Annotated in this window: 91 protein-coding genes, 2 tRNA genes and 3 pseudogenes; 26 read left to right on the plus strand and 70 right to left on the minus strand. The window is 46.8% G+C overall.

The window, feature by feature from the left end:
• Nucleotides 1-273 precede the first annotated feature (273 nt).
• Nucleotides 274-762 (plus strand): hypothetical protein, encoded by a 489-nt coding sequence (locus ACWXW9_RS23460; RefSeq protein WP_494931416.1) that lies wholly within the window; start codon nt 274-276, stop codon nt 760-762.
• Nucleotides 763-878: 116 nt separating this feature from the next.
• On the opposite strand, the gene nspC is transcribed toward ACWXW9_RS23460, so the two are convergent.
• From nspC to ACWXW9_RS23480, 4 genes are all read right to left on the minus strand, one after another.
• Complete coding sequence (gene nspC, locus ACWXW9_RS23465; protein ID WP_494931417.1) at nt 879-2018, minus strand: carboxynorspermidine decarboxylase; 1140 nt, start codon at nt 2016-2018, stop codon at nt 879-881.
• An 8-nt stretch (nt 2019-2026) separates the two neighbouring features.
• Nucleotides 2027-3226 (minus strand): saccharopine dehydrogenase family protein, encoded by a 1200-nt coding sequence (locus ACWXW9_RS23470; protein ID WP_137062499.1) that lies wholly within the window; start codon nt 3224-3226, stop codon nt 2027-2029.
• Between the two features lie 437 nt (nt 3227-3663).
• Nucleotides 3664-5544 carry a molecular chaperone HtpG gene (gene htpG, locus ACWXW9_RS23475; RefSeq protein ID WP_494931418.1) on the minus strand — a complete coding sequence of 627 codons (1881 nt, stop codon included), beginning with the start codon at nt 5542-5544 and terminating at the stop codon, nt 3664-3666.
• A 181-nt stretch (nt 5545-5725) separates the two neighbouring features.
• The gene (locus ACWXW9_RS23480; protein ID WP_494931419.1) at nt 5726-6349 is read right to left on the minus strand and encodes an SMI1/KNR4 family protein; all 624 of its coding nucleotides are present in this window, start codon (nt 6347-6349) and stop codon (nt 5726-5728) included.
• A 249-nt stretch (nt 6350-6598) separates the two neighbouring features.
• Between ACWXW9_RS23480 and ACWXW9_RS23485 the strand changes: the two are divergent.
• Nucleotides 6599-7728: pseudogene (locus ACWXW9_RS23485) on the plus strand (phosphodiester glycosidase family protein).
• A gap of 333 nt (nt 7729-8061) precedes the next feature.
• Here ACWXW9_RS23485 and ACWXW9_RS23490 read toward each other — a convergent pair.
• On the minus strand, nt 8062-8166 hold the full coding sequence (locus tag ACWXW9_RS23490; protein WP_014280781.1) for a hypothetical protein: 105 nt from the start codon (nt 8164-8166) through the stop codon (nt 8062-8064).
• Between the two features lie 258 nt (nt 8167-8424).
• On the opposite strand from ACWXW9_RS23490, the gene ACWXW9_RS23495 reads away from it, so the two are divergent.
• Nucleotides 8425-8769, plus strand: coding sequence for a helix-turn-helix domain-containing protein (locus ACWXW9_RS23495; RefSeq protein WP_137062494.1), 345 nt, complete (start codon nt 8425-8427; stop codon nt 8767-8769).
• A 142-nt stretch (nt 8770-8911) separates the two neighbouring features.
• Here the strand turns inward: ACWXW9_RS23495 and tkt are convergent, their stop codons facing one another.
• From tkt to garR, 12 genes are all read right to left on the minus strand, one after another.
• Nucleotides 8912-10924 carry a transketolase gene (gene tkt / locus ACWXW9_RS23500; protein ID WP_494931480.1) on the minus strand — a complete coding sequence of 671 codons (2013 nt, stop codon included), beginning with the start codon at nt 10922-10924 and terminating at the stop codon, nt 8912-8914.
• A 54-nt stretch (nt 10925-10978) separates the two neighbouring features.
• Nucleotides 10979-12337 (minus strand): PTS ascorbate transporter subunit IIC, encoded by a 1359-nt coding sequence (gene ulaA, locus ACWXW9_RS23505; protein ID WP_137062493.1) that lies wholly within the window; start codon nt 12335-12337, stop codon nt 10979-10981.
• Nucleotides 12338-12352: 15 nt separating this feature from the next.
• Nucleotides 12353-12634 carry a PTS sugar transporter subunit IIB gene (locus ACWXW9_RS23510; RefSeq protein ID WP_044647107.1) on the minus strand — a complete coding sequence of 94 codons (282 nt, stop codon included), beginning with the start codon at nt 12632-12634 and terminating at the stop codon, nt 12353-12355.
• Entirely contained in the window at nt 12631-14676 is a 2046-nt protein-coding gene (locus ACWXW9_RS23515) for a BglG family transcription antiterminator (protein ID WP_494931420.1), read from the minus strand. Before ACWXW9_RS23515 ends, ACWXW9_RS23510 begins: the two co-directional genes overlap by 4 nt.
• Nucleotides 14677-15091: 415 nt before the next feature.
• Nucleotides 15092-16231 carry a 5-methyltetrahydropteroyltriglutamate--homocysteine S-methyltransferase gene (locus tag ACWXW9_RS23520; RefSeq protein ID WP_494931421.1) on the minus strand — a complete coding sequence of 380 codons (1140 nt, stop codon included), beginning with the start codon at nt 16229-16231 and terminating at the stop codon, nt 15092-15094.
• Nucleotides 16232-16354: 123 nt separating this feature from the next.
• The gene (locus tag ACWXW9_RS23525) at nt 16355-17257 is read right to left on the minus strand and encodes a LysR family transcriptional regulator (RefSeq protein WP_494931422.1); all 903 of its coding nucleotides are present in this window, start codon (nt 17255-17257) and stop codon (nt 16355-16357) included.
• Nucleotides 17258-17401: 144 nt separating this feature from the next.
• Nucleotides 17402-18811 carry a glycoside hydrolase family 1 protein gene (locus ACWXW9_RS23530; protein WP_494931423.1) on the minus strand — a complete coding sequence of 470 codons (1410 nt, stop codon included), beginning with the start codon at nt 18809-18811 and terminating at the stop codon, nt 17402-17404.
• A gap of 76 nt (nt 18812-18887) precedes the next feature.
• Nucleotides 18888-20747 (minus strand): beta-glucoside-specific PTS transporter subunit IIABC, encoded by a 1860-nt coding sequence (locus tag ACWXW9_RS23535; RefSeq protein WP_494931424.1) that lies wholly within the window; start codon nt 20745-20747, stop codon nt 18888-18890.
• A 184-nt stretch (nt 20748-20931) separates the two neighbouring features.
• Nucleotides 20932-21789, minus strand: a complete 858-nt coding sequence (gene licT / locus ACWXW9_RS23540; protein ID WP_494931425.1) for a BglG family transcription antiterminator LicT — start codon at nt 21787-21789, stop codon at nt 20932-20934.
• A gap of 224 nt (nt 21790-22013) precedes the next feature.
• A complete protein-coding gene (locus ACWXW9_RS23545) occupies nt 22014-23372 on the minus strand; it encodes a GntP family permease (protein WP_494931426.1) in 1359 nt (452 codons plus the stop codon).
• Nucleotides 23373-23435: 63 nt separating this feature from the next.
• Nucleotides 23436-24872, minus strand: a complete 1437-nt coding sequence (locus ACWXW9_RS23550) for a four-carbon acid sugar kinase family protein (RefSeq protein ID WP_494931427.1) — start codon at nt 24870-24872, stop codon at nt 23436-23438.
• A gap of 42 nt (nt 24873-24914) precedes the next feature.
• Nucleotides 24915-25808: a 2-hydroxy-3-oxopropionate reductase gene (gene garR / locus ACWXW9_RS23555; RefSeq protein WP_494931428.1), complete on the minus strand. Its 894-nt coding sequence runs from the start codon at nt 25806-25808 to the stop codon at nt 24915-24917.
• Nucleotides 25809-26050: 242 nt separating this feature from the next.
• Here garR and ACWXW9_RS23560 point away from each other — a divergent pair, with 242 nt between their 5' ends.
• Nucleotides 26051-26671: a GntR family transcriptional regulator gene (locus ACWXW9_RS23560; RefSeq protein ID WP_494931429.1), complete on the plus strand. Its 621-nt coding sequence runs from the start codon at nt 26051-26053 to the stop codon at nt 26669-26671.
• A 106-nt stretch (nt 26672-26777) separates the two neighbouring features.
• Here the strand turns inward: ACWXW9_RS23560 and ACWXW9_RS23565 are convergent, their stop codons facing one another.
• Both ACWXW9_RS23565 and ACWXW9_RS23570 read right to left on the minus strand, forming a co-directional pair.
• Entirely contained in the window at nt 26778-27113 is a 336-nt protein-coding gene (locus tag ACWXW9_RS23565; protein WP_283655405.1) for a carboxymuconolactone decarboxylase family protein, read from the minus strand.
• Between the two features lie 68 nt (nt 27114-27181).
• A complete protein-coding gene (locus ACWXW9_RS23570) occupies nt 27182-27568 on the minus strand; it encodes a tautomerase family protein (RefSeq protein WP_494931430.1) in 387 nt (128 codons plus the stop codon).
• A 111-nt stretch (nt 27569-27679) separates the two neighbouring features.
• On the opposite strand from ACWXW9_RS23570, the gene ACWXW9_RS23575 reads away from it, so the two are divergent.
• Complete coding sequence (locus ACWXW9_RS23575; protein ID WP_494931431.1) at nt 27680-28555, plus strand: LysR family transcriptional regulator; 876 nt, start codon at nt 27680-27682, stop codon at nt 28553-28555.
• 157 nt (nt 28556-28712) lie between these two features.
• Here the strand turns inward: ACWXW9_RS23575 and ACWXW9_RS23580 are convergent, their stop codons facing one another.
• From ACWXW9_RS23580 to ACWXW9_RS23595, 4 genes are all read right to left on the minus strand, one after another.
• Entirely contained in the window at nt 28713-30641 is a 1929-nt protein-coding gene (locus ACWXW9_RS23580; protein ID WP_494931432.1) for a PTS fructose transporter subunit IIABC, read from the minus strand.
• 67 nt (nt 30642-30708) lie between these two features.
• Complete coding sequence (gene pfkB / locus ACWXW9_RS23585) at nt 30709-31620, minus strand: 1-phosphofructokinase (protein WP_431089643.1); 912 nt, start codon at nt 31618-31620, stop codon at nt 30709-30711.
• A gap of 2 nt (nt 31621-31622) precedes the next feature.
• Nucleotides 31623-32369: a DeoR/GlpR family DNA-binding transcription regulator gene (locus tag ACWXW9_RS23590; RefSeq protein WP_494931433.1), complete on the minus strand. Its 747-nt coding sequence runs from the start codon at nt 32367-32369 to the stop codon at nt 31623-31625.
• Between the two features lie 312 nt (nt 32370-32681).
• On the minus strand, nt 32682-33362 hold the full coding sequence (locus ACWXW9_RS23595) for an O-methyltransferase (RefSeq protein ID WP_494931434.1): 681 nt from the start codon (nt 33360-33362) through the stop codon (nt 32682-32684).
• Between the two features lie 127 nt (nt 33363-33489).
• Here ACWXW9_RS23595 and ACWXW9_RS23600 point away from each other — a divergent pair, with 127 nt between their 5' ends.
• Entirely contained in the window at nt 33490-34383 is an 894-nt protein-coding gene (locus ACWXW9_RS23600) for a LysR family transcriptional regulator (protein ID WP_494931435.1), read from the plus strand.
• Between the two features lie 100 nt (nt 34384-34483).
• On the opposite strand, the gene ACWXW9_RS23605 is transcribed toward ACWXW9_RS23600, so the two are convergent.
• Entirely contained in the window at nt 34484-35566 is a 1083-nt protein-coding gene (locus tag ACWXW9_RS23605) for an ankyrin repeat domain-containing protein (protein ID WP_494931481.1), read from the minus strand.
• A gap of 201 nt (nt 35567-35767) precedes the next feature.
• On the opposite strand from ACWXW9_RS23605, the pseudogene ACWXW9_RS23610 reads away from it, so the two are divergent.
• A pseudogene (locus ACWXW9_RS23610) lies at nt 35768-36392 on the plus strand (Crp/Fnr family transcriptional regulator).
• 252 nt (nt 36393-36644) lie between these two features.
• Nucleotides 36645-37055: a DUF4183 domain-containing protein gene (locus ACWXW9_RS23615; RefSeq protein ID WP_494931436.1), complete on the plus strand. Its 411-nt coding sequence runs from the start codon at nt 36645-36647 to the stop codon at nt 37053-37055.
• 122 nt (nt 37056-37177) lie between these two features.
• Here ACWXW9_RS23615 and ACWXW9_RS23620 read toward each other — a convergent pair whose 3' ends face one another.
• The 3 genes from ACWXW9_RS23620 to lpdA all read right to left on the minus strand — a co-directional run bounded on the left by ACWXW9_RS23620 (nt 37178) and on the right by lpdA (nt 42747).
• Nucleotides 37178-38872, minus strand: coding sequence for a methyl-accepting chemotaxis protein (locus tag ACWXW9_RS23620; RefSeq protein ID WP_494931437.1), 1695 nt, complete (start codon nt 38870-38872; stop codon nt 37178-37180).
• A gap of 386 nt (nt 38873-39258) precedes the next feature.
• Nucleotides 39259-41241 carry an AraC family transcriptional regulator gene (locus ACWXW9_RS23625; protein WP_494931438.1) on the minus strand — a complete coding sequence of 661 codons (1983 nt, stop codon included), beginning with the start codon at nt 41239-41241 and terminating at the stop codon, nt 39259-39261.
• Nucleotides 41242-41361: 120 nt separating this feature from the next.
• On the minus strand, nt 41362-42747 hold the full coding sequence (lpdA, locus tag ACWXW9_RS23630) for a dihydrolipoyl dehydrogenase (protein WP_494931439.1): 1386 nt from the start codon (nt 42745-42747) through the stop codon (nt 41362-41364).
• Nucleotides 42748-42942: 195 nt separating this feature from the next.
• Here lpdA and ACWXW9_RS23635 point away from each other — a divergent pair, with 195 nt between their 5' ends.
• Complete coding sequence (locus ACWXW9_RS23635) at nt 42943-43509, plus strand: TetR/AcrR family transcriptional regulator (protein WP_494931440.1); 567 nt, start codon at nt 42943-42945, stop codon at nt 43507-43509.
• 145 nt (nt 43510-43654) lie between these two features.
• On the opposite strand, the gene ACWXW9_RS23640 is transcribed toward ACWXW9_RS23635, so the two are convergent.
• Nucleotides 43655-44533, minus strand: a complete 879-nt coding sequence (locus tag ACWXW9_RS23640) for a radical SAM/SPASM domain-containing protein (protein WP_494931441.1) — start codon at nt 44531-44533, stop codon at nt 43655-43657.
• A 201-nt stretch (nt 44534-44734) separates the two neighbouring features.
• Between ACWXW9_RS23640 and ACWXW9_RS23645 the strand changes: the two genes are divergently transcribed.
• The 3 genes from ACWXW9_RS23645 to ACWXW9_RS23655 are packed head-to-tail and all read left to right on the plus strand — an operon-like array spanning nt 44735 to nt 47181.
• Nucleotides 44735-45499 (plus strand): helix-turn-helix domain-containing protein, encoded by a 765-nt coding sequence (locus ACWXW9_RS23645; protein ID WP_494931442.1) that lies wholly within the window; start codon nt 44735-44737, stop codon nt 45497-45499.
• A 27-nt stretch (nt 45500-45526) separates the two neighbouring features.
• Nucleotides 45527-46180, plus strand: coding sequence for a GNAT family N-acetyltransferase (locus tag ACWXW9_RS23650; protein WP_494931443.1), 654 nt, complete (start codon nt 45527-45529; stop codon nt 46178-46180).
• Nucleotides 46177-47181, plus strand: a complete 1005-nt coding sequence (locus ACWXW9_RS23655; protein WP_494931444.1) for an alpha/beta hydrolase family protein — start codon at nt 46177-46179, stop codon at nt 47179-47181. Before ACWXW9_RS23650 ends, ACWXW9_RS23655 begins: the two co-directional genes overlap by 4 nt.
• Before the next feature lie 257 nt (nt 47182-47438).
• On the opposite strand, the gene ACWXW9_RS23660 is transcribed toward ACWXW9_RS23655, so the two are convergent.
• The 5 genes from ACWXW9_RS23660 to ACWXW9_RS23680 form a co-directional block, all read right to left on the minus strand.
• Nucleotides 47439-48446, minus strand: a complete 1008-nt coding sequence (locus ACWXW9_RS23660; protein WP_494931445.1) for a FecCD family ABC transporter permease — start codon at nt 48444-48446, stop codon at nt 47439-47441.
• Nucleotides 48443-49450 (minus strand): FecCD family ABC transporter permease, encoded by a 1008-nt coding sequence (locus tag ACWXW9_RS23665; protein ID WP_494931446.1) that lies wholly within the window; start codon nt 49448-49450, stop codon nt 48443-48445. The genes ACWXW9_RS23660 and ACWXW9_RS23665 overlap by 4 nt, the downstream gene beginning before the upstream one ends.
• A gap of 160 nt (nt 49451-49610) precedes the next feature.
• Complete coding sequence (locus tag ACWXW9_RS23670) at nt 49611-50561, minus strand: iron-hydroxamate ABC transporter substrate-binding protein (protein WP_494931447.1); 951 nt, start codon at nt 50559-50561, stop codon at nt 49611-49613.
• A gap of 181 nt (nt 50562-50742) precedes the next feature.
• Nucleotides 50743-52398 carry a helix-turn-helix domain-containing protein gene (locus ACWXW9_RS23675; protein WP_494931448.1) on the minus strand — a complete coding sequence of 552 codons (1656 nt, stop codon included), beginning with the start codon at nt 52396-52398 and terminating at the stop codon, nt 50743-50745.
• Nucleotides 52399-52668: 270 nt separating this feature from the next.
• Nucleotides 52669-53553 (minus strand): SDR family NAD(P)-dependent oxidoreductase, encoded by an 885-nt coding sequence (locus ACWXW9_RS23680; RefSeq protein WP_494931449.1) that lies wholly within the window; start codon nt 53551-53553, stop codon nt 52669-52671.
• A gap of 200 nt (nt 53554-53753) precedes the next feature.
• Here ACWXW9_RS23680 and ACWXW9_RS23685 point away from each other — a divergent pair, with 200 nt between their 5' ends.
• Nucleotides 53754-54215, plus strand: a complete 462-nt coding sequence (locus tag ACWXW9_RS23685) for a MarR family winged helix-turn-helix transcriptional regulator (protein ID WP_494931450.1) — start codon at nt 53754-53756, stop codon at nt 54213-54215.
• A gap of 68 nt (nt 54216-54283) precedes the next feature.
• A pseudogene (locus ACWXW9_RS23690) lies at nt 54284-54430 on the plus strand (Rpn family recombination-promoting nuclease/putative transposase); the annotation flags it as partial.
• A 226-nt stretch (nt 54431-54656) separates the two neighbouring features.
• Here ACWXW9_RS23690 and ACWXW9_RS23695 read toward each other — a convergent pair.
• The 3 genes from ACWXW9_RS23695 to nrdR form a co-directional block, all read right to left on the minus strand.
• Nucleotides 54657-54729, minus strand: a tRNA-Lys gene (locus ACWXW9_RS23695).
• Nucleotides 54730-54740: 11 nt separating this feature from the next.
• A tRNA-Ala gene (locus ACWXW9_RS23700) sits at nt 54741-54816 on the minus strand.
• 124 nt (nt 54817-54940) lie between these two features.
• Nucleotides 54941-55408 carry a transcriptional regulator NrdR gene (gene nrdR / locus ACWXW9_RS23705; protein ID WP_013309614.1) on the minus strand — a complete coding sequence of 156 codons (468 nt, stop codon included), beginning with the start codon at nt 55406-55408 and terminating at the stop codon, nt 54941-54943.
• A 105-nt stretch (nt 55409-55513) separates the two neighbouring features.
• Between nrdR and ACWXW9_RS23710 the strand changes: the two genes are divergently transcribed.
• Nucleotides 55514-55738, plus strand: a complete 225-nt coding sequence (locus ACWXW9_RS23710; protein WP_494931451.1) for an alpha/beta-type small acid-soluble spore protein — start codon at nt 55514-55516, stop codon at nt 55736-55738.
• A gap of 134 nt (nt 55739-55872) precedes the next feature.
• Here ACWXW9_RS23710 and ACWXW9_RS23715 read toward each other — a convergent pair whose 3' ends face one another.
• The 15 genes from ACWXW9_RS23715 to citZ all read right to left on the minus strand — a co-directional run bounded on the left by ACWXW9_RS23715 (nt 55873) and on the right by citZ (nt 72792).
• Nucleotides 55873-56436 carry a lytic transglycosylase domain-containing protein gene (locus ACWXW9_RS23715; RefSeq protein ID WP_134910409.1) on the minus strand — a complete coding sequence of 188 codons (564 nt, stop codon included), beginning with the start codon at nt 56434-56436 and terminating at the stop codon, nt 55873-55875.
• Entirely contained in the window at nt 56433-57029 is a 597-nt protein-coding gene (coaE, locus tag ACWXW9_RS23720; protein WP_494931452.1) for a dephospho-CoA kinase, read from the minus strand. Before coaE ends, ACWXW9_RS23715 begins: the two co-directional genes overlap by 4 nt.
• Before the next feature lie 11 nt (nt 57030-57040).
• Nucleotides 57041-57733, minus strand: coding sequence for a sporulation membrane protein YtaF (gene ytaF / locus ACWXW9_RS23725; RefSeq protein ID WP_494931453.1), 693 nt, complete (start codon nt 57731-57733; stop codon nt 57041-57043).
• 112 nt (nt 57734-57845) lie between these two features.
• A complete protein-coding gene (mutM, locus tag ACWXW9_RS23730; protein ID WP_494931454.1) occupies nt 57846-58676 on the minus strand; it encodes a DNA-formamidopyrimidine glycosylase in 831 nt (276 codons plus the stop codon).
• 71 nt (nt 58677-58747) lie between these two features.
• A complete protein-coding gene (gene polA / locus ACWXW9_RS23735) occupies nt 58748-61402 on the minus strand; it encodes a DNA polymerase I (RefSeq protein WP_494931455.1) in 2655 nt (884 codons plus the stop codon).
• 178 nt (nt 61403-61580) lie between these two features.
• Entirely contained in the window at nt 61581-62240 is a 660-nt protein-coding gene (phoU, locus tag ACWXW9_RS23740; protein ID WP_192512834.1) for a phosphate signaling complex protein PhoU, read from the minus strand.
• Nucleotides 62241-62280: 40 nt separating this feature from the next.
• Nucleotides 62281-63039: a phosphate ABC transporter ATP-binding protein PstB gene (gene pstB, locus ACWXW9_RS23745; protein ID WP_494931456.1), complete on the minus strand. Its 759-nt coding sequence runs from the start codon at nt 63037-63039 to the stop codon at nt 62281-62283.
• 127 nt (nt 63040-63166) lie between these two features.
• A complete protein-coding gene (locus ACWXW9_RS23750; protein ID WP_494931457.1) occupies nt 63167-64291 on the minus strand; it encodes a methyl-accepting chemotaxis protein in 1125 nt (374 codons plus the stop codon).
• Between the two features lie 146 nt (nt 64292-64437).
• A complete protein-coding gene (locus tag ACWXW9_RS23755; RefSeq protein WP_010349065.1) occupies nt 64438-65169 on the minus strand; it encodes a response regulator transcription factor in 732 nt (243 codons plus the stop codon).
• A 128-nt stretch (nt 65170-65297) separates the two neighbouring features.
• Nucleotides 65298-67100 carry a two-component system histidine kinase PnpS gene (pnpS, locus tag ACWXW9_RS23760; RefSeq protein WP_494931458.1) on the minus strand — a complete coding sequence of 601 codons (1803 nt, stop codon included), beginning with the start codon at nt 67098-67100 and terminating at the stop codon, nt 65298-65300.
• A 171-nt stretch (nt 67101-67271) separates the two neighbouring features.
• A complete protein-coding gene (locus ACWXW9_RS23765) occupies nt 67272-68141 on the minus strand; it encodes an SDR family oxidoreductase (RefSeq protein ID WP_494931459.1) in 870 nt (289 codons plus the stop codon).
• A 217-nt stretch (nt 68142-68358) separates the two neighbouring features.
• Entirely contained in the window at nt 68359-68775 is a 417-nt protein-coding gene (locus ACWXW9_RS23770; RefSeq protein ID WP_494931460.1) for a hypothetical protein, read from the minus strand.
• A 500-nt stretch (nt 68776-69275) separates the two neighbouring features.
• Complete coding sequence (gene mdh / locus ACWXW9_RS23775) at nt 69276-70217, minus strand: malate dehydrogenase (RefSeq protein ID WP_494931461.1); 942 nt, start codon at nt 70215-70217, stop codon at nt 69276-69278.
• A 15-nt stretch (nt 70218-70232) separates the two neighbouring features.
• Nucleotides 70233-71528: an NADP-dependent isocitrate dehydrogenase gene (gene icd, locus ACWXW9_RS23780; protein WP_494931462.1), complete on the minus strand. Its 1296-nt coding sequence runs from the start codon at nt 71526-71528 to the stop codon at nt 70233-70235.
• A 151-nt stretch (nt 71529-71679) separates the two neighbouring features.
• Complete coding sequence (gene citZ / locus ACWXW9_RS23785; protein WP_494931463.1) at nt 71680-72792, minus strand: citrate synthase; 1113 nt, start codon at nt 72790-72792, stop codon at nt 71680-71682.
• 345 nt (nt 72793-73137) lie between these two features.
• Between citZ and ytvI the strand changes: the two genes are divergently transcribed.
• Nucleotides 73138-74256 (plus strand): sporulation integral membrane protein YtvI, encoded by a 1119-nt coding sequence (gene ytvI, locus ACWXW9_RS23790; protein ID WP_494931464.1) that lies wholly within the window; start codon nt 73138-73140, stop codon nt 74254-74256.
• A gap of 31 nt (nt 74257-74287) precedes the next feature.
• On the opposite strand, the gene ACWXW9_RS23795 is transcribed toward ytvI, so the two are convergent.
• The 7 genes from ACWXW9_RS23795 to ACWXW9_RS23825 all read right to left on the minus strand — a co-directional run bounded on the left by ACWXW9_RS23795 (nt 74288) and on the right by ACWXW9_RS23825 (nt 80467).
• The gene (locus ACWXW9_RS23795) at nt 74288-74686 is read right to left on the minus strand and encodes an FxsA family protein (RefSeq protein ID WP_483873424.1); all 399 of its coding nucleotides are present in this window, start codon (nt 74684-74686) and stop codon (nt 74288-74290) included.
• Nucleotides 74683-75201, minus strand: a complete 519-nt coding sequence (locus ACWXW9_RS23800; RefSeq protein WP_430037792.1) for an acyl-CoA thioesterase — start codon at nt 75199-75201, stop codon at nt 74683-74685. The genes ACWXW9_RS23795 and ACWXW9_RS23800 overlap by 4 nt, the downstream gene beginning before the upstream one ends.
• Nucleotides 75202-75338: 137 nt before the next feature.
• Nucleotides 75339-76547 carry a pectate lyase gene (pelA, locus tag ACWXW9_RS23805; RefSeq protein WP_494931465.1) on the minus strand — a complete coding sequence of 403 codons (1209 nt, stop codon included), beginning with the start codon at nt 76545-76547 and terminating at the stop codon, nt 75339-75341.
• A gap of 207 nt (nt 76548-76754) precedes the next feature.
• Nucleotides 76755-77588, minus strand: coding sequence for a phosphate ABC transporter ATP-binding protein PstB (pstB, locus tag ACWXW9_RS23810; protein ID WP_354453460.1), 834 nt, complete (start codon nt 77586-77588; stop codon nt 76755-76757).
• Nucleotides 77589-77604: 16 nt separating this feature from the next.
• Nucleotides 77605-78501: a phosphate ABC transporter permease PstA gene (gene pstA / locus ACWXW9_RS23815; protein WP_137062810.1), complete on the minus strand. Its 897-nt coding sequence runs from the start codon at nt 78499-78501 to the stop codon at nt 77605-77607.
• Complete coding sequence (pstC, locus tag ACWXW9_RS23820) at nt 78501-79433, minus strand: phosphate ABC transporter permease subunit PstC (RefSeq protein WP_494931466.1); 933 nt, start codon at nt 79431-79433, stop codon at nt 78501-78503. Before pstC ends, pstA begins: the two co-directional genes overlap by 1 nt.
• 110 nt (nt 79434-79543) lie before the next feature.
• Complete coding sequence (locus ACWXW9_RS23825; protein ID WP_494931467.1) at nt 79544-80467, minus strand: phosphate ABC transporter substrate-binding protein; 924 nt, start codon at nt 80465-80467, stop codon at nt 79544-79546.
• Between the two features lie 207 nt (nt 80468-80674).
• On the opposite strand from ACWXW9_RS23825, the gene ACWXW9_RS23830 reads away from it, so the two are divergent.
• Nucleotides 80675-81574 carry a LysR substrate-binding domain-containing protein gene (locus ACWXW9_RS23830; RefSeq protein WP_494931468.1) on the plus strand — a complete coding sequence of 300 codons (900 nt, stop codon included), beginning with the start codon at nt 80675-80677 and terminating at the stop codon, nt 81572-81574.
• 101 nt (nt 81575-81675) lie between these two features.
• On the opposite strand, the gene pyk is transcribed toward ACWXW9_RS23830, so the two are convergent.
• From pyk to ACWXW9_RS23860, 6 genes are all read right to left on the minus strand, one after another.
• On the minus strand, nt 81676-83106 hold the full coding sequence (gene pyk, locus ACWXW9_RS23835) for a pyruvate kinase (RefSeq protein WP_149095370.1): 1431 nt from the start codon (nt 83104-83106) through the stop codon (nt 81676-81678).
• A 123-nt stretch (nt 83107-83229) separates the two neighbouring features.
• The gene (locus ACWXW9_RS23840) at nt 83230-84213 is read right to left on the minus strand and encodes an acetyl-CoA carboxylase carboxyltransferase subunit alpha (protein WP_494931469.1); all 984 of its coding nucleotides are present in this window, start codon (nt 84211-84213) and stop codon (nt 83230-83232) included.
• Complete coding sequence (gene accD, locus ACWXW9_RS23845) at nt 84214-85107, minus strand: acetyl-CoA carboxylase, carboxyltransferase subunit beta (protein WP_134910428.1); 894 nt, start codon at nt 85105-85107, stop codon at nt 84214-84216.
• A gap of 183 nt (nt 85108-85290) precedes the next feature.
• The gene (locus ACWXW9_RS23850; protein ID WP_013309585.1) at nt 85291-85479 is read right to left on the minus strand and encodes a hypothetical protein; all 189 of its coding nucleotides are present in this window, start codon (nt 85477-85479) and stop codon (nt 85291-85293) included.
• Nucleotides 85480-85632: 153 nt separating this feature from the next.
• Nucleotides 85633-86130, minus strand: a complete 498-nt coding sequence (locus ACWXW9_RS23855; protein WP_149095369.1) for a phosphatidylglycerophosphatase A family protein — start codon at nt 86128-86130, stop codon at nt 85633-85635.
• Nucleotides 86131-86312: 182 nt separating this feature from the next.
• On the minus strand, nt 86313-89993 hold the full coding sequence (locus tag ACWXW9_RS23860; protein WP_494931470.1) for a DNA polymerase III subunit alpha: 3681 nt from the start codon (nt 89991-89993) through the stop codon (nt 86313-86315).
• 137 nt (nt 89994-90130) lie between these two features.
• Between ACWXW9_RS23860 and ACWXW9_RS23865 the strand changes: the two genes are divergently transcribed.
• Nucleotides 90131-90460: a YtrH family sporulation protein gene (locus ACWXW9_RS23865; protein ID WP_134910430.1), complete on the plus strand. Its 330-nt coding sequence runs from the start codon at nt 90131-90133 to the stop codon at nt 90458-90460.
• A 12-nt stretch (nt 90461-90472) separates the two neighbouring features.
• A complete protein-coding gene (locus ACWXW9_RS23870) occupies nt 90473-90970 on the plus strand; it encodes a sporulation membrane protein YtrI (protein WP_134910431.1) in 498 nt (165 codons plus the stop codon).
• 41 nt (nt 90971-91011) lie between these two features.
• Here ACWXW9_RS23870 and ACWXW9_RS23875 read toward each other — a convergent pair whose 3' ends face one another.
• The 3 genes from ACWXW9_RS23875 to ACWXW9_RS23885 form a co-directional block, all read right to left on the minus strand.
• Complete coding sequence (locus tag ACWXW9_RS23875) at nt 91012-92346, minus strand: DRTGG domain-containing protein (protein WP_192512197.1); 1335 nt, start codon at nt 92344-92346, stop codon at nt 91012-91014.
• Nucleotides 92347-92546: 200 nt separating this feature from the next.
• A complete protein-coding gene (locus ACWXW9_RS23880; RefSeq protein WP_134910432.1) occupies nt 92547-92831 on the minus strand; it encodes a hypothetical protein in 285 nt (94 codons plus the stop codon).
• A gap of 72 nt (nt 92832-92903) precedes the next feature.
• Nucleotides 92904-93248 carry a YlbF/YmcA family competence regulator gene (locus ACWXW9_RS23885; RefSeq protein WP_025685398.1) on the minus strand — a complete coding sequence of 115 codons (345 nt, stop codon included), beginning with the start codon at nt 93246-93248 and terminating at the stop codon, nt 92904-92906.
• 163 nt (nt 93249-93411) lie between these two features.
• Between ACWXW9_RS23885 and ACWXW9_RS23890 the strand changes: the two genes are divergently transcribed.
• Genes ACWXW9_RS23890 through ACWXW9_RS23915 form a run of 6 tightly spaced genes read left to right on the plus strand, consistent with a single transcriptional unit; the run spans nt 93412 to nt 100151 of the window.
• On the plus strand, nt 93412-94782 hold the full coding sequence (locus ACWXW9_RS23890; protein WP_494931471.1) for a YheC/YheD family endospore coat-associated protein: 1371 nt from the start codon (nt 93412-93414) through the stop codon (nt 94780-94782).
• Nucleotides 94783-94826: 44 nt separating this feature from the next.
• Complete coding sequence (locus ACWXW9_RS23895) at nt 94827-95981, plus strand: YheC/YheD family endospore coat-associated protein (RefSeq protein WP_494931472.1); 1155 nt, start codon at nt 94827-94829, stop codon at nt 95979-95981.
• A 12-nt stretch (nt 95982-95993) separates the two neighbouring features.
• Nucleotides 95994-97364: a YheC/YheD family endospore coat-associated protein gene (locus tag ACWXW9_RS23900; protein ID WP_494931473.1), complete on the plus strand. Its 1371-nt coding sequence runs from the start codon at nt 95994-95996 to the stop codon at nt 97362-97364.
• Entirely contained in the window at nt 97361-98470 is a 1110-nt protein-coding gene (locus ACWXW9_RS23905; protein ID WP_494931474.1) for a YheC/YheD family endospore coat-associated protein, read from the plus strand. The genes ACWXW9_RS23900 and ACWXW9_RS23905 overlap by 4 nt, the downstream gene beginning before the upstream one ends.
• A gap of 17 nt (nt 98471-98487) precedes the next feature.
• A complete protein-coding gene (locus ACWXW9_RS23910) occupies nt 98488-99003 on the plus strand; it encodes a GNAT family N-acetyltransferase (protein ID WP_192512193.1) in 516 nt (171 codons plus the stop codon).
• The gene (locus ACWXW9_RS23915) at nt 98985-100151 is read left to right on the plus strand and encodes a YheC/YheD family endospore coat-associated protein (protein ID WP_494931475.1); all 1167 of its coding nucleotides are present in this window, start codon (nt 98985-98987) and stop codon (nt 100149-100151) included. Before ACWXW9_RS23910 ends, ACWXW9_RS23915 begins: the two co-directional genes overlap by 19 nt.
• A 102-nt stretch (nt 100152-100253) precedes the next feature.
• Here the strand turns inward: ACWXW9_RS23915 and ACWXW9_RS23920 are convergent, their stop codons facing one another.
• The 3 genes from ACWXW9_RS23920 to ACWXW9_RS23930 form a co-directional block, all read right to left on the minus strand.
• Complete coding sequence (locus ACWXW9_RS23920; protein WP_494931476.1) at nt 100254-100955, minus strand: HAD family hydrolase; 702 nt, start codon at nt 100953-100955, stop codon at nt 100254-100256.
• Nucleotides 100956-101039: 84 nt separating this feature from the next.
• Nucleotides 101040-101702: a class I SAM-dependent methyltransferase gene (locus ACWXW9_RS23925; RefSeq protein WP_494931477.1), complete on the minus strand. Its 663-nt coding sequence runs from the start codon at nt 101700-101702 to the stop codon at nt 101040-101042.
• Between the two features lie 70 nt (nt 101703-101772).
• Complete coding sequence (locus ACWXW9_RS23930; protein ID WP_494931478.1) at nt 101773-104748, minus strand: methyltransferase domain-containing protein; 2976 nt, start codon at nt 104746-104748, stop codon at nt 101773-101775.
• A gap of 101 nt (nt 104749-104849) precedes the next feature.
• Between ACWXW9_RS23930 and ACWXW9_RS23935 the strand changes: the two genes are divergently transcribed.
• A partial coding sequence (locus ACWXW9_RS23935; protein ID WP_494931479.1) for an alpha-helical endospore appendage domain-containing protein occupies nt 104850-105361 on the plus strand: 512 nt, incomplete at its 3' end.

The raw sequence follows: 105361 nt of genomic DNA on the forward strand, positions 1-105361 counted from the left end.
AAAACTATAATATTATTTATTCCGATTATGTATTTCGTTTTAGTCGTTTGTACATAGTTCATGTCTTTTCTACAGAACTTCCTTAGATTCTACTCTTGAGAGATGAAAGAAATACACCTTTGTAACAAAATGTTCTATTATATTTATTTTATTGATAAATATTCCTTTTTATTGTTCCAATTTACTGGTAAATACTATACAATTGATCTGAGTTCTATTACTAATATATTCATATAAATGAATATAAATCCCAAAAAGAGAGGTCGTTTATTCATGAAAAAAACGTTGTTAGCTTCATTAGGTCTGACACTTATGTTAAGTACTTCTGCCGGTGCCGCCTTTGCTCAAGAAGACATTGCTTCACCCACTAAGGAATCGATTAAACTCTATGATAACGGGACCGACAGAGAGCCTAATAATAGCTTTGAAGAAGCAAGCGAAGTTTGGTTGGGTGATGATATATATGGAAGCATTGGAAAACTTACTCAAGGAAATTGGGATTCATATGATGTTTTTAAGTTCAAGGCTTTTCAGACCAAGCGGGTTAATTTTAGAATCGAAGGGAATAAGTATCCTAATGCATGGTTAAAATTGGTTCTATCCGATAGCAATGGTCATGAGATTAGAGCAGCGGAAAATCGTCAGAACACTTTAGGCAAAGAACTTGAAGCTGGCAAATGGTATTATATAGCAGTTGAGGTTCCAGGCTACGAAATTGGTCAACAGTTCGATTATAGGCTTTCAGCTACCATTGAACAATAAATATTAAAATTCCTAACCCTTATAAATCAAAAACCTCGCCCCTATGTCAAGGGGCGAGGTTTTTGTAGTTCAGTTATTCCATTCGGTACAATCAGTCATTTCACACTATCCATATCTTAGGACAGACGTGAGCTAAAATCCTCATAGGAGAACTGGCGGATCACCTTAATGCCTTCTTCGTCGTTGTAGCTAGCGATGGCTGGCAGGTTGACTCCGTTGAACATGTGGTTTTTGACCATCGTGTAATGGGCCATGTCGCAGAATACAAGCTTGTCTCCCGGCTTCAATGGCTCTTTAAAGGAGTAGTCTCCAATTACATCTCCGGCCAGGCAGGTAAGGCCACCGAGTCTGTAGGTGTGCGCATACTCACCAGGCTTACCTGCATCAATGATATTCGGGCGGTATGGCATAGCCAGCACATCGGGCATATGACACTCAGCCGAAGTATCCAGAATCGCAATATCCATTCCGTTTTTCATCGTATCCAGGACTGTAGCAACCAGATAACCTGTATTCAAAGCGATAGCTTCGCCCGGCTCCAGGTAAACCTGTACACCATATTTATCCTGAAAATATTGGATGCAGCGTACCAGCGTGTCCAGATCATAGTCTTCTCTGGTGATATGATGACCGCCGCCAAAATTAAGCCATTTCATTTGCTTAATATATGGCCCGAATTTCTCATCCACGACTTTAATGGTGCGCTCCAGCGTGTCTGAATTCTGTTCACACATCGTATGAAAATGAATACCGTCCACGCCTTCCAGATCCTCAGGTCTAAAGTTAGCCAAAGTCACACCCATTCTGGAGTTGTTGTAGCAAGGATCATACAGCGGAGTTTCGATTTCCGAATATTCCGGATTGACCCGAATTCCAATTTCTATCTTTTTGGAAGTCACGCCTTGCACCTTACTTTTGAACCGTTTCAATTGATCGAAGGAGTTGAAAACGACGTGGTCAACATACTCCAGTAGCTCGTCAAATTCACTGTCAACATAAGCTGGTGCGTATACGTGAACCTCCTTGTCCATTTTTTCGCGACCCAGTCTCGCCTCGAACAACGAACTGGAAGTTACGCCTTTTAAATATTTACCAACCAGAGGAAATGTCGAAAACATCGAAAATCCCTTAAGAGCAAGCAAAATATTGCAGCCTGTTCGCTCTTGAACAGAATTTAAAACCTCAAGGTTTTTCACAAGAAGTCTTTCGTCAACAAGGTAACAAGGTGATGGAAGTCCGCTAATATCAATATTCATCACAGGCCTCAATCAAGCAACGTTGGCGTAAAGCTTTCTTGCCATGGCAATCCGTGTTTATTCAGTGCTTCCATGAATGGATCTGGATCAAATTCCTCAACGTTGTATACGCCTGGTTTTTTCCAGATGCCTTTAATGATAAGCATTGCGCCGATCATGGCAGGAACACCTGTCGTGTAGGAAATGGCTTGGGAGCCAACCTCTGCATAACATTCCTCATGATCACACACATTGTATACATAATACGTTTTCGGTTTTCCGTCTTTAACGCCTTGGATGATACATCCAATGTTCGTTTTACCCTTGGTTCTAGGTCCGAGGGAAGCCGGGTCTGGCAAAATGGCTTTCAGGAATTGCAATGGAATGATTTGCTGTCCTTCGTAATCAATAGGCTCAATGGAAGTCATGCCTACGTTTTGAAGCACGTTCAAATGATTCAGGTAGTTGTCCGAGAAAGTCATCCAGAAACGGATTTTTTTCACGCCTTTAATGTTTACTGCAAGAGATTCCAGTTCTTCATGGTACAAAAGATATATGTTTTTCGGTCCGATTTCAGGAAGGTCGTATACCTTTTTCTCGGAAAGAGGCTCAGTTTCAATCCACTCTCCATTTTCAAAGTAACGGCCCTTCGCCGTAATTTCCCGAATATTAATTTCCGGATTAAAGTTAGTTGCAAAAGGATATCCGTGGTCCCCTGCATTCGCATCTACAATATCAATCGTATGAATTTCATCAAAATAATGCTTTTGAGCATAAGCCGTAAATACTCCAGTCACGCCTGGATCAAAACCGCTGCCCAGCAGAGCTGTAATGCCCGCTTTTTCGAATCTTTCTTTGTAGGCCCATTGCCAGCTGTATTCAAACTTCGGCGTATCCGGCGGTTCATAATTCGCCGTATCAACGTAATGAACGCCTGTCTCAAGGCAAGCATCCATAATCGTCAAATCCTGATAAGGGAGAGCCACATTGATAACTACATCCGGTTGAAAGCTTCGAATCAGGTCAATGACCATGTCGGTGTTGTCAGCATCCAGCTGAGCCGTTTGTATCTTCGTACGGCCTCCACCCAGCTTTTCTTTAAGCGCATCGCATTTCTCAACAGTTCTGCTCGCGATACAAATTTCTTCAAATACATCTGGGTTTTGGCAACATTTATGCACCACAACGCTGGCCACGCCACCGGCGCCAATAATCAACGCTTTTCCCAAAATAAATAACCTCCTTATTCCATACGCTAATCGCTAATCATTCTTGCAAACAAAATGATTATAAAGACATCCCACCAAATAATCAAGAAAAACGATAATTTGCAGTGTAAAAATTCACACGGCTATGTCACAAAAATTTTACAAATCCCAAATTCAGGCATGAAAACGCCATAAAATAAAGAGCACAAAGCCCCTCCCAAGGCGTTCCAAGGAAGTCAGTGCACGTTTACCGGAAGTTTTTTTGCATTCCAAGTAAACAGCCTTAAGGAGTTAATATTATCTTATTTCTAGTAAAAAGGCCACCATGCCAATTCCTATGAAGAAAATTCAGAGGGTGGTAAAATAATTGGCTGGTACTGTAGGATTGTTTATCATGAATAAAGCCGCCCCCGATGCGGGAACGGCTCTCTATAAAACTAAAGCAAAACTAAACCTTATTAAACCATGATTTTGCAAATATCGTTGGTGAATTCAACCGGGTCTTGCAGTGGCAAACCTTCGATCAACAGTGCCTGATTATACAGCAGTGCCGTGTAAAGATTGACCTTCTCCTTGTCCTCGGCAAAAGCCTCTTTCAAAGAGTTGAACACCGCATGGTTGATGTTGATTTCCAGCACTTTATTCGCTTTGACATCGGCGTTGTTCGGCATGGCATTTAAGATTTTCTCCATTTCTATCGTCACTTCGCCGTCTGCGGACAGACACACCGGATGCGTCTTCAAGCGCTTGGAGGCTTTAACACTGGATACCTTGCCTTCCAGCAAGCCCTTCATGTACTCGAACAGCTCTTTGTTGTCGTTTTGTTCCGCTTCTGTTTCCTTCTCATTCTCGTCAGCCTCAATGCCCAGATCGCCACTGGATACGGATTTGAATTCTTTCTCCTTGTAGCTCATGAGCATTTTAATAGCGAACTCATCGATATCATCGGTGAAATACAGAATTTCGTAGCCCTTGTCGGCCACCATTTCGGTCTGCGGCAGCTTCTCAATACGTTCGTTGGACTCTCCGGAAGCATAATAAATATACTTCTGATCCTCAGGCATACGCGATACATACTCGTCCAGTGTAACCTGCTTTTTCTCCGTAGAAGAGTAGAACATGAGCAGATCCTGAAGCGTCTCCTTATGAGTGCCATAATCGTTGTAGACGCCAAATTTCAATTGTCTGCCAAATGATTTGTAGAATTGATCATACTTTTCCCGGTCATTTTTGAGCAGAGTCAGCAGCTGGCCTTTGATTTTGCTTTCGATATTTTTAGCAATCAGCTTCAGTTGGCGGTCATGCTGCAACATTTCTCTGGAAATGTTCAGCGACAAGCTTTCGGAGTCCACCATACCTTTGACAAAGCTGAAATAATCCGGCAGCAGGTCAGGCGATTTTTCCATAATCAGCACGCCGTTGGCGTACAGCTCCAGTCCTTTTTCATACTCCTTGGAATAGAAATCAAACGGGATATTTTCCGGGATGAACAAAATAGCCTGGTACACCACCGCGCCGTCCGCGCTGACGTGGATATGCTGGAGTGGCTTGTCGTAGCCATAGCGTTTTTCCGCATAGAAATTTTGATAATCCTCGTCGGTCAGCTCGCTTTTGTTCTTTCTCCAGATGGGAACCATGCTGTTAATACGCTGTTCTTCTTCGTAATCTTCGAATTCGTTGTCACTGCCCTCTTTCAGACGTTTGCCTGTAACATCCATCTTGATCGGATAACGGATAAAGTCGGAGTATTTCTTGATCAGTGCTTTTAAACGATACTCGTCCAAATATTCGTCGTAGGATTCGTCCTCGGTGTTTGCTTTGATTTTCAAAACTATCACAGAACCGACTTCATCCTTCTCAGCCGGCTCAATGGTATACCCGTCTGCACCTGTGGATTCCCACTTATAAGCGGTATCGCTGCCCAGTGCCTTTGTAGTCACTGTTACGACATCCGCCACCATGAATGCCGAATAGAAGCCGACCCCGAACTGCCCAATGATGTCATGTCCATCCTTGGATTCATTTTCATTTTTGAACGCCAGCGAGCCGCTTTTAGCAATGACACCCAAGTTATTTTCCAGCTCTTCCTTCGTCATACCAATCCCGGTATCGCGAAGAGTGAGCGTTCTGTTCTCCTTGTCAGCCGTTACTTTGATATAGTAATTTTCTTTGTCAAAGACCAGTTGATCATCCGTCAACGCTTTGTAATAAATTTTATCAATTGCATCACTTGCGTTGGAGATCAGCTCTCTTAGAAAAATTTCCTTTTGCGTGTAAATCGAGTTAATCATCATTTCGAGCAGACGCTTGGACTCAGCCTGAAACTGTTTTTTCTCCATTCTGATATCTCCTTTCGAATATGAACCTTATGTAAGGTAAGGCTGCACATGGGGAACCGTCCAAACCGGAAAGTCTGTTAGCACTCCCCTCATTCGAGTGCCAGCCTACCTTTTTTTATAACATTCCTCATTTTTTATGTCAATACGATAGATGCATGATATAGTCCCAATTCCGAAATTGTTAGTGCCTGATCTGCTTAAACATCACGTTAAACATCTCGACAGAAGAGGGAAACAGCCCTTGTACATGGGGAATCAGGTTATCCCTGATGCGTTGCTCATCCTCGTCCAGATGCTGCAAATCCTCATGAAAGAACCATACGATAGGATAGTCCCCATCCTTATGTCTGCTTCCTGCATTCAAACAAACGGGGCCCTGATCGTCCTCTGCAATTGCAAAGGGAATATAGCCTGCCGATAGCAAGGGCGACCATTGGCGGAGCAAATCATGAAACCCCTTCAAGCCTTGACCCACAGGCAGTCGCGGAAACTCAATAAAGGCGCAATCGCTCCAGTATACTCCAGGAATGAATTCGTTATCGAATTGCAAAGACACATAGTGATAGGACATGATGAAACTTCTCAATAGAGGAGGAAGCTCGAAATGGTAGGTTTCCTCAAGATCCCGAACTTCCTGCTCTGTGATCTGCGAAGGAAGAGGCTTCCACTTGATCCAGCCTTCCTCATCGGCATTGCCGTCACGCATCTCGAAAGGCACATTTTCTACCAAATCCATAAAAAAAGCCTCATCCATATGTGCAAATAACTCCTTCATGGATGTGCGAATATCCGCCTTCTTGTCCATGTCTCCGCACCTCTTTCCTTTCTATATCAGAACTGTATCATATGCCATTACACATTCTTCCAAGTTAGCTTAACAGATTTTGCTTTTATCCTCATTTGCAAAATATTCGTATTACCAGCGCAGTGGCTCATGGTTACGCCAGATGATCCAACGCCCTGTCTCGCACATACATTTTACAACTTATAAAACCCGATATAAGTACAAGCACCTCGTAAAGTGTCAAGACTACATAAGGAGATTGATCTATTCATGAAAAGAATCACCGCGCTTGTTATCCTGTCCCTGCTATTACTTGTAACCCCGATCTACGCTGCTGCACCAGCGCCCATGCTGGTCTACGTGGATCAGAGTAACCACTCCTTCATCCCTCTCCGCCTCCTGAACAGCTATGAAGGGATCACCATCAACATGACGGCTACGGACAAAAAAATTGAAATTGCCCAAGGCGATACCCGGCTCACCTTATTTGCAGGACAGTCTACGGCTAAAGTGAATGATCAAACAATCCGTATGCAAAAGGCTCCTTTTACCGATAATGGTTCCACCTACGTTCCCTTGCAGTTCATCAGCCAGCATCTAAACCTGCAAGTCTCATGGCAAAAGGAAACCTCATCCGTACATATCAAGCAGGGCACAACGTCTTCAGGCTTCCGGTATTCACGGGCAAGCTACCTGGCAGCACCACATCGATCCAGACGGCTCACAAGAGCTTCAAGGTCGGATCACGCACCTTCTCCGCTAAGGTGGTCATCATCTCCATGCTTCATCCCAAGGTGAGTTTGGATGTGGCGCTGGCAGGCAATAGCATCGGCAAAGTGGAGAACCTAAGCAGTCTCGCCAAACGCAATCAAGCGGTTGTAGCCATCAACGGTACCTACTTTGACGCCTATACCAAAAGCTCCTACAAAACGCCTTACGGCTATCTGGTCAGCCACGGGAAATTGTTGAAAAAAAGCTCTGGCGACCAACGAACCGTCTTCACGTACGATGCTAACCATTTGGCCGAGCTGGTTTCAGGTCCAGCCTTTGAGCGGCGTTTAAGTCAAGGCAACGTCGAAGGCGCCCTTCAAGCTGGACCACGCTTGGTGACGAACGGAAAAGTTTCCCTGAATATAAAATCCGAAGGCTTCAAGGACCCTAAAATATTAACAGGCGGCGGGGCCAGAAGCGCCCTCGGGATTACATGGGATCATAAGCTGATCCTCCTGACCACAAGCGGAGCCACCATGTCACAGCTCGCTCAAATCATGAAGCAGGCAGGCGCTTATCAGGCCATGAATTTGGACGGCGGTGCTTCCAGCGGGCTGTATTACAACGGCTCCTATCTCACCACACCCGGCCGCCAAATCAGCAATGCGATTATTATAAAATATCAATAGACGGGTTAAGGGCTGTCTTCACGGATATGTAAAGCCGTGGGGATGGCCTTTGCCATTTTCCCCAGTTCCGGTTTCCACCTGTTCAGGCAGCTTGTCCCTGTCGTTATAAGTTCACCCTGCAATTTACAACCGGATCAGACTACTTTTTCACGTATGCTGCCATCCATGTATGTCATAATACTGAGGGAAATTTTCCCTGTAATTAAAGTATAGCAATGCTTGCAGGGACAGACAACATGCTTGGGCTAACATCCATTCTGCATTAAAAAAGCCTTCCCTCACTCTGTAGTGAAAGAAGGCTGCTTTGTAGATTTAAGCGATGCTAACCTGCTGTTAGATCAGAAAAGATTTAGTAATAATCACCAGCAAAATGAACAATACCAGAATCGCGCCTGTGGATGTCCATGCTCCACCGCCACCATAACCAACTTCACCCATGTTTGAATCCCTCCTTGCTTTAAAGCATACTCTTATCGTATGAAGAAAAACGGTTTACGACAGGGCGCATTGGCAACGTTTATTTGGCATGGTAGGACTTCTTCTTTTTTCATAGCTATTCCTCCAGAGAATTTCAATATTAGTCTTATTATACCCAAAATAATACTTATAGATATTATTAATATTTATTGTATTCATCATTCAATGTTTTCCTTTAGATATCTTGTCTACACTTTTAGAATAAGTGAGGTGTAGACGATGGACGATAAAGAAGTTCTCAAACTAGTGGGTGCCAGGATACGTGCTTTGCGAAAAGAAAAAGGATTGTCTCAGGAGTCGCTTGGAGAAAAAGGCGGATTTCATTTTTCATACATAGGGCAGATTGAACGTGGGGAAAAGAACGTATCGTTATTGAATATAGCTAAAATTGCAGATGCACTGGATGTTAATTTGATTCAGCTTTTTGCTTATGTAAATGAGGAAATTAAGGTTACAAAGCATGAAGCCGAACTAAATGAAATACTAACATTGCTTAGAAAGTCAAACCCTCAAAAAATTAAGCTAGCGAAAAATATTGTTAAAGAAATTTTAAACAATGAATAATGACACGCACGCATATGTGGTTCAGTTACATCGTGTAGAACCATATCAAAAAAGCCGCTCATCAGATTGATCTAATGAACGACTTTTTTTGCGTAACTGCTTAGTAGCGTATTTGCGCCTTTTCAGTGTTTCTAATTTCTTATCATTTCCTTAATTCAGCAAGTACCTCTTTCGCTAAAGCAACGATATTGGCTGCGTTAAAGCCAAAGGCTTCTACAACTTCGGTTCCTTTACCGGATGCGCCAAAACGATCAATGGCTAACATCTTTCCGTCCAGTCCGATATAGCGTTCCCAGCCAAAGCTTGCCCCCATTTCAATGCCGACGCGGGCACGTATTGCTTTGGGCAAGACTCTTTCTTTATAAGCTTCGTCCTGCTGATCAAAAGCAGATGTGTTCGGCAAACTTACGACAGATGCTGAAATGCCTTCGTTTTCCAAGATACTCTGTGCTTCGACAGCCAGCTTCACCTCTGAACCACTTGCGATTAACAGCAAATCTGGTACTTCTTTGGAAGCAGGCGCTAAAACATATCCGCCTTTTTTCACACCTTCCAACGCCTTTTCAGAGCTGCCTGCAAGGATCGGCAGAGCCTGACGTGTAAGGACAAGTGCTGTCGGTGTTGAAACTGATGAGATCGCCATATGCCAGGCAGCGATCACTTCATTGCCGTCTGCGGGACGGATTACATTTAAATTTGGCATCGCACGCAATCCTGCCAGTTGCTCGATCGGCTCATGGGTAGGTCCGTCTTCTCCTACGATAATGGAGTCATGGGTTAGTACGTAAATCACCGGAAGTTGCTGAATGGCCGCCAAGCGTATAGCTGCTTTTAAATAATCAGAAAATACAAAGAAAGTTCCTCCATAAATCTTTAACCCACCGTGCAGGGCTATGCCATTCATTTCAGCTGCCATTGCAAATTCACGTACACCAAACCAAATGTTACGTGCTGCTGGGGCTGATTTAGAAAAACGTTCATCTCCTGCAATTAATGTCTTATTGGAGCTCGCTAAGTCAGCTGAACCTCCAAAGAAATAAGGGACCTGCTGTGCAATCAAGTTCAAGATGTCGCTGCCGGTATCTCGTCCTGCTTTACTTGAGCTTGCTTCGTAATCAGCCAATGGTTTTTCCCAATCTACGGGCAGTGTATTGGTAAAGCTGTCATGAAACTGTTTAGCCAGTTCTGGATAACTTTCCGTATAATTCACCATTAGAGCCTGCCATTCAGCCTCGGCTTTGGCACCACGAGCTGCTACTTTTTCACGAAAAAGGGTATATACTTCCTCTGATACGGTAAAAGCCGGTAGTTCCCATTGATAGCTCAATTTTGCCGCAGCCGTTCCTGCTTCTCCCAGAGGTGAACCATGAACTTTATGCGTACCGGCATGCGGTGAGCCATACCCGATCACAGTCTTCACTTCAATAATTGTAGGTTGTGTATGATTTTCTCGTGCCAAGTCAATCGCTGCAGTAATCTCGGTAAGATCATTACCCTCTGTAACCAGGATATGTTGCCACCCACTGGACTCAAACCGCTGTTTTATATTTTCTGAGAAAGAGTGACTCAGTTCTCCATCCAGCGATATGTCATTGGAATCGTATAGCATGATTAATTTATCCAATTGCTCATGGCCGGCTTGAGAGATCGCTTCATTAGCCACGCCCTCCATTAAATCACCATCTCCGCACAAACAATATGTGTAGTGATCCACAATCGGAAATGACTCCTTATTATATAAACCTGCTAAATGCCGTTCTGCCAATGCCATGCCAACAGCCATCGCCACCCCTTGTCCCAAGGGTCCCGTCGTCGCTTCCACACCGTCGGTGTGTCCGACTTCTGGATGCCCGGGCGTTCGGGAACCTAGCTGGCGAAATTTCTTCAAATCGTCAATCGTCACATCAAAACCGGATAAGTGAAGCAAACTGTAAAGGAGCATGGATCCATGGCCAGCAGACAGAACGAACCGATCCCGATTTTCCCATCGCGAATTTTTGGGATTTACAAGTAATGCCTGTGACCAAAGAGCATAAGCCATAGGTGCTGCTCCTAAAGGTAATCCGGGATGCCCGGAGTTTGCTTCATCAATCGCGTCCAAAGATAATGCTCGGATGGCCATAACGGCTTGAAGGTCTTGCTGGTCAAATCTCATAAAGTTTGTCCTCTCTTCCTGATCCTCGTTTTTTATAGTGTTCATTTATATTGTTTATTGCGCACTGCTTTTCGGCTTTTTCAGGCTTACCAAAATCATAATGAGCAGCACCACACCGATCCCGATCATCGTTATCGTTTTTCCACCCATCTGGTTTAGCCCGCTCAAGAACAGCCCCACTACACCAAAGTCGGAATCGGAGAAGGTTGCGTTGGCTAACCCGAGATCCCCTAAAACAGGTATTAATAGAATAGGCATGAAGCTGATGAGCACTCCGTTCACAAATGCGCCTAAAATGGCGCCACGCACACCGCCCATGGTATTTCCAAACACTCCTGCTGCTGCTCCTGTGAAGAAGTGCGGGACAACCCCAGGTAAAATAACAATCCCGCCGGATAAAACCAGAATGAGCATGCTGACAATCCCCCCCACAAAACTGGAGAAAAAGCCTATCAGTACCGCGTTCGGAGCATAGGTATAAACAATAGGGACATCCAGCGCCGGTTTGGAATTTGGTACAATTTTCGAGGAAATCCCTTTAAATGCCGGTACAATTTCAGCCAAGACCAGACGTACACCCGACAAGATGATAAATACGCCTGCAGAAAACAACCCTGCCTGAAGTAGCGCAAATAAAATATAGTTTTTCCCGTTACTCAAGTGACTTTCGACATAAGCCGGACCTGCAAAAAGGGCTACAATGATGTAGAAGACCGCCATCGTTAACGCAATACTGACCGTACTGTCCCGCAGAAAGCCGAGTCCTTTAGGGAAATTGATTTGTTCAGTAGATACAATGTCTTTCTTACCTTTCACTGCCATACCTACCAGCCCGCCAATAGCAAAGCCGACCGCGCCAGAATGCCCCAAAGCCACATTGTCATTGCCCGTTAATTTACGGACAAATGGCTGCACAACGGCTGGAGAAAGCGACATGAAAATACCTACAGTCAGCGCTCCAAAAAGGATAAGGGAGACGGATGTGAAACCACTCACTGATAAAATGATAGCAATCATACATGACATATATAGCGTAATATGACCTGTTAAAAAAATGTACTTAAATCGTGTAAAACGAGCAATTAACAGGTTCACAATCATACCAAAAAACATAATCAATGCGGTGGAGGAACCATACTTACTCACGGCAAGAGCCACAATAGCTTCATTATTTGGAACGATACCGCTTACATGAAACGCTGCTTTAAACATATCGCCAAAAGGGGCAAGAGCTTGCTGCAAAACACCTGCGCCTGCGCTGATGACAAGAAATCCTACAAACGTTTTGGTCGTTCCCTTCAAGATATCCGAGAGATTTTTCCGCTGAGCCAGCAACCCTACCAAAGCAATCAACGCAACTAGCACAGACGGCTCACTCAAAACGTTAATCAGTATATTCAAAGCTTTATTCATATGGGCCAATTCTCCTTACAATAGATTTTTATCTTGTAAGACTGCTGTTAGTTTTGTGCGTAATTCCTCGAGATCGATAATGTTTTCCAGAACGACCACATCACCCAGGCTCGCTCCGCCTTCAGCAATGTCTCTGGCAAGAAAAAACACATCTGCGCTCCCAGGCGTAGCGGAGCCCAGATCGGAATGATCTACTTCCACACCCTCTACGCCCATCTCATTCAATAGCTGCTTAATATTCATTTCCACCATAAAGCTTGTTCCCAGACCAGAACCACAAACTGTTAAAATTTTCATTTTTTATCGTCTCCTTTTTTTTGCATCATGGCTATAATTTCGTCCGCTGTTGTAGCTTCTTTCAAACGGTTTAACGAATCGTCGTTGACCAGAAACGAAGTCAATTCCGTCAGCGCCTTTAAGTGCAACTTATTGTCAATCGCCGCTAGGCAAATAAACATATCAATCGCATGCTCCGGCTGATCAAGCAACAACACCGGTTTTTTCACTCGCAACAGCGACATCCCCAATTTCTGCACACCTTGTTCCGGCCTTGCATGTGGGATAGCAATTCCTTTGCCGACATGAATAAAAGCACCGATTTCCAAAACTCTATTAATCATTGCCTGTGTGTAGTCAGGTGTAATATAGTTCTGTTCCTCTAATGGTTTGGCTGCTAGTTGAATCGCTTCCTTCCAATCCAGGGGAGCATCCGTGAATCGAATTTTATCTACAGTTAAAAGCTCGGACAACATAGGGGAATGACTCCTTTCAATTGAACGCATCTGTCGTAAATGATTTGTTAAATCTGTATAAAGTGCTTTTTCGCTTTTAATCGTGGCATGTTTCCGTATGGTAGCCATTAATTCATCTATGGGCACCGCAGAAGGTACGGGCAGATCAAAATCAGCAGCAACAGCTTGTTGCAAATAATCTTCTTCTAATGCGGTTAATAATGGGCGAGTCAAGTAAACAGGTTTGGATGATTCCAAATAAATAGTAGAAAAAATCATGTCATAGCTATCCGGAGATATCTGTTTTAATTCCGCAACCGAATGTGATTCCGTAAAATGCACGCCCGGAAATAGCTGACACAATTGCGTCCGTAACATCATGGAGGAACTGATCCCGTTTGGACATACAATTGTAGCCCGGTATACTTTAGGTTCAGGTTCTAATCTGCGGACATGCCCCCCGAACAAAATGGTAAAGTATCCAACCTCTTCATCCGAGATCCACTCCCCTGTAAAATCAGACAATGGCTTCAACGCTTGCTTGACCAGTTTGAACAGGGCATCATGTTCTGCTTTGATAGTGTCAATTAAAGGATTAGATAAAGGCACTTCACACATAATCCTAAAGTAAGCCGGTACCAAATGCTTGTACAAGATCGATTGTAAAATAGGTTTTTCTTTAAAGGGTACTAGGGTCAGGCGTTCTACTTCCCTGATAATTTCGTCAGATACATAACTCAGCTCTTCACTGGGATAAATATGGGGCACGCCCTGCGTAGCTGACAATAATTGAATCGTTAGATATACGATCTCCATCTCATGCACTTCATTAAACAAATAAGCGGATAATTTCTTGCCCATCAGAAAGAGTGGTTGTTGTTGTATTAACTCTGTTTGCTTAACGGGCAAAAGCAGTGCATTACGCCCATAGCGGAATTGCAGAAACAACAGCTCATAAATAAGTTGATCCAGCCTGTTACCCACAAAGACGACCTGATACTCATGAGCCATATCGGTTAATTGCTGCTTGATCGTTGTACTCGCATCTTCATATTTCCAACTATCCATCACCTGCTTGATACCCGGGCGTCCCATCGGCAACTGTAATAGTGTCCCAATACATACCGATGCAAATCGCCGCTTGTGACGCTCTTCTCCCTCCAATTTAAAACCGTCCGTTCGGTTATAATCTAATTTGACACCTTCTCCCTGACAAAGCGCACGTAGCTTTTTGACATCTGCCAAGGCCGTATTCCTGCTTACCTGGAGCAAAGACTGATAATGAACGATCGAAATCGGCTCCCGCCGGATATACGTGTATAAATAAATCAAATACAGTCGTTCATTCTCTTGAAAAACCAGTTGCTTGCGACCAAGTGATAACTCCTCATTTTTCCAGTATTTCTTAACTCTTTCGTCAATCTTAAACCCCATTTCAATTACTTCAATCTTCGGTAATTCCAACTCAATTAGTCCGGTATTTAATTTATTCAGCGTATATTCAAACTGTCGAGGCGATAAATTCAATTGAAGTCTCAACTCCGGAATTGACAACTTCGGATAGTTAACCATCTGAGTTAGCAATTGCAATGACTTGTGGTCAAACATCTTATGAGCCTCCTTGTGCTTATTATAAATGAAAATTATGAGCCATATCATAGCTGTTGAATCCAATCTTTGTTGTGATGTTGGCAGGTGTATTGGACTGAAATGTCATCCTTTACTTACATGCGAAAGGCAAGAGGCTCCTGTAAAATCAATAGCGTGACTTGTAGAGGGGAAGGCAATAATTCTACAAAACAGGTATGCCCTCTACAGGATGCGCTCAAACGCAAGAAATAAATGGGGATAAGGATTATACACCAAGTCATGTGCTTCTGAGCGGAATAAAACTATGGGAATATTAATTAAGAATTGAAGCTAAGTCACACGCCAAAATAAAAAAACACGCCCATGTGGCGTGTTTTTTATGATAACGGGATCTTTAGTTTAAAGAACCTACCCAATCAATTCCCCTAAACCCTTACTTCCAAATCTCGTCCGCAATCTCTTTAATGAAGGCAAGCTTTTTCCACTGCTGCTCTTCTGTCAAAATATTGCCCTCTTCTGTCGAAGCGAAGCCGCATTGTGGGCTAAGGCAGATGTGGTTAATATCCACAAATTGAGTGGCTTCCTTAATGCGGTTAATGACCGTCTGCTTGTCTTCCAGCTCACCTGTTTTGGAGGAAACGAGACCCAAGACGATCTGCTGCTGGCCTTTCAGATGCTTCAGCGGTGTAAAATCGCCTGCACGGTCGGTATCAAATTCGAGGTAGTAGCCGTCGATGTTGTCGATGCCGAACAGGGTTTCAGCAACTGGCTCGTAGCCACCGGAGGATGCCCAGGTGGAATGGTAGTTACCACGGCATACGTGGGTTGTAACGACCAAATCGGCTGGAAGATCATTTACGGTTTCCTGATTCACGCGGGCGAACAGCTTTTTGGTATCTTCCACATTCTCACCCGCATGCTGTCTGGCTTCCCAATAGTTTTTATCGCAGAGCATGCCCCATGTGCAATCATCCAGCTGCAAGCTGCGGCAGCCCTCATTATAGAATGCTTGAATCACGGATTTGTAAGCTTTGGCGATATCCGTCACCAGCTCATCCAGGTTGCTGTAATAGGTATCGGTTGTTTCTTTGTTCTCTCCACGCAACAACTCGGCCAGGAATTGCGCAGGTGCCGGAATGGTTTGACGTGCAATGGCATCCTCACCTGCTACTTGCTTCAAGAATTTGAAGTCTTCAATGAAAGGGTGACGGGAGTGACCGATTTTACCAGTCAAGCGTGCGGTTTCCGCTCTTGTTTCCACGCCTTGGAATTGGTAACCGTTCGAAAGCTCTACCTTTTCCACGCCATCCAGGCCCCACATAAAATCAAGATGCCACCAAGAGCGTCTGAATTCGCCGTCTGTCACAGCTTTAAGTCCTACGGATTTTTGCTTTTCTACCAGCTTTGTAATTTCGTTGTCTTCAATCTTTCTCAGTTCATCCGCAGAGATTTCGTTGTTTTGAAATTTGATTCTGGCGTCTTTGATCGCTTGCGGACGCAGAAAGCTGCCGACCATATCATGTCTGAAAGGGGTCACTTTTCGTTGGGATGCATTGTCAAGGATGCTGCTCATTAGGGTTATCTCCTTTTTCACTTCTGTAGTGAAGTTCTTGTAAGAAAGATAACACACATTTTCAGTTATAATGTAACTCCAATAAACTATAGCTAGTTATAGCCTAAAGCTATACCAAACTTTTTACTCGCCTATCGCCTCATGCAGCGCTTCTACATAGACGGAAGCCAGCTTGGAGAGCGCAGCATTTTTATGACAAATCCATCCCACATTAATAGACTCCTCACATTCCAAAGGTACGGAAATAATCTCGTTACCGTTCAGATCCGCACTGATCACCCCGGTAGAAATGGTATACCCGTTCAGGCCAATCAGCAGATTGAAAAGGGTCGCCCGGTCATTGACACGAATGCTTTTCGGATGCGACAGCGTGCTCAGAATCTCCTCGGAAAAGTGAAAAGAATTGTACTCCCCTTGCTCAAAGGACAGATACGGATAAGGATGAAGCTGATCAATGGTTACGATGGACTGTCGGGATAGCGGATTATTGGTGCTGATGAAAATATGCGGCTTGGCCGTAAACAGGCTGTTAAATTGCAAATTTGCATCTTTTAGCAGCTTATTAATCACCTTGGCGTTAAATTCGTTGAGATACAAAATTCCAATTTCGCTGCGCAAGCTTTTGACATCCTGTATGATTTCATGGGTTTTCGTCTCCCGCAAAGCCAGCTCATACTCGTCCTGTCCATATTGATTCACCAGATTCACAAATGCATTTACAGCAAAAGCATAATGCTGCGTGGATACGGAAAAATGCTGCGGTGAAGGCTTGGCATCCAGATAGCGACTTTCCAGCAGCTCCGCCTGTTCGACGACCTGACGCGCATAACCGAGAAACTCCACACCCTCCTTGGACAAAGAAATGCCCTTATTGGTACGATCAAAAATCGTGATATGAATTTCTTCCTCCAGATCCCGAATCGCGTTCGACAGACTGGGCTGGGAAATAAACAACCGCTTTGCCGCCTCATTCATGGAGCCACGATTGGCAACCTCGATGACATATTTTAATTGTTGTAAGGTCAATGAATGGTGTCCTTTCCGTTTGTGTTTCTTCTATTATATAACACATGATAACACTGCTGTTTAAGAAACCCCTAAACCCAAAATAACACCTCCTCAAAATGGTAATATCCATTTCAGGGAGGTGCTCTTGTATTATTGCTTTAATTAACGGACTTCACCATTCGTGGTGATCAGTTTTTGGTACCAATAGAAGCTTTGTTTACGAATACGGCGCAAATCTTTGAGATCAAACTCTTCACGATCAACATAGATAAACCCGTAACGCTTACTGGAGCCCTGATGGGTACTAACAAGATCAATCGCAGACCATGGACAGAAGCCGAATACTTCTACGCCATCTGTAATTGCCAGTTGAATCTGATCAATATGTTTTTTGAAAAAGTCAATCCGATAAGGATCATTCACTACATCGCCTTCTTCAAGCTTGTCAAAAGCGCCTAAACCATTCTCCGTCACGATGAGAGGCAAATGGTAGCGGGAATAAATTTGACGCAGCGTGGATCTAAAACCGACCGGGTCAATCTCCCAGCCAAACTCCGTCGTTTGCAGATTAGGATTCACCGAGCCTCTGTATGCTCCTGGCTCACCCACAATTTCATGCTGATCTCCTGTATGTGAAAAATCATTTCCGTCATCCAAGCTTTCTCCTACGGTTTGAGAGGTGTAATAATTAAAGGCGATAAAGTCTGGATTTCCCTTCGCTAATATGTCCATATCGCCCTCTTCAATGACAGGCTCATATCCTTTTTCGACCAAATAGCTCCAGGCAATGTGATTGTATCGACCAAATACCGCCATATCCAGATAGAGCCAGTTGCGAATGGCTGCATAGTTGTCAGCCGCCAGCGTATCTTCCGGCTTGGAACTCGCTGGATAAATGACCCCAATATTCGGCGCTGGTCCGATTTTCGCGTCAGGCAGCATCTCATGGCACAACACCATCGCTTTCGCCTGCGCTACTAACATATGATGATTCTGTTGGTAAAGTACCTTTTGCGGATTTTCCAGGCTTGTATCTAAAGTTCCGATGGAGCCGGGATGGAGAATCAGCATATTTTGCTCATTGATGGTTAACCAATATTTCACCCTGTCTCCAAAGTTCTCATACAATGTTTTGGCATACTGCTCGAAGGCGTCAATCGTCTCCCTGTTCGACCATCCGCCTTGTTTTTCAAGAGCATAAGGCAGATCAAAATGATACATAGTAACAATCGGTTCAATACCATATTTAATGAGTTCGTCAATTAATGAGCTGTAAAACGCGATTCCCTTCTGATTAACTTCACCTGCGCCCTGTGGATAAATACGTGTCCAGGCAATAGAGAAACGATACGCTTTAAAGCCCATTTCAGCCATCAAAGCTACGTCTTCTTTGAACATATGGTAATGATCACTGGTTACCTTAAAATCAGTGACCCCTTCGACGTGATTAGCCATGTCAATGACAGAGGGTCCTTTTCCATCTTCGTCCCATGCACCCTCTACTTGATAAGCGGAAGTTGAACCTCCCCAGAAAAAATCTTCGGGAAATGCCTTCAATTGATCATGTTTCATGATATAGTCCCTCCAGTTATAGTTATATCCTTCTGATGTTCGCAATCCATGTATATGATGATGACGCTTTCCTGTATCACACAACCAAAGTTAACAATACTTCGTTTTTCTGAACCTGCTCCTGATTTGTCTCGAATACGTCCACTTTATTTTTAGTAAGTGTAACGATGACAGGGGTCACAGTATCGTATCCTGCTTCTATAATCTGTTCCCTGTCAAATTGGATTAACAAATCGCCCTGTTTCACACTGTCCCCCTCTTTAACCACTGGATTAAAATGCTTCCCTTTCAGAGCAACTGTGTTAATTCCGATATGAATCAATATCTCTGTACCCGCATTTGAAGTCAAGCCTATCGCGTGTCCTGTGGGGAACAGCGAGGTTACAACTCCATCTATCGGCGCTACGACCTCACCGACAGACGGTTCAATGGCTAACCCTTTTCCCATGGCCTCTGTAGAAAATGCAGAATCATTCACTTGGCTCAGTGGTGTAGTCTTGCCTGTGATCGGGCTGTATATCGTTTCTTTCTTGATGTCGACGGCCACGGGTTCTTCTGTATTCACGGATTCATCCATTTCCGGGGCCTCCCCCTTAACCTTGCTTTCATACCCAAAAATAAGAACCATTAGCGTTGCAGCTATAAATGAACATGCAATGGCGATAACGTAAATTAAGGTTGGCGTATATACTGGAATAGCAAAAATATTATGAAAAACATAAGCTGTCATTTTCACCCCAAAATGTCCATTGATGGCTCCGCCTATAGCCCCAGCGATAATGACAATAGGAATGACACGTTTAAAGCGAAGCACCAGACCATACACAATCGGCTCTGTCACACCAGCCAGCAATCCTGTAATACTCGTGGAACCGGCAAGAGTTCTAAGTGTTTTATCTTTTTTCGCCTTCAGGAAAATACCAAATGCGACACCAATTTGAGCAAATACTGCTGCTGCAGCCATCGCCTCAATCGGATCACCGCCAACACCGATATTTTGAATCGTGATGGGTGTAAACCCCCAGTGAAGTCCGAAGACGACCATAAAGGTCATAAAACCGCCAAGAACAATCCCTGACAAAATGCCACTTACACCGATTAACCATGTCACACCTGAAGAAATCCAATCTCCTACCCCTGTACCGAAAGGTCCGAATGCGATCGCAGATAGCGGAACCATAATCATTAAAGCCAGCATCGGAACTAAAAAAAGCTGTAGATCCTTAAGAATGATCTTCTTCAAAAACTTGTCTACCAACGCATATATGCTGATGGATATGAAAACCGGGAAAACACTGGCCGAGTAGTTCATCATGACCACCGGTATTCCTAAAAACGATACATCAGAGCCTTTGTCCATCAGCCCCGTAAAGTTGGGTTCCATGAGGGCCGCACCGATGACACCGGCTACATAAGGATTCGCCTTCAGCTTTATACCAAGCGTGATCCCAAGCAAAATCGGCAAAAAGTAAAACACAGCATTCCCCGCAGCAGACAGGATCAGATAGGTATCACTTGTTACAGACATCCACCCCAGCAAGGTCAAAACCGTCAGGAGTGCTTTTATCATCCCCGAGCCCGCCATCGCCGGAATCAGCGGGGAGAAACTGCCGGAAATGACTTCAAAGATTGTAGATATGACCGATGTCTTCTTTCCGCTTGATTCACCAGCCGCAGGAGAGTCCGATCCAAAATCCCTGTTTTTCATGATCTCCGCATATACATAGGCAACGTGGCTCCCAATAACCACTTGAAACTGCCCCCCGCTTTCGACAACAGTAATGATGCCCTCATGCTTCTCTAGCGTTTCTCTTTCAGCTTTTCTTGAATCTTTCAGGTCAAATCTGAGCCGTGTCGCACAATGCACAAGCCCGTTAATATTTTCTTCTCCTCCAACGAGGCGTACGATGTCATCGCCCATTTTCTTATGGTCCATGTTCATTCTCCTTCTGGGCAGATTGTCTTAAAACAAAAAAAATACCTAAACGAAAGGCCTGTGTAATCAAAGAAAATGATCACTGCCATTCATTTAGGTATCGCCTGCTTCACCAGTAACAATCCTTATATTTAAGTTGTGAGCCTACTATAAATCACTCAGAAATCGTTTGCAAGCTTTTTTTCTAGGAACCAGCCATATCGTTTCTGGAAGTCACACGCTGTATATGAATCGTCAAGTACACCTTTTCATCAATCGACATAGCGCTTTCATGCTTGCTTTCCAGGTATTGATTAATCAAATGGGTACATTGAAAAGCCTTCGTGTATTTATCTTTGACCTGCTCATACAAGAAGTTGTCGCCTGAAGCTCGTTGCTCTTGTTCGTTACTCAGCATTCTTTGAGCAAAGTATTGTAAATGGGTAATAAACCGGGAATAGTTGAATGAAGTTTCATCCAATGCCAGCTGATAGTAATCGGTTACAATGTTGAAAATGTCATCAATGACCTCCGTAATCTCAACCGTTTGCTTCATTCCCTGACCGTCTTGCCTTGCATTGACAAAATGCATGGCAATAAAGCTTGCTTCATGCTCGTCCATGTGAATACCAAATTGAGCGTGGATAATATCCAGTGCATTCATACCAATCATAAATTCTTTTTTGTAAAATTTTTTAATTTGCCACAAAAGTGAATTTTTTAGTCCCACGGATTTCCTGTACCGAGAGATAGCAAATTGAATATGATCAATCAAAGAGATATAAATGTTATCACTAAAAATATCTCCCATTTCCTTTTTCGCGTTCCCTACAATTTCATCCGCTACCTTTAAATATTCTACAGATGTTTCTCCAATGAGATCAATTAATTTTTGCGGAATTTTATCGGACTTTAATACAAAAGTTTTTTCTATTTTTTCCTCATCGACCCTCTGACCATTTTTCTTTTTAAAGCCCAGACCATTCCCTATGACAACAAATTCATGACCAACCTGATTTTCGGCCCGAATAACATTGTTGTTAAATATTTGCCGGATGATCATATATCTACTCACCTCATTGATGTAATGACAAAGTTTGTAGTAACAAAAAAAACCAAATAACGACTAAATAATTAGTCATTATTTGGGTATCGCCTGCTAACCAGTAACAATCCCGAAGGTTACTTGCCCCTTCATTCAATTACTTTTACTATAACGCTTTCAAACCAGAATAACAATACAATCATGATTAAAAGTCGTTTGGTAAATATAGATTATGATATAAGTCAGATAAAGATACTGAGCAGCATTACGATGGCAAAAGCACTAAATCCGAGAATAGTTTCCATGACCGTCCACGTTTTCAGGGTTTGCGGTACGGACAGGTTCATGTATTCTTTGACAATCCAGAAGCCGGAGTCATTGACATGGGACAAAATGATCGAGCCTGCTCCTGTAGCCAGTACCAGCAGCTCCGGGCTTACACCCGGCATGGTGACCGCGATTGGAGCGACAATACCCGCCGCAGTCGTCATGGCTACCGTGGCAGAACCGACGGCTGCACGGATCAGACCCGCAATGACAAAGGCAAGCACAAGCGGTGATAAATGTGCATGCTGGGCAAAACCTGCAATCGCGTCACCCACGCCACTGGCGGTCAAAATCTTGTTGAAACCGCCGCCCGCGCCGATCAGCAAGATAATGGAAGCAACCGGACCGAGACAATCGTTCGTAAATTTCAATAACTGTTTACTGTCGAAATTGCGTGCATAACCAAAAGAGTAGAGCGAGAACAACAAGGCAAGCAGCAACGCAATGATCGGACTGCCGATAAAATCAATGACCTGTCTAAAGCCGTTGGCTTCTGGCAAAATTAGATCAACAATCGTCGCCATCAGCATCAAAATAACAGGCAGCATAATCGTGAAAAGTGTAATACCGAAGCCTGGCAGCTCTCTTTCTCTCGTTTCCGTAAATTGCTCCATCAATTCACTGGAGGTTTCCACCTTGATACGTTTGGAAATCCAGCTTCCGTAGATCGGACCCGCAATAGCTGCGGAAGGAAGCGCTACGATGAGCGCAAGGAAGATCGTTTTACCGATGTTGGCGTTAAAAATACCTACGGCCAGCATCGCCGCCGGATGTGGTGGAATCAGACTGTGCACGACTGCCAATCCAGCTACGAGGGAAATCCCGATTTTGATCAGCGACGTTCCCGTATGCTTGGCAATCACGAATACAAGCGGGAACAACAGCACGATACCCACCTGAATGAACACAGGGATACCGCAGATAACAGCGACAACCATCATGGCCCAATGGACGTTTTTCTCACCGAACACCCGAACCATCGTTTTGGCAATCTGCTCCGAGCCGCCAGATTCCGCCATCAACTTACCGAGCATCGTACCCAGACCGAGCACAATCGCGATAAAGCCAAGTACACTGGCCACGCCCTCCTGATAGGCTGTTACGATGCTTTTCAGCGGCATACCTGCGATAAGACCCATAAATACAGCGCCGACAATGAGCGCGACAAAAGGGTTCATTTTGACTTTGGCGATCAGCACAATCAGTCCGATAATAGAAATAAGTGCATACAACAACAAACTTGCGTCATGACTGAGTCCGAATACGGAATACATCACATAACCCCCTTAGTTAAGTAAGCGCTCTCTATGTTTGTTAAAATACAGGGGTTTCCCCTGCTAGTTTTCGATTTTCTCTACGGTTTCCAGCAATGTCCGCTCTCCGCCCACATTCCCGGGGAACACGATATACGGAATACCGCTGAATTTGGCTTCGTCTCCGGTCAACCACACCGGGATACCTGCCGTTACCTGACCAAGTACACGCGCTTTGCGGATGGCAAGGCCCTTGGTCGCCACATCACTGGAAGTGATTCCACCCTTGGCAATGATAAACTTGGGTACCGTCTCAAGCGATTGTACGATTTCGACCAGTGCACCGGATACCGTTTGGCTAATTTTGAAATTGTCAGCTTTGTTATTCACCGTGATCAGCTTGCGGCTACTGTATACAACCACATTGCTGCCCGCAGCCAGTTGTTTGTTGGCTTTTTCTATGACGCGGCTTAATTCCTGTTTGTAGCCAGCAGGATCGAGCACCCGCTCCACATCAATTTCCAGACTCACGATGCCCGGATACGTCAGTAGCTGCTCCAGTTGGCGTGTTGTTTTTTGAACATAGGAACCAACGACGACAATACCACCATGGCCTTCCTGTCCACCTGCAATCAGACGTTCTTTAGGCAAGTAATCCTGGTCAGATATCCCGGCATATGATTTGACAAAGGAAGCGGCTGTACGGAAAATGAACGATTTTCCCTGCTCCTCTGCTTTCAGCAGTCCCAGTGACAACACATCCATATCCGCATACGAAAGCACATTAACGATGATCGGCACATTATGTTGGGCTTGCAGCAAGATGTCTTGAACGGCGTTCGGTCCCTTGCGAATCTGTTCCAGTGAAATGATGAGACATTCCGAGGCTTGAATACGGCCTTCTGTCTTTTCTTCCACCCATGCTGTCAAATCGCCGTTCTTATAGCCGAATACCTTATCCTTGGCAAACTCCGACTCATGTACAGGAATCAGCGTGTCATTCTCCACCATATAGTGGGTGTTGGCGCCCGTCACGCGTCCAGCTTCGAAAAAGGCCGGAATGATCAGATGACCATCGTAGCTCCGTCCGCTCTGACGTGAAATCTCTTCTGCCAGTACGTCTGTTTCCAGCGGATAATACCCACGCAGCATGGAGTCACTGCGACTGATAAAGGTAAATGATTTTCTCTTCTCGGTTGCAACAGCCTGCACATTGCGTGCGATTTCGCGGTTAATCCGTTCTGCGGTCTGCGCATCAAGCCCACGAGTATTGGTCAGGATATAAAAGAGTGTTTCCGGGGAATCAAATGCTTCACGAAGCAATTCTTCATCCCACTGCGTCAAAACGTCGATATCATGAACTGTTTGTACACCTGTTGGGTCATCGTCCAAAACGATAATTTTCCGACCTCTGGTGTCATTTATCCGTTGAATCTCCTGACGAATCCCTTTGTTTTCCCATTCGGAAGGCAGTTTTGCCTGAAAAGCTGACAACGAAGAATATCCTGCTTTTACATTCATGTAATCTCCACCTTATTCAAATTCTGGATTAGCACGCTCTACCTACTCTGCTTTTACCTGTACACCCGCAAGCTTTTCAAAATACTGCACAATCCCGCCGTGATCGTCTGCGGCTTTTCCGTCCACTTTCAGTGCGTGGAATATCTCCAGCAGTTGGCTGCTAAGCGGCAATGGCACCCCGATATCATGAGCCGTTTCCATAACATTCGTCATGTCCTTGAGATTAATATCAATACGTCCGCCAGCCACAAAATTACGTTCCAAAATCAGAGGAACTTTAGCGTCCAGTACCGCACTGCCTGCCAATCCGCCACGGATAGCCTGGTACATTTTTTCAATATTAATGCCCGCCTTGGCTGCAAATACGAGCGCTTCGGACATGGCCGCGATATTCAGATTAACAATAATCTGGTTAGCAAGCTTTGCCGTTGCACCGCAGCCGTTATCACCAACCAGGGTGACATCCTGACCCAACACATGCAGAACATCCAAGATATGTTCAAACACGGACTCTTTTCCACCAACCATAATCGCCAATGTCCCATCAATTGCTTTCGGTTCGCCACCGCTGACAGGTGCATCCAGCATATGCAGACCAGCGTCAGCAGCTTTCACCGACAGCTCTTTGGAGACAACGGGGGAAATGGAACTCATATCCACAATAACGCTTCCAACACTAGCCCCTTTTAAAATCCCGTTCTCGCCCAAAACCACTTCCTTCACATGGTTGGAATTCGGCAGCATTGTGAAAATGATCTCGCTGCGCTCCGCAACTTCCTTGGGAGAGGCGGCTGCATGTGCCCCTGATGCAACCAGAGCAGCGACTGCCTCCTGATTAATATCGAATACAGTGAGTTCATAATCCGCTTTCAAAAGATTCAACGACATCGGACGACCCATAATACCTAATCCAATAAATCCAATTTTCTTTGTCATGTTAAAGTCCTCCGTAGCTTTTCAAATCGATTTCCTATTCAGGATTTTTATAAAAATCCATTTGTAAACGCTTTTTATCACATGTAAGCGCTATTAATTTGTCTTTACATTTGAAATTGTACACAATAAATTCATTTTTGTATACAAAAATTTAAAATTTGTATCAATTTTTATCGAACACATAGGATAAACGTTGTTTAACCTCCGTCTTTTCGCTAAAGTAGACGTAGAGGTGAATGACCATGCAGTACAGCAGCAATAACTCCCGAACGGCGCACCAGCAATCCTATGAAACGTTGCGTGATATGATCCTGAACGGAACAATTCCTCAGGGAACCAAGTTGGTCGAGGAAAAACTTGCCACGCAGCTCGGTGTGAGCCGGACACCTATCCGGGAATCCATCCGCAAACTGGAGCAGGAAGGGCTTATCGTTAACAAGCGTGTAGTCAAGCTATCTGAAACGGACCTGCGTAACACCTTTGAGCTGCGGATGCTGCTCGAAGGACATGCGGCGCGAAGTGCAGCGGCCTACCTGTCCGAGACAGAACTGCTGGCTTTGGAGCAATGTGTGGAAATTGGGCGCTCCGGCTCGCTGGATGAGGTGATGCAGGCGAATAAAGAGTTTCACGAAATCATTATGAGCGCCAGCAATAATTCGATGATGATTGATTTATTTGACCGGATGCAATCCGTCATTTATTTATTCCGTCATACGGTCGTCTACTATCATCGCCCCTTTCTGATTGACGAGCATCAGCACATTTGCAAAGCAATTCGGGCGCATGATGGTGACACGGCAGAACGGCTGATGAAGGAGCATCTTCAAGCGGATTTGGATTTTTGTCTGCATCTGATCAGATAGGCTTTTCCATTCTCCATTTCTATGCCATGCCAAAAAGACCGCTAAACACTTGAGTCCTTGTGCTTAGCGGTCTTTTTGGGTATGAAATTCTTGGATGGTCGAATGCCTAACCCTCTTTTCCTCCCCGAAATACGTCTTTGGCGATTTGAATAGCTGAGGCGGCTCGGGGCCATCCTACATAAAAGGCAAGCTGTGTGATTACCTCGACCAGTTCTTCTTCCGATAATCCGTTATCCTTGGCCAAATTCAGATGATAGGGAAGCTGACCCCCATGCTCACCCGCTACCAATGCGGAAACGGTTATGAGACTCCGTTCTCTGAGAGATAGCTCGCTTCTTCTCCATACATCGCCAAAAAGAACATTTTCCGTATAGTTCACAAAAGCGGGCGCAAAATCCCCAACCTTTTCCCGTACACTCGATGTGATTAATTTATGCTTCATTTATTCAACACTTCCCTTCGTTCCTGATATGCAGTTATGCAGATCGTATGCAGATGTGCAGTTTCCAGCTATAAAATCATCTGGGCAAGTCCGTTGCCAAAGGACCAATCCTCTAATTCCGTTTCCACCAGTGTTACAAATATATCCTCCGGCCTGATCTTGCATTCGGTGGATAAGAGTTCGGCTAACCTTTGGTAGAAACTCTTTTTTTGCTCCGTAGTTCTACCCGATCCGAGCGTAATTTGGATATAGAGCAGCTTGTCTGTTCTGGGTATATCCAAATAATCCGGACTATAATAAAACTCGCTTTGCTTATGAGCATGAAAAACCTGAAAATAATCCTTTGCCGGTACCTGAAAATGCTCAATCAAGGCATTCAAAATACAGTGGCTAATGCAGGGCAGTTCTTGCTCTGTGTATTGCTGCTCCATGTAACCTACGCGTACAAATGGCATGTTCATCTCTCCTGTCCGTTGGGATAAATTAATTGTACTCTATCTATTTTCATCTATATAATTGAAAATAATCATAAATATATTCATTTTTATCGATGGAGATGAGTGTTCATGGATCTGAAAGAGCTAACCACGTTTCGTACCATTATCGAAGAAGGAACCTTTTCAAAGGCAGCCGCCAAATTAAACTACGCACAGTCTACAGTAACCAGCCAAGTTCAGAGACTGGAGAAGGAGCTGGGATTTCAGCTTTTTAAAAGAGGATGGGATGCGGAATTAACCGCTGCGGGCAAATATTATGCGGAAGAGGTAGATGGACTTATTCAGCATTGGAATTATGTATTGGATCAGGCCAAGTCCTTGAAAAAAGAGGAGATCGGCACGCTGCATATCGGGGTAATTGAAACGGCAGCGGCTACCGTGCTACCCGAGGTTCTGCGTCAATTTCGGGAGCATAAGCCGAATATGACGTGCCATTTTACAGTAGGAAACACAGATGCGCTCTCGAATGCTCTGATGGAGAACACACTTGATTTTGCAATTTGCGGGGAACCATACTCGATTCCTTCCCTGCACTTTGAACCTGTGTATCACGAACAGATTGCTTTTATCGTATCCTGTGATCATCCCTTTGCGGCCAAAAGCGAGCTTCATCTAGAAGACCTGTATGAATACCCGCTGATCGTTGGAGGGAAGAACTGCCTGTACCATATTCGGCTGGAAAAAGAGCTTTCGCGCTTTCCGTCGATGCCATTTTTTTATATTGTCAGTCAAATCTCATCCATACCGTCATTTGTTAAAGCAATTCCTTCGGTCGGAGTAATTCTATCGTCGTTACCTGTGTCGGATGAACTCATCACGATTCCACTACAGTTAACAGACCCGGCTATTCCCGTTGGACTATTACACAGCAGCCAGCACCATCAATACATGTCTTCGGCGCGAAAGCTGCTGATGCAACTGATTAAGGAGCTTTATATGCGATAGCTCCAATGCAAAAACTACTAATAAGCTATATGCGCAAGCCAACTTAGCATAAAGAAAAAGCCGCCAAACACTCAGAAATCTGGTGTTTAGCGGCTTACTATTATGAAAACCAGAGGGAGTGGTCCCTCTTCTTATTTTTTTATTTTTGTGATGCCAGTTATTTCGCTTCGAGCGGTTTTTTCCACAGTCCCAGAATGAGCGCGGAAATCACGGAGCCAATCGCAACTGCAAGCAAGAACAGCAAAGCATGATTGGCAAGAGCTGCTACAAAAATTCCGCCATGTGGAGCTGGAAGATTGATTTTCCAGAACTGCGTCAAACCACCAGCAATCGCTGAACCTACAATACAAGAGGTTAGGACGCGCAGAGGGTCAGCAGCTGCGAATGGGATTGCTCCTTCCGTAATGAAAGATAAGCCGAGTACATAGTTCGTCAAACCAGACTTGCGCTCTTGCTCAGTAAATTTATTTTTGAAGAACGTCGAAGCTAATGCGATCGCCAGCGGAGGTACCATACCGCCCGCCATAACAGCAGCCATCATAGCCCCGTTCGTGTTACCACTGGAAGTAAAGACACCGATTGAAAATGCATAAGCCGCTTTGTTGAAAGGTCCACCCATGTCAATCGACATCATTCCACCCAGGATCAGACCCAGAATAACCGCATTACCCGTTCCTAAATTGTTCAGAACATTGACAAGCCACGTATTAATACCACCGAAAATCGGATCGAACAGGTAGAACATAATCGCGCCTGTAATTAGGAGTCCAAATACCGGGTATAACAGGATTGGTTTTAAACCATCCAGCGCTTTCGGCAGACCTGCAAAAGCTTTACGCAGGAAGATAACTACATAACCAGCCAGGAAACCTGCTGCCAGACCGCCAAGGAAACCGGCATTAGAGTTTACAGCCATCAGACCACCAACCATACCTGGCATCAGTGCCGGACGATCCCCAATACTCATCGCGATAAAACCGGCCAGTACCGGGATCAGGAAGTGGAACGCACCCGTTCCGCCGCCAATGGTTTGTAGCAGCTTGAAGATCGGATTATCTGCTCCTGCTACCTGCTCGAACAGGAAGGAAATCGCTAACAAAATCCCCCCGCCTACAACAAATGGCAGCATATGAGAAATACCATTCATTAAATCCTTATAAATTTTACTACCGACGCTGCTCTTCTCCGCTTTCGACTCTTCAGCGCTGCCTTTACCTTCACTACGATAAATTGGCGCATCGCCGTTCAGCGCTTTGCGGATCAGTTCTTCGGATTTACGGATACCGTCACTTACCGGTCTTTGCAATACAGGCTTGCCGTCGAAGCGGGCCATTTCGACCTTCTTGTCGGCTGCGACGATTACACCTTTGGCACGACGAATTTCATCCGGGGTCAGTACGTTTTGCGCACCTTCCGAGCCGTTCGTTTCTACCCGGATATTTACACCCATCTCTTTCGCTTTCTTAATGAGAGCGTCTTCAGCCATAAACGTGTGCGCGATACCTGTAGGGCAAGCGGTAACCGCAACCACAAACTCGTCAGAATCCGGGTTGCCAACGATAACGTCTGGCGTTTGCTGTGCTTTGGCAGCTTCTTTCTTCGCCTCTTTTGCTTGCTTGGCTGTTTCTACTTCGGCCTGCTTGGTATCAAACAGCTCAGATACTTCATCCGGTGTCTGCGTACTCATAAGCTTTTCGATGAAATCGGTATCAATTAATAACCGGGAAAGTGCCGCCAGTGTGCGAAGATGCGTATTTGCTGCTCCCTCTGGAGCCGAAATCATGAAAAATACGTTCGCTGGCTCTCCATCCAACGATTCGAAATCTACACCTTTACTACTTTTTGCAAAAACGACAGTCGCTTCATTCACAGCTTTGGTCTTGGCATGCGGCATCGCAATGCCGCCGCCGATTCCGGTGCTGGATTCTGCTTCGCGTTTGTAAATCATTTCCTTGAACAATGCCCGGTCATTAATGCGTCCGCTGGCTTCGAGACTGGCGATGAGTTCCTCAATCGCCCCGTCTTTTGTCGTTGCCTGCAAGTCCATGATCATCGTTTCTTTAATCATCAGGTCTGTTATTCTCATTTTTCACACTCTCCTATGTTCGATCAGCGTGTCGACACACGCATAATAAGCTCATGATGTAGCTGGATTACCATTTTGAAATCGTGACTTGCGGCCGTAATTGTTCAATTTTCTCTCTTGTAGCCAGATCATCAGAGAACGCAGTTGCGCTTCCGGATGCCACACCCGCACGGAATGCTTCGATCGGGTCGCCATGAAGGGCCAGCGTACCCACAAATCCAGCAATCATAGAATCACCTGCGCCTACAGAATTTTTAACCGTTCCTGCCGGTACATTAGCGTGATACACTTCGTTTGCCGTAATGAGCAAAGCGCCTTCTCCTGCCATGGAAATCAGTACATTCTTAGCCCCTGCCTCCAGTAGCTTACGGCCGTAAGTGACAATCCCCTCCTTGGAGTTAATAGTAACGCCAAACAACTCAGCCAGCTCATGGTGATTCGGCTTGACGAGCAGCGGTTTATGAACCAGTGCCTTCATCAGCGCTTCACCTGTGGTGTCGATGACGAATTCAGCCCCGGTCTGCTGGCATACGCTAATCAACCGATCATAGAAGTCTCCTCCTAGTGACGGCGGGATGCTTCCAGACAAGACGACAATGTCATTTTTCTGGAGACTCGACAGCTTTTGCACCAGCGCATCTGCCTCTTGCTCATGTATAGCAGGTCCCAAGCCGTTGATTTCCGTCTCATCGCCATGCTTGAGCTTAATGTTGATCCGTGTATCATCTTCGATGATTACAAAATTAGTTTTAATGGATTCTTCCCGCAATGTATCGTTGATAAACCTGCCTGTGAATCCTCCGAGAAAACCAATAGCCGTGCTGTCTGCTCCCAACTGATTCAACACTCGCGATACATTAATTCCCTTGCCGCCCGGCAGTTTCAAATCACGTTTCATCCGGTTCAAATCACCTAGCTTCAAGTCGTCAACTTCCACGATATAATCAATGGAAGGGTTCAGCGTTACTGTATATATCATCGTTATCCCTCGATTATCTTAGTTTTCTGAGCAATGGATCGGCGTGATCGTTCAGGCACCGATTCTGTAATAAGGATAGCTTCCTTCAGTTCGAACAACTTGGCAAAGGTAACTTCACCAATCTTGCTGGAATCGGCCAACACATACGTTTTGCCTGATAGCTGATGGGCACGCCGTTTAATCAGCGCTTCTTCAGGATCAGGAGTGGTATACCCCATTTCCACGTCTACCCCGTTCGTTCCCAGAAAGCACTTGTCGAATCGAAAATTGTCCAAATTCTGCAGGGCAATACTCCCGATTACGGCTTTGGTATGAATTTTCATCATCCCTCCCAGTAGATAGCTTCTGATTCGCTTGCTTACCAGGGCTTCTACGTGGGATAGGCCATTTGTCACGACCGTCACGTCTTTAGCTTCAATGTAAGGAATCATCGCCATCGTTGTTGTTCCCGCATCCAGATAAATACATTCGCCATCCAAAATTTCTTTGGCGGCCATACGGGCGACTGCGTTTTTCTGTTGAACGTTTTTGAATGCTTTTTCTTCCATGCCAGGTTCCTGACTTTTCTGATTCAGCAAGGAAGCCCCGCCATGAATCCGCTTTAGCAACTGACGGGCTTCAAGATCAATTAAATCACGCCGAATCGTTGATTCAGAAGCGCCCAACAGATCGACCAATTCCTGCAACTTTACAACACCGCATTCTTGTAAGCGCTGTATTATTAACTTGTATCTTTCTTCCGTCAGCATCTTCATTCCCCCAACTGTTCATATCGTACCATAATCCTCACAAAAAACAATCATTTTTCTTCAAAAAGATTCAAAAAACTTCATTCCAACTTCATTTTTTTACAAAATGGTGAATTCCTGCTCCAATCATCATGATCGCGTTTACATTGAAAGGAAAAGCCATCCATTTTTATGTAAATTCATTCTTCTTACATAGGAATTCAGCAATAAACGTTCAAAAACGTTCTGATGCTTCCATCAGCATCATTTTACCACAACAAAAAAGCTAAACACTCGGGTTGGTCCCCTCTGTGCTTAGCAGATTTCGGCCATTTAACCATTTACGATTCCGATGACGAAGCCATCATAGCCTTTGCTCCCTACCGTCTGAATGGCTGTAGCTGTAATCCTCGATTCTTCAGCCAGCAAATCATAAAATTTTCTTACCCCCTGTATACGAGGGTCTGTGCTTAAGGCTTGAATGACTTCTCCTTCACGGATGACGTTATCGCCAATAATCACCGTGCCAGGATGCGAAAAACGGAGTGCCCAAGCTAGATACAATGGATTATTCGGTTTATCTGCATCAATAAAGATTAGATCAAAAGGGGCAACGCATTCTTCCTCCATCTGTGCTAACTGTTTTAATGCGTCTCCCTCACGAAGTTCGACCATTCCATCCAATTGGGCCAACGCTATGTTGGACCGGGCTGTTTCAGCATGAAGCGGATTGGCTTCCAGCGTAACAATTTTTCCGTCCTTCGGCAACGCCCTTCCCAGCCAGATTGTACTATATCCTCCCAAAGTACCGATCTCCAGCACGCGTTGTGCACCTTGCATTTGAGCAAAGATATTTAACAGTTTTCCCTGATTGGGTGATACATCATACGGAGGCAATCCCGCTTTTTGATTAGCAGCCAGTACCTGTTCCAGAATAGCATCATGCGGAATGAGACGATCCGAAATATACTGGTCTACTTGATCCCATGGGTTCGTTTGATTCGTTTGATTCATTTGCTCCACTCTCCTTTGTATTAACTTACACTTTGATTGTAAATGAATTATTATTATAAAAATAATATATGTTTTTGCGTTATTTATAATCTAAATATATGAATGATCGAAAAAGGAGAGTTCTACAATGAACCTGCATGCGTTACGTTTATTCCATGTGGTCGCCTCCACCGGAGGTGTGACACGAGCCTCTGAACTATTAAATATCAGCCAACCTGCTATTACCGCTCAAATTAAAAAATTCGAAAAAGAAATATCCCTCACACTGCTCATGCCGCTGGGAAGAGGAATTGCCTTGACCGATGCTGGTGAAAAGCTTGCTTTACTCGCCAAACGGCTCTTTGCCGTTGAACAGCAAATCGAACAATTTTCACAGGATTATCGTGATGGAACCCATGGGCATATCCGGCTGGCTGCTACTTATTTACCGGCTCATTTTCTAATTCCGACCTGGATTGCGAAGTTCAAGCAACAATATGAACACGTTGAAATGACGATTAACACAACCAATTCCAATGATGCATTGAAGCAGCTATTAAATATAGAAGTGGACTTTGCCGTCTATGGGGGACTGCCAGAGCAACACCCAGATACGATTGAGACAGAAGAATTGTTTCGTGATGAGCTATGGTTTGTCGTCGCACCGGATCACCGATACGCTAATCAGCAGGTCACTTTATTAGAGATGATGCATGAACCCTTTGTTATGCGTGAAAAGGGAAGCTCGACACGGGAGCGATTGTTTTCCTTATGTCGAACCTACAATGCTCCAGTTCCCCAGATCACCCTGAACTTCACGGGATTGCATGAGGCCATTACCGCAGTTATTGCCGGATACGGTGCGAACTTTGTGTCTTCGTTGGTCGTACGCGAATATGTAGAACGCGGCGAGCTGTGCCGGGTATACGTCGAAGACATCCAGCTTCAAAATTCAATCGCTATCTGTACCCGCAAAAATGAACCTCTATCTGCCGCTGCCCTGAACCTTATTCAGCTCATCCGCAACCATTCTTATTCATAAATCGGTTTATGCATCTGTAAAAAGCCCTTATCGTGCTGAACACAGCAAAGAGCCATAAGTACGGTGGTACCCGCAGCTATGGCTCTTTTGCTTTTTTTGCCTAATCTAAAAGCTCTCCTTCGAGGATCTTCTCCAGAAAGATTGCGGGCTGTGCCAAAAATTCGGCAAAGCTGCACACATCCGCATATTCCTGATGCTCCTCGTCGTAATAACCTAGACACTTTTGCTTCGGATTCCACACCAACAGAATATCCGAGTAGTTGTCTATTTTTAAAGAAACACGCAGCAGCTTTTGCCGCCCTACCTTCATTTCAATGGTATCTACCAATGAGAAAAATTCAACAAATCCAATATCATAATCATTTTCAGGTACATTCACACGAAGCTGGTCACCCGTCAGGAAGGTCTCAAGGTCCTTAGAGAGCTTGTAGCTTTTTAAGGCATGTCGTTTATTTTCCAGGCTATGAAATTCCGGAGGCTCCACAGACTTTAAATACTCTGCTATCTCCGTGTTTTTATTAGATATGGCAATCGTATATGCCCGTTCTCCGTCTTTTTCCGTCAGCGTCACATCAGCGCCTTGCTCGACCAGATACTTCACCATAGCAAAATTATTATCTCGGGCCGCTACGGTTAAAGGCGTGGCTTGATAAGGATATATCATATTAGGAGCATTGAAATTAATATCTACACCATGCTCCAACAGAAAAGCTACCGTTTTTGAGTCATGCTCACTAACCGCATTGCGCAGCGTTGCTCCACCATGCTGCTTGATATCCAGGCCAAGCTCATGAATAAGCGGGATATTCTTTTTATTACCGTAGTAAGCTTGTTCATAAGCACCTGATTTCACATAATTTTTCCCGTCCAGCTTGGCACCATGGGCAACCACATAGCGCACGATCTCTTCTGTACCATAGCGAACAGCCGTCAGGAATGCCGGATTGTCTTTCACATTGAGTTGAACCCCCTGTTCCACCAGCAGCTTCAACACATCCAACTGCCCGGAAATAAGCGTAATATCCAATGGACTTAACGTGGTATATTTGCTGAGTACGATTCCCTGTTCGACATCCCACCCTTCGGTCAGCGCTTGACGTAAAGCAGATATATTGCCTTCAACGATATGCATTACAATCTCGGGAAGAACGTCAAAATTACCGATATCTTTTAATTTGATCATCATCAAGCCTTCTTTCTGTATGTATCTCGTAGTTATATCTCTATTTTATACCATCCTCTATTTAACATAAAATCGCCTGATTCTCCAAGCGTCATTACCTTCTACTTTATAAACAAGTGAGCATTAGGAGTCCAAAGCTCCTTGGAGAAGCTATAATTGTATTATGATTCTGTACACCACAAGCAACCTTAAGGAGAACACATGAATAGCATTCAATACCTGTCCCAATTCAATCTGCTTGATAGTCTATCATTAGAAGATTTAGTTGAAATCAAACCCCGGATACCTTTTCCGAGGGACTTTATTTTGTGAAAAAGGGAAGGGGCCGTCTGTACAAGCTGAATGCGGATGGTAAGCAATTTACTTTGGATATTGCGAAGGAAATGTATTTGGTGATATGGACATCATTTCATTAGGGACACGGGATATGTATATAGAAACGATAGAAGAATGCGATATCTGTCTGATGGACAAAGACCGATTTGAGCATTTTTTAATACAACATCCCCGATTCATGATGAACATGATCAAGGTGTTGAGCGACCGAATCTCGGGTATGAGCCGTTTGGCCCAGCATCTGGCTTTGGGAAATTTACAGGATAAAATTTTGTATGTTCTTTTAAAGCTATCCGATCAGTTTGCCCTCCAAAATCATGATGAGTATTACAAAATAAATTTTCCGCTATCCCACCGGGAAATCGCTAATCTGTTCGGAGCCACCCGAGAAGCTGTAACGACGGCTCTACAGGAGCTTGTCAAAGAAAAGGTCATTAAAACCAGGTTTAAAACAATTTACATCCATCGGGAAAAGCTGTCGGAGTTGTAAACTACATTACATCTATAATTCAGTGAAAAGAAGTATCGTATAGCTACTTGGAAAACCTACGATATGGAGTGGATGAAATGGACAATCAAAAGTTGCAAAGGGAACTGAATGCGGCCAAAGCTCACATGGAACAAATGCTCCCTCAAGACGTGCTAGATATATTTTTAGAGACTCTTCCCCATCCAATCCATATCCAGATGATAGACATAAACTATGAGATATATCTGGAATATTAGGAATGGAGGAGTTCCTATGTCTATTATTAGAATACGTCTGGAAGCAGACAGTATTGTAAGCGGAAATATTAACGTCACAACGAATATTAATTTCACTCCTGTTGTTAATCGTTATACAGCTACCGTAGTGCTGGGCAACATCGTGGGAGGAGTAACCACCATTCCGGCACAGAGCTTCACGAATGATAGCGGTGCTTCAGTTGCTGTCAACGGACTTACGGTTCCGACAAGCAGCGGCTACTACAATGTATTCGTAGGTGGCACTTTGCAGCGAGGCGGATTAACGACGCTTACCGCTGCTAGCTTAATTATAAATACAGGCTTGATTGTTGGTGCAACGGTAGTCCTGGAGGTGATTAATTTCAACACTAGCGCCTCCTCAACCTCTGTCAACAACGTCACAGTGACGACTACCATAAGTGACTGAGCTGACTCATCATAAAATAACCATTAAAAACCGCCAAACACAGGGTTTCTCCTGTATTTAGCGGTTTATTTTTCTATGAACCAAATAATTTATCGGAAATGTATACACACTCTGCACGAAACCTAAATCTTGAAGTTCTCCACCAAAACCTGTAGCTTCTCGGCCAGTGAGGAGAGGAGCGCTGCGGAGGATTCCACTTCTTGCATGGCGGCAAGCTGTTGCTCCGAAGAGGTGGACAGGGACTCCGCCCCTTCAGCCGTATGATTAGAGACCGTAACGATATTCTGAATGGCTTCAACGAGCCCTTCGCAGATCAGCGCCAACTCCCGGACTGTGGCTGATATTTGCTCGCTTTGGGCAGACATATCGGATACGGAGACTTCGATCTCAGAGAAGGAGCGTCCGGCCCATATGATCAGCTCCTTGCCCTGCAGCATTTCGTCCGTGGAACGCTTCATAGTTTCTCCCGCCTTGTCGATTTGGGAGATAATCAGACTGACCAGCTCGCTGATTTGTCTGGCGGATATGGCCGAACGTTCGGCCAGCTTGCGGACGGAGCCGGCGACAATGGCAAAACCCCGGCCTTCTTCTCCGGCGCGCGCAGCTTCTATCGCCGCATTCAGCGACAGCAAGTTGGTCTCCTCGGCAATGCTGGCGATGGTGCCGACGATGTTCTCAATCTCCTTGGAATGACTGCTAAGCGTATCAATAATGCTTGAGAGATCACCGATGCTTTCGCTCACAACTCCCATTTGGGAGGTGGTGGAATGCATCGTTTCCTGCCCAAGACGCGCTTTCTGAACATTATCGGCGGCCTTATTCATCGCGATGTCCGCATTGCCAGCAATATTGCTGATGAAGCGTGACATATCCTGAACGGCTTTATAGCTTCCTTCCAGGTTCTGCAGTTGGGTATGCGCCCCATCGGCCAGCTCAATCGTAACATTCACACTGTGCTCTCCAGCACGGTTCGTTGCCTGGGCGCTGGCAGACAGCTCCTGAGAGGAAGAAGCGACCAGCATGGAGGTGTGATTGACCTGAGTAATCAGGTTGCGCAGGTTCATTGTCATATCGTTGAAATCGCGGGCCAGATTCCCGATTTCATCCTTGCTTTTGAAGAGAAGCGGTTCATGGGTAAGGTCGCCCTTTGTAATAGTGTTCACAGAGGTTGACAGCTTGGTAAGCGGACTTACCATACGGCGAATCAACAGGTAAGCGACAAGGATAGCTACAATGAAGATGGAGCCGCCAATAATGAAGGGCTGAACAATAATATCCAACGTCCGTTCCTGAATTAACGAGCCGTCAAAATTGATAGCCATCAGTGCAACAATGGGCTTGGTGGGATCATGGTCCTGATAAATGGGGCCATATCCGGTTTTGAGCGAGGTTCCTTCATATGTATAAACCTTGGAGTATGCGGAATGCTTCATAGTAGTTATCATTTCCTTGTCTTCGTCCGTGAAGTAGAAGGAATCGCCAGCTTGATAGCCTCTTTGCTTGAAGTTGGCATCGGCGGCGAGAATTTTTCCATCCAGAGAGAGAATGAAAGCTTCTTTAAAAATAGGCTTATGTGCCACGATCCAGCCTATCCGGTCTTCAACGGCAGGAAGTTTGCTCTTATCTCCACTGACCAGAGCTGATATATCCTTAGGATCTATAAGGCCGGTCGTAATATTGGCGCAGCCCACCAGCTCGATCCCTGCAGCTTCATCCACTTGATGGTAAGCGGTACGATATCCGAAGTATCCAATGGAGGATCCTACGAGAAACAACATGACGAGCATCATCCAAGTTAATTTTGTTGCCAGCTTCATTATTTGAACCACCGATCCTGACTCTAATAAATTTTAGTGACAATCAGTTGTCACTGCTACGATTATAGCCTATCAACACTTGCTAGAATATGGCGTTCAGGTGTCGGAATATGTCGTTTTATGTGAGGAAACTCACTGTTTTTTATTGCTTCATCCATACAACAAGCCCAAAAGCATTGAATTGTGGTGAATCATAAATACTATACAGTGACAATTACTATAAGCGACTGAGCTGACTCATCATAAAATAACCATAAAAAAACCGCCAAACACAGGGTTTCCCCTCGTATTTAGCGGTTTATTACTCTGTGAACCAAATGATTTAAATGTATACACGTTCTGCACGAATCAGGAGATGGGCCGATTTTTTAAAGTTATATAAAACTTTATTTTTTGTGGGCTAATAGGATATTCACAATCGTGTCGAGTTGAAGCTCCAGCGAATAAGGATCTTCCATCACAAACTCATCGCCCTTTTCGCTGAATGAGCCATACATATAAACCTGTCCTTTTTTTACAGCGGGAAGCCCTTTCCATAGCTCACTATTTAGAACTTGATTGGCCCCCTCATCTTCCGAACCGTACACAAAGATATGATCCCCTGTATACTCAGGCAAAACCTCAAGCGAAATATTTTCAAATCCTTCTTTCATGTTCAATGCTTTCTTCGTAGGTGGTAGCTTTAACATCTGATAAATGGTTGGACTTCCGTAATTTCCGCCTTCTGCCGCTAAAACATATACTGATTTGTTCGCGACCTGCACGATCGAAACCGTCTCTCCGTCCTTAACGATACCGTCAATTTTCTTTCTGGCCTCTGCGACTTTATTCTCATATTCAGTGATCCACTGCTCGGCTTCTTTCTCCTTGCCAAAGATTTCACTGATTCTGCGGAATTTATCCAGCGGCCCCGCTGTAGATTCGCCCTCCCAATATGGCAGGAAAACGGTAGTTCCAACCTTTTGGTAGCTATCGATGTTTTTTTCTATCGAACCTATAATTAAATCCGGTTGCAAAACCGTCAGTTTCTCCAGATTCATAGGAAATTCGCCGAGATCCTTGATTCCGACCAACTTCTCTTTGGGATATCCTGATTTATCAATCCAAGCCTCATTCAGCATAAAGCTTCTGACCCCTACCGGAATAATCCCCAGTTTCAAAAGATGACCCATATACTGATCAGATGCAACTCGTTTCGGGTTTGCAGGTACTTCTACATCTCCTTTTAGTGTCGATACTGTTCTTGTCTTTGCTTGCACTGTCGCTTGTCCATCGCCATTGGATGATGTCGTTGTAGGATTAGCCTCTGATTGCGAGCTTCCATTTGTATTGGCAGGAGCTGAACAAGCTCCCAGCATCAATGATAAACACAGCATAATCATCATGGCGGTTATTTTGACTCTTCCGTGCATGAATAAATCTCCTTCCGCGTTATACCGATATTGATAATCAATATCAGTATAACGTGTGGAAGAAGTCTGCTGAAGGGCATATGTTAGCAACGTTTGGGGCATATCCTGATCTTGCTTCCTGACATGATGCTGCCGTTCTTTTTTGAATCGTACAGGAGAAAGTCCCTTATATTTCTTAAAGCTGCGGCTTAATGAATGAGCATCCGGATACCCCACACTCTCCGCAATTTCCTGTAAAGTGGCGTCCGTCTGCATTAAAAGCTGAACTGCTCGATCTATCCGTACCTGACCCAAATAATGAATCGGACTGGTATGCATTTTATTCTTGAACAGCCTTGATAGATGCCCGGTGCTACACTCCAGTTCCTCTGCAATGGACTCAAGTGTCATAGATCGGCTAGAATGCTCACGAATATAAGCTACAGCCTGCGCTACCAGGTCGGGCTTAAGGGGTTCAATGCCCTGCCGATACAACTGCTGCAACAACTCATATACTAATTGTTGAAATAAGGCTTTGACATGCAGTTTTCCAAGTCCGGAAGCTTCACGCCATTCTTGCTCCAACAGCTTCACTTTATCATACAGGGGCAGCGGGTAATGAGGTGCGAAAGCATACTGATTCTGAAAAGGATTCTCCTTTTCCAGCAATTGTGCAATCTCCTTGCGACTGGTCAGGGCCAACGTCGCCTTGTACAGAATGATGTAATATTCAAGCACATCTTCCGTAATGACGCTCAGGCACATCCCTTTTCCCCCATGCAGCACATGAAAACGCTCCACCCTATGAATGCTGTCGTCCAGCCGCACTCGCGCACTTCCGCGCAGAGTAAACAAGAACGCACTAGCCGGAAGTCTATAGCTCCGCAACTCCTCCCCTTTCCCGATTTTCTTATGACGAACATCCATCACTTGTATAAAAACATGATTCCAGAGCAAGATGTGATTATTTAATTTCATTGCTTTTGTCCAGCCCCCGATCCAAACCATCCACGTACCTGATCGCATTCACATTCAACTATAATACATTATAGTTGATAACTATTCTCACAGGCAATGAAGTGATTTCGTACGGAGCCTCTACTTTGCACTGTCCATTTTTCTGACCGCGTTCTCCGCAGCCTCCATAATTACTTCTCCCAATGTAGGATGGGGATGAATGGTTAGAGCCAAGTCTTCTACGGTTGCGCCCATCTCGATAGCTAGAGCAAGCTCCGAAATGAGTGTTGACGCTTCGACACCCACGATTTGCGCCCCCAGTACGATTCCCGAGTCCTGCTTTGCTACGATTTTGATATATCCGTCTGCTGCCCTTAGTGCCAGTGCTCTGCCGTTAATCGCAAAAGAGGCTCTGCCAATGACAATCGGTAAGGCTTGTTCCTTGGCTTCGGTTTCACTTAGGCCAACACTAGCCAGCTCCGGTTCAGAAAAGACAACCAGCGGTATGGCTTTATAATCCACTTTGGCAGCTTGACCTGCTATCGCTTCTGCCGCAATCTTCGCTTCATAGGAAGCTTTATGGGCAAGCGCTGGACCCGCCGTAATATCTCCAATGGCAAAAATATGCGGAATAGCTGTTCTACACTGCTCGTCTGTCTCGATCAGCCCCCTGCTCGTCACTGGCAAGCCAATGTGCTCCAGTCCTAACCTGCCATCCGTATTCGGTTTTCTGCCTACAGTTACTAATACAAACTCTGCGGTAACATGATGCTGCTCCTGATCCTTTGAATAATGCAGCGTAATGGTATCCGTATTCTGCACGACTTTTTCGGCTGTCGCCCCGGTTACGATGTTTACACCATCTGTTTTCAACTGCTTGACAACAGGGGCCACAAGATCCGCCTCAAACCCCGGCAATATCCGTTCCCCTCCCTCCAGAATCGTTACCTTTGTTCCAAATTTGGCATACATCTGTCCAAGCTCGACGCCAATATATCCACCGCCTATCACGACCAGACTGGTTGGAGCCTCTGGAAGCGAAAGAGCCTCTGTAGAAGACAAAATACGTCCGCCGAACGGAAATGCTTTCAGCTCGATTGGGCGGGAACCGGTTGCCAATATGGCATGCTTAAAGGAAATCGTTTGTTCCTCTCCATTTTGCTTGATGATGGCTGTATGCTCGTCAACCAAGCTTGCCTCCCCTTCCAGAATACTCACACCTGCCGTTTTCATTAAATAGCCGACTCCGCCTGCCTGCTTATTCACAACCGCCTGCTTTAAGGCTTGAGCATTCACGAATGACGCTGCTGCATCGGCCTGATTTAACTGCCTGAGTACCTCATAGCGATGTGCTTCGGCAATCAAAGCTTTGGATGGAATGCAGCCTACATGCGTGCAGACTCCACCTAGCTGACTGCGTTCGACAATCGCTGTCTTCATTCCAAGCTGAGAAGAACGCTCTGCCGCCACATAACCTCCCGGACCTGATCCAATGACCAGTGTATCTACAGATTCAAGCTTGCTCATAACCAAATACCCCCTGTTAAAATAGCCTGATTAAATATGATGACCATAATATATTATAGTCATCATATTTTAAATACGTCAATAGTCGTGATCAGCCATGCTGAAGTTGTCGTTGAAAGAAGACCAATTGACACGTTTTATTATGATGATTATAATATTTTGAAGTTAGCATTATGAAGCCGTGGAGTGATTACAATGCCTTATCCAAAAGGCCATAAGATGAAAGTGCGGAGTAAGATCGTTGAAAGTGCTGCCCAGGCTTTTCGCGCCAACGGTATCCACGATGTAAGTGTGCCTTTTATTATGAAAGGCGCCGGATTAACTCACGGCGGGTTTTATTCACACTTTGACAACAAAGAACAGCTGGTCGCCGAAGCCTGTCGCTATGCCGCCAATGATACCCTCGCTCTTCTTCAGAAGGCCGTTGACCAAGAAAAGCAAGATCCCAAAATTAATGCTGTCATAGACTATTATTTAAGCACCCATCACCGCGATCGAACAGAAATGGGCTGTATTATTCCTGCCCTTTCTGTAGAAATAGCCCACTCTTCCGAAGAAATCCGGCAGATATTCACGCAGGAGCTGGAGCGAATGATTACGTTTATCTCCAATTTGGCGGGAATGAATCTGTCCAAAGCTAGGGCATTGTTCAGCAGTATGGTCGGTTCTCTTGTGCTTGCACGTTCTGTTAATGATCCTGAACTGAGTGACAGCCTTCTCTCGGCAGGCAAACAATACGCCAAAGCGCTGGCTAACAGTTGAATGTGAACATGTTTCACGTACGCAAAAAAGCCGCTAAACACCAAGAAATCCTTGTTGTTTAGCGGCTTTTTCCTATGGGTCTAAACTCCAAAAACGGGGGTAGCGATCTGTCAGAGATTCGAAGTCTACACCTGCCAAATCTCAGTTATGTTCCAAATCGTTTACGGTAACCGCATTTGCGGCACAGCTCTTCCACCGCTTCTCTCTTGGAGAACCCGAAGTACAAGCGATTCGCACGTTCCCCTTCAACAATGTCGGAAAAAGATTGCTCATGCACGTTACCTAAATTAATAACGCCTTCACCATCAAGACAGCAAGGGACAACCGTTCCATCCACCAATACCGCCGCCTGGCTGCGAAGTGCATGACAAAAGCCTTTTCCGTCATCTTCCGGGGCACTCAGACTCGGCCATTCAAATTCATGATCCTGATTCAAATAAACGTTTGGTGCGATTTTGACCCCACTGCCCGGTATCACTTTTTCCTCAATCCGGTAGTCCAGTCCAAACTCTTGCTCCAGTTGCTCAAGTGTCTCCCGGTTGCGCTGACGCTGCACATTAGTCAAATTATCTTGAGTCAGGTTCCAGAGACGGAACGAAATAATTACATTATGCTTCACAGCTTCCCTTACAAACGTAAAAATATTGCCCAAATACCCTTCACGGTCTACCGAGCCTTCATGCCCATCAAAGCTGTGAAGCGAAAAATTCATCTGCCGTAGCGCGGGTTGACCCAACAGCTTATGTCCGGTTTTGGGTAGCAGAGTGCCGTTGGTGGTAATATTCACCTTCAAACCTTTTTCATGAGCGCTTTCCAGCAAAAGATCAATTTTCGGATGAAGCAGCGGCTCTCCTTTTACATGCAAATAAATGAAATCCGTATGCGGCTTGACCTGGTCAAGAACGTCGCGAAAAATTTCCGGATCAATAAATTTTTTAACACGCTGCGTCTGAGGGCAAAAGCTGCAAGCGAGATTACAGATACTTGTAATTTCAATATATACCTTTTTAAAAGTCTTCAACATGATTTCCCCATTCCAGCTACTATCCTGAGCATCTTGTTTATGCTCACTAATCTTATGATTATAACGGGTTATCACTGACAGGTAAATCATTTATGTTCGTTCATTTGCTCATCCTTTGCTGTCCTCAATTTGCTATTGACCTTAGGTCTGACCTAAGGTTTATAGTGAAGTTATTCAACTACACCATAAGGAGTCTTGTCATTGAAAGAACACATTACGATCAGCCAGCTTTCACAGCTTATGAATGTATCCGTACATCAACTGCGATATTTTGAAGAAAAGGGGATCCTGTATCCGTCATACACAGAAAAAAATCAATATCGAATGTACGGGCTTCATGAAATTTATCAGCTTTCCCATATTTTATTGCTACGTAAATTAAATGTCTCTGTGGGTCAGATTGAAGAATGCATGACTTCCTACGCTGCCGATGATTACAACCAGCTTTTAGAGGATTCGCTGCAGAGGGTACAGGATGAAATAACTAATTTGAAGTTGCTCGAACAGTTTATTCACAAAGTGCTAAAAGAACATCATAACCTCACTCATCAGGACAATAAGTATCAGATTAGGCTGCTAGGTCCCCGACATTTAAAGCTGTGGTTTGCATTTGAAAGAGATCAAGAACTCACTGCCAGGGATTTATTCGAACAACGACCCGCTCCACCTCAGTTATTTGAAAATGATCTGCATTATCTATCTGACTCTGGACAAGTGAAGCTATGTTATGAAACGACAGATATGACAGATACAGCTGACTATATTCTGGAAGAAGGCAGCTATCTTTATAAGCATTTTTCCGTCACTGAAGACGACGAGATTGAGTATGAAATCCAACAATTAGAGCGCTATGTCACTCAGCACCAATATAAGTGCCAAAGCAAGATTATTCTAGTAGAAAAATCCTACCTATCCATGTTCGACAACAACAAGCTGCAATATGAGATTCAAGTAAAAGTAAAATAAACTTCTTAGAGTCCGGGAGGCCGTTACATGAGTCCAGAATCAATTGACATTGTTGCTTATCAAAAGCAAGATTATGAAGCTGTATGTAAGCTCTTAGTGGAATCATTTAAAACTAAATTTCAAGCTCTTGTTACACTGGAGGATCAGGATATACAGCAGCTACTCATGAAGGTCTTGGTTCAAGACCCTAATCCTTCAACTATGAAGCAATTTGTAGTTAAAAAGAACCAAGAAGTTGTCGGTGTTCTCTCCCTCAAATGGAACGCACCTTCCTCTTCGCTCCCTAAAACAAAACCCATTTCTTGGGCTCCGCTCATAAAACAGTTTGGCTGCTTCAATGTGTTTAAATTTTTGACAGGTATGCATGTGCTGGAATATAAGCCTGCCGCAGATGAGTGCTATATTGATCATTTGGCGATTCACTCAAGTCATCGTAATCAGGGAATAGGACGACGTTTTCTAGCTTTCGCACAGCAATTTACGGTTGAATCCGGTTTTCATGTGTTGACGCTTCATGTAGCGCATAAGAACCAAGGGGCCATCCGTTTGTATCAGAAACTAGCGTTTGAAGTAGAACAATCCAAATGCAATGGGTTGCGGCATTTTTTGTTCAAGGAGCCTGTATGGCATCTGATGACTTGGAAAGAAACTAAACTGCATTCGAGGAGAGAACACCGTTGAAAAAAACATCCAAGCTTACCCTTGGTATTGCGTCAGGTCTAGCTGTTGCCTTAATATTGATTATTCTATATCAAAATTCCTACAAGATGACGGAAGAAAAAATACAAATTACGACTCCTAAAGGGGTATTAACGGGTACATTAGCTTTGCCTAAGGACTACTCGGGAAAGATTGGACTGGTTGTTTTTGTCCATGGGGATGGTCCTATCAATGACACATATGATGATGGATACAAACCACTGTGGGAAAGGTTCGCTTCCAAGGGTTACGCCTCCTTATCCCTAAATAAGCCCGGTATTAATGGCGCTCCTGGAAATTGGCAGGATCAAAGCATGGAGAACCGGGCACAGGAGATCCGATATGCAATAGACTGGGCGAGAACCTTACCGATGATTGATAAGCAAAAAATCGGCCTATGGGGAGCCAGTCAAGCAGGATGGGTCATTCCGAAGATCGTTAAAAAGGAGCACAATATTGCTTTCAGCATCCTTGTATCGCCCGCCGTGAACTGGATTACACAAGGGCAATTTAACACCAGAAAAGAGATGGAACAGGAAGGGGCTACTCCGCAAAAAATTACAAAGAGATTGGACTACAATCAACAGATTTTGCAATTACTACAAAAACAAGCTTCTTATGAAGAATACCTGAAAATAGCCAACCCAGACAATTTGATTTCCAAAGAAAGATGGAGCTTTATAGGAAAAAATTTCAGGTCTGATTCCACCGAAGAATTAGGCTACTTTAATTCTCCTGTACTCTTGGTTCTGGCTGGAAAAGATATTAACGTTGATGTAAAAGATACTGAACGAGTATATCGACAGAAGGTGCCTTCAGAGCTGCTGTCCGTCATCCATTTACCTGAAGCCGACCATTCCATGATGAATGAAAAAGTCGCACATTCAAAATCTCTAACTTTTTTAATAGCCGTATTTTCCCCCAGAAAATTGGTAAATGATGAGTACTTGAAAATCCTCGCCGATTATGTCAGCCAGCGTTAAAAGTATTTTAGTACCTCGCTGTAATGCTGGCAGTAACCAATTCGGGCTATTTAATTTACTGAATACAAAATACTGCAATCTCCTCATAGATACAACGTATCCTATCTTGGAAATCGCAGTCATGGTAGTACTTCGAAATCAAAACTTATAAACTAATAAAAAACGACATCTCTGCCGTTTTTTAAGGATTGATATTGCGGGACTCTAGCTCTCTAGCTCTGGCTACCTGAACTAACCTACCCGACTTCGCGTCGGAGCTACTTCCTAAGCAGTAAATAAGCAAAATAAGGCACACCGATTAACGACACCATGATGCCTGCGGGAATACCGTCGGGATCTGTGAGATTGCGACCGACTGTGTCCGCGATTAACAGCAACCATCCGCCGAGCAGAACAGCGACGGGAATGAACAACTGATTACGCGGCCCGACCAGTGCCTTGGCCATGTGCGGGGCCATCAACCCGATAAACGCGATACCGCCCGTGACGGATACCGCAGATGCAGCCGCTGCGACCGCGGTCAGAATGAGGACGAGGCGTTCCCGTTCAAGCTTCAGTCCGACGCCAATCGCCGACGGCTCGCTCAAAGCAAGAAGATTGAGACGTTGCGACTTGTACAAGGTAAAAGGTATAAGCAGGATCAGCCAGGGAAGCAGTGCCCAAATGAACGGCCAGTCCGTGCCCCATATATTGCCCGCAATCCATTTCGCGATAAAATCGACCTTTGAGCGTTCAGCCGAGGAGATGATTACAATCATAATCCCCGACAGCGCAAGGGAGAAACCAACCCCCACCAGTACAAGCCGGATGGGATCAAGTCCGCTCGTTCGGCTATACGAGAAAACATAGATCAAAGCTGCTGTTACCAATGCGCCAATAAAAGCGACAAGCGGCAGAACATAGATGAACGATCCGACATCGATCGGGAAGTACAGAAAGAAGCACGCAATCGCTACGCCTGCCCCAGAATTAATGCCGATGATGCCCGGGTCGGCCAAGTCGTTACGGGTGATACTTTGCAGTATAGAGCCGGATAACGCAAGCGCCATACCCGATAGCAACGTAATAAAAATCCTTGGCAGCCGGACGGAGAACAGAACAAATTCTTCTTTGAAGGTGCCTTGACCAAACAAAACAGGGATCAGCCTGTCAAACGATAAGGAAGAATACCCCCAAGCCATGCCAGCTATAGCGGTTAGAACGATTAGCCCTAAACTGACGAGCAGGATCAGGCGTTGTTTTCGAACAAGAGCGGATAGGATCATAAGAAAGCTTTACCTCCTCTACGCACGACGAGCAGAAAGAAGGGCAAGCCTAGCATCGCCACGATGGCTGCCACTGGCGTCTCGTAAGGTGCATTAATCGTGCGGCCAAGCGTATCTGCGAGCAGCATGAACGTAGCTCCCGCAAAAGTCGAAAAAGGCAGGATATACCGATAATCGGTGCCAACCATCTTGCGGACGATATGAGGAATCATTAGACCCACGAATGCCATGTTTCCGACAAGCGCAACCGATACGCCCGTAATCACAATGACAAGGACAAACAGGATGGATTTGATCCATACCAGATTTTGCCCCAATCCTGCCGCCACTTCGTCACTCAGGCTGAGAATACTCAGTTGGTTGGAAAGCATCAAAGCTACCATAATGCCGAGAAGGATGACTGGCGCAATGGCCTGTATTTGTCCCCACGTTGTTCCGATCAGACCCCCGGTGGTCCACATGGATACATCCTTTGAAATCTTAAATGCAATGCTGACGCCATCAGAGATGGCATACAGAAACGCGGATACAGCCGCTCCCGCCAGCACGACTCGGATCGGGGACAGGTTGCCTCGGCGCATTGAGCCAAGGACGATGACCAAAACTGCGCCCAGAGCAGCACCGAGAAAGCAGGCCACCATAATGCCAAAGTAGTTGATTCCCGGGAAGAATACGAAAGCCAACGCGAGCGCCATATTAGCGCCGGAAGTCAGGCCCAGCAAGCCCGGATCGGCCAATGGATTGCGGGTAACTCCCTGCATAATCGCGCCGGATACGGCAAAAGCGGCGCCGACCAGCATCGCAGCCAGCTCGCGGGGCAGCCGAATCTCGCGCAGGATGAGAATTTTGTCATCCTTGGTACCCGAGGTGAGAGCAAGCCATAGATCGTGGAGCGTTGTTTCCGCTGCACCAAATACCATTGAAATAATGAAACACAAAATGAGCGCCAGCACGCTGCCAAGAAGCTTATATGCAAAGGGAAAAGCATGTTGTTTAATCTTCATCGGACTCTCATCTCTTCTTTAATGAAATATGCGAAGAAACTGTTAAATAACCAGTTCCTTCGCATCGAATAAAAATGATTCACAACGAAAGACGAATCGTTGCCATGATTTCAATCGTAGACGACCCTAAGTGTTGCGGTCCCAAAATAGGGATCAACCCTTACTGACCAAGAAAGTGTTGAATGAAAAATTTCAATTGGTATTCCATGCTCAGTGGATCGTTAAAGTAGAACGCCTTCGCGTTAGCCTCGAAGACATGTTGATTCTTGACCGCGGGAATATTCTTGTACGTTTCAGTATTCTGGAACGAATTGTCCTCATCCGCGTTTTTACTAAAAATGACATAGTCACCCAAGTAATCTTTCATAACCTCAGACGATAAGGCAAAATAACCTTCTTTCTGGGTCGCCTCCTTGACTTTCTTCGGCATGGCGAGTCCGAACTCCTGATAGAGAATTTCGGTTCCACGGCCAAAGTTATCGCCATAGACATAGAGCTGCTTATTGAATGTCTCGATGACCGAAACCGTCGCGTTGGCACCGATCTTCGCCTTGATTTCTTTTCCGGCTTTTTGGGCACGGGCTGTAAAATCATCGATCCAGGCTTGTGCTTCTTTTTCTTTATTCAACAATTTGCCGATTTCACGTTGTTGGGTTAAGAAATCCACCTTGCCATATGTATAAGTGACAGTAGGAGCGATTTGCTTTAATTTATCGACGTTTTTAATATCTGAAAGCCCGATGATAAGATCCGGATTCAACTCGATGATCTTCTCCAGACTTTCGTCTGTCACCGCCTCGGCGCCTTTCAGCTTCTCTTCAAAATTCGGGTTGGTTTTGGACATTTCGTCCACGCCGACCAGAGGCACACCGAGCGCCATAACGTTACCCGTTAAGAATCTGGTAAGCACAACGACGCGCTGCGGATGGGTCGGAACCTCCACGGGGCCATTCTCGGATTGATAGACAAATGTGGTAGATTTCGATTTCGAGTCCGAAGTAGCCTCAGAGGACGAACTTTTACCATTCTCGGCATGGTTCGCCTGATTTCCGCCACAAGCACTCAATACAACCACAAGTAAAAGTACCAGCGGAATAAAAAGCTTTCTCATAAAATAACTCTCTCCCTTTCAAAACGCTATGTTCAATGAATCATCATATCGTAGATAAGATACTAATCTTGAACTTAGTACCCTTTTCATTGATTATGAAATTCATTCTCATTTGTATGAACTAATTATATGGAACGACTATGCGCCGAACCATGCCTTTTTGTTTGGAAAATGACTTGGACTATTGGTTACTTGTAAATAAAGCTACCGCTCGTTGAAGCTGTAAACGAATAGAAACCGGATTGTAAGGCAACCATTCATCAAGGTCAAGCAGATGTACATTATTCCGCTGTACAGCGGGAAGGCTGTTCCAATAAGACGAATTAAATACCATTTCACTATGTGCAGTAGAACCCTTTTCATCCGGAAACACAGCAACCAATAATTGCGACCCTGCATAATCTGCGAGTTCGGATAGCTCAATGGGAATGGAGTGAAATTGATCCCCTAGCTTCTTCATCTCCTGCCCGATCAATTCAGGAGGCCGTAGTCCAAGCGATTGATAGACAATATATCCGACATTTCTCGCTCCGTAAACGAGTAGCTCATCCGGCTTAATCACCAAAATCGTTATGATTTCATTAGCGACTGCGCATTGCTGCACCAGTGAACGGGCGGTCTGCTCCTCCTTTTCAAAAGCAGTTAACCACTGCTCTGCCCGATCGCTCCTCTGAATAGCATGTGCGATACGACGCAGATGCTCTTTCCAACCCATTTCCATCCATGAAATTTCTACGATAGGCGCTACAACTCTCAAATGGTCAGGATTCAGCCCATATTGGTGCAAATGCTGTTTGGCCGCAATGATCAACTCGATGTTGGTATCAAGCAATACCGAGTTTACCTGTTCAGCAGAGCAATTCGTACTTATAAACTTCATCGTTTGCGGAGGCTCCAGACCATTCATCTTCACATATTCGCTGCTTTCCGAAATGGTGACCGCAGGTTCCAATCCAAGCAGCAACAGATGGCTGGCGTAAGGTATAAGCAATACAGCCACACGCTGGAATGATCCGCGATTGTAGCTTGAAGGTGACGCTCCTGTATACTGCTTGAAACGACGACTCAAATAAAATTCATCCTTGTAACCTACTTTCAACGCAATTTCCCGAAGCGTGCCTGATCCGCTAATTAATAGCTCTTTGGCTCGGTGAACGCGCAGCCGCGACAAGTATTCGTTCGGAGAAAAACCGGTAAGCTGCTTAAACTGAATAGAATAGTGAGATCGGCTTACGCCTGCAATTGCGGCCAACTGCTCACGTGTTATTTTTTCGCTATAGTGGTTTTCCAAATAAGTAATACTGTGTTCTATGGACGGCTGCTCACTGGCAGCATACTGGGATTCCTGCTTTTTTAACAGTTGGAGAATGATTTGGTGAAATATAATTTGATTCTCCACATGACGGGCCTCACTAGCTGGTAAACGATGGATATACAATTCCTCCACATGGGCTACAATCGCAGGTTCATAAGAGAAAAACTGAATATTGGCATTGGAGGCCACCTCGCTTTTCCGCATCATGACACCTGCGGGCAGAGGACTCACCTGCTCTCGCGTACGGATTAAAAGTTTATACGCATGAAGTGGTTGCTGGAGATTCGTAATTAAAGCCGCATGGCTATGCGCCGGGAGAAGTATGACGCTCCCTTCCATAAGCTCGTACATTTGATCATTAATCCTGAGAATACCTTTGCCGCTGGCAATCGCAATCAGCACGGTTACACTCTCATGAATCTTATACATCGGAAAATTCGAGGTGCTGTACAGCGAATGGATGCTGTCAGCAGTATATAAAGGAAAATGGGACTCTGCCCACTCCGAGAAAACGTTATCCACAAGCAAAGCCTCCATTATAAAATATTGAGGAACGTCTTTCAGTCCTCTGCCTTGTATTAAGCAAAAAAGTCCAATTATATAGCATAAAAACGATATCTATACTATAAATGATCAAACCTTTTTCATGCTACGGCTATTCTCCAAATTCCACATCTTGATGCAGATCATGTACTATGAATCTTGCATTCCGCAAGAGTAAGCTATGCTCATGCTACCCCACCTTGGATTTTTACAAAACAGTCCTCAGTTTAGCCGCTGTTATCCATAAAATCAGGTCATATGATTAAGAAGACCTCTTTGTTGTAGTAATTCTTTCGTATAATTCCACAGTTTATTTTGCATAGCGATGTCTCCACCGGGATGTACAGGTACAATCGAATGTCCGGTTCCGACATTAAAATACCCTCCTGTAACCGCCTGATACTGCGGATCCACAATTAAACGAGTCATAATATCAGCTCCTCTGCGTGGATCACCAATATGAAAAAAATTCAAAAAACGCTCAAGTAATGATGCAAACCAGAGCTCACGTCCGAGACCTGTAACATTAAACCCTGGATTCAGAGCGTTAACACTGATCCCCGTTCCAGTCCATTGGCGTGCCAGTTCACCCGTAAACATAATGTTATACAGCTTGGTTTTCCCATATATTGCAGCCGAGCCTCTAGAAGTAAAAGGAGATATATTGGTCAAATCCTCAGGGAGCTTAAGCTCGCCATGATTGCGTGAAGCCTCAGAGGCAACATTTACAATTCTGGCGCTTCCTGCATTTTTCAAGGAATGCTGTAAGGTGTGCGTCAATAACCACGGTGCTAAATAGTTCACAGCTATCATTTCTGCAATTCCCTCGGAGGTTACCCGTTGTTCGAATGCATGCAGTCCTGCATTATTCAAAAGCACATCTATTTTGGGGTATGCAGTTGAAATCTCGTTTCCCATACGTCTGACATCTTTCATTAAGGATAGGTCCCCGAAAAAAAAGTCTACCTTTGTTGAGGGCATCATATCTTTTATCATTTTTTTAGTAGCTTCAGCGCGATTCCTACTCCTGGCTGTCATGACAAGATGAGCACCACGTTTAGCCAATTCAATCGCAACGATTTGCCCCAGACCACTTGTTGCGCCAGTTATTACAACAATCGGATTAGCCGTCATCGTGATTCTCCTTTGTGCTGAAGTCATTGTCAATGTAATTGGCCGTTCATTGCTTTACTCCGTTAGACCCGTCTCAAGTTTTGACATACAGCTAATGCAGCCATATACTTGATATCAATCAACTATATTATTTTGATTGATATATGTCAATTAATTGACTTGAATTATTTACTTTATCAATTAAGGTTAGGTGAAATAGGATGAATGATGATCGACACAAAAATACGCCAAGAGGACAACTGGAACTGGAGCTCGGCGAGCAAATCAATGCCCTCATAAGCGCCTCACATGCGCTAAATGTCAAAACTGCAGCATGTTTCGATCCTTCAATACAACCTGCGGGTTTCCATATTATCCGTCGGCTGTACTCTTATGGCCCAACAAGCGCCACTATGCTGGCGGAATCAACAGCTATGGATCGCAGTTCGGTTAGCCGTCTCGTCAAACAACTTGAGCTTTTGGGTTATGTGAAAAGGGAAACCTCCCCTGATGATCGTCGAGGAATACTTCTATCCCTTACTGAGCTTGGACAACAAAAGACGATTGATGCTCTAAAAGAGAAAGAATTTGTATTTTACGAACACATTTCAAGATGGGACGATGAACAACTTGAAAATTTTATTGGAATGCTCAAGGACTTTAACGGATTTGATCACAAGTAACAGGTCCATTGAACATGAATGTAAAGGAATGTGAGGTTTAACTTCAAGAAGGAAGCCTATCTTCTTATAAGGCAAATTGGAAGGTGCTTAAGATGAGTGAACCCACATTGAAGAAGACGATGGATACACTGGATTTTCTAAGCCAAGATGGGGATGCGCGGCGTCTGTACGAGGAACGGCAAAAATTTCTGCATGACGAGGCTTCTGCTCTTGAATAGGCTACGAAAAATCCCTCAAGTCAATTCAAATGTACTGTAAAGGTTAATTGACCGCCTTTCTAAAAAGCATGGGGTAAACTACAACAAACGCCGTGCCCTCATTCAAGAGAACATGGCGTTTGTTTTTATCAAAAATACTACTGCGACCAAACATGTGACCACAAGGGAAAGCAGAGCTGAATTCAAAACAAAAAAACGGCATTTCTGCCGTTTTTCTAAAGGATGGACTCTCAGGGACTCGAACCCTGGACCAATTGATTAAGAGTCAACTGCTCTACCAACTGAGCTAAGAGTCCATATTAAAATTTGGTGGAGCCTAGGGGGATCGAACCCCTGACCTCATCGCTGCCAGCGATGCGCTCTCCCAGCTGAGCTAAGGCCCCGTTTTATATATTTTCAATCATCTGTTTGAAGCGACTTCTATATCATATAAAATTTTCACCCATGTGTCAATACTTTTATAAAAAAATATAATCTTTCCACCATAAACCAAGATACAGTCAGCGATCAGTCGCTGGCTGTATCTTTGGATAACAGTGTTTTCAGTTCTTTCATAAACATGTTGATGTCTTTAAACTGCCGATAGACGGATGCAAAGCGCACGTAGGCCACTTCATCAACAGGATAGAGCTGTTCCATGACCAGCTCGCCGATCTGCTGGCTGTCCACCTCTGTAGCGGCTGTGTTGCGAATGGCGTTTTCCACCTGAGATACGATCATATCCAGTTGCTCGACAGATACAGGACGCTTCTCGCAAGCCCGAATGAGGCCACGCAGCATTTTATCACGGCTGAACTCTTCACGGCTGCCATCCTTTTTAATGACCATGAGCGGAGTCTCCTCCACCATTTCAAAGGTGGTAAAACGCCTAGCACATTGCTCGCATTCGCGGCGGCGACGGATGGACTTGTTGTCATTCGCAGGCCGCGAGTCCAGTACTTTTGTTCCATTGTAGGCACAGTACGGGCATTTCATAAATTCATCACTTCCTTTTTCCAATAAATTCCCTATACTTTTTCGTAATAATTTTGTCAAAACGGTTCATAATATGTTTACCAAGTCACGAGGAGGTGAACAACAATGGCACAAGGAAACAATGGCAACTCCAACAACCTGGTAGTCAACAGATCCTCCGGCGCTCTGGAGCAACTGAAATATGAAATCGCTCAAGAGCTGGGTATCAGCATTCCTCAAGATGGATACCAAGGTAACATGACTTCCTATGAGAACGGTTCGATCGGGGGCTATATCACAAAACGCCTCGTAACGATCGCCGAACAACAATTGGCAGGTCAATACCAATAATCGCAGTAACGCAGAAGCAACAAGAAAAAGTGTACGGATGGGCTGCTAAAAACAGCCTGTCCTGCGCTTTTTTCATTTTAATGCCATCAGGCTCATTGTGTCATGTACATATTTACACGCAACCTCGCCATCCGTTAAAACTGATTATAAATTTTCGTGTATTGTCTGTAGTAGTAAATAACCCGTTGTACATAATGTCGCGTCTCGCCAAAAGGGATTTGCTTGATGGATTCTTCTTTCCCATCCCATACGCCCTTGTCGAGCCACTCCTGCACTTTACCGGGGCCTGCGTTGTAAGCCGCAACAGTAGCTACCGGATTATCCTTAAATTTCACCGACAGGTTATGCACATACCAGGTTCCAAGTTCAATGTTGGTGCCCGGCTCGTGCTTGACGCTATCCAGCGGAACCTTTTGGATTTGAGCGCTATCCATAATCCAATTCGCAGTATCGGGCATGATTTGCATGAGTCCCAGTGCACCCTTGTGCGACTGCTTGCTGGTCTTAAAGTTCGTCTCAACACGGATAATGGACGCCACCAAAAACGGGTCCACTTCATACGTCTGCGAATATTGCCGAATCTCATCCTTATATTGAATCGGATAGAACCACGACATCCAGTTTGAATTAAAAAACAGAATCAAGACAAACCCGACAAACAAAGTCAGCAGGACTCTTTTTTTGCGCAAAATATTCATGCAAGTCCCTTTCGCTGCCAGAATTGATCAATTTGCTGTTTTGTTTCGGCCTGTGTTCCGCTATTGTCGATGACGATATCAGCCAGGCTTCTTTTGTGTTCAATATCCATTTGCGAAGACAACCGAAGTCCTGCTTGTTCCTCGGTCAATCCGTCTCTGAGCATCAGACGCTGGAGCTGCACATCCCGTGGTACGTATACCACCATAATTTCATCGTACAAGCTCTCTAATCTGGACTCATACAGTAGCGGGATATCTGCCAGAACGAGCTTGTCCGGATATTCTCGCTCATAAGATTCCATACGCGTGCGCATTTCCTCACGAATCGCGGGATGTGTAATATCATTAAGCGCCTGCCGCTGGACAGGGTCCCCAAATACAATCTCGCCCAGCTTTTTGCGGTGCAGAGTTCCGTCACTGTTCATTACAGCTTGTCCAAAATGCTGTATGACCGCCGCCAGCACCGGATGCCCCGGAAGCATCACTTCCCGGGCAATGGCATCTGCGTCGATCAGCAGCGCACCCTTGGCGACCAGTAGAGCCGACACGGTGCTTTTACCGGTAGCAATACCTCCGGTTAATCCGATATTCATGCTCTTTCACCTCATAACAGCTTCAATATGCCCATCATAATCAGTAATAATGCCGGTAACACACCCAGCGCCTTCATAAATCGAAATGCCGACAGACAGAAACCTGCTTTCATACCCGCAATCAAAAATGTTCCGCTGAATAACGCAATAGCCAGCGAGGTAGCGAGGGGCTGGAAGCCTAGCATAGCTGCTCCCAATCCTGCACCGAACGCATCAACCGATAAAGCGATACCTAACCAAACCGCCTCCATAGCGGAGATACTGCCCGAACGGTCCATATCCGCAGCAGATGGACTTCGGAGAATCCGAATAACAAGACCCCATTTGCGGAATTCCAACGAAAATACGGTCCGTTCCTCTTGTACTTCTTCAGATTTCTCCCCTGCCAGAACATTACTGTTCTCAGGATCGGGTTCATCAATCAGATCCTCCTTGCGATGCAAAGATTGATACAAAGAGTAGCAGCCAATTCCAATCAGGATAACAGCGCCAAAAACGGTCGTATATACAGGAGACAGAACCTGGGACAACAATGCGCCTAGCTGCATGGATATGCCGATGACCAAACCTGAACATACTGAAATGATGACAATGGATAGCAGTGGAATTTTCATTTTGCGCAGCCCATACGTAACACCGACTCCAAAACTGTCCAGACTTAGTGCAAATGCCAACAGCAGCAGGGCTCCCCAATGATTAGCCACTCCAATTCCCTCCCATTGCGAAGGCAGGGCCTTAAAGCAGCCGGAACCCTTCGCAGTATTGGTACTTGAAATCAATATATGAGAGGTATGGGCTTTGGGTGACTGTACCTGCTTAGCGCAGAGGCTGGCAGACCGGACAATGATGTGTACCACGTCCGGCTACAACGGATTTTTCGATCAATGTACCACAGTTAACACAAGGCTTAACGCTGCGTCCGTAGATCTGCAATTGATGCTGGAAGTCTCCCGATTCACCCTGTCCGTTGACGAATGATTTGATGGACGAGCCTCCGACCAAAATCGACGCGCTCAGTGTGGAGATAATAGCTTCGTGCAGCACACGAAACTGGTTGTCATCCAAACTTTTGGCTGGCTGTGCCGGATGTATACCCGCCTTAAACAACGACTCATCCACATAAATATTCCCGATGCCCACGACATATGACTGGTTTAACAGCGCTGCCTTGATCGAAGTCGAACGGGTCCCCACAGCTTCGCGAAGTGCCTCCGGTGTAAAGGACTCGTCCATCGGCTCCAAACCGAGCTTGTTCAGCGGCTTCTCCAGCAAATCCTGTCCTTCCGTAAATAAATGCATCGTGCCGAATTGGCGAACATCCTGATAGCGTAATTCCGTACCATCCGTAAAATGAAAGATAACGTGAGTATGCTTTTCCACAGGATCATTTTGCGAATACAGGCCATATCGCCCTTCCATTCTGAGATGGGAAACGAGTACCAGTCCATCCAGCAGAATCCGCAAAAACTTCCCGCGTCTCTCCACTCCTGTAATCCGATGATCAGCCAGTTCCATAGCAAAAGCATGTATATCATCAGGCCGCTGAATGATGCGCGGCAGATTCACAGTCACATGATCTATATGTTTATCGACGACAAGCTCGTTTAACGTTCGTTTAATCGTTTCTACTTCCGGTAATTCCGGCATGATGTCTTCACCTCATCCTATATTATAACGGAAGCAGCGTTAAAATGGGACTATCTGCTCATTGAAATAACTTATTTCGCTTCATACCAATTGCTTCCATAGCTAACTTCCGCTTTAAGCGGTACAGACAGCTTCAGCGCCGCTTCCATCGTAGCCGGGACAAGCTCTTTCATCGTTTCCATTTCCTCCGGCGGAACTTCGAAAACAAGCTCATCATGTACTTGAAGCAGCATACGGCTGCGAAGATTACGTTCGCGAAGCGCCGCGTCCATCTGTACCATCGCCAGCTTGATAATATCGGCTGCGGTACCCTGAATCGGAGTATTCATTGCGGTACGCTCCGCAAACGAACGCAGGTTGAAGTTGCTGGCATTAATCTCCGGCAAATAACGTCTGCGCTCCAGCAGCGTTTTTACGTATCCGTCCCGCTTCGCATCCTTCACAATATCATCCATGTAACGGCGGACGCCCTGGTACACGTCAAAATACTGGTCAATAAAGCGAGCCGCTTCCTTGCGCGTAATATTCAGGTTTTGCGACAAACCGTAATCACTGATCCCGTAGACAATCCCGAAGTTAACCGCCTTGGCAGAACGCCGCATGTTAGAATCTACGTCTTCCGCAGGGATGCCGAACACATCGGACGCGGTCTTCGTATGAATGTCCATATCGTGGACAAAGGCTTCCTTCAAGCGCTCATCATCCGAAATATCAGCCAGCACTCGCAATTCGATCTGCGAGTAGTCCGCCGCCAGAATAGACCAGCCCGGCTCGGAAGGCACAAATACCTTGCGGATTTTACGTCCCTCTTCCAGACGAATCGGGATATTTTGCAAATTTGGGAATTGACTGCTCAATCGTCCGGTTGCTGCAACCGTCTGCCGGAAATACGTATGCAGCTTGCCCGTTTTATCCGAAATTTCCTTAAGTAATCCTTCCACATACGTGGATTGGAGTTTCGCAATGGTACGGTACTGCAAAATGTTTTGCACAATATCATGATATGGGGCGAGCTTTTCCAGTACCTCGGCATCGGTGGAGTACCCGGTTTTCGTCTTTTTGATAACAGGAAGGCCCAGCTTATCGAACAAAATTTCACCTAGCTGCTTGGGCGAATTCAGATTGAACTCCACACCGGCAATGCTGTAAATCTCGCGCACCAGCGTTTCAATCTGGGCTTCAAATTCTTTACCCAAAGCGCGCAGTTCTTCCACATTCACCAAAATACCCTGCTTCTCCATATCCGCCAGAATCCGGGACAACGGCATCTCCAGCTCATGGAACAGCTTGTGCATTTCCGTTTTTTCCAGCTCGGCCTGCTGTACAGGCACCAGCGCTTCAATCACCGCCGCCTTGCGTGCCACATGATCGGACAGCGCATCCACGTCAGGTACTTTATATTTAGCGCCTTTGCCGAATACTTCATCGTCCGGACGAATCGAGGACAATCCATGCTTGGCTGCCAATCCGCTCAGCGACTGGTTTGCATCCGTCGGGTCCAGCAAATATCCGGCCAACTGTACATCGAACTCCGCCCCGGCAAATTCAATCCCGTGCCAATGCAAGGCTAAATCCGTACGGTGCAGATCATGCCCCCGCTTTTTGCGCCCAGCATCGGCGAGCCATTCACGGACAGGCTTGGCTGCATCAGTTTGCAGTACATCCAAGGTCATAAAAAACTGTCGCCCCGCTCCGCCAAAGACCAGACCCACAATTTCAGCATGATGCGGATTATCTCCATGGGTCTCTACATGTAGCAGATCGACGGTATCCAGTACATTTACCAGCTCGCTAATCCGCTGTTCGTCCAATACGGTCACGTCAGCCGCAGCTTCCTCTACGTCTATTCCCGCACTGCCAACCTCGCCCGAAAAGGATAAACGCTCCAGCAAGGACTTGAACTCCAGCTTCGCCAGCGCAGGTCCCGCCGTTTCAGCTTGCAGCCCACCGAAGACGACATCCTCCAGTTGCTTGTCCAGCGTTACATCCCGATAGATGGTCGCCAAATCCTTGCTCATCCGTGCATCATCTGCATGCGTTTCGACGCGTTCTTTCATTTTGCCTTTCAGCTCATCTGTATGCGCCAGCACCTCTTCCACCGATCCATACTGGTGCAGCAGCTTGAGCGCTGTCTTTTCCCCCACACCCGGAATCCCGGGAATGTTGTCTGACGTATCGCCCATCAGACCCTTGAGGTCGATAATTTGCAACGGCTTCAAGCCGTAACGCTCCTGAATCTGTTCAGGTCCGTATGTCTCCACCTCGGTAACCCCTTTGCGGGTCAAGCCGACAGTGACGTTGTCCGAAGCCAACTGAAGCATATCCTTATCTCCGGTAACCACCAGCACGTTAAAACCAGCTTCGTCCGCGGTTTTAGACAGGGTTCCAATGATATCGTCCGCCTCATAGCCATCCAGCTCAAACTGGGCAATGCCAAAGGCGGTCAGCAGCTCTTTTAGTAGCGGGAATTGTTGGGACAGCTCCGGCGGCGTTTTCTCCCGTCCACCCTTGTAATCCTCATATCCTTTATGGCGAAACGTTATTTTTCCGGCATCAAAGGCAACCAGTATATGCGTCGGCTTGTGCTCCTCCAAAAGCCGCAGCAACATCGTTGTAAATCCGTACACCGCGTTCGTCTGCTGTCCGCTCGAATTCGTTAACGGCGGCATAGCGAAAAACGCCCGGTAAATGATACTGTTGCCATCTATAAGCATGAGTTTATCCATTTAGCACCTCGCAAGTTCATCAATGCATTCGAAAGGTTCTTTCGTTTTACGCATTCCTTTTCCTATCTTAACATAAAGGCTCCTTTTTCAGAAAAAAACGGTTGTTTCCTAACCAGATTCGCCTTTTTGCACAAAGACAAGTCTGGGTCAGAAACAACCGCTATATACCTAAAAAGCCCTACTGGTTCAAATCCGGCCGCTCCCCTGTCACGAGATATACGGTGCTTTCACCGATATTCGTCGCATGGTCACCAATCCGCTCAATATATCGTCCAACGAGCAGTTGCAGCATGCCTTGTGGAGCTTCCTCAGGCTTTTCTACCATAAACACATACAGATTGCTGATCATATGGCTATACATGGAATCTACACGATCATCCTCTTTGGCCATTTTATAAGCCAAATCTGTATTTTCATCCAAATAGGATGTAATGGCGTCGTCAATCATCTCTTTAACAATCGAAGCCATCTGTGGAATATCCACCAGCGGCTTGATGACCTGCTGCCCTTCCAGACGCAGCGTGACCTTGGCAATATCGAGTGCCAAATCCCCCATCCTTTCCAGATCACTGGAAATTTTAAAAGCAACAATGATCCGGCGTAAATCCTTGGCTACCGGCTGCTGGGTAATAATGAGCTTGGAGCCCATATCGAGAATGTTCTCTTCCAGCGCATTGAGGGATGCATCATTTTTGACCACCTGCTGGGCCAATTCCGTATTTTTGGTCTGCAAACATTCGATGGCCTGATCGAGTGCCTTCGATACATGTGCACCCATTTCGCGCAGTACGGCTCTCAGCTCATCTAATCCTTCATCAAAACCTTTTCTGCGTATCATTTCGAAGTCACCCCTCCTGGCATTACTAATCTGGTTGGCTTTAGCCGAATCGGCCGGAAATATAATCTTCCGTACGGGAATCTTGCGGTGTGGAAAACATCGTCTCTGTATCCGCCGCCTCTACCACGACACCGTTCAAGAAAAACGCAGTCCGACCGGACACACGAGCCGCCTGATGCATGTTATGCGTCACCATGACAATCGTATACCTGTCGCGCAGTTCTTGAACCAGTTCTTCAATCTTCATCGTGGAGATCGGGTCCAGGGCTGACGTTGCCTCATCCATGAGCAGAATATCCGGCTGCACAGCAAGCGCCCGGGCAATACACAGACGCTGCTGCTGTCCACCGGACAAGCTCAGGGCTGAACGCTTGAGAAAGTCCTTAACCTCTTCCCAGAGTGCCGCCTGCCGCAAGCTTTGCTCAACAAGTTCGTCCAGCTTGTCCTTTTGCCGGACTCCGTGCAGACGCGGGCCGTACGCCACGTTATCATAAATAGATTTAGGAAATGGATTAGGCTGTTGAAAAACCATTCCCACCTGCTTGCGCAGGGCTTCTACTTCCATCGTATCACCATATATATCCTGACCTGCGATACTCACCGTTCCTTCAATACGCGTTCCTGGGATCATATCGTTCATCCGATTCAATGTACGCAGCAAGGTAGATTTACCGCATCCGGACGGTCCGATGAAGGCTGTTACCGTTTTTTCAGGAATATCCAGGTTTATATGTTTCAGCGCTTGAAAATTTTCATAATACAAGTTCAGCTTATCAATCTGAATAACGGAATCATTCATTGATTTATGATCTCCTTCGTGTTGCAGTTATGGTCCTCAAGCATTGCACCTGATTTGCACAATATGAAGATTATATAAGCTGTGTGTAAATTCAGTGTGGTGGATTTGTTAACGGTATGTAAAATGATCAGGAATTCAGCATAAGCTCCAGCTCCTGTGCAATCCCGGCTGCATTCAAAGCTGCTTCCTCTGCGGAACGGGACATTTCGTTGTTTTTGGTCTCAATTTCAGCAACGGCCTGCAACAATTGGGTAAACGTTTGGGTTCCAGCGGATATATACCGGGAGCCGCTATTAATCTGCTGCATGCTCGTATCCGTCAGATCGGCAGTGTCACGCAGCATTTGTTCAATATCTGTAAGCAAGCTTGTAATCTGTGCGGAAAAGGCTTTCGTCTGAAGTGACATATTCCGCACCTCCTGAGACACGATCTGGAAGCCACGCCCGTGTTCGCCGGCATGTGCTGCTTCAATTGAAGCGTTGATCGCCAGCAGTCCACTTTGATCCGCGAGTGCGCGGATGGAGGAAGCCATGCCTGCAATGTCATTCAGCGATTGGGTAAGCGCTGTAATCTGCTCATGTTGGCGCTTCATTTGCTCTGTGACTGCACGATAGGAGAGTAGAACATCTTCCAGTTCTATTTTGCCACGACATGATAATTCACTCATCGAACGGGTTAGACGCACACTGTCACCGGCCTCTTTAGCGGCATCCAGCACAGTTGTCTGAATCCGATGGACACCATCATAGCTATGCCGTACCACGTTGCCCCGATGATCATCCGCTTCTTTCTGCATCCGCTGAACGACGGACAAAATATCACGAATGGTCAGTACGCCAAGCAACCGCGTACCTTCCTTAATTAGCAGGCAGTCGTAAAATTGTTGATCTTGGCGCAGCATCGCCTGCTCTACAATGTCCGATGCCGGGCTTTCCAGATCTACAATTAATGTATCGGGGTCGGCAAATATTGCCGCAGGCTTGTCATAAAACAGAGCCGCAGCAAACCTGCCCGTAAAATGTCGATTATACGCATCTCTCATAATAATGCCCAACGGAAGGCCATTTTTATCAACGACTATGACACAAGGAATGTCTTCTTGCGTTTTCATAAGTGCTAACAGCTCTTTACAAGACATATCCGTACCAATGATCGGAACCTCCCGGCACGGCACGTAGGTAGTAATCGGCTTGTTGGATTCACGTTCAATCACGGCAGTGGAACTCGGCTGGGTCTTTGGTTCCGTTATCATCGTTCTGAAGTCCCCTTTTTTTAACTACTTGGAGTGACGGGAACATCATATCGGTCATTTGTTGATTGTAACGTCTGTTTATGTTAACGAAACGTAAAATCACAAAATGTACACAAAAATCGAACACAAAGAAAAACGCTTCTCATTTATAGTAAATGAGAAGCGCTTCTTTTTTTATTAACAACCAGCTTGTATCCAACTCCGCGAATCGAATCAATATGAACCGAATCGGGGTCCAGCTCCAGCTTCTTGCGCAATGAGCTAACATGCACATCTACCGTCCGTTGACCGCCAATGTAGTCGAAGCCCCAGACCGCGTTCATCAGATCGTCGCGAGTCAATACCACGCCCGGCTTACGGGACAAGTAGAGAAGTACCTCAAATTCCTTCGGTCTTAAGCTGATGGATTGTCCTCCGAGAATCACTTCATATTTTTCAGGATAAATCTCCAGCTCACCTAATTGAATTTTGGAGCCGTCTTTCTGATCGGACAGCACGCCTTCATCCCCCCCGGAAGTACGACGCAGTACCGCCGTTACGCGGGCCAGCAGCTCGGAAACACCGAAAGGCTTCGTAATATAATCATCTGCTCCTGATTTCAATCCTTGGACAACCTCGGCTTCGCCGTTTTTGGCCGTTAAAATAATGATGGGTGTTGTCAGTCCCTGATGGCGTAGTCTGCTCAAAATATCCAGTCCGTTCATACCGGGCAGCATCAAATCCAGCAGGATCAAATCGTAGGACTCTCTAGAGGCTTTTTCAAACCCTGCACTGCCATGATCCTCCGTATCTACTTCAAACCCCTCTTGTATCAAATTGTAGGATAGCAATCTGGCAAGCGTTGGTTCATCCTCAATAACCAGCAAGCGTTGTCCCATAAATAAATTCATCTCCTGTTTACCTTTTAAAGGCGCATTGGTCAAAATTCCAAAATCTTTTCCATACTCATGCGACACCCGTATATTTTATCACGGCATTGTTAACAGAATGTAAAAATCGATCTAGTTCATTCTTCCTGTTGCAACAACGGCAATTCAATTGTAAATGTCGTGCCCAAACCAAGCTCGCTTTCTACGGAAAGCACCCCATGATGCAGGTCCACCAAATGCTTGACGATAGACAATCCCAGGCCGGTTCCACCCGAGTTGCGCGAACGTCCTTTGTCCACCCGGTAAAAGCGCTCGAAGATGCGCGGCAGGTCCTTCTTCGGAATCCCGATGCCCGTATCGCTAACCGTAAAAACAACCTTCTCCGTGTCATTCTCCCGCTGTACCGTTACAACCTTGATTTTCACCTTGCCACCGTCGAGTGTGTAGTTAATGCCATTAGACAGTAGGTTTACAAAAATCTGCTGGAGCTTATCTTCATCCGCCTCCATAAACAGTTCATCCGGGACATCCATATGCAGTGTAATTCTCTTTTTGGCAGCTACATTATTCAGCTTTTCCAGCAATGATTCTATAAACGAGGACACATGAACCGGAGAGCAATCCAGTGGAGAACGCTTGGATTCAATTTTGGACAGCTCCAAAATGTCGCCGATCAGCCGATTCAGCCGTTCGCTTTCATCATAAATAATTTGCAAAAAGGAACGGGATGTTTCCTCATCCTTTACCCCGCCACCGAGCAACGTCTCGGCAAAGCCCTTGACTGCGGCAATCGGCGTTTTTAGCTCATGGGAAACATTCGCCACAAATTCGCTTCGCATATTTTCAAGCCGCCGAATAGCTGTAATATCCTGCAATAGGAACAGCATGCCGCGATATCCGCCTTCATCCTCATACATCGGCACGCCATCGAGCAGAATCAGCCGTTCCTCGGGATTATACAGATGAACCTCACCATGCAATCTTTCGCGGCTTTGTATACTACCCTCAATCAGCTTCGTCAGCTCGTAGTGCTTTTTCAGCTCATGATAAGGCTTGTCCGTCACCCGTTTGCTAGTGACACCAAGCATCCGCTCAGACTCACGGTTCACAAGCGCAATCTGCTCCCCGGCATCAATCATGAGAATCCCTCCGGTCATATTGCTCATGACGCTCTGAAGCAAATCCTCATTATCACGAATTGTTTTCATTTGGTTTTGCAGGCTGTCTGCCATACGGTTAATGGCGTCCCCCAACTGCCCTACCTCATCCCGGCGCTGTACGCCAACTCTTGCGTCATAATCCAGCCCGGAAATACGATTGGCTACGCCTGTAATATGCTCAATAGGCGAGGTTAGACCACGCGCGATACGGTAACTGACCAATCCAGCAGCAAGGAACAACAAGACCAGACCAATGCCAATTGCCGTCCAGCCACGCTGCACTCCTTCCTCTACTGCTTTCAGATTCATGGATAAACGAATATATCCGTCGAACCCCTTGTCGGATACGACAGGCTCTGCCACGTACAGCATATTCCGCTGCAAAGTTTCACTGTAGCGTATCGTCCGTCCGATTCCTTCTGACGCGGCTTCCCGGATTTCTTCACGTGATGCATGGTTCTCCATCTTGCGCGGATCGCTTAGTGAATCGCCAACAACCGTTCCATCCTTGCGAATGAAGGTCACCCGTGAGTCCGTCAGACGTGCAATTTCCTTTGCCTTTTCCGAATAGTAGGAGACGTAATCGGTACTGGAAAGAGCGTCTGCGCTGACAAAAGGAAATGTAGCCCGAAGCAGGTCGATCTCACGCCCCATATTTTCCTCAAGCACCTTCATATTCGAGTTTTTAAAAATTTGTCCCATGGTGATTCCGGCAGCCAGGACAGATACGCCGATCAAAATCAGCATAATCAAGGTAAGCCTGAAACGAAACGACTTCATACAATTTGCCCATCCTTTAGTGAAGTAGAAATTTTTTAGGTTCATCACAGCTATGTAAGTGAGGAGTTTGCAAAAATCCTGAGGTTAAAACCCATTCTACAGGCTACCTGCTTTTTGTTCCACTGTTAAAAAGGAAAAAAGGTCAGGGCACACGCTGCCCCAACCTCTCTCTTATCCGTTGACGACTTCACCGCCGTTGATATGAATGACCTGCCCACTTACATAAGATGAATCATCCGAAGCAAGGTACACATAGGCTGGCGCCAATTCTTCCGGCTGACCGGGACGTTTCATCGGCTGCGCGCCTCCGAACTCACTGACAGTCTTGGCATCAAAGGTCGAAGGGATTAGCGGTGTCCAGACCGGACCCGGTGCTACAGCATTTACCCGAATGCCTTGATCGACCAAATTGAGCGAAAGGGAACGGGTGAATGAAGTAATCGCCCCTTTGGTGGATGAATAATCAATGAGTGTCTTGTTCCCGGCATAGGCCGTAATCGACGTGGTATTCACAATGGCGCTGCCTTTCTTCAAATGAGGCAATGCCGATTGCGTCAGGAAGAACATACCAAAAATATTCGTACGGAATGTACGCTCCAGCTGCTCTTTCGTGATATCCTCCAGCTTCTGCTGTGGATGCTGCTCTGCGGCATTGTTCACGACTATGTCCAGCTTGCCCAGCTCGTTAACCGTCTGTTGAACTGCTTTTTTGGCAAATTGGTCATCTCCGATATCGCCTGGAATCAGTACGCATTTGCGGCCCTCCTGCTCTACCTGGCGCTTCGTCTCCTCAGCATCCTTATGCTCGTTCAGATAGATGATAGCTACGTCAGCACCTTCCTTTGCGTACGTAACAGCTACAGCGCGTCCGATACCACTGTCTCCACCGCTAATGAGTGCGACTTTGCCTGTTAGTTTGCCAGCCGCCTTATAGGTAGACTTCTCAAACTGAGGTGCGGGCGACATTTTGGATTCAACCCCCGGTTGCTGTTCTTGATGCTGCGGAGGCAAGGTTTGTTGGGTTTGGTTGCTTTTGGCCATCGTACATTCTCCTTTCAAGATTAGATATCTTATAGGATGCAACATTTGCACCCACTCTACTCCTGATTTACCACATGGGCTTGTACGTTAAACGAAAAAAGGAGCATGAAGTTCGTTGAACGCACAAAAAAACGGCTTGTGCTTATTCAGCACAAACCGCTTTTTTCAAATTTAGCATTTGGCATCATTCGATTGCAGGCGCTCGCCAAATGCTTGATTAAATAATATGGCTGTATACCATTAAAAACGTAATCAGGATCAGGAAGACGGCAAGCAGCGTACTGAACGTTCGCATTTTGCCAGCGTATTGCGTAATAGGTTGTTGGTTACGAATCGCTTCCAGCGACAGCCGTAACGGCTTGCCCATAGCACCTGCGATGCCGGAAATAGCAAGAAACAGCAGCAAGACGACGACGATCCAGGCCACTGAATATGGACCCCAGGCAAAAATCATATAGATACCGCTAACAAGCACAAGGATCAGTGCAAATTGAGCCAAACGGTTCAATAGCTGAACAGCCGATATCGTTCCTTCCTGCACACTAGGAGCCAATTTGTCGATTTTGCCAACCACGAAGGGGAGCAATAAATAAAAACCCATCGCCAGTGATCCAATAATGTGAATAAAAGACATTTTTCACAACCTCCATTTCTTTGTTTTCTTACAAACTCTTTTTCCATAGAACGATCATATTCCAACGAGTAGACTACCATCATTTCAGTGTTTTGGGACATGCTTTTCTATGTACACTATCAATGCATACGAAATCTATTATACCGGGGAAGCAGGACAAAGCAAAGGAAGACGGTGAGAAAAGTTTCAGCTTGAGTGGGTGCTGGAATGGAGAGGCTCCGCGAACGGAACGTTGCTACCGTCGCTGTTGTCTCCGGATTTTATTGGATATATTTGATATGGTATACATCCGGAGACAAAGGCGAGCGCTTACGCTTGTCCGCAATCGTTCCGTCCGCTCCGCCAGTGCCAGCAAACCCAAGCTGAAATTTTCAGTAATTAGAGGAAAAGGAAGAAAACAAATAGATTACTTATAAAGCGAAAAGAGGTGTCCGCCAGCCATGACTATGGCTTTGGAACACCTCTTAAAGTAAAGTATACCGTTTTATAGGTAAGCAAGCTTATATAGTGACTACTTTAATTACATTGCGGACTGATTCGGCGGATTGATCAAGCGCTACTTTTTCCTCGTCGGTCAATTCCAGCTCGAACACCTTTTCGATACCATTACCACCCAGAAGTGTCGGTACGCCGAGGAACAAGTCCTGATAACCGTACTCTCCCTCCAGATAGGCAATAACCGGAATGATACGCTTTTTGTCCTTCACAATCGCTTCTGTCATTTGTGTAAGCGATGCCGCCGGAGCATAGTATGCGCTACCATTGCCCAGCAGGTTAACAATCTCCCCGCCACCGACACGCGTTCGCTGTACGATCGCTTCGATACGTTCCTTCGAAATCAGGGTTTCGATAGGGATACCACCAACACTGGAATAGCGTACCAGCGGCACCATATCATCACCGTGACCACCCAATACGAAGCCACGCACGTCTTCGACGGATACGTTCAGTTCCTGTGCAATAAAGGTACAATACCGAGCCGTATCCAGCACACCAGATTGGCCGATGACCCGATTTTTCGGGAAACCAAGCGTCTGATATGCGGTATAGGTCATGGCATCGACCGGATTACTCAGAATAATGACGATAGAATCCGGCGCATACTTCTTCACGTTTTCACATACGGATTTTACAATGCCTGCATTCGTATTTACCAAATCGTCACGGCTCATGCCTGGCTTGCGCGCAATCCCCGCTGTAATAATGACGATATCCGAGTTGGCTGCATCCTCATAATTGGAAGTGCCTGTGACCTGGCTGTCAAATCCCTGGACCGGACTGGCCTCTAAAATATCAAGCGCTTTGCCTTTGGTCGGATTCTCAAGTTGCGGAATATCGATCAGAACGATATCACCCAGCTCTTTTTGGGCCAGCAGCAATGCGGTAGTGGCACCGGTAAAACCGGCGCCAACAATGGATATTTTTTTGCGTTGAATGGTCACGTGGCATTCCCCTCTCTACAGGTTACTAATAATGGTATCTGCGAACTCGGAGCATTTCACTTGTGTAGCACCTTCCATCAGACGGGCAAAGTCATACGTTACGATTTTTTTATTAATGGACGTTTCCAGTCCTTTGTAAATCAGGTTTGCCGCTTCGTGCCAGCCCAAATGCTCAAGCAGCATCACGCCGGACAAAATAACGGAACCAGGGTTTACGACATCTTTGTCAGCATATTTTGGCGCTGTGCCGTGTGTAGCCTCAAAGATAGCATGCCCAGTTACATAGTTAATGTTCGCACCTGGTGCGATACCAATTCCACCGACTTGAGCAGCCAATGCATCAGACAAATAGTCCCCGTTCAGGTTCAGCGTAGCAATAACATCAAATTCGGAAGGACGAGTCAGTACTTGTTGCAGTGCAATGTCAGCAATCGCATCCTTGATGATGATTTTACCTGCATCTTCAGCTGCTTTTTGAGCTGCATTTGCCGCATCTTCACCATCTTTTTCCTTGATAGCATCATATTGAGCCCAAGTGAATACTTTATCTGCAAATTCTTCCTCAGCCACTTCATAACCCCAGTTTTTGAAGGCACCTTCGGTAAATTTCATAATGTTGCCTTTGTGTACGAGCGTTACGCTCTTTCGTCCGTGGTCAACAGCATACTGAATGGCTGCACGCACCAGACGTTTTGAACCCTCGGAGGAAACCGGCTTGATCCCGATACCCGACGTTTCAGGGAAACGGATTTTGTTCACACCCAGCTCTTGTTGGAGGAACTGAATGACTTTTTTCACGTCCTCGGAGCCTTCAGCATACTCAATACCAGCATAAATATCCTCAGTATTCTCACGGAAAATAACCATGTCTACCAATTCAGGACGCTTCACCGGAGACGGAACACCGTTAAAGTAACGAACAGGACGCAGACATACGTACAGATCCAGCTCTTGACGCAATGCTACGTTCAAAGAGCGAATGCCGCCGCCAATCGGTGTCGTAAGCGGCCCTTTGATGGCTACAATATACTCACGGATGGCTTCCAAGGTATCGTTAGGCAACCACTCGCCGTATGTATTGAAAGCTTTCTCACCAGCGAATACTTCATACCAGGCAATCTTCTTGGAACCGTTATATGCTTTATCTACAGCTGCGTCCAGTACGCGCTTGGATGCTTTCCAGATGTCGCGGCCTGTGCCGTCGCCTTCGATAAACGGAATAACCGGATGATTCGGAACCTGTAGTTGACCGTTATCAATCGTAATTTTTTCGCCTTCAGTTGGGAGCTCAAACTTTTCAAATTTTGCCATAAGTTCCTTTTCCTCCTCAGATATGAATGGGTACAGGGCGAAAGACGTGATCTTCATCATAGACAAAAACACGCATCTCTCGCCGTCCCTTCTATTGTACCTTATTTTTTTAATTCAGGGTATACAGCCTCAATATTCGTACAACAAGTGATTAGCGTAATTCCGGAGACACATACTTTTGGTCAATCGGACCTGTGTATTCAGCGCGCGGACGGATCAGACGATTATTTTCGTACTGCTCCAAAATGTGCGCTGTCCACCCCGATACACGACTCACGGCAAAGATCGGTGTGAACAGGTCTCTTTTGATACCCAGTTGGGTATAAACAGAGGCAGAGTAAAAATCAACATTCGGCTTCAAGCCCTTTTGTCCTGTCACAATTTCCTCGATTCGAACCGAAATATCGAACAACGTCGTATCGCCGTTCATTTCGCCCAGTTCGCGGGACATTTTGTGCAAATGCTTGGCACGCGGATCACCGTTTTTATAGACACGATGTCCAAAGCCCATAATTTTTTCGCGGTTATCCAGTTTGGTCTGAATATACGAATCCACCTGATCCAAACCGCCGATTTCCTCCAGGGTTTTAGCAACAGCTTCGTTGGCTCCGCCATGCAGTGGTCCCTTCAAAGCTCCGATTGCCGACGTAATGCCGGAATAAATATCGGATAGTGTTGCTACCGTCACGCGTGCAGCAAAGGTCGATGCATTCAATTCATGATCGGCATGCAGCACAAGAGCCTGATTGAACGCTTTGATAGCCGTCTCTTCTGGGTCTTTGCCAGTAAGCTGATACAGAAAGTTTTCAGCGATAGAAACACCTTTCTTGGGCGCAATCGGCTCCAGCCCTTCGCGCACACGCGCTATGGCCGCCACAATTGTGGGCAATTGCGCCTGAAGCTTGACGGTTTTGATCACATTGGCCTCTCCCGACATATCATCCGCCTGTGGGTCATACAAGGCAAGAGACGATACGGCTGATCTCAGGGCAGCCATCGTGCTCAAATCTTTCGGGTACAGCTTTAATTGAGTAATAATTTCATCCGGAATGGCAGCATATTCGCTTAATTGGTCGCGAAGCTCCTGCAATTGGGCTTGATCAGGCAATTTTCCGAACCACAACAAATAAGCTACCTCTTCAAAAGCGGCGTTAACAGCCAAATCATCAATGTTATAACCCCGGTACGTGAGAACGCCATCTACGATAGAGCTTATGGAGGAAGTGGTCGCTACGATCCCTTCCAGACCTTTAGTCGCTGTCATCGTTACATCTCTCCTTTGTAAAAACATTGTGAACGGACTTGCAATGTAAACATTTTCAAAAGTAAGTTTTGCTTTTTAAATAAATAAGTAATGTTAACGCCATATGTCAATATTTAAACCTTCTTTCACTATACTGGATTTTGTCGTTTATGTGAACATTCAGGGCTATTCCGACACATTCAAATGTTTTATCGGGTTTATAAAGAATTTTTTGAAACCCCTTACAAAATTTATTATTCCCTTTGCACTTTTTTACACAGGTCTTGTCTCACCCCCTTCTTGCATATGTATAGTAAAGCACTTATTTCATGGAATACAACTGTAAAAGAAAGGAGCCGTGAGAGCATGAGCCGGTTGATCCTGAATCGCATATTTCGCGCTCTGTGGGTCGCAGTCGTGATTGTAGCTCTGTTGCTGGGCATATACGTGCTGTTCCCTCTCATCTATCCCTTCCTGTTCGCCTGGGTTGTGGCCTATGCCATGAATCCGCTGGTCCGCTTTCTGCGCAGCCAGGCCCGCTTGCCACGTTGGATGGCTGTCACGGTCTCGTTATTTGTATATTTAGGCGGAATCGCCGTTGTCCTCTCTGCGGCCATAACGCGGATGGTTCGAGAGATCATCAGGCTCACCATGACCTTTGACGGACATATTGAACATTTTAAAAGCCTGTTTATCGACTGGACTCAGAGCGATCTGATCCAAAATGTAATTAATGAAATTAACCAATTTATCCGCAATAACCCCGATTACTACCATACAATTAACAGCAATATTGATAAAACAACCCAGACAGTCAGTTCGGCTGTCACCACACTGGTTGCCCAATTTTTTAATGGTATTCTGAATTTGCTGACCTCTCTGCCTAACATGGGCGCGGTGCTGATGGTTATTGTATTAGCGGCATTTTTTATCAGTAAGGACTGGGACCAACATAGCCGAATGCTCTCGAATACGGTTCCTGATACGATTCGCAAGCCCATGTCGGGGATATGGCACGATCTGCGCAAGGCGTTGTTTGGTTATTTGCGCGCACAGTTTATTATAATCTCCATTACCGCGGTGACCGTCATTATTGGACTGTTCATTTTGCGTGTAGAATCCGCCTTCACCATCGGTTTGATGATCGGGCTGGTTGATTTGCTTCCTTATTTAGGGGTTGGCATTGTGATGATTCCGTGGATTTTATATGCATATATGTCGGGTAATTTGGCATTAGGGGTGGGATTGTCGATCCTCTATATCATCCTGTTGGTGGGACGGCAAATTGTAGAACCTAAAGTACTGGCCAGCAGCGTGGGTTTGAACCCGCTTCCCACCCTTATTGGGATGTTCATCGGGCTCAAGCTGTTTGGTATGCTGGGACTGATTATCGGGCCTGTGTCCCTCATTGTAGTCGATGCGCTGAATCGCGCCAACGTCATTCAGGACTTGCGCAATTATATTCTCGCCGGAAGAGTCCGTTAAAATGATTGGAGCAGGAAAAACGGCAGCTTCGTCAAAACCGCCGAAACGTAATACTGCCATTTTTCATTTTTTTCTCCAGCCATTTCAATAAAAAGCGTCGGTACAACGCACGGGTCAAAGGAAAAACCAGCGTAAAACCGATAATATCCGTTAAAAATCCGGGGATAAGCAGCAAGCTCCCGCCGAAAAAGACACATAATCCATCCAGCATTTTGCGGCCGGGCATTTGTCCCCGATTCATTTCATTTTTCGCATCAGCAATGACCTTGCGGCCTTCAAATTGCATCATAGCGGCTCCGATCAGGGTCGTCAGAATAATAAGCAGAATGGTTTTACCCGCTCCAATCCAGTGACTTACCCATATGAACCCGTACAGCTCAGCCAGAGGGATAATCAACAGCAACAGCCATAGACGTTTACGCATCATCACGCTTTCTCTCCCTCCCCGCCTGACATCGCAGATCGTAGCGCGGTGTACAGCTTAGGCAGCGCCTGATCCAGTCGGACGGGCTTCCATTCAGTGCTCACCCATACGTGGCGTGTCACCCCGGTTACGAGCAGCTCTCCCGGAAGTGTGTCTGCCTGTGTCCACACCTTTCCCACCTGGCTTTGATGCTCCTCGGCTGTTACACGCCGGACCTCATAAGTGTAGTTCAGACGTAGTCTGGAGAAGTCCGTAATCGCGGTATAAATGGTAATCAAATCATCATATCGGGCAGGACTCACATATTTCGCATTGATTTCGATAACGGGCAGCAGAACGCCTTGTTCCTCCATGCTCCGATAGTTAAAGCCTGCCTGCCGGATCATTTCCGTACGCCCGATCTCAAACCAGTTCAGATAATTGGCATGGTACACGACCCCCATTTGGTCGCTTTCCTGATAACGGACACGCAGCGGCGCTCCATACCAGCGTAATTCCGTTTGTTTCTCCTCTTGTGTCATACAAGCTCTCCTATCTGTGTGCATCTTTATCTCTATATTTGCCCTCTCTCCATTAAACCATATTTACCGCCCCGGAACAAAAAGAGGGCCGAACCGTTATGGCTCGCCCTCTTAAGTATTTTAAAATGATGGCTTTATCATTTTGGCAACGGCTTGGACAATTTGTAATATCCGCTTTCCGAAGCTGCAATCAACAGACTTTTCGCTTGACTTCCTGCCCAAGCATAACCGAGTCGTCTCTCCTCACTGATTTTCATGATGTCCGTATACTTTTTGCCATCCCGGTCTGAAAAGAAGTACTTATTGTCTTCCACATTGTAGAAACGATACCACATTACGCTCGATGCGTCCTTTTGGAAAAACTCCGGACCTTGACGATTGTATTTGATCCCGTCGATCCGATTAGTGTCAAACCATTTCAAGGCGCTCTGAGCTGCTTTTTTCACCTCAGCCGTTTGCGGTTGGGACATCAGGAAGGCCGTGATGCCTACTGATTCCGTAGTTGTTTTGGAAGGAAGCTCAAATGCTCGAGCCGCAACAGATGCATAAGTAACCGGATCATGCTGTGCACCCCAGATCGTCGGTGTACCATTATTTACAATTTGAGACTTAATTGTGTATTGGATGCCTTTGTTTAGCGCTTGCTGAAGTCTGGAGCGATATGTATTGTCCAGAATATCGCTATCAAATGGCTGCTTCTTGTTCGCAATATCGTCCGCCAACACCATAACTCTAACCATTGCATCATCGTTGTAAGTTACGGCATCAGAATAATTACCGCGTTTAGGGTATACTTGAGGCCAGCCACCGGAGGAATATTGAGAGGTTAGAACGAAGTCAACTGCTTTTTGTACACTGTCCTTAATGTCTTTATTTTTTGTTTTTTTGTATACATCCGCCAAAAAGCGAATTTCAGTTGTCGTAGCCTCATTATCAAATGTTCCCAGCTCTACGCCATCCTTGCTCTTCCAGGTGGAGCGTGCAGCTTTACCATCCCACTTGGATTTATAATTCTTTTCCATAGCTTTGAAGAATCCGCCATGCGGCAATTGCCACGATACGATATTCAAGGCCAGTTTGGTATCCTTAGATACATCGCCAGTAGAAAATTTACTAAAATCACGGTACTTATCCAGCAAACTGTCCGCACTTACGCTAGCCAATGGAACAACAGCATTTTTGTAAATGGCCGTATCACCATACACTGCTTGGGTAACATTCACCCCCGCATCAGCTGAATCCTGCTCCGCTGCCGCCCACGAAGGGTTAATAAGCCCTGTTGTTACTGTAATCGCCATTCCTGAAAGGGCGATCCACTTGACAGATTCTTTGACATTAAACCTCATTCCAAACCTCTCCTTTAATATGATTGTGGGTACCTCAAAAACTATTAAACACATGTATTATATGAAAATATACCCAAATAATCAATATATTTTATTATATACAAATGAAAGAGTTTACTAAACTAATAAAAAAATCCTCTTACTAATACTAGATTAGTAAGAGGATTTATCCTATTTCATATATAGTAAGCCGATGAACGGTCTCGCTTACCCAAACCGCCCCATAATGTACTCCTGGGTCAGCTCATTTTCAGGATTAGTGAAAATATCATTCGTTTTGCCATGCTCGACCAGACTCCCGATATAAAAATAAGCTGTATAATCGGAAATCCGTGCCGCCTGTTGCATATTGTGCGTCACGATGACGATGCGCAGCTCTTTTTTCAACTCGGTAATCAGCTCTTCCACCTTGCCTGTAGATACAGGGTCCAGCGCAGAGGCCGGCTCGTCAAGCAATAAAATTTTCGGTTGGACGGATAGCGCGCGCGCAATACAAAGCCGCTGCTGCTGTCCACCAGACAACGCCAGAGCGGAATCATGAAGACGGTCCTTAACCTCATCCCATAGTGCTGCTTTACGCAGACTGCTTTCGACGATTTCATCAAGCTGTTTCTTTTTACGAACACCCCGGTATTTGGGACCGAAAGCGATGTTATTATAAATGGATTTGTAGAACGGGTTAGGCCGCTGCCACACCATGCCAATTTGCTGACGCAGCTTGATCACATCTGTGCCCGGTGCGGTCAAATCCTGTCCGTCCATCCAGATGTGTCCTGTCGTCGAGGAAGACGCAATCTCGTCGTTCATCCGGTTGAGAGAGCGCAAAAAGGTCGATTTACCGCAGCCGGAAGGCCCGATCAGAGCAGTCACTGTCTGCTCGGGAAAGGCCAGATTTACTTTTTTCACGGCCTCAAAGCTGCCGTAATAAATGCTCAAATCCTCGGTACTGAATGGTTGCGGAGGTTGCCCCGCCAGTTGTTCCGAGCGCGTAGATTGTATGGGTGTTGCAGGTGTTGCCGTTCGCGTAATGACTTGTTCCATGTTTCCCATCCCCTTTCTAATCCATCCGTTTGGCAGCTGTCAGGCGGCGGTAGACAACTCTTCCGAACCATCTTGCGATCAGGTTGAAGGCAAGTACGAGCAGCACCAATACCGCGGAAGCGCCTGCGGCAATATCCTTGGAATCAGGAGCGATGCCTTCACTGTTAACCTTCCAGATATGCACAGCCAGTGTCTCGGCAGGACGCATCGGATTAATGGGCGATCTGGCATGCAATGGATTCCAGTCCGTAAAATCAAGCGGCGGTGTACTCATCCCGGCTGTAAACAGCAACGCTGCTGCTTCCCCGAAAATGCGGCCTGCGGCCAAAATCGTCCCTGTAATCAAGCTTGGCAGCGCAGCAGGCAGCAAAATAGAGGTAATGATTTTCCACTTGGACAATCCGAGCGCAAGTCCGGCTTCCTTTTGCTCCTTGGGCACAGCCCGGAAAGCCTGCTCTGTCGTTCGAACCATCAGCGGCAGGTTGAATACCGCTAAAGCCAATGCCCCTGATAACAGGGAAAAACCAAAATTAAACGTATTTACGATCAGTAAAAGTCCGAACAAACCGATGACAATGGACGGGAACGAAGACAATACCTCGACGACAAGTCGTATGAAGTCCGTAATTTTCCCCGGCTTTGCATATTGCGCCATGTATATACCGGCACCCCAGCCAATCGGAATGGTGATAATCAAGGTTAAAATAAGTAAGAATACAGAGTTGAACAATTGCGGGCCGATACCCCCGCCTGCGCGTAGCGTCTGGGGAGCACTGGTTAAAAAGTCAAAGGAAATGTGACTGACTCCGCGTGCCAAAATGAATCCCAGCAAGCCCACTAGAAGTACGACAATGAATAGAGCGAAGAAACAGATTACAAATGTAGCGATTTTGTCAGTCGTTTTAGCCTTCATCAAATCCGGTTTCTCCTTTCAAGCAGCCTTACCAGCAGCACGAAGATGAATGTCATGAGCAGGAGAACAAGCGCCATGCTCCAGAGAGCATTGTTATGAACCGAGCCCATAGCTGTATTGCCCATGCTAAGTGTAATTACGCTGGTCAAGGTCGAAGCGGATTCCAGCAAGGATTGCGGTATATGCGGAGCATTCCCGATCACCATCTGTACAGCCAGCGCTTCTCCGAAGGCACGAGCCATACCGAGAATAATTCCTGTTAACAGAGCAGGCAGCAGCGTTGGTATAATGACGCGTGCAATCGTCTGCCAGCGAGTAGCGCCCAGAGCGTAAGAAGACTCACGCAGACCACCCGGCAAGGAGGACAATGCGTCCGCCATAATACTCGTAATCGTCGGTAAAATCATTACAGACAAGACGAGACAGCCCGCGAGAATCCCGATGCCTTGTCCCCCGAACACGTTCCGCAGCAACGGAACAATTACGGTCAAGCCGACAAAGCCGTATACTACAGACGGAATACCGGATAATAATTCAATCGCGGGCTGAAGGATACGTTTGCCGGATTTCGGTACGATTTCCGTCATAAATAAAGCCGCACACAAGCTGAGCGGGCTGGCGATTAAAGCCGCCAGAACGGTTACAGCAAAAGAGCCTGTAATAAACGGAAGTGCGCCGAAGGACTTGGGCTCACCATCCGGGCCCCACTTGGTTCCGAAGAAAAACTCTTGCAGACTGACTCCATTCACCACAAATGTAGCTACACCTTTGGAGGCGACAAAATATACAATGGAGACAATGACTGCAACCAAAAAAACGACACAAACCGACGTATAAATGCGGCCGGTCCATTCTTCCCAGTAATGCCTTTCTTTCATACCTCGGGATCGTTTATTCTGTTCCATGTATGCCTTCCCTTCAATTGGTTCCATACTGTGACTCCTTTAACGGAAGAATAGAGGCTGGACGCTAGTCCGCCTCTTCTCCGTGAATATAACTTTGCATTTAGCTGCATTCATCCGAACAGAAGGTGTATATCTCCTTATTTCGTAATGTTACCGTCGGCATCGCGTTTAACTTGCATGCCTGATACTGGAATGTATCCCAGGTCTACGACATCGGATTTTTGGATTTCATCAGACAGAATGTAATCCAGGAATGCTTTTACATGCTCTTTTGGCTCACCTTTAGTGTACATATGCTCATATGCCCATACTGGATATTTACCTTGCTCTACATTTTCCACATTGGCCTCAACACCATCGTATTTCAATGCTGTTACCGTGTTGTCGATGTAGGACAGAGCCAGGTAACCAATAGCACCCGGTGTTTCAGCAATCAGCTTTTTCACAGTACCGGAGGAATCTTCCTGAATGGAGCCTGGCAGATCTTCCGTTTTTTGTCCCAAAGCGTATTTTTCAAATGTTGCACGAGTACCGGAGCTGCTTGGACGGTTTACGATAACGATTTTTTGATCTGCGCCACCAACTTGTTTCCAGTTGGTAATTTTACCTGTGAAAATTTGTACCAATTGATCTTTCTTCAAATCTGCTACGCCTACTTTAGGATTCGCTACTGCTGACATAGCTACAACAGCTACTTGGTGATCGACCAGTTCATCTGCGCCGCTCTCCAATTTTTCTTTTGCAAACACATCGGAGTTACCGATATCCGCTTGCCCGCCAGAAACTTGAGTCAAGCCAGTACCGCTACCGCCGCCCTGTACTTGAACCGCAATTCCTTTATATTTATCTACAGCCATAAATTTTTGTCCCGCTTGCTCTACCAATGGTTGAAGTGCAGTGGAGCCAACAGCCAGAATGTTACCTGTCAGTTCAGTAGCTGCTTTATTGTCTGTTCCTGTAGCAGCGTTTCCTTGCGGTGCAGCATTGTTAGCTGATCCACAAGCTGCAAGTGCAAATACCATGGTAAGAGTCATCAGAATGAACGGCCATTTTTTCAACATTTTTTATTGTCCTCCCCTTATTTAAGTGACGGTTTTTTATTTATGACCATCAACACTTTTACATTGTAGGCTTGGAATGTTAGATGAACGACTTGGTTTTGTAAAAGAAATATTAAATATTGATAGATAATTTGTTTTTCAGTATATAATTAATCTATAGTCTATTTTTTATACATGAATGCCATGTAAGGAGAGCTGTTCAAGTCCATGAATATTTTAAAATTGCGCATTTTAATGATGATCGATAAATTCCACAAGGCGACGGATGTGGCCGAGGCATTGCAAATTAAACAGCCTACCGTCAGCTTTCATATGAAAAGTCTGGAAAAAGAACTGGGAGTCTCCCTGTTCATCTCCCAACAAGGAAGAATTATGCTGACCGAAGCTGGCAAAAAACTGCTGCCTTACGCAAAGCAGATGGTTGCACTGGAGCAAGAAGCAAGACAAACCGTGAATGAACATGCTGAGCAGTCGCAGGGACAATTACACGTCGGCGCCGAGTCCATCTCGGGCACGTATATACTCCCTTCTATGATGGCTAAATTTGCTCAACAATATCCCGAATGCCAAATTCGGCTAGAAATTCAATCCCCGGATAAAGTCAGACAACTGCTAAAGCAGGGGGAGATTGATTTTGCTTTTTTGAATGACGGAGAGTATTCTTCCGAGCATACGGTGGTAGAGCCTGTCGCTTCGGATCGAATTGGAGTTATCAGGTCTATGTCTATGGAGTATACTTCCAAACCAATGGATGCTTTGGGGCCTGAAATGCTGGACAAGGGTTCATGGGTGAGATATAGCGGATCATCTGTTGTAGATCCATATTCCTCGTTGATCAAGCCCCATCTGGAAATGAATTCATGGGAGGCGTTAAAGCAGGTGGTAAGCAACGGAGAAGCACTTGCCTTCTTCCCTGCCTGTGGTGTTCTTCGTAACGAAGGTAGTGACGTTCCGTCAGTAGAGTGGCTTCCTTGGCCTCATGCTGAGGGACAGAATGAGCGTTACCACATAAATTTACTGTATCTACGCGATACTAACCTCAGCATGATCCAGCAGGCATTTCTGGATTTTACACGGATAGAAGGTCTGGAGGATCAGAGAAGCTAGAGAGCATAAAAAAAGAGCATCCCAGTCATAAATGACTTGAATGCTCTCTCTGCTGCACCTAGAAGATGAAACCTGTCTGTTTTATTCCGAACCAGCTAAAGTTACGCTTGTGCAGGAACACAGCTAATTTTAATCAGATTTGTAGAACCAGAAGCACCGAGCGGTATACCTGCGGTAATAACAACCAAATCGCCCTCTTTAACGAGACCGGATTTGCGACCGCCTTCCAGTGCATTTTCGATCAGTTTGTCCGTCGTGTCCACGACAGGTTTGCCTTGTACTGCATGTACTCCCCAGATCAGAGCCAAGCGGCGAACTGTTCTTTCCTGCGTTGTCACAGCAATAATCGGAGCTTGTGGACGGTATTTGGAAATCATACGCGCCGTTGTTCCGCTTTGTGTGGACGTCAGGATGGCTTTGGCATGCAGGTCAAGCGCAGAAATAGAAACGGATTGGCTGATCGCTTCCGTAATACTAACTTCCTGAGCCGTTCTTTGTTTTTTGAACAAATCGCGGTAGTTCAGAGCGGATTCTGCTTTCTCTGCAATACGTGACATCGTCAGTACAGACTCTACCGGATATTTACCCGCAGCTGTTTCGCCGGACAGCATAATGGCATCTGTTCCGTCAAAAATGGCATTCGCTACGTCACTCGCTTCCGCACGAGTCGGACGCGGGTTACGTTGCATGGAATCCAGCATTTGTGTTGCGGTAATAACAGGCTTGCCCGCTACATTACACTTGGTAATCATCAATTTTTGCGCCAATGGCACTTCTTCAGCAGGAATTTCAACACCGAGGTCACCACGGGCAACCATCAGGCCATCCGAAGCTTCCAAAATTTCGTCCAAATTGTCGACGCCTTGCTGATTTTCGATTTTGGAAATGATTTGAATGTGACTTGCATTATGCTTCGCCAGCAATTCACGAATTTCCAGTACATCACTCGCTTTACGAACAAAAGAAGCTGCGATGAAATCAACGTCCTGCTCAATACCGAAAGTGATGTCGTTAGCATCCTTTTCTGTAATGCCTGGCAAGGAAATGTTCACTCCGGGAACATTAACGCCTTTCTTGCTCTTGATCGTTCCGCCATTGACAATGCGGCATTTGATTTCACTACCTGATACTTCAATAACGGTGAGCCCGATCAGACCGTCGTCGATCAGAATGGTGGAGCCGGGCTCCACGTCCGAGGGAAGATCCTGGTACGTAACGGAAATACGATCTTTCGTACCGAGAATTTCTTCCGTTGTCAGCATAATATACTCGTCCTGAACAAGCTCAATAGGTTCAACTTCGAGCTTTCCTGTCCGGATTTCCGGCCCCTTCGTATCGAGCAAAATAGCAACGTTTTTGTTAAGCTCCTTACAAGCTTGGCGGATATTTTTGATCCGGTTGCCATGCTCCTCGAAATCACCGTGAGAGAAATTCAGGCGGGCTACGTTCATACCAGCCAAAATCAGTTTCTTCACATTTTCTAATGACTCACTGGAAGGACCGATGGTACATACAATCTTAGTTTTGCGCATTTGGGTTTTTCCTCCGTTTTCAAAGGTGCTACTTTATATCTTTTTCCAACAATTAAATCTACTACACTTTTTCCTATTTGTATAGGAAGTTCGTCATATTTATTGTTACCCGTTTCCAGCGTATTACAACATAGGACCTGGTTCCGAAGTTTTCAAAAAGGTATATTGGCCTATTTTTCGGAACTTTTGATACCGATCTTCCCTCAATTCGTCGCAGTTCATATTCAAAAGGTCGGCCAAATGACGTTCCAGCGACTCCTTGATAGCAGCAGCAGTTACTTCATAGTTACGATGCGCGCCCCCTTTCGGCTCCGGCACGATATCCTCGATGACCTCCATGCGCAGGAGGTCATTCGCCGTAATCTTCATGGCCTCGGCAGCCTGATCCGCCTTGGAAGCATCCTTCCACAGAATCGAGGCCGCTCCGTTTGGAGAAATGGCCGAGTAGATGGCATGCTCCAGCATCAGCACACGGTTGCCGACGGCAAACGCAAGTGCACCGCCGCTTCCACCCTCGCCGATGACCACACAAATAACAGGCACCGAAAGCTTTGCCATCTCCCGCAAATTGCGGGCAATCGCTTCCGATTGACCTCTCTCCTCTGCTGTATTACCCGGATAAGCGCCCTTCGTATCAATAAATGTAATAATAGGGCGTTTGAATTTGTTAGCCTGCTGCATAAGACGCAAGCCTTTACGGAATCCCTCCGGGTGCGCGCTTCCGAAAAACCGCGCGATGTTGTCCTTCGTATCCTTGCCACGTTGCTGTCCAATGACGGTTACCGGAATACCATTCAGCTTGGCAATTCCACCCACGACCGCCAGATCGTCGCCATACAGGCGGTCGCCGTGCAATTCGATAAAGTCCGTAAACACCTGCTCGATCAGATCAAGCGATGTCGGTCGCTGATGATGACGGGCCACGTGCATTTTTTGCGATGCTGTAATGTTTGTGTATATTTCTTCCTCCGTCTGGAGATAACGTTCCTCCAGACGGTTAATTTCATCTGTAAAATCAATTTGCTTATCCCGTCCGAATTGCTTGAGTTCTTCGATCTTCTGTCGCATCTCGACCAGGGGCTTTTCATAAGGCAATTCGCCAGCCATCTATTCCACCTCTTTCGCGCTGTGCAAATCGAGCAGTTGGCCAAGTGTATCGCGCAGTTCCTTGCGATGTACAACCATATCCAATTGTCCGTGCTGCAAATTAAATTCGGAGGTTTGAAAATCGTCCGGTAGCTTCTGTCTGATCGTCTGTTCGATCACGATACGTCCGGCAAAACCGAATACTGCCCCCGGCTCCGCAATGTTAATATCTCCAAGCGTAGCAAAGCTGGCGGATACTCCACCTGTAGTCGGATCGGTGATAACGGAAATATAGAGCAATCCCTGCTCGTCCATGCGAGCGAGAGCCGCACTTGTTTTGGCCATCTGCATCAGGCTCAAAATACTTTCCTGCATACGCGCCCCACCAGATGTGGAGAAAATAATAAGCGGAAGACGCTTATCTATCGCCTGCTCAATGGCGCGGGTAATTTTCTCCCCGACGACCGAACCCATGCTGCCAGTGAAAAAGTCAAAGCTCATCACCGCAACAACAGTCGGATGCCCATGAATAAGCCCATCGCCCGTAATGACAGCCTCTCGCAAACCGGATTTCAGCGTCTGCTGCTCCAGCTTGCTCGCATATCCCGGAAAATCCAGCGGATCAACCGAAATCATATCGGCATCATATTCTGTAAATGTATCTTCATCGAGCACCATACGGATACGATCCATCGCGTTAAGACGCATATGATATCCACATACTGGGCACACTTTCAGATTTTTTTCCAACTCTTTACTGTATTGAATGCTCCCGCACTTGCCGCATTTGGTCATAAGACCTTCGGGAATTTCTCGTTTGGGACGATCCGGCATGTCCGCTTGATCGCCGCTCAGCGCCCGTTCCGAAGGGATGGTCGCGTATTTACGCTTCTTTTGGAATAAATCTTTAAACACAACTACACCTCTCCAGCCGTTTATTTGTCAGCCGTAACCGATACAAGGTCCTCTGCCGTCTGTGCGGCACCTCTAAGCATTATGTTTATACACACGTCAACGCCTGTTTTTGCAGAACATTACCGCCAATCGTGCATCCTTCGTTCCATTCATGCTGCTGTATCACTTTCCGCCGTTCCGGACTCAAGGGCGCAAAATCGAATTAAGCACTTCCTGTATTTCTTCGACTTCACCCGAAGGCACAAGTATCTCAAACTGCTGCTTGGACGCGCTGATGGCCCGGGCCTGCACCATAAAACCTTCTTCCGACAGTTTGAGCTTAATCATGTCAGCCAGTCTGGCCGTCGGTGCTATATAGATCACCGTCCACATGCCTTGTTTCTACCCCCTAAGCCTCAAGTTTTGAGCCCATATAATAGACTCATGATAACATACCTTACTTTTTTCCCGCAACAAAAGCCCTTCTGCTCGGTCAAGATCGGTCAGAGGGCCCAGAAAATCATTGACTCTGTTTGAACAGGTAAATCAAGTGTCCAATGACGAAGGGTATTGCTTGGCATGCAGGCTACGATGAGCAATGCGCGAAGAAGCGGCAGCAGCCAGTCCGGCGACCAGATCGTCCAGAAATACATGAATACCGCTGCCTTTATGGTTTAGCTGTTCAATGATTCCCGTCTTTTCTTTATCCAGATAGCCGAAGCTGGTCAAGCCAATCATACCATAGACGCTCGTAATCCCAAGGGCCAGTGTCTCGTCCACCCCGTACAGGGGCTCATCTGCCTCCATAATGGCTTGCAGCGGCTGGGGAAGAAGTTTTTTTTCGGCCAGTTCATCCAGCGCAATCCCCGTGAATAGCGTATATTGCACTTCTCGCTTCTGCAAAACTGCCTTTACGCTGTCTACACATTCTTCAATGGTCAACTGGGGGTAATATTTTAGCTGAAGCTGAAAAACAATGTCCGCTATGGACTCAATACTAATGCCTCTGCGAATTAACAAGGATTCTGCGTATTCATAGGACATGATTTCCCTCCCGCCTTCACCATACAGTTCTGTCTTCCACCTTGCGGAACCTCATGATGCTGGATAAGTGCTGGTGTTCCTGTTCCGCCAGTGTTCCAAGTGTATGCGGGAGGGGAGGAAAATGTTCATTAAACTGTTACAATAAGGGCGGATCAGCCTGTAACTATTTTAGTGTGTAATTATTATTTGACTTTCACTGTGCCTGCCCCCAGCATCGACTCCATCCGGTCAAAAAGCTGAGGCGAAGGCTTGATGCTGTAAGCATCACTCAATGCCAGCAAACGCTGGCTGCTCTCATAAAAAAGTACGGTAGGCAATGCACCGGGATGTTCCTGTAGCAGCGCCTTGAGGCTGACCAGCAAGCTGGCGTCCTTCTCGGCCTGGCGGGTGATTTTGACAAACACCCGCTGACGGGCAGTCGGCTCCGAACTACGCGGAGCCGAGGCTTGTTCGCTGGGAGCCGCTCCCGTGGCGTGCGGCGTAGTGCCCGTGGCCGGGCGAGCCGCCGAAACGGGCGGGACCGCTTGCGCCGTCGTAGTCGGCTGCGCAGACGCCCCGGCTGCCGACGGCCTCGACGGCACACCTGGCGTTCCCCCGCCGGGGCTGCCAGCGGCAGAGCCAGCCGCGGCGGACGAACGCGCTCCGGCACGCCGACGCTGGAGAAGCCGCGCCAGCGAATCCTCCGCCAGTGGCGCGGCCTCGTCCGCAAGGAGCTTGAAATGCTCGTCCTGGTGCTGCATTTTGGCACGAAGCGCAAGCAGCGCTCCCTTTTCAATCCACTGGTGGCTTCGCTTCCACACTTCGGGAAACAACACAACCTCACAGCGCTCAATCTGATCCTCCAGCTCGATAAAGGCCATAGCCTTGCCCTGCTTAGTCGTAATCGTCTTGAGCGACACAACCATACCTGCGGTCACGACAACCGCTTCATCCGGCACATCGCCCAATTCCATCAGACGCTCCGCATCGCTGCTTTCCAGCAACGGCTCAAAATCATCCAGCGGATGCCCGGACAGATACAGTCCCAACAACTCACGTTCCAGCTCTAACTGCTGACCTGCACTGAATTTTGGTACTTCGGGATATTCGATATCCCAGTTAGGCATTTCCACAAAACCAAACATATCAATTTGCAAATCGTCACGTTCCTTGCGCCATTTGACCGCTGCATCCACCGTTTCATCCAGCATGGCAAGCAACTGCGCCCGATGACCCGGCAACGAGTCAAAAGCCCCTGCCTGAATGAGCGATTCGATCACTCGCTTATTGCACACCCGCAAATCCACACGGCGACAAAAATCGAGCAAGCTGTCAAAAGGACGCTCCTTGCGAACGGCGAGAATACTTTCCATCGCCTGCGTGCCGACATTTTTAATCGCGGCCAGCCCGAAGCGGATATTACCGTCCTGCAACGGGGTAAACAGCACCCCGCTTTCGTTCACATCAGGCGGCAGAACTGCCATATCCATACGACGGCATTCGACGACATATTCCGCCACTTTCCGGTGGCTACCCATCACCGCTGTCAGCATGGAAGCCATAAACTGCACCGGATAATGGGCTTTGAGATACGCCGTCTGGAACGCCAGCACACCATAAGCAGCCGCATGTGCACGTGGAAATCCATAGTCCGCAAAACGGACGATCATATCATAGACTTTTCCGGCTTCCTCTTCCGTGTAACCCTGCTTGACACTGCCCTCCACAAAATGACCTCGCTCAAGATCCAGCACTTCGCGCTTTTTCTTGGACACGGCGCGACGCAGCAGATCGGCTTCTCCCAGGGAAAAGCCCGCCATACGCGAAGCAATCTGCATGATTTGCTCCTGATACACGATAATGCCGTACGTATCCTTCAAGATGGGCTCCAGATCAGGATGCGGATAATGAACCTCAATCTCCCCATGCTTGGCCTGAATAAAGTTAGGAATGAAGCCCATTGGACCCGGACGATACAAGGCCAATACAGAAATAATATCCTCGAACACACTTGGCTTTAGATCCTTGAGCACCCGGCGTACCCCCGCCGACTCCAGCTGGAACACACCGCCTGTGTCGCCTTTGCCCAGCATGTCATAGGTATATGGGTCATTATCAGGAATGCGGCTAAAATCAGGCGTTTCCCCATGTTCTTCGGTAATCCAACGCGTACAGCGTTCAATAATAGAAAGGGTGCGCAGCCCAAGAAAATCCATTTTCAGCAAACCGATCCGCTCCAGATTTTCCATCGAGTATTGCGTCAGGGGAACCCCTTCACTCCCCTCTTGAAGCGGAACTGCATCGGTCAGCGGAGTCCGCGAAATGACGACACCCGCCGCATGGGTCGAGGCATGACGCGGCATGCCTTCTACTTTAATTGCCATATCCAGCAGCTCGCGCGTCTTGGGCTTGGTTTCATACAGTGTCTTCAGCTCCGGGGTGATCTCAAGCGCATGACGGATATTAATCCCGAGCTGCGCCGGAATCAGCTTGGCCGCCTTGTCCACTTCGCCATACGGTACATTCAACGCACGCCCAACGTCACGCACTGCGGCTCTTGCCGCCAGCGTTCCGAAGGTAATAATCTGCGCTACATGCTCGTTACCGTACTTCTGCACCACATAGTCGATAACCTCATCCCGTCGTTCATCGCTGAAATCAATATCTATATCCGGCATGCTAATCCGTTCAGGATTCAGAAACCGTTCAAACAGCAGGTTATATTTCATGGGATCCACATTCGTGATATTAAGTACATAAGCGACCAGACTGCCCGCCGAGGAACCCCGTCCCGGGCCGGTAGCAATATTATGCTTATGAGCGAAAGCGATAAAATCCCACACGATCAGAAAATAATCACTGAATCCCATGCTGTCAATGGTGTTTAGCTCATAACTGAGCCGCTGCTCCAGCCTTTCCCGTTGCTCCGGTTGTTCCCACGCCAGATCACTCCCATAACGACGCTCCAGCCCTTGCACACACAAACTGCGCAGATAGGACGAAGGAGTCATGTCTTCCGGCAGCGGACGATATTCAGGCAAAATGGATTGCCCAAATTCCAGCTCCAATTCGCATTTTTCAGCAATACGCACTGTATTGTCGATGGCTTCCGCCACATGGGGGAACAAACGAGCCATCTCCTCCTGGCTTTTCAGGTATAACTGACGTGTCGGTATGCGCAAGCGCTCCTCGTCGTCGACCGTCTTGCCAGTTCCAATGCAGATCAGAACGTCTTGTACATCTGCATCCGGCTCGGTCAGGTAATGCACGTCATTCGTCGCTACCAGCTGAATATCCAGCTCCTTCGCTAACGCGATCAACAGAGGATTTACGCGCTTTTGCTCCGACAGACCGTGATCCTGAAGCTCCAGATAAAAATCATCGCCAAAAATGTTGCGGTAGCGTTCCGCCGCCCGCCTTGCCTCGGCTTCCCGGCCATGCAGCAAATGCTGCGGCACTTCACCGCCTAAACATGCGCTCAAGCATATGATGCCTTCATGATGGGCAGCCAGCGCTTCCATGTCGATGCGCGGCTTGTAGTGAAAGCCCTCCAAATGGCCGATAGAGCACAGCTTCATCAGATTTTGATAGCCTGTTTTATTTTTGGCGAGCAAAATTAAATGATATATGGGCTGATCCTTCCGGCTGCCCCGCTCCTTGCGCGAGCCTGCCGTCATATAAGCCTCACACCCGATAATCGGCTTAATGCCGTTCTCCACACACGCTCTATAAAAAGGAATGGCACCATACATAACCCCGTGATCCGTAAGGGCCAGTGCCTTCATTCCATAAGCTGATGCCTGTTTGACCAACTCCGCGGTACGAGCCGCGCCGTCCAGCAGGCTGTACTCGCTATGAACATGCAAATGCACAAATGAACTCATGCGCTTCTCTTCCTTTCACCGCTTGTTTTTCTTCAAACTATTTTATCATATCCACGTTGGTAGCGCCCATACAATAAAAGTACAGACCCGGGCGGACAAGCGCGGTCCTGATTCTTACACCTAAGGAGGAAAAGAGCATGAGCACTTTTATATCCAAAGCGATTCTCGACTTTTTCATTGCCTTCGGCATCGTGCTCGGGGGAGCCATGCTCGGCGGAATGGGAGCTGTGGTATCGCTTCAGCCGCCTACCCAGACGATGCTGGAGGTTGCCGGAAGAATTAAAATATGGGCGCTTGCCGCCGCTGTGGGGGGAACGATGGACCCGATTCGGGTCATTGAGAGCAATATGCTGGATGGTAATTTGTCGCCTGCCATTAAGCAAATATTATATTTGATTTTTGCCTTTTTAGGCGCTCATATGGGTGCAGAGCTGGTCAAATGGGTGTGCGGCAACGCACGGCCATGAGGTGAAAAGACCATGAGAGTGCCCCCCTTTGAGCGCCTGCGCCCTTTTATGCAATTATCCTCCGTGTTCGTGCTGGGCATGATTACCGGAGCGATTGTCTACAATGCCATCTGGCACGCTAGCTTCAATGAGCTGTGGATGAACAATCAGGACCTTCAATTTCAGCTCCAGCAAGCGCAGGAGGACAATAGAACACTGCGCAAATACAGCAAGCGTCAGACTGTTGTCAAGGAAATCAAATTAATCGCCGAAGAAACTTCTGCCGAAAAAATTGACTCTATTAATCTAAAGGAGCTTCTTCGCCGCGTCAGCCGGGATTTGGAGGTGCTGCGAGGCCGGGACATGTTCGAGATTGATTCTGACAGCAAGCTGGTACGCATGTTGCTTCACCAAAAAAAATACACCGTTCGTGACAAGGAGTATACAATCCAGGTCAAAACGATGCTTGTAATGGAAGGTGTGCTGCAAATTTGGCTGGAGGCAAAAGAAAGACTTCCAGAAAGTCATTAAACTGTTCTATTCTGACTCCACTTACCACACACGAATTGACACTAGCCGTGTTCAATGGAATGAAGTGTCATCACCGCTTTGCACACCAATTGATTTTCCCGTGTAATTGCAATTTCCAGCTTGCAGGTGCGGCGGCTCGTTTCCAGCAACAACGGACGAAGGACTATGGCATCCTCGATCTGTACCGGTCGGATAAAATAGGTCGTTAAATTGTCCAGCACATAATCCTTCCCGCTCATGTCTCTGGCCGCCCGGTAGCCCGCTTGTGTCATCACGTTCACCAGCACGCCTTCCGAAATGGTCCCCAGATTGGTCGCCATCTGAGGAATGACGAAGCCACGAAAAAATAATGATCCGTCCTCATCACGCTCCTCGGCAAATCCGTTCCAGATCAGCTGGTCGAACGTCTCGCCAAGCTGAGGCTGCTTTTGGGCGTTGCGCAGTGCATCCAGTACCTCCCGCCGTGTAACGGAACCCAGCAGCTTGCGGTTGCGGTCCACGACCGGTAAATAATCCACACCTTCCCACGCCATCATCTGCGCAGCCGAAGCGAGCGAGGTCTGGTAGGTCACGGTTACCGGATTGCGGATCAGACATTTGTCCATCGTATGCTCGGGTTGAAGTCCCTCCACATCCTTACGGCTGACGATGCCGATCAGACGGTTCCATTCATCCACCACCGCAAAATGGTGGTTTCCAGTCGTCACCGAAAGCTCTTCAAATTCGGTAAGAGTACTGTTGATTTTCAAGGTCTGCGTCTTTGGTTTGCCTGCCGCGATGTCTTCAATCAGCATAATTTTCTTTTTGATCAAGCGGTCGAAAATCGCTCTGTTAATCATAGAGGCCACCGTAAAGGTATCGTGACGCGAGGAAATGATCGGCAAACTGATCTGGTCCGCCAGTTGCTTGACCTCCCGACTCGTCCCGAAGCCGCCTGTAATCAGCACACCAGCTCCCTGCTCCAGCGCAAGGGAGTGCGCATCCTCGCGGTTACCGACGATCAGCAGGCTGCCTGCATCGATGTATCGGGCCATAGCCTCTTCACGCATCGCTCCGATGACATACTTGTGCAAGGGCTTTTCCAGCCCCTCGCTTCCCCCTAGCACATGCCCTTCCACGATATTCACAACATCCGCAAAGGTTAGCTGCTCGGACAACCCGCGCGGACGCTTTTCCACCCGTACCGTCCCGATCCTTTCCTTGGTAATGACGATCCCCAGGTTCTCCGCTTCCTTCACGGCCCGGTAGGCCGTTCCTTCGCTGACGCTCATTTCTTTAGCCAACCTGCGCACAGAAATTTTGGAGCCTATTTTCAACTGCTCGATATGACGCAATAGCTGCTCATGCTTCGTAACCGTTTCATCTAGCCCGTCCAACTCTGTTACACCCCCAACGTTCAATCTGTATCATTCTGTATCTATTATAGCACAAAACCCTGCCTTTTTAGACCCTCGTGAATCACTGAATTTCAAGGCCAGAAATAGCAAAAAGCGATCTCCTTTTTACAGAGACCGCTTTTTAACTATCACGGACAGACAGGATCCTAGCATGCTCATGGCAAGCCGGGAGGAAACCTTTACAGCGTACCGCCTTTATCAGCTTCTTTATCCCATTTCATCTGCCACTGCTGCATTTTGGCCCGCCGCACTCGCTCCAGCGTTTTCCGTTTTTCCTCATCCACGCCAAGCAAAAAGTGCAGATTCGCTCCGATGACAAGCAGAGCAAACAGTACCCAGACAATACCGAAGCCGTTGACCCAGTTCAATCCGCCCGTAAGCGAGATACGCGGCAGCGCAGTAAGCACCATAGCCAGCGCAATCAGTGTGTACAAACCGTGTTTCCATTTTTTAAAAGTACCCAATGTTATCCCTTCCTCTCCCTGTGACTCTATGTATCTAGTCTATGAGAGGGCAGGAAGGAATATGAGACAAACTTACAGAGACGAGCCGTATAAATGCTGCAGGCTGTCTGCAATAATTTTGTTAACGTCCTCGATGATCACACTCAGGCGGCGTTCGGCGTCGAACAGACGGCGGATATTCAGGTTCAGGCTCAGCACCTCGAACAGCTTTTCCATTTTTTCCATCTCTTCCTGTGCCGGCATATCACCGCTCATCATTCGCTGCTGTACTTCCATTTGGCGCTCACGGAAATCGTCGAGCATTTTCTTGGCTTCCGGGTCGGTTTCAATCAGCTTCATCGCTGACGTAATTTCCTCCACCTCTTTGCTTTCCTTCAACGCTTTTGCCAAATCATGGGCTTTGTCATAGATATTCATATTCGTTGTTTCCTCCAATTCAAATAATAGTGCAAACATTTCACATTGTCCGTCAATCACCAAGGGATATATGTCCTCATATGATGAATCAGTGCTATTACAGCCCCTTCACGTTTCCCGTTACTTTTAAGACATCAAGTTGCTGCCTGGAAGGAGATCCACGATGTCCATCAAAAAAACAACGATTCAAATCATCGGATCGGGCATCTTGCAGGATGACGTACTCATGGTCGGCGAGTCCTTGCTTCGCAAATGGAAAATATCCGCAGGACACCCCGTACAGCTGGCCTTCGGTTCGTTCCGCCAGCAGGTTACCGTCATATCGGTACCCCGTTACAGGGGTCTGCGTGTGGGAAGCGTGCTGGCCCGCAAAATGGGACTTCATTCCAATTGTGAGCTGCGAGTAACCTACAGCCGAGGACGCCGGACACTTCGAGTGGGCCCACTTATTAGCGTGCTGGTCAGTCGGGACTATCCCGAACAGCCCGACAAGCCTTTCGGGTCGATCACCCTGTTCTGCCGTGAACTGATCGGGGAATGCCGCAGACAAGGAGCATATGTGTATTTTTTCACCCCGGAGCATATTGGAAATCAGCCCGGACGCGTTCAGGGATGGGTTTATGACGGAGGCTGGAAAAAGACAGTCATGCCCGCCGGGGATGTCGTCAATAACCGGCTCACCTCTCGTAAACTCGAGAACAGAACTAGCGTACAGCATTTTATGAAAGAAGTAAAATCACAGTACGGCACGGCCATTTTTAATGAAAAGTTTCTCGATAAAAATGAAGTGTTCGACGCGCTTAAATCCAATTCATCCCTGCGCAAGTATTTACCCGAGTCCCACTTGTTACAAACCTTTGCGGTCTTCAAAAAAATGTGCCACCAGTACCCCACCGTTTTTCTCAAGCCTGTGCGGGGAAGTCTGGGCAAAGGCATTATGCGCATTACGAAGCAAGCCGATGGCACCTTTTGCGTACTGTCCACCACCGCCGGCACACCACGAAAGCAAATGTATCCGAACATCGAAAAGCTGTACAAAGGCTTGGCAGGAAAAATGAAAACGACGCGCTTCCAGCTCCAGCAGGGCCTTACCCTGATTGATCACGGCAAGCGTCCGGTTGACTTTCGTGCGCTTGTGCAGAAAAACGCCTCTGGCGCATGGACCGTGACCTCCATCGTCGCCCGGATTGCCGGGGGCAGCCATTTTGTGTCCAATCTGGCACGAGGTGGCACGCTGAGCACGGTCAAGGAGGCATTGGTCAAAACCACGCTGCCTGCCTTAGTCAAGTCGAACGGACAGACTCATCTGAAAACAGCTGCGCTCGAAATTGCAAACGGCGTTGAGAAGGCGATTCCAGCCCATTTCGCGGAATTTGGCATTGATCTGGCGATTGACAGCACGGGACATATCTGGTTGCTGGAGGTCAACTCCAAACCTTCGAAAAATGACAATACGCCGTTAAATGATCAGAAAACCCGACCGTCTGTGAAGAAAATGATTGAATATTGCTGTTATTCAGCCGGATTCAAATAAATCGTCTCTTAACGGAATCCGGCTGCCAAAGGAGGCTGTTATCGGTGTCTCTTGTCGTACCAGACACGCTGGGCGTGCTCGTCAGCCGGAATCAGGCGGCGATTCCCCCGATTACCGAAGCGGAGTTTTGCCGCAGGCTAAGTCTGTTGGGCAGGCGCTCCGGACTTAACGTAATGGCGTTTACCGCCGAAGGAATTTCGCCCGAAGATCACTCCATACGAGGTTATACCTATCGCGATGGAGTATGGACATCCGGCCGATTCCCTTTGCCGGATATTGTGTATAATCGCTGTTTCCATGCCCACGGTAGCCAGAGCGCCGGGCACGCACTGGAGCATATAGCAGAGCAGGAATCACGCAAGCTCATCTACTGGTCACGTAACTTGCCCGGCAAATGGCAGGTATATCGTGCGCTGCACGCAATAGATGAAGTGCGTCCCTTTGTGCCGCCTACGGCGCCTTACCGGGGCACGGCTCAGCTTGTGGAATGGCTGCATCGCCATTCGGCGCTATTTATGAAGCCCCAGGCCGGATCGCACGGCAAGGGCACGTTGTATCTACGACTATCGGACGGAGACACCGTACTGCTCGTGCAGGGCAGAGACTCCCGAAACCGTCCGTTCCGGCGCCAGTTTTCCGAGCTAAATGCCGGATTATCATGGGTCGACGGGATTGCACGCAGACGATCCTATATCGTGCAGCCTTATTTGAAATTAACGAGCCAAAGCGGTCATCCCTTTGATGTCCGCGCGCTCATGCAAAAGGACGGCAACGGCTGCTGGCGACTGACGGGCTTTGCCGTGAGAGAAGGCAGGAAAGGAACCCTGACTTCCAATCTGCACGGAGGGGGTGAAGCCCATCCAGCAGAGTCTTACCTTCGTGAACAATATGGCGCGGACAGCACGCGTCTCATCATCGGGCAGATGATGGCGCTGTCCCTAACCATTACCGGGGCGCTGGAGGAACGATACGGCCGCCTTGGCGAGCTGGGAATTGATTACGGTATTGACCGGAGCGGGAACATCTGGCTATTGGAGGTTAATTCCCGGCCGGGTCGGGCCTCCTTCTTTCAGACCCGTCAGCCAGAGTGCGCTTACCGGTCAGTCAACCGCCCGCTCGAATATGCCCGGTATTTAATGACTCATTCGAAACCGACGGGGTCAAAGGGCGCGGGCGCCTCCCTTGAACATACGGTATAGGAGGATAAACAGATGAGTTTAACGCATTGCAATGTGCATTTCTCACAGCAGCCCGACAAGGTGGCGTATATATCCACTTCCTTGTTGAAAAGCCTTAAATTATCCGGAACCAAGTCCATTCGTCTGCGGCTCGGCAAGGATCAGATTCCCGCGACGATTAAACCGATCCAGAAGGCAGGACGTCATCTATACCTGACCTCGGGCTTGCGTAATGCGATCCGTGTTCCCAAAAGCGGGTCCATCTATTTACGAAATCAGGACGGGGATGTGCAGCTCGGGCCGCTGATCGGCGTGCTGTCTGACGGCAATACCTCCACTACCCGCCCTTTTAGTTCACGTACAGGTTTTATTAAGCAACTGCTGAAAGAAGGCAGCAAGAAATCTTATATTTTCGCCTTCACCCCTCGGGATATCAACTGGCAAAATGATACAATTAACGGCTATTTTCTGTCCTCGGGTGGGGATTTCACACGTAAAACCGTACCCCTGCCGGACGTGATTTATAATCGGCTGCCGAGCCGCCGCTCTGATTTTTCCCCGGCGATCAATCAGTTGCGCGAGCGCTTTTCCCGCAAAAAGATTCCCTTCTTCAACTGGAGCTTCTTCAACAAATCGGATATTTATCATCTACTGGAAAATAACCCGGAGGTCAACCGTTATGTCCCCGAATCGTATACGAACCCCAGCTCAGAGCGTATCCGGGGCATGCTGGACCGTCACCAATTTGCTTATTACAAGCCAAGCGGGGGCAGTCTCGGCAAAGGAATTTACCGTCTCTCCCATGTTCCGAAGCAAGGTTATTATGTGAGGTACCGAAAGAAAAAAAGCAATGTATTGCTACGCTTCACCTCTTTTAACTCCATGCTTCGTATGCTTCAATCCAATCAGGGCCAGTCGTTGAAGGGCTACGTCATTCAGCAGGGCATTCAACTGATTGAGATTGACAATTGCCCAATTGATTTCCGGTTTCATATGCACAAGAACGGCAATAACCAGTGGGTTGTCGTCGGAATTGGAGCCAAAAAGTCTGGACGCGGCAGTGTTACAACTCATATTAAAAACGGCGGTTCCCTTATGACACCGGAGCAGGCGCTGAATCGGGTATTCGGAGACCGGGCAGGCGAGGTACTTCAGCATGCCAAGAACGTCGCAGTTACGCTCGCAGAAGCTATCGAGCACCATCATCATCATCTGCTGGGTGAAATCGGGTTTGATCTGGGCATTGACCAACAAGAAAAGGTGTGGATGTTCGAAGCCAACTCCAAGCCGGGGCGATCTATTTTTCAGCATCCATCGTTGCGTGCGGAGGGTAAAGCATCCGTGGAGCATATTTTGGACCACTGTCTTTACCTCAGTAAATTCCGCAGAAAAGAGGAACTATGAATACCCGGGCGGAGCATAAACCAGTCGTTGCTGTATTGACCGTGCACGATCAAGGACAATTTTTCAAGGGCAATCAGCGCAATTTCAGGGATATTCTTGAAACAGGGACACGAATGGGCTACCAGGTGTACATCGTTACTGTCAAGGATCTGCAGCTGGCATCCGAAACGGTCAAGGGCTATATTTTCAACAAAAGCTCAGAGACGTGGGAGGAACGGGACTTTCCACAGCCACAGGTCATCTATAATCGCATTCCTAACCGCAGCTTTGAACTGAAAACCTCTGTGCGTACCAAACTGGATGAAATTTTGCATGCCTCAGGTGTTGAGCTGTACAATCCGGGTTTTTTTAACAAATGGGAGCTGTTCAAATGGCTGCGCGCCTCGGAATCCACCCGTCATCTCGTTCCGGCGACCAAACGGTTAGGCAACTTGTCTTCTCTGGGGAAAATGCTGTCCACCTATCCGTACCTGTATCTCAAGCCTGAGAACGGCAAAGCCGGAAAAGGGATTATGATTCTTAAATATCGGTCGAACCATCTAATGCCTTACAGGCTGACGATCCAGCATGACAAAAAAAGCGTAACCTACAGGTCGGTGTCATTGTCCCGACTGTGGGGGCGCATCCGCCGGGAAGCGGGTGCGTCACCTTATATCATCCAGCAAGGCATCGAGCTGGCTACTTATCAGAAAAAGCCGTTCGACCTGCGGATCCTGGTGCAAAAAAACGCCCGCGGCTCATGGAGCATTACCGGAGTTGGTGCAAGATTGGCAGGCAAAGGGAGTATTACGACACATGTTCCGCGCGGCGGAAGTGTGGAGGACCCGTTCAAGCTGCTGTCTGCGTTGCTTGGGCCTGAAAGCAGCACGGTCCTGCTGAACAAGATCAAAAGCACGGCCATTCAGATCGCACGCCAAATTGAACGCGGCTCCGGCCTTTCCCATGGGGAAATGTCTATGGATTTGGGGGTGGATACGCTCGGTATTCCCTGGTTTTTTGAAGCCAACGCCAAGCCCATGAAATTCGACGAGCCGGAAATTCGTCAAAAATCGCTGAGACGCATATTCCAATACAGCTCCTATTTGGCCGGACGAATGAAATTATGAGTCAAGGAAGTGGAATCATGCCGCAAATTAGCAATGTTCAACATTTGCCTGCCCGGAGCTGGCTGCTGAGACGACGGCAACTGCTATTTCTGGCCCGAAGCTCGGGCGGCATGCGCATTACTCGCAATGCCTTGCGGCAGCTGGCCGTTTTAACGCCGGAGCAATTAAAATCCCCCGGCTCCTCCCTCCTGTGCGCTTATCTGCGCACAGAGCAAGGGCTGCGGATTGCGGGATTTTGCCTCGCTCTGAATTACGGTGAAGATGCGTGCATCGTGATCGTTCGTCCGCTTTACCGGGGCCGCAGACTGGGCGCTAGACTGCTGTCCGCCCAGCTCAAACAGCTGCGTCGCCTGACGTGCAGCGTGGCCGCCGACAATATGGCCAGTCTCAAAACCTGCTTTCGCGCAGGACTTGTTGCGCATGAAATGACGACTGGACCGACCGGAAAGCCAACCCTCGTATTTCGCGGAGAGCTGTCCGAAGATGAGCAGACGGCAGAGGAAGGTGGAATGCTGTGCCAAAACCTGTCCTAGGCATCATGGCCTTGTATTTGAACAACAAAAAGCAATTGGAGGAACGCGCCATATATGAGCGCATGATTACAGAGGGTAAAAGACTGGGGCTGGATATGTATGTATTCACTCCCGCCGATGTCCATAAGGAACGCAAGTTGCTCCTTGCCCAAATGTATGATCCGCACAGCGGAAAATGGACCCTGAAATGGCGGGAATTCCCGGATATGATTTTCGACCGTTGCCGGGTACAGCGCAGTGAACGATATCGTCAGTTGCAGGAATTTCGGGTGCAATATACAGATCTCGTATATTTAAACCGACCACTGAGTAACAAATGGGCCATTCATCAGCAGCTTGCGAGAAAGTCTGCCTTCCGATCGCATCTCCCTGAAACGGAGCCGTTCACAGGATTTCATAGTGTAAGGCGGATGCTCCGAAAGAATTCATTGGTCTACCTCAAGCCGATTAACGGCACCGGTGGACGCGGAATTTTACGCATTGAGCCTGTTAACAAGCAGGGCGGCCTGTATCTGATCGAGGGCCGCAATCGCAAACGTCATATTATTCCTCAACAGCGGGTGCGTCTGGACCGTCTGGAGCCACGTTTAAGCAATTGGAACATGAATAATTACATTGTTCAGGAAGGGATTCCTGTACAACTGCCGAATGGCAGAGTTCATGATTACCGCATGCTGGTGCAAAAAAATGGTCAGGGGACATGGGAGTTAACCGGATGTGCAGGGCGGATCGGGGCACATCGGAGCGTTACTTCCAATCTGCATGGCGGAGGCAAGGCGGTACCGATGAATCAACTGCTGACACAATGGATTCGTGATGAAAAACAGAGAGAGAGAATCATCAAGCAGGGGGAAAAGCTCGGACTGGATATCGCCGCTTATCTGGAGGAAAGCTATGGGGCATTGTGCGAGCTTGCGCTCGATTTAGCGATCAACAAGGACGGTCGCATTTATGTACTGGAGGTCAATCCGAAGCCAGCACGCGAGGTATTTGCACGTATTGGTGAAAAAGAAACCTACCGCCGCTCTATCGCCAAGCCCATGGAATACGCCTTATGGATCTATCATACGCAAATTAACCCAAAACCTCTGACGGACCACAACACAGAAAGCACAACTGAGAATAAAGCAAAGGAAGGCTCCGCGTAAAAGCGGCCGCCTTCCTTGTTTTATCATTTATTCGACTAACCTCGAATGTTTTTTATATGGGTACGTCAAACATTTCTATTACCAGTAACCTGTACTTCGTAGCTACTCGGCGTTTTTATAAAGTGTGAGCAGCTGCGTGAAATCCGTAATAATCGCATCGGAACCCTTCAACTCGTCGTTTACACCAAATCCAGCATAGGCGCAGCCGATGACTGTTTGTCCGTTCTTTTTGCCTGCCTCCACATCGGAAGAACGATCACCTACCATCCATACGTTTGAAATCCCGTGCTTGCCCAACAAAATCTCCAGCAAATTCACTTTGGAAAGTGTGCTGTATTCACCAGCGCTATACAGTCCTTCAAAAATCGGGACCATTTCATATGCAGCCGCTATCCCTTTTACATAATCCTCCAGCCCGTTACTGGCTACGAACAACCGAACACCCTGCTCGTGGAGGGTCTGGAGTGTTTCTTTTACATGTGGATACAGGGCATGACTTCCGTTCTTCAATCCCTCCAGCTCCAACTGGAGCAGCAGCTCGTCCGCTCTTCTGTGGGCCGCTTCGCTGGCTTCCGGCATTACTCTTCTCCAGATTTCATCCAGCAGCATACCCAAACTATTCAAAATAAGCTCCTCGGGCGGCGTCTCTCCTTCAAAAAGCCCTTCGGCACGCAGCGTATCAAACAGCTTGTGGTACGCAGGAAGCAGCAGCGTCTCCGTCTGAAAAAGTGTACCGTCCATATCAAATACCATAGCCTCAGGTTTCTTCAACACAGGTGCATTGTTCATGTAGTTGTCAGTCATTCCTTTCCTATGTAGGTTTACAGTTCCGACCCCTCTCATGATAAGCAATAAGAGAGGTCCGTGTAAACCTCATTGCGCATACCGTTAACTCTTATATTTTTTCAAAACAGCCCTGAAACAATGCAAACCGCCCCACAAATCCGTATGCAAGGCGTCCGGCGGAAGGTTGAGATCAACGTCGCTCCAGTACGAAAACCCCGTCTGACTCATCCATTGCTCCATCGCGGACAGATTAACCGTAGGGTAATCAAAGGTCAGCAGTAGCATCCCGTCATCCCGCAAAGTCCGGTGAAATTCATACAGGGCAGCTAACGAGTCATCAGGGGTTAGATGCTCCAGTACTGATATACATACAATTTTGTCAAAACTGGCCGCCTCATAAGGCAAGGCGGTTAAATTAGCATGCGCAGAGTGAAGACGAATCGGTAAAATTTCCTGAACACGCTCGGCAGCCTCCTCTCCGATATCCCGGCGCACCTCGGCCAATATGGCATCCACGGAAACGATCCTCATATCCAGATCGCAGGCATAGGCCTGAGTGCAGCGCCGGGCCAGCTCAAACTTGAACGGATGCGGAATACCACATGCCGCGTCAAGCACCGTATCCTGCCCGGACATAAAGTGCAGACACCACTCATACTCATAGGGACGACTCCACCAGCTTTGGGGCAGCCTGTAGATCAGGCTGGAGGTATGGGGGTCAGAATGCACGAAAAAACGGGAGAGGTACGGATCAGCAGCGTTCATGGATATAGCCCCCTTTTTTTAAATGAAAGGTGAAACGGTATGGGTCAGACCATATATTCCCCCAGCCAGTTCAGATCGCCTTTGCCACACAGCATAGCTCATGACCCCGTTTCTCACCTTGAAGTTTGGCCAACAGTCCCATCCGCTCCGTGAAAGTAAGCTCGCCATACAAGGGATGCACCTCTATCAAGGCGTCCAGACCGGAAGGAAGCTGACGGGTGAACAGGGCCACAGGGCGCAGACCGGACTGCGCCAGCAAACGTGTCAGCGTGTGCTCTGAATAATGATACAAATGATCTTCCTCGGTAAATAAAGGCGAGTGAGCACCGTAAGCCTCATTTGTAAACGAGTTTTTGTTGGGTACTGTAATGTATAACGTTCCATCCGGTTGAAGCTGCTCGCGTAAATCCGTTAAAAATGCTACGGGGTCTGCAATATGCTCCAGCACATGCCAGCATGCAACGGCCTCATATTCATGATCCAGGGATAAGGCAGTATCTCCCTCTGTTTCTGGCGCTTCATTCGCCGCTTCTTCTTCTGTTTCTGTTTCTGTTTCTGTTTCTGTCTCTGTATCGCCTCCATTCCAGTAACCCGGCAGCAGATCCACGTCATATTTGTATTTGGCATATGCGCGCGAGTCTATGGAAGGCTCAATGCCCACAGCATTCCATCCACTCTGAAGGGCAGCATGAATAAATTCTCCCGTACCTGATCCAATTTCCAGCAAATTCCCTTTACCGGGACTGAACATATCCAGCAGCATGAGTCCGAAAAGAGCATGGTCCCCGTAGGTCGAAGCGGCTGCACTATCGCGCATGGCGACCCATTTGACGTTATAAATATCTGCGATCATATCCTCAGGCTGTATCCGATCCACATCATTGCGAAAAATAAGCCCACATGAGCCACATCCTATCAATGTAAAATGTTCATACCGATGAAACACCGCCGTATTGGACGAGCCGCACAGTTTGCATGCCATGCCCTGTTCTTCTCCTTTCCCTTCTCTATAAAGTGCGCCCTCTATTTCGCCTTTGGTAAGCGTACGGGAGCCAATAATAGCATGAACACCGGCAATCTTGGCGACAGCACTCGTGTTGACAGGTTTCGTAGGGGTAATAACTTCATGAGCAGGAGCAGTTTCAACAGGGTTGGCAGCGTTAGCCATTTGAACAGCTTCAACAGTATGAATTGCTTCAATTTTATTCTCAGCAGTCGTATCCTCGATATTCATGCCCGTGTTCACATCGGATTTTACGCTGGCAGTGTCTCCGGACTCAGCCTCATGTTTATTGTTCACATCATCCCGGCCCGGGTCTATCCAGAGACTGAGATGGGGAGTTGGGTCCAATATGGACTCATATTGTTCCTTCCACCCATAGCGGGCATCCGGGTCCAGTTGTTGATAGCGTTCATATTTGGATGTGCGAATAGCTGGTGTATACCAGCCCCAGTGCTGGATACGATAGTCGCTAATTTCACTGGGAAGCTCAAGCACATTATCGGGAAATCTCCCGCAATGCAAATATTGCTCTTTCCATTTATAAGGAAATCCATCCCGATACCGAGTTAAAAAGGGACGGTAATAACGATGAGCCTGCCAGTAATCATCATCACGGTAATGCGTGGGAGACCACATATCAAACAGCCTGAAACAAAGGGTATCGGCTTTCGTTCCGGCTAATAAAGCATGCACAGCTTGAGCAAATCGGGATTCAAATATTTCGTCAGCATCCATGTTTAAAATCCATTCCGGGGAAGATGCCAGCGTCTCTCTCCATTGCTGTTTTCGCAGCTCCACTTCATTCGTGAAGGAGGCCCTCTCATTACGGATCAAACGCAGTGGAATCCCTTTTAGCAGATCCCGGCACAATTCACCGCTATCATCACGGCTGCCATCATCAATAATGACCGCTTCATCAATATATTCCCGATGACTTCGAAGCACTTCTGCAAGCTTGCGATCTGCCTCATTGCATACCGTCATGCTCAGTGTCAATTTGGGCCTGGAGACAGGCGGAGCATGAAGCTCACTATGTTGTGGACCGGAGAAAGCTGGTGGCACAACAAAAGAATCCGCAGCATGCTTTGCAAAGACAACAGACTCACGGAGATCTGGTGGAATGGTGATTTCAGGGGATTTAGAGGCAGTATTGGATGGAGAATTTTCTGAAATATTTGAATTTTCAGGAGTGAGTGAAGCTTTTTGATCGTCCGTATTAGCTGTGTCCTGCGTAATAATTCCATTCAGAGTCAGTAGCAGTTGTTCTGCCTTGATGCGGTCCGCTTCGCGGTACAAGTGCATGGCCGGGTAATGTGTATCCACAAAAAGCGAAAACCCGTACGCCGCCGCCCGGATACAAAAATGTCGATCCTCTCCCCAAAAGGAAACGTTCGGGATTTTTCCAAAATGAATTCCGGCTTCCAGCGCCCGTCTGCGAATTAAGGTACAAGCACCCAGACCGCCTACTTCGTATAAACCGGGAACATGCAACTGATGTATAAAATGAAGCTCGCGATGCGCCCGCTCTTCTGCCGACAGCACTTCACCTTCTTCACGATGGAACAGATTGTATTCATCACTAACCCACACTTGAGGCAATAATGCCCCGTCAGGCTGCCAGCGTGTCCAGAAAATCTCAGATACGATATCCTTCTCTGTCTCGACCAGTCTGCATAAAGTACGGGAATGGAGAACCAGGTCTGAATCGACCAAAAATAGCGCGTCGTAATGATGCTGAAGCGCGTAGTCAATGAGACGATTTTTGAACCCGGCCACTTTCCAGACGAGGGAAGGGGGCCAATAATGGGTGTGCTCATTGCTTCGGTTCTCGTATTGCTGCAAGCCTGACAGCGGGGGCAAAACACGCCCCGGAAGCCGGTCCGCAAAATCAGTCAGCCATTGGCTTGAGGCCGGATTGTCATTATCATCCACGAACAAATAATCCGGCAGCACATCGGGTGCTTCCAGCCGCTCCAAAGCCTGAAGAAATAAAACTAATATTTCGGGCTTTTGATGCACCGGGCTGCCGATTAATATACGCATGAGTCGACGCCTCCCATCAGGCGGAAGCCTCATAACCGTTCCTCCTGCTTGCTTTGACGCATACGCTAATTGCGATTAAGCGATAAGGAAGTGAGCGTGATATGAATGGACTTACACCTGGAAATATCGATGAAAACAACATCAATGCACTGCTTGCCTGCATCGCCTTTCAAGAGCTGTCATTAAGTCACTTGATTAATGCTGAGGGTGAAAAAATACAATATGCCGTCGGGACCCTTCCCGGCCTCACACCTCCCGCAGGAAGCATAGCCGAACTGCTGGAAGTAAATAACAGCGTACAATCGGTTTTGAATTGTACGTTTTTAAACGAGCTTGCCCTGCTGGCTCAGCTCCAGTGCCTGCTCAATCCGCCAGGCATTACCGGGGCAACCTGTTGTTTTCCGTTTGGAAGCACAGGGCCTACGGGGGCTACAGGTGACACCGGAGCTACTGGAGTTACGGGAGTTACGGGAGCGACAGGCGCCACAGGCACTGCGGGCGCTACCGGGGCTACTGGGCCTACCGGAGCCACAGGCACCGCGGGGGCGACAGGACCTACCGGAGCCACGGGCACCGCGGGCGCTACTGGGCCTACCGGAGCTACAGGCAACAC

Source organism: Paenibacillus sp. LT-B23 (assembly GCF_059417685.1).

Bases quoted from the DNA above. Each gene is read 5' to 3' on its own strand.
- ACWXW9_RS23460 (WP_494931416.1), top strand. From the start codon at position 274: ATGAAAAAAACGTTGTTAGCTTCATTAGGTCTGACACTTATGTTAAGT.
- nspC (WP_494931417.1), bottom strand. From the start codon at position 2,018: ATGAATATTGATATTAGCGGACTTCCATCACCTTGTTACCTTGTTGAC.
- htpG (WP_494931418.1), bottom strand. From the start codon at position 5,544: ATGGAGAAAAAACAGTTTCAGGCTGAGTCCAAGCGTCTGCTCGAAATG.
- ACWXW9_RS23480 (WP_494931419.1), bottom strand. From the start codon at position 6,349: ATGGACAAGAAGGCGGATATTCGCACATCCATGAAGGAGTTATTTGCA.
- ACWXW9_RS23490 (WP_014280781.1), bottom strand. From the start codon at position 8,166: ATGGGTGAAGTTGGTTATGGTGGCGGTGGAGCATGGACATCCACAGGC.
- ACWXW9_RS23495 (WP_137062494.1), top strand. From the start codon at position 8,425: ATGGACGATAAAGAAGTTCTCAAACTAGTGGGTGCCAGGATACGTGCT.
- tkt (WP_494931480.1), bottom strand. From the start codon at position 10,924: ATGAGATTTGACCAGCAAGACCTTCAAGCCGTTATGGCCATCCGAGCA.
- ulaA (WP_137062493.1), bottom strand. From the start codon at position 12,337: ATGAATAAAGCTTTGAATATACTGATTAACGTTTTGAGTGAGCCGTCT.
- ACWXW9_RS23510 (WP_044647107.1), bottom strand. From the start codon at position 12,634: ATGAAAATTTTAACAGTTTGTGGTTCTGGTCTGGGAACAAGCTTTATG.
- ACWXW9_RS23515 (WP_494931420.1), bottom strand. From the start codon at position 14,676: ATGTTTGACCACAAGTCATTGCAATTGCTAACTCAGATGGTTAACTAT.
- ACWXW9_RS23520 (WP_494931421.1), bottom strand. From the start codon at position 16,231: ATGAGCAGCATCCTTGACAATGCATCCCAACGAAAAGTGACCCCTTTC.
- ACWXW9_RS23530 (WP_494931423.1), bottom strand. From the start codon at position 18,811: ATGAAACATGATCAATTGAAGGCATTTCCCGAAGATTTTTTCTGGGGA.
- ACWXW9_RS23535 (WP_494931424.1), bottom strand. From the start codon at position 20,747: ATGGACCATAAGAAAATGGGCGATGACATCGTACGCCTCGTTGGAGGA.
- licT (WP_494931425.1), bottom strand. From the start codon at position 21,789: ATGATCATCCGGCAAATATTTAACAACAATGTTATTCGGGCCGAAAAT.
- ACWXW9_RS23545 (WP_494931426.1), bottom strand. From the start codon at position 23,372: ATGTATTCCGTATTCGGACTCAGTCATGACGCAAGTTTGTTGTTGTAT.
- ACWXW9_RS23550 (WP_494931427.1), bottom strand. From the start codon at position 24,872: ATGAATGTAAAAGCAGGATATTCTTCGTTGTCAGCTTTTCAGGCAAAA.
- garR (WP_494931428.1), bottom strand. From the start codon at position 25,808: ATGACAAAGAAAATTGGATTTATTGGATTAGGTATTATGGGTCGTCCG.
- ACWXW9_RS23560 (WP_494931429.1), top strand. From the start codon at position 26,051: ATGCAGTACAGCAGCAATAACTCCCGAACGGCGCACCAGCAATCCTAT.
- ACWXW9_RS23565 (WP_283655405.1), bottom strand. From the start codon at position 27,113: ATGAAGCATAAATTAATCACATCGAGTGTACGGGAAAAGGTTGGGGAT.
- ACWXW9_RS23570 (WP_494931430.1), bottom strand. From the start codon at position 27,568: ATGCCATTTGTACGCGTAGGTTACATGGAGCAGCAATACACAGAGCAA.
- ACWXW9_RS23575 (WP_494931431.1), top strand. From the start codon at position 27,680: ATGGATCTGAAAGAGCTAACCACGTTTCGTACCATTATCGAAGAAGGA.
- ACWXW9_RS23580 (WP_494931432.1), bottom strand. From the start codon at position 30,641: ATGAGAATAACAGACCTGATGATTAAAGAAACGATGATCATGGACTTG.
- pfkB (WP_431089643.1), bottom strand. From the start codon at position 31,620: ATGATATATACAGTAACGCTGAACCCTTCCATTGATTATATCGTGGAA.
- ACWXW9_RS23590 (WP_494931433.1), bottom strand. From the start codon at position 32,369: ATGCTGACGGAAGAAAGATACAAGTTAATAATACAGCGCTTACAAGAA.
- ACWXW9_RS23595 (WP_494931434.1), bottom strand. From the start codon at position 33,362: ATGAATCAAACGAATCAAACGAACCCATGGGATCAAGTAGACCAGTAT.
- ACWXW9_RS23600 (WP_494931435.1), top strand. From the start codon at position 33,490: ATGAACCTGCATGCGTTACGTTTATTCCATGTGGTCGCCTCCACCGGA.
- ACWXW9_RS23605 (WP_494931481.1), bottom strand. From the start codon at position 35,566: ATGATCAAATTAAAAGATATCGGTAATTTTGACGTTCTTCCCGAGATT.
- ACWXW9_RS23615 (WP_494931436.1), top strand. From the start codon at position 36,645: ATGTCTATTATTAGAATACGTCTGGAAGCAGACAGTATTGTAAGCGGA.
- ACWXW9_RS23620 (WP_494931437.1), bottom strand. From the start codon at position 38,872: ATGAAGCTGGCAACAAAATTAACTTGGATGATGCTCGTCATGTTGTTT.
- ACWXW9_RS23625 (WP_494931438.1), bottom strand. From the start codon at position 41,241: ATGAAATTAAATAATCACATCTTGCTCTGGAATCATGTTTTTATACAA.
- lpdA (WP_494931439.1), bottom strand. From the start codon at position 42,747: ATGAGCAAGCTTGAATCTGTAGATACACTGGTCATTGGATCAGGTCCG.
- ACWXW9_RS23635 (WP_494931440.1), top strand. From the start codon at position 42,943: ATGCCTTATCCAAAAGGCCATAAGATGAAAGTGCGGAGTAAGATCGTT.
- ACWXW9_RS23640 (WP_494931441.1), bottom strand. From the start codon at position 44,533: ATGTTGAAGACTTTTAAAAAGGTATATATTGAAATTACAAGTATCTGT.
- ACWXW9_RS23650 (WP_494931443.1), top strand. From the start codon at position 45,527: ATGAGTCCAGAATCAATTGACATTGTTGCTTATCAAAAGCAAGATTAT.
- ACWXW9_RS23660 (WP_494931445.1), bottom strand. From the start codon at position 48,446: ATGATCCTATCCGCTCTTGTTCGAAAACAACGCCTGATCCTGCTCGTC.
- ACWXW9_RS23665 (WP_494931446.1), bottom strand. From the start codon at position 49,450: ATGAAGATTAAACAACATGCTTTTCCCTTTGCATATAAGCTTCTTGGC.
- ACWXW9_RS23670 (WP_494931447.1), bottom strand. From the start codon at position 50,561: ATGAGAAAGCTTTTTATTCCGCTGGTACTTTTACTTGTGGTTGTATTG.
- ACWXW9_RS23680 (WP_494931449.1), bottom strand. From the start codon at position 53,553: ATGACGGCTAATCCGATTGTTGTAATAACTGGCGCAACAAGTGGTCTG.
- ACWXW9_RS23685 (WP_494931450.1), top strand. From the start codon at position 53,754: ATGAATGATGATCGACACAAAAATACGCCAAGAGGACAACTGGAACTG.
- nrdR (WP_013309614.1), bottom strand. From the start codon at position 55,408: ATGAAATGCCCGTACTGTGCCTACAATGGAACAAAAGTACTGGACTCG.
- ACWXW9_RS23710 (WP_494931451.1), top strand. From the start codon at position 55,514: ATGGCACAAGGAAACAATGGCAACTCCAACAACCTGGTAGTCAACAGA.
- ACWXW9_RS23715 (WP_134910409.1), bottom strand. From the start codon at position 56,436: ATGAATATTTTGCGCAAAAAAAGAGTCCTGCTGACTTTGTTTGTCGGG.
- coaE (WP_494931452.1), bottom strand. From the start codon at position 57,029: ATGAATATCGGATTAACCGGAGGTATTGCTACCGGTAAAAGCACCGTG.
- mutM (WP_494931454.1), bottom strand. From the start codon at position 58,676: ATGCCGGAATTACCGGAAGTAGAAACGATTAAACGAACGTTAAACGAG.
- polA (WP_494931455.1), bottom strand. From the start codon at position 61,402: ATGGATAAACTCATGCTTATAGATGGCAACAGTATCATTTACCGGGCG.
- phoU (WP_192512834.1), bottom strand. From the start codon at position 62,240: ATGATACGCAGAAAAGGTTTTGATGAAGGATTAGATGAGCTGAGAGCC.
- pstB (WP_494931456.1), bottom strand. From the start codon at position 63,039: ATGAATGATTCCGTTATTCAGATTGATAAGCTGAACTTGTATTATGAA.
- ACWXW9_RS23750 (WP_494931457.1), bottom strand. From the start codon at position 64,291: ATGATAACGGAACCAAAGACCCAGCCGAGTTCCACTGCCGTGATTGAA.
- ACWXW9_RS23755 (WP_010349065.1), bottom strand. From the start codon at position 65,169: ATGGGACAACGCTTGCTGGTTATTGAGGATGAACCAACGCTTGCCAGA.
- pnpS (WP_494931458.1), bottom strand. From the start codon at position 67,100: ATGAAGTCGTTTCGTTTCAGGCTTACCTTGATTATGCTGATTTTGATC.
- ACWXW9_RS23765 (WP_494931459.1), bottom strand. From the start codon at position 68,141: ATGGCCAAAAGCAACCAAACCCAACAAACCTTGCCTCCGCAGCATCAA.
- ACWXW9_RS23770 (WP_494931460.1), bottom strand. From the start codon at position 68,775: ATGTCTTTTATTCACATTATTGGATCACTGGCGATGGGTTTTTATTTA.
- icd (WP_494931462.1), bottom strand. From the start codon at position 71,528: ATGGCAAAATTTGAAAAGTTTGAGCTCCCAACTGAAGGCGAAAAAATT.
- citZ (WP_494931463.1), bottom strand. From the start codon at position 72,792: ATGACAGCGACTAAAGGTCTGGAAGGGATCGTAGCGACCACTTCCTCC.
- ytvI (WP_494931464.1), top strand. From the start codon at position 73,138: ATGAGCCGGTTGATCCTGAATCGCATATTTCGCGCTCTGTGGGTCGCA.
- ACWXW9_RS23800 (WP_430037792.1), bottom strand. From the start codon at position 75,201: ATGACACAAGAGGAGAAACAAACGGAATTACGCTGGTATGGAGCGCCG.
- pelA (WP_494931465.1), bottom strand. From the start codon at position 76,547: ATGAGGTTTAATGTCAAAGAATCTGTCAAGTGGATCGCCCTTTCAGGA.
- pstB (WP_354453460.1), bottom strand. From the start codon at position 77,588: ATGGAACAAGTCATTACGCGAACGGCAACACCTGCAACACCCATACAA.
- pstA (WP_137062810.1), bottom strand. From the start codon at position 78,501: ATGAAGGCTAAAACGACTGACAAAATCGCTACATTTGTAATCTGTTTC.
- pstC (WP_494931466.1), bottom strand. From the start codon at position 79,433: ATGGAACCAATTGAAGGGAAGGCATACATGGAACAGAATAAACGATCC.
- ACWXW9_RS23825 (WP_494931467.1), bottom strand. From the start codon at position 80,467: ATGTTGAAAAAATGGCCGTTCATTCTGATGACTCTTACCATGGTATTT.
- ACWXW9_RS23830 (WP_494931468.1), top strand. From the start codon at position 80,675: ATGAATATTTTAAAATTGCGCATTTTAATGATGATCGATAAATTCCAC.
- pyk (WP_149095370.1), bottom strand. From the start codon at position 83,106: ATGCGCAAAACTAAGATTGTATGTACCATCGGTCCTTCCAGTGAGTCA.
- ACWXW9_RS23840 (WP_494931469.1), bottom strand. From the start codon at position 84,213: ATGGCTGGCGAATTGCCTTATGAAAAGCCCCTGGTCGAGATGCGACAG.
- ACWXW9_RS23850 (WP_013309585.1), bottom strand. From the start codon at position 85,479: ATGTGGACGGTGATCTATATAGCACCGACGGCCAGACTGGCTGACATG.
- ACWXW9_RS23855 (WP_149095369.1), bottom strand. From the start codon at position 86,130: ATGTCCTATGAATACGCAGAATCCTTGTTAATTCGCAGAGGCATTAGT.
- ACWXW9_RS23860 (WP_494931470.1), bottom strand. From the start codon at position 89,993: ATGAGTTCATTTGTGCATTTGCATGTTCATAGCGAGTACAGCCTGCTG.
- ACWXW9_RS23865 (WP_134910430.1), top strand. From the start codon at position 90,131: ATGAGCACTTTTATATCCAAAGCGATTCTCGACTTTTTCATTGCCTTC.
- ACWXW9_RS23870 (WP_134910431.1), top strand. From the start codon at position 90,473: ATGAGAGTGCCCCCCTTTGAGCGCCTGCGCCCTTTTATGCAATTATCC.
- ACWXW9_RS23885 (WP_025685398.1), bottom strand. From the start codon at position 93,248: ATGAATATCTATGACAAAGCCCATGATTTGGCAAAAGCGTTGAAGGAA.
- ACWXW9_RS23890 (WP_494931471.1), top strand. From the start codon at position 93,412: ATGTCCATCAAAAAAACAACGATTCAAATCATCGGATCGGGCATCTTG.
- ACWXW9_RS23900 (WP_494931473.1), top strand. From the start codon at position 95,994: ATGAGTTTAACGCATTGCAATGTGCATTTCTCACAGCAGCCCGACAAG.
- ACWXW9_RS23905 (WP_494931474.1), top strand. From the start codon at position 97,361: ATGAATACCCGGGCGGAGCATAAACCAGTCGTTGCTGTATTGACCGTG.
- ACWXW9_RS23910 (WP_192512193.1), top strand. From the start codon at position 98,488: ATGCCGCAAATTAGCAATGTTCAACATTTGCCTGCCCGGAGCTGGCTG.
- ACWXW9_RS23920 (WP_494931476.1), bottom strand. From the start codon at position 100,955: ATGACTGACAACTACATGAACAATGCACCTGTGTTGAAGAAACCTGAG.
- ACWXW9_RS23925 (WP_494931477.1), bottom strand. From the start codon at position 101,702: ATGAACGCTGCTGATCCGTACCTCTCCCGTTTTTTCGTGCATTCTGAC.
- ACWXW9_RS23930 (WP_494931478.1), bottom strand. From the start codon at position 104,748: ATGCGTATATTAATCGGCAGCCCGGTGCATCAAAAGCCCGAAATATTA.